General features: G+C 72.5%; 92 protein-coding genes, 1 pseudogene and 1 riboswitch (2 of these 94 only partly in view). Of the genes and pseudogenes, 55 read left to right on the top strand and 38 right to left on the bottom strand.

The genetic code is table 11. The annotated features are described in order from the left end of the window. Positions 1–143, top strand: the 3' portion of a protein-coding gene (locus DMB38_RS01500) for a MerR family transcriptional regulator (protein WP_125938746.1). It extends 403 nt beyond the left edge of the window; the window shows 143 of its 546 coding nt (coding positions 404–546); the start codon falls outside the window, past its left edge; it ends in the stop codon at positions 141–143. A gap of 114 nt (positions 144–257) precedes the next feature. Next, positions 258–1,628, top strand: coding sequence for a DNA polymerase IV (locus DMB38_RS01495; protein ID WP_125933605.1), 1,371 nt, complete (start codon positions 258–260; stop codon positions 1,626–1,628). A 29-nt stretch (positions 1,629–1,657) separates the two neighbouring features. Here DMB38_RS01495 and DMB38_RS01490 read toward each other — a convergent pair whose 3' ends face one another. Then, a complete protein-coding gene (locus DMB38_RS01490; RefSeq protein WP_206337614.1) occupies positions 1,658–2,044 on the bottom strand; it encodes a PRC-barrel domain-containing protein in 387 nt (128 codons plus the stop codon). 152 nt (positions 2,045–2,196) lie between these two features. Beyond that, positions 2,197–2,293: riboswitch (glycine riboswitch) on the top strand. 178 nt (positions 2,294–2,471) lie between these two features. Between DMB38_RS01490 and gcvP the strand changes: the two genes are divergently transcribed. Further along, a complete protein-coding gene (gcvP, locus tag DMB38_RS01485) occupies positions 2,472–5,369 on the top strand; it encodes an aminomethyl-transferring glycine dehydrogenase (RefSeq protein ID WP_125933603.1) in 2,898 nt (965 codons plus the stop codon). Between the two features lie 124 nt (positions 5,370–5,493). Here the strand turns inward: gcvP and DMB38_RS01480 are convergent, their stop codons facing one another. Next, positions 5,494–5,700 (bottom strand): DUF5999 family protein, encoded by a 207-nt coding sequence (locus DMB38_RS01480; RefSeq protein WP_047014426.1) that lies wholly within the window; start codon positions 5,698–5,700, stop codon positions 5,494–5,496. Positions 5,701–5,956: 256 nt separating this feature from the next. Continuing rightward, entirely contained in the window at positions 5,957–6,541 is a 585-nt protein-coding gene (locus tag DMB38_RS01475) for a hypothetical protein (protein ID WP_125933602.1), read from the bottom strand. Between the two features lie 456 nt (positions 6,542–6,997). On the opposite strand from DMB38_RS01475, the gene DMB38_RS01470 reads away from it, so the two are divergent. After that, complete coding sequence (locus tag DMB38_RS01470) at positions 6,998–8,491, top strand: glutamate--cysteine ligase (RefSeq protein ID WP_125933601.1); 1,494 nt, start codon at positions 6,998–7,000, stop codon at positions 8,489–8,491. A gap of 128 nt (positions 8,492–8,619) precedes the next feature. Here the strand turns inward: DMB38_RS01470 and DMB38_RS01465 are convergent, their stop codons facing one another. Continuing rightward, the gene (locus DMB38_RS01465) at positions 8,620–10,386 is read right to left on the bottom strand and encodes a substrate-binding domain-containing protein (protein WP_240661904.1); all 1,767 of its coding nucleotides are present in this window, start codon (positions 10,384–10,386) and stop codon (positions 8,620–8,622) included. 121 nt (positions 10,387–10,507) lie between these two features. Between DMB38_RS01465 and DMB38_RS01460 the strand changes: the two genes are divergently transcribed. The 3 genes from DMB38_RS01460 to DMB38_RS01450 all read left to right on the top strand — a co-directional run bounded on the left by DMB38_RS01460 (position 10,508) and on the right by DMB38_RS01450 (position 12,751). Next, positions 10,508–11,251: a CPBP family intramembrane glutamic endopeptidase gene (locus tag DMB38_RS01460; protein ID WP_164716176.1), complete on the top strand. Its 744-nt coding sequence runs from the start codon at positions 10,508–10,510 to the stop codon at positions 11,249–11,251. A 117-nt stretch (positions 11,252–11,368) separates the two neighbouring features. Then, positions 11,369–11,884, top strand: coding sequence for a lytic polysaccharide monooxygenase auxiliary activity family 9 protein (locus DMB38_RS01455; RefSeq protein WP_125933600.1), 516 nt, complete (start codon positions 11,369–11,371; stop codon positions 11,882–11,884). A 306-nt stretch (positions 11,885–12,190) separates the two neighbouring features. Beyond that, positions 12,191–12,751: a PadR family transcriptional regulator gene (locus tag DMB38_RS01450; RefSeq protein ID WP_078898595.1), complete on the top strand. Its 561-nt coding sequence runs from the start codon at positions 12,191–12,193 to the stop codon at positions 12,749–12,751. A 61-nt stretch (positions 12,752–12,812) separates the two neighbouring features. Here the strand turns inward: DMB38_RS01450 and DMB38_RS01445 are convergent, their stop codons facing one another. Continuing rightward, on the bottom strand, positions 12,813–13,589 hold the full coding sequence (locus DMB38_RS01445; protein ID WP_125933599.1) for a DUF4232 domain-containing protein: 777 nt from the start codon (positions 13,587–13,589) through the stop codon (positions 12,813–12,815). Between the two features lie 190 nt (positions 13,590–13,779). On the opposite strand from DMB38_RS01445, the gene DMB38_RS01440 reads away from it, so the two are divergent. After that, positions 13,780–14,829 (top strand): EamA family transporter, encoded by a 1,050-nt coding sequence (locus DMB38_RS01440; protein ID WP_125933598.1) that lies wholly within the window; start codon positions 13,780–13,782, stop codon positions 14,827–14,829. Here the strand turns inward: DMB38_RS01440 and DMB38_RS01435 are convergent. After that, complete coding sequence (locus DMB38_RS01435) at positions 14,811–15,482, bottom strand: pyridoxamine 5'-phosphate oxidase family protein (RefSeq protein WP_125933597.1); 672 nt, start codon at positions 15,480–15,482, stop codon at positions 14,811–14,813. The two genes, DMB38_RS01440 and DMB38_RS01435, sit on opposite strands and share 19 nt — an antisense overlap. A 105-nt stretch (positions 15,483–15,587) precedes the next feature. Between DMB38_RS01435 and DMB38_RS01430 the strand changes: the two genes are divergently transcribed. Next, positions 15,588–16,919 (top strand): aminotransferase class I/II-fold pyridoxal phosphate-dependent enzyme, encoded by a 1,332-nt coding sequence (locus DMB38_RS01430; protein ID WP_125933596.1) that lies wholly within the window; start codon positions 15,588–15,590, stop codon positions 16,917–16,919. Positions 16,920–16,982: 63 nt separating this feature from the next. Here DMB38_RS01430 and DMB38_RS01425 read toward each other — a convergent pair whose 3' ends face one another. Further along, complete coding sequence (locus tag DMB38_RS01425) at positions 16,983–17,942, bottom strand: EamA family transporter (protein WP_125933595.1); 960 nt, start codon at positions 17,940–17,942, stop codon at positions 16,983–16,985. Between the two features lie 74 nt (positions 17,943–18,016). On the opposite strand from DMB38_RS01425, the gene DMB38_RS01420 reads away from it, so the two are divergent. Continuing rightward, complete coding sequence (locus DMB38_RS01420) at positions 18,017–18,916, top strand: LysR family transcriptional regulator (RefSeq protein WP_125933594.1); 900 nt, start codon at positions 18,017–18,019, stop codon at positions 18,914–18,916. A 123-nt stretch (positions 18,917–19,039) separates the two neighbouring features. On the opposite strand, the gene DMB38_RS01415 is transcribed toward DMB38_RS01420, so the two are convergent. From DMB38_RS01415 to DMB38_RS01405, 3 genes are all read right to left on the bottom strand, one after another. Continuing rightward, positions 19,040–19,501 (bottom strand): Rieske (2Fe-2S) protein, encoded by a 462-nt coding sequence (locus tag DMB38_RS01415; RefSeq protein ID WP_125933593.1) that lies wholly within the window; start codon positions 19,499–19,501, stop codon positions 19,040–19,042. Between the two features lie 79 nt (positions 19,502–19,580). Next, a complete protein-coding gene (locus tag DMB38_RS01410; protein WP_125933592.1) occupies positions 19,581–21,674 on the bottom strand; it encodes a prolyl oligopeptidase family serine peptidase in 2,094 nt (697 codons plus the stop codon). 139 nt (positions 21,675–21,813) lie between these two features. After that, complete coding sequence (locus tag DMB38_RS01405; protein ID WP_125933591.1) at positions 21,814–22,824, bottom strand: DUF5954 family protein; 1,011 nt, start codon at positions 22,822–22,824, stop codon at positions 21,814–21,816. 166 nt (positions 22,825–22,990) lie between these two features. Between DMB38_RS01405 and DMB38_RS01400 the strand changes: the two genes are divergently transcribed. Beyond that, a complete protein-coding gene (locus tag DMB38_RS01400) occupies positions 22,991–23,416 on the top strand; it encodes a nuclear transport factor 2 family protein (protein ID WP_240661902.1) in 426 nt (141 codons plus the stop codon). An 18-nt stretch (positions 23,417–23,434) separates the two neighbouring features. On the opposite strand, the gene DMB38_RS01395 is transcribed toward DMB38_RS01400, so the two are convergent. The 6 genes from DMB38_RS01395 to DMB38_RS01370 all read right to left on the bottom strand — a co-directional run bounded on the left by DMB38_RS01395 (position 23,435) and on the right by DMB38_RS01370 (position 30,209). After that, a complete protein-coding gene (locus tag DMB38_RS01395) occupies positions 23,435–25,435 on the bottom strand; it encodes a GAF domain-containing protein (RefSeq protein ID WP_240661900.1) in 2,001 nt (666 codons plus the stop codon). After that, positions 25,432–26,487 carry a branched-chain amino acid ABC transporter permease gene (locus DMB38_RS01390; protein WP_125933589.1) on the bottom strand — a complete coding sequence of 352 codons (1,056 nt, stop codon included), beginning with the start codon at positions 26,485–26,487 and terminating at the stop codon, positions 25,432–25,434. The genes DMB38_RS01395 and DMB38_RS01390 overlap by 4 nt, the downstream gene beginning before the upstream one ends. After that, positions 26,484–27,353 carry a branched-chain amino acid ABC transporter permease gene (locus DMB38_RS01385; protein ID WP_047014408.1) on the bottom strand — a complete coding sequence of 290 codons (870 nt, stop codon included), beginning with the start codon at positions 27,351–27,353 and terminating at the stop codon, positions 26,484–26,486. Before DMB38_RS01385 ends, DMB38_RS01390 begins: the two co-directional genes overlap by 4 nt. Before the next feature lie 66 nt (positions 27,354–27,419). Further along, positions 27,420–28,676: an ABC transporter substrate-binding protein gene (locus DMB38_RS01380; RefSeq protein ID WP_125933588.1), complete on the bottom strand. Its 1,257-nt coding sequence runs from the start codon at positions 28,674–28,676 to the stop codon at positions 27,420–27,422. A 53-nt stretch (positions 28,677–28,729) separates the two neighbouring features. Continuing rightward, positions 28,730–29,404, bottom strand: coding sequence for an ABC transporter ATP-binding protein (locus DMB38_RS01375; protein WP_125933587.1), 675 nt, complete (start codon positions 29,402–29,404; stop codon positions 28,730–28,732). A 10-nt stretch (positions 29,405–29,414) separates the two neighbouring features. After that, on the bottom strand, positions 29,415–30,209 hold the full coding sequence (locus DMB38_RS01370) for an ABC transporter ATP-binding protein (protein ID WP_125933586.1): 795 nt from the start codon (positions 30,207–30,209) through the stop codon (positions 29,415–29,417). 166 nt (positions 30,210–30,375) lie between these two features. Here DMB38_RS01370 and DMB38_RS01365 point away from each other — a divergent pair, with 166 nt between their 5' ends. Then, positions 30,376–31,989 carry a long-chain fatty acid--CoA ligase gene (locus DMB38_RS01365; protein WP_125933585.1) on the top strand — a complete coding sequence of 538 codons (1,614 nt, stop codon included), beginning with the start codon at positions 30,376–30,378 and terminating at the stop codon, positions 31,987–31,989. Between the two features lie 24 nt (positions 31,990–32,013). On the opposite strand, the gene DMB38_RS01360 is transcribed toward DMB38_RS01365, so the two are convergent. From DMB38_RS01360 to DMB38_RS01340, 5 genes are all read right to left on the bottom strand, one after another. Next, positions 32,014–32,979, bottom strand: coding sequence for a LysR substrate-binding domain-containing protein (locus DMB38_RS01360; RefSeq protein ID WP_125933584.1), 966 nt, complete (start codon positions 32,977–32,979; stop codon positions 32,014–32,016). A gap of 61 nt (positions 32,980–33,040) precedes the next feature. Further along, a complete protein-coding gene (locus tag DMB38_RS01355) occupies positions 33,041–33,865 on the bottom strand; it encodes a CoA ester lyase (RefSeq protein ID WP_125933583.1) in 825 nt (274 codons plus the stop codon). Then, positions 33,862–35,037: a CaiB/BaiF CoA-transferase family protein gene (locus DMB38_RS01350; protein WP_125933582.1), complete on the bottom strand. Its 1,176-nt coding sequence runs from the start codon at positions 35,035–35,037 to the stop codon at positions 33,862–33,864. Before DMB38_RS01350 ends, DMB38_RS01355 begins: the two co-directional genes overlap by 4 nt. A gap of 44 nt (positions 35,038–35,081) precedes the next feature. Continuing rightward, positions 35,082–36,611: an SLC13 family permease gene (locus DMB38_RS01345; protein WP_164715908.1), complete on the bottom strand. Its 1,530-nt coding sequence runs from the start codon at positions 36,609–36,611 to the stop codon at positions 35,082–35,084. 206 nt (positions 36,612–36,817) lie between these two features. After that, positions 36,818–37,813 carry a LacI family DNA-binding transcriptional regulator gene (locus DMB38_RS01340; RefSeq protein ID WP_125933581.1) on the bottom strand — a complete coding sequence of 332 codons (996 nt, stop codon included), beginning with the start codon at positions 37,811–37,813 and terminating at the stop codon, positions 36,818–36,820. 658 nt (positions 37,814–38,471) lie between these two features. On the opposite strand from DMB38_RS01340, the gene DMB38_RS01335 reads away from it, so the two are divergent. Together DMB38_RS01335 and DMB38_RS01330 are read left to right on the top strand one after the other, a co-directional pair. Further along, positions 38,472–42,476, top strand: a complete 4,005-nt coding sequence (locus tag DMB38_RS01335; protein ID WP_125933580.1) for a glycoside hydrolase domain-containing protein — start codon at positions 38,472–38,474, stop codon at positions 42,474–42,476. 71 nt (positions 42,477–42,547) lie between these two features. Continuing rightward, positions 42,548–46,510, top strand: coding sequence for a glycoside hydrolase domain-containing protein (locus DMB38_RS01330; protein WP_240661898.1), 3,963 nt, complete (start codon positions 42,548–42,550; stop codon positions 46,508–46,510). A gap of 126 nt (positions 46,511–46,636) precedes the next feature. On the opposite strand, the pseudogene DMB38_RS01325 reads toward DMB38_RS01330, so the two are convergent. The 3 genes and pseudogenes from DMB38_RS01325 to DMB38_RS01315 form a co-directional block, all read right to left on the bottom strand. Then, positions 46,637–46,750, bottom strand: a pseudogene (locus tag DMB38_RS01325) (oxidoreductase); the annotation flags it as partial. Between the two features lie 49 nt (positions 46,751–46,799). Then, positions 46,800–47,483: an SDR family NAD(P)-dependent oxidoreductase gene (locus DMB38_RS01320; protein ID WP_125933579.1), complete on the bottom strand. Its 684-nt coding sequence runs from the start codon at positions 47,481–47,483 to the stop codon at positions 46,800–46,802. A 56-nt stretch (positions 47,484–47,539) separates the two neighbouring features. Beyond that, positions 47,540–48,592, bottom strand: a complete 1,053-nt coding sequence (locus DMB38_RS01315; protein ID WP_125933578.1) for a zinc-dependent alcohol dehydrogenase family protein — start codon at positions 48,590–48,592, stop codon at positions 47,540–47,542. A gap of 177 nt (positions 48,593–48,769) precedes the next feature. Between DMB38_RS01315 and DMB38_RS01310 the strand changes: the two genes are divergently transcribed. Further along, positions 48,770–49,663, top strand: a complete 894-nt coding sequence (locus DMB38_RS01310; RefSeq protein ID WP_125933577.1) for a helix-turn-helix transcriptional regulator — start codon at positions 48,770–48,772, stop codon at positions 49,661–49,663. A gap of 557 nt (positions 49,664–50,220) precedes the next feature. On the opposite strand, the gene DMB38_RS01305 is transcribed toward DMB38_RS01310, so the two are convergent. Next, positions 50,221–51,129, bottom strand: a complete 909-nt coding sequence (locus tag DMB38_RS01305) for a serine hydrolase (protein ID WP_125933576.1) — start codon at positions 51,127–51,129, stop codon at positions 50,221–50,223. Beyond that, positions 51,126–52,013, bottom strand: a complete 888-nt coding sequence (locus DMB38_RS01300; protein WP_125933575.1) for a LysR family transcriptional regulator — start codon at positions 52,011–52,013, stop codon at positions 51,126–51,128. Before DMB38_RS01300 ends, DMB38_RS01305 begins: the two co-directional genes overlap by 4 nt. Positions 52,014–52,096: 83 nt before the next feature. Here DMB38_RS01300 and bla point away from each other — a divergent pair, with 83 nt between their 5' ends. The 10 genes from bla to DMB38_RS01250 all read left to right on the top strand — a co-directional run bounded on the left by bla (position 52,097) and on the right by DMB38_RS01250 (position 67,126). Beyond that, complete coding sequence (gene bla, locus DMB38_RS01295) at positions 52,097–53,038, top strand: class A beta-lactamase (protein ID WP_206337612.1); 942 nt, start codon at positions 52,097–52,099, stop codon at positions 53,036–53,038. Between the two features lie 290 nt (positions 53,039–53,328). After that, positions 53,329–54,372 carry a LacI family DNA-binding transcriptional regulator gene (locus DMB38_RS01290; protein ID WP_125933574.1) on the top strand — a complete coding sequence of 348 codons (1,044 nt, stop codon included), beginning with the start codon at positions 53,329–53,331 and terminating at the stop codon, positions 54,370–54,372. A gap of 151 nt (positions 54,373–54,523) precedes the next feature. After that, a complete protein-coding gene (locus DMB38_RS01285) occupies positions 54,524–55,762 on the top strand; it encodes a sugar ABC transporter substrate-binding protein (protein WP_125933573.1) in 1,239 nt (412 codons plus the stop codon). Positions 55,763–55,765: 3 nt separating this feature from the next. Further along, the gene (locus DMB38_RS01280; protein ID WP_125933572.1) at positions 55,766–56,761 is read left to right on the top strand and encodes a sugar ABC transporter permease; all 996 of its coding nucleotides are present in this window, start codon (positions 55,766–55,768) and stop codon (positions 56,759–56,761) included. Beyond that, positions 56,758–57,630, top strand: coding sequence for a carbohydrate ABC transporter permease (locus DMB38_RS01275; protein ID WP_125933571.1), 873 nt, complete (start codon positions 56,758–56,760; stop codon positions 57,628–57,630). Before DMB38_RS01280 ends, DMB38_RS01275 begins: the two co-directional genes overlap by 4 nt. Before the next feature lie 146 nt (positions 57,631–57,776). Continuing rightward, positions 57,777–59,243 (top strand): glucoamylase family protein, encoded by a 1,467-nt coding sequence (locus DMB38_RS01270; protein ID WP_125933570.1) that lies wholly within the window; start codon positions 57,777–57,779, stop codon positions 59,241–59,243. Continuing rightward, complete coding sequence (locus tag DMB38_RS01265; protein ID WP_125933569.1) at positions 59,240–61,801, top strand: beta-galactosidase; 2,562 nt, start codon at positions 59,240–59,242, stop codon at positions 61,799–61,801. Before DMB38_RS01270 ends, DMB38_RS01265 begins: the two co-directional genes overlap by 4 nt. Positions 61,802–61,933: 132 nt before the next feature. Then, on the top strand, positions 61,934–64,066 hold the full coding sequence (locus DMB38_RS01260; protein ID WP_125933568.1) for a glycoside hydrolase family 3 N-terminal domain-containing protein: 2,133 nt from the start codon (positions 61,934–61,936) through the stop codon (positions 64,064–64,066). A 76-nt stretch (positions 64,067–64,142) separates the two neighbouring features. Beyond that, positions 64,143–65,543, top strand: a complete 1,401-nt coding sequence (locus DMB38_RS01255) for a sulfatase (RefSeq protein ID WP_240661896.1) — start codon at positions 64,143–64,145, stop codon at positions 65,541–65,543. Further along, positions 65,540–67,126 (top strand): alpha-amylase family glycosyl hydrolase, encoded by a 1,587-nt coding sequence (locus DMB38_RS01250; RefSeq protein ID WP_125933566.1) that lies wholly within the window; start codon positions 65,540–65,542, stop codon positions 67,124–67,126. Before DMB38_RS01255 ends, DMB38_RS01250 begins: the two co-directional genes overlap by 4 nt. A gap of 205 nt (positions 67,127–67,331) precedes the next feature. Here the strand turns inward: DMB38_RS01250 and DMB38_RS01245 are convergent, their stop codons facing one another. Then, positions 67,332–67,991, bottom strand: coding sequence for a TetR/AcrR family transcriptional regulator (locus DMB38_RS01245; protein ID WP_125933565.1), 660 nt, complete (start codon positions 67,989–67,991; stop codon positions 67,332–67,334). A gap of 99 nt (positions 67,992–68,090) precedes the next feature. Between DMB38_RS01245 and DMB38_RS01240 the strand changes: the two genes are divergently transcribed. After that, on the top strand, positions 68,091–68,939 hold the full coding sequence (locus DMB38_RS01240; protein ID WP_125933564.1) for an NmrA/HSCARG family protein: 849 nt from the start codon (positions 68,091–68,093) through the stop codon (positions 68,937–68,939). A 271-nt stretch (positions 68,940–69,210) separates the two neighbouring features. After that, entirely contained in the window at positions 69,211–70,497 is a 1,287-nt protein-coding gene (locus DMB38_RS01235) for an alkaline phosphatase PhoX (protein WP_240661894.1), read from the top strand. A gap of 157 nt (positions 70,498–70,654) precedes the next feature. On the opposite strand, the gene DMB38_RS01230 is transcribed toward DMB38_RS01235, so the two are convergent. Continuing rightward, the gene (locus DMB38_RS01230) at positions 70,655–71,809 is read right to left on the bottom strand and encodes an FAD-dependent oxidoreductase (RefSeq protein WP_240662661.1); all 1,155 of its coding nucleotides are present in this window, start codon (positions 71,807–71,809) and stop codon (positions 70,655–70,657) included. Between the two features lie 96 nt (positions 71,810–71,905). Between DMB38_RS01230 and DMB38_RS01225 the strand changes: the two genes are divergently transcribed. Next, a complete protein-coding gene (locus DMB38_RS01225) occupies positions 71,906–72,832 on the top strand; it encodes a helix-turn-helix transcriptional regulator (protein WP_164715906.1) in 927 nt (308 codons plus the stop codon). A 406-nt stretch (positions 72,833–73,238) separates the two neighbouring features. Here DMB38_RS01225 and DMB38_RS01220 read toward each other — a convergent pair whose 3' ends face one another. Together DMB38_RS01220 and DMB38_RS01215 are read right to left on the bottom strand one after the other, a co-directional pair. After that, positions 73,239–73,970 (bottom strand): hypothetical protein, encoded by a 732-nt coding sequence (locus DMB38_RS01220; protein ID WP_125933560.1) that lies wholly within the window; start codon positions 73,968–73,970, stop codon positions 73,239–73,241. 137 nt (positions 73,971–74,107) lie between these two features. Next, on the bottom strand, positions 74,108–75,469 hold the full coding sequence (locus tag DMB38_RS01215) for a hypothetical protein (RefSeq protein ID WP_125938739.1): 1,362 nt from the start codon (positions 75,467–75,469) through the stop codon (positions 74,108–74,110). Between the two features lie 501 nt (positions 75,470–75,970). On the opposite strand from DMB38_RS01215, the gene DMB38_RS01210 reads away from it, so the two are divergent. Then, positions 75,971–77,917 (top strand): serine/threonine-protein kinase, encoded by a 1,947-nt coding sequence (locus DMB38_RS01210; protein ID WP_240661892.1) that lies wholly within the window; start codon positions 75,971–75,973, stop codon positions 77,915–77,917. Positions 77,918–78,014: 97 nt separating this feature from the next. Here the strand turns inward: DMB38_RS01210 and DMB38_RS01205 are convergent, their stop codons facing one another. Further along, a complete protein-coding gene (locus tag DMB38_RS01205) occupies positions 78,015–79,643 on the bottom strand; it encodes a DUF1593 domain-containing protein (protein ID WP_206337611.1) in 1,629 nt (542 codons plus the stop codon). Positions 79,644–79,831: 188 nt separating this feature from the next. Here DMB38_RS01205 and DMB38_RS01200 point away from each other — a divergent pair, with 188 nt between their 5' ends. The 9 genes from DMB38_RS01200 (at position 79,832) to DMB38_RS01160 (ending at position 89,679) form a co-directional block, all read left to right on the top strand. Further along, positions 79,832–80,869, top strand: a complete 1,038-nt coding sequence (locus DMB38_RS01200; protein WP_206337610.1) for a sugar phosphate isomerase/epimerase family protein — start codon at positions 79,832–79,834, stop codon at positions 80,867–80,869. Continuing rightward, positions 80,866–81,774 carry a transketolase gene (locus tag DMB38_RS01195; protein WP_240661890.1) on the top strand — a complete coding sequence of 303 codons (909 nt, stop codon included), beginning with the start codon at positions 80,866–80,868 and terminating at the stop codon, positions 81,772–81,774. The genes DMB38_RS01200 and DMB38_RS01195 overlap by 4 nt, the downstream gene beginning before the upstream one ends. Further along, complete coding sequence (locus DMB38_RS01190; protein WP_125933559.1) at positions 81,771–82,727, top strand: transketolase C-terminal domain-containing protein; 957 nt, start codon at positions 81,771–81,773, stop codon at positions 82,725–82,727. The genes DMB38_RS01195 and DMB38_RS01190 overlap by 4 nt, the downstream gene beginning before the upstream one ends. Beyond that, the gene (locus DMB38_RS01185; protein WP_125933558.1) at positions 82,724–84,202 is read left to right on the top strand and encodes an FGGY family carbohydrate kinase; all 1,479 of its coding nucleotides are present in this window, start codon (positions 82,724–82,726) and stop codon (positions 84,200–84,202) included. The genes DMB38_RS01190 and DMB38_RS01185 overlap by 4 nt, the downstream gene beginning before the upstream one ends. Continuing rightward, positions 84,199–84,867 (top strand): DUF2291 domain-containing protein, encoded by a 669-nt coding sequence (locus DMB38_RS01180; RefSeq protein WP_164715904.1) that lies wholly within the window; start codon positions 84,199–84,201, stop codon positions 84,865–84,867. The genes DMB38_RS01185 and DMB38_RS01180 overlap by 4 nt, the downstream gene beginning before the upstream one ends. After that, complete coding sequence (locus DMB38_RS01175) at positions 84,864–86,432, top strand: sugar ABC transporter ATP-binding protein (RefSeq protein ID WP_125933556.1); 1,569 nt, start codon at positions 84,864–84,866, stop codon at positions 86,430–86,432. Before DMB38_RS01180 ends, DMB38_RS01175 begins: the two co-directional genes overlap by 4 nt. After that, positions 86,425–87,603 carry an ABC transporter permease gene (locus DMB38_RS01170; protein WP_125933555.1) on the top strand — a complete coding sequence of 393 codons (1,179 nt, stop codon included), beginning with the start codon at positions 86,425–86,427 and terminating at the stop codon, positions 87,601–87,603. The genes DMB38_RS01175 and DMB38_RS01170 overlap by 8 nt, the downstream gene beginning before the upstream one ends. Positions 87,604–87,623: 20 nt before the next feature. Further along, positions 87,624–88,607 (top strand): D-ribose ABC transporter substrate-binding protein, encoded by a 984-nt coding sequence (locus DMB38_RS01165; protein ID WP_206337609.1) that lies wholly within the window; start codon positions 87,624–87,626, stop codon positions 88,605–88,607. Positions 88,608–88,773: 166 nt separating this feature from the next. Next, positions 88,774–89,679 carry a sugar-binding domain-containing protein gene (locus DMB38_RS01160; protein WP_240661888.1) on the top strand — a complete coding sequence of 302 codons (906 nt, stop codon included), beginning with the start codon at positions 88,774–88,776 and terminating at the stop codon, positions 89,677–89,679. Between the two features lie 9 nt (positions 89,680–89,688). Here DMB38_RS01160 and DMB38_RS01155 read toward each other — a convergent pair whose 3' ends face one another. Next, complete coding sequence (locus tag DMB38_RS01155) at positions 89,689–90,981, bottom strand: glycoside hydrolase family 43 protein (RefSeq protein ID WP_125933553.1); 1,293 nt, start codon at positions 90,979–90,981, stop codon at positions 89,689–89,691. Between the two features lie 429 nt (positions 90,982–91,410). Here DMB38_RS01155 and DMB38_RS01145 point away from each other — a divergent pair, with 429 nt between their 5' ends. After that, on the top strand, positions 91,411–92,136 hold the full coding sequence (locus tag DMB38_RS01145) for a hypothetical protein (protein WP_125933552.1): 726 nt from the start codon (positions 91,411–91,413) through the stop codon (positions 92,134–92,136). A gap of 113 nt (positions 92,137–92,249) precedes the next feature. Here DMB38_RS01145 and DMB38_RS01140 read toward each other — a convergent pair whose 3' ends face one another. Further along, positions 92,250–93,200, bottom strand: a complete 951-nt coding sequence (locus DMB38_RS01140; protein ID WP_125933551.1) for an NADP-dependent oxidoreductase — start codon at positions 93,198–93,200, stop codon at positions 92,250–92,252. An 83-nt stretch (positions 93,201–93,283) separates the two neighbouring features. Between DMB38_RS01140 and DMB38_RS01135 the strand changes: the two genes are divergently transcribed. Next, a complete protein-coding gene (locus DMB38_RS01135) occupies positions 93,284–93,877 on the top strand; it encodes a TetR/AcrR family transcriptional regulator (protein WP_125933550.1) in 594 nt (197 codons plus the stop codon). 180 nt (positions 93,878–94,057) lie between these two features. On the opposite strand, the gene DMB38_RS01130 is transcribed toward DMB38_RS01135, so the two are convergent. Further along, positions 94,058–95,044 (bottom strand): AraC family transcriptional regulator, encoded by a 987-nt coding sequence (locus DMB38_RS01130; RefSeq protein ID WP_125933549.1) that lies wholly within the window; start codon positions 95,042–95,044, stop codon positions 94,058–94,060. A 148-nt stretch (positions 95,045–95,192) separates the two neighbouring features. Between DMB38_RS01130 and DMB38_RS01125 the strand changes: the two genes are divergently transcribed. The 10 genes from DMB38_RS01125 (at position 95,193) to DMB38_RS01080 (ending at position 107,225) form a co-directional block, all read left to right on the top strand. Continuing rightward, complete coding sequence (locus DMB38_RS01125) at positions 95,193–96,443, top strand: erythromycin esterase family protein (RefSeq protein WP_125933548.1); 1,251 nt, start codon at positions 95,193–95,195, stop codon at positions 96,441–96,443. A gap of 29 nt (positions 96,444–96,472) precedes the next feature. After that, positions 96,473–97,630, top strand: coding sequence for an FAD-dependent oxidoreductase (locus DMB38_RS01120; protein ID WP_125933547.1), 1,158 nt, complete (start codon positions 96,473–96,475; stop codon positions 97,628–97,630). A gap of 152 nt (positions 97,631–97,782) precedes the next feature. Then, positions 97,783–99,096, top strand: coding sequence for a phytase (locus DMB38_RS01115; RefSeq protein ID WP_125933546.1), 1,314 nt, complete (start codon positions 97,783–97,785; stop codon positions 99,094–99,096). 260 nt (positions 99,097–99,356) lie between these two features. Beyond that, entirely contained in the window at positions 99,357–101,573 is a 2,217-nt protein-coding gene (locus DMB38_RS01110) for a sulfatase-like hydrolase/transferase (protein WP_125933545.1), read from the top strand. Positions 101,574–101,798: 225 nt separating this feature from the next. Then, positions 101,799–102,626 (top strand): HipA family kinase, encoded by an 828-nt coding sequence (locus DMB38_RS01105; RefSeq protein WP_125933544.1) that lies wholly within the window; start codon positions 101,799–101,801, stop codon positions 102,624–102,626. Beyond that, complete coding sequence (locus DMB38_RS01100; RefSeq protein ID WP_047014384.1) at positions 102,623–103,015, top strand: DUF3037 domain-containing protein; 393 nt, start codon at positions 102,623–102,625, stop codon at positions 103,013–103,015. Before DMB38_RS01105 ends, DMB38_RS01100 begins: the two co-directional genes overlap by 4 nt. 167 nt (positions 103,016–103,182) lie before the next feature. After that, positions 103,183–103,941, top strand: coding sequence for a 3-oxoacyl-ACP reductase FabG (gene fabG, locus DMB38_RS01095; protein WP_125933543.1), 759 nt, complete (start codon positions 103,183–103,185; stop codon positions 103,939–103,941). Positions 103,942–103,958: 17 nt separating this feature from the next. After that, complete coding sequence (locus DMB38_RS01090) at positions 103,959–104,741, top strand: SDR family oxidoreductase (RefSeq protein ID WP_125933542.1); 783 nt, start codon at positions 103,959–103,961, stop codon at positions 104,739–104,741. 128 nt (positions 104,742–104,869) lie between these two features. Continuing rightward, positions 104,870–106,450 (top strand): ABC transporter substrate-binding protein, encoded by a 1,581-nt coding sequence (locus tag DMB38_RS01085; RefSeq protein WP_164715903.1) that lies wholly within the window; start codon positions 104,870–104,872, stop codon positions 106,448–106,450. A gap of 94 nt (positions 106,451–106,544) precedes the next feature. Next, positions 106,545–107,225: a uracil-DNA glycosylase gene (locus tag DMB38_RS01080; RefSeq protein ID WP_125938732.1), complete on the top strand. Its 681-nt coding sequence runs from the start codon at positions 106,545–106,547 to the stop codon at positions 107,223–107,225. Positions 107,226–107,274: 49 nt separating this feature from the next. On the opposite strand, the gene DMB38_RS01075 is transcribed toward DMB38_RS01080, so the two are convergent. Together DMB38_RS01075 and DMB38_RS01070 are read right to left on the bottom strand one after the other, a co-directional pair. Continuing rightward, the gene (locus DMB38_RS01075; protein ID WP_125933541.1) at positions 107,275–107,769 is read right to left on the bottom strand and encodes a hypothetical protein; all 495 of its coding nucleotides are present in this window, start codon (positions 107,767–107,769) and stop codon (positions 107,275–107,277) included. An 86-nt stretch (positions 107,770–107,855) separates the two neighbouring features. Then, positions 107,856–108,479 carry a TetR family transcriptional regulator gene (locus DMB38_RS01070; RefSeq protein ID WP_125933540.1) on the bottom strand — a complete coding sequence of 208 codons (624 nt, stop codon included), beginning with the start codon at positions 108,477–108,479 and terminating at the stop codon, positions 107,856–107,858. Positions 108,480–108,578: 99 nt separating this feature from the next. Here DMB38_RS01070 and DMB38_RS01065 point away from each other — a divergent pair, with 99 nt between their 5' ends. From DMB38_RS01065 to DMB38_RS01055, 3 genes are all read left to right on the top strand, one after another. After that, positions 108,579–109,796, top strand: coding sequence for an FAD-dependent monooxygenase (locus DMB38_RS01065; protein WP_125933539.1), 1,218 nt, complete (start codon positions 108,579–108,581; stop codon positions 109,794–109,796). A 79-nt stretch (positions 109,797–109,875) separates the two neighbouring features. After that, complete coding sequence (locus DMB38_RS01060) at positions 109,876–110,778, top strand: Gfo/Idh/MocA family oxidoreductase (protein WP_125938731.1); 903 nt, start codon at positions 109,876–109,878, stop codon at positions 110,776–110,778. Positions 110,779–110,884: 106 nt separating this feature from the next. Then, complete coding sequence (locus DMB38_RS01055) at positions 110,885–112,021, top strand: CapA family protein (protein ID WP_125933538.1); 1,137 nt, start codon at positions 110,885–110,887, stop codon at positions 112,019–112,021. Between the two features lie 30 nt (positions 112,022–112,051). Here DMB38_RS01055 and DMB38_RS01050 read toward each other — a convergent pair whose 3' ends face one another. Beyond that, positions 112,052–112,921 carry an undecaprenyl-diphosphate phosphatase gene (locus DMB38_RS01050; RefSeq protein ID WP_125933537.1) on the bottom strand — a complete coding sequence of 290 codons (870 nt, stop codon included), beginning with the start codon at positions 112,919–112,921 and terminating at the stop codon, positions 112,052–112,054. A gap of 48 nt (positions 112,922–112,969) precedes the next feature. Continuing rightward, the gene (locus DMB38_RS01045) at positions 112,970–113,785 is read right to left on the bottom strand and encodes a VTT domain-containing protein (protein WP_125933536.1); all 816 of its coding nucleotides are present in this window, start codon (positions 113,783–113,785) and stop codon (positions 112,970–112,972) included. A gap of 74 nt (positions 113,786–113,859) precedes the next feature. Here DMB38_RS01045 and DMB38_RS01040 point away from each other — a divergent pair, with 74 nt between their 5' ends. Beyond that, positions 113,860–114,630, top strand: coding sequence for a DNA alkylation repair protein (locus tag DMB38_RS01040; RefSeq protein WP_125933535.1), 771 nt, complete (start codon positions 113,860–113,862; stop codon positions 114,628–114,630). 273 nt (positions 114,631–114,903) lie between these two features. Next, positions 114,904–115,343, top strand: the start of a protein-coding gene (gene tuf / locus DMB38_RS01035) for an elongation factor Tu (RefSeq protein ID WP_125933534.1). Its footprint extends 730 nt past the window's final position; only the first 440 of its 1,170 coding nucleotides appear in the window; the start codon lies at positions 114,904–114,906; the stop codon falls past the right edge of the window.

Genomic DNA, 115,343 nt, shown 5'->3' with positions numbered 1-115,343 from the left:
TCGGGATCGCCGTCGGCGTGGTCTGGAGCGACGTGCAGGCGGCCCTCGCGCAGTTGCACGCGGAGCGCATCGACACCGGCGAGACGCTGGTCGGGCAGAACGCGGCCGACGAGCTGGCGCGCCGCCGCAGCCGCGCCGGCTGACGCCCCTCCGGCCGCCTTGCCGGCGGCGTCCCGCGCCCCGGCCCGTACGGCGCCGTCGCGGCCGCCTGACGGCCGCTGCGGGCCGATGTCGTACCCATGGGGGACCATCACCGTGTGAGAAGCGCGCCGTCGGTCCTGCACCTGGACATGGACGCGTTCTACGCCGCCGTCGAGCAGGCCGCCAAGCCGAGCCTGAAGGGCAAGGCCGTGATCGTCGGCGGCCTCGGCCCCCGCGGCGTGGTGGCCACCGCGTCGTACGAGGCCCGGGTCTTCGGGGTGCACTCGGCCATGGCCATGGGCATGGCCCGCAGGCTCTGCCCGAACGCCGCGTTCCTCATCCCCCGCTTCCGGCTCTACCAGCAGGTCAGCGGCCAGGTCATGGCGCTGCTCGGGGAGCTGTCGCCGCTGGTGGAGCCGCTGAGCCTGGACGAGGCGTTCGTCGACCTCGAAGCCGGCGGCACGCCCGCGGAGGAGGGGGCGTGCCGGGACGTGGCGCGCCGGCTGCGCGCCGACATCCGCGCCGCCACCGGCCTCACCGGGTCCGTCGGGCTCGCCGCCTCCAAGATGCTCGCCAAGGTCGCCTCCGAGCTGGCCAAGCCCGACGGGCTCGTCGTGGTCCCGCCGGGCGGCGAGCGGGCGCTGCTCGGGCCGATGAGCGTGCGCACGCTGCCCGGCGTCGGCCCGGCGACGGCGGACACGCTGCGCCGGGCCGGGATCACCACGGTCGGGGAGGTCACGGACGCCGGCGAGGACGAGATGGTGCGGCTGCTGGGCAAGGCGCACGGCACCGGGATCCACGTGATGGCGCTGGGCCTGGACGAGCGGCCGGTGGTCGCGGACCGGGACACCAAGTCCGTCTCCGTCGAGGACACCTTCGACGTCGACCTCACCGACCGGGTCCGGATCCGCACCGAGGTCGAGCGGCTGGCACGGCGGTGTGTGACCCGGCTGCGCGGCGCGGGGCGCTCCGGCCGCACGGTGGTCCTCAAGGTCCGGCGGTACGACTTCTCCACCCTCACCCGCTCCGAGACCCTGCGCGGGCCCACGGACGACCCGGCCGTGGTCACCGAGGCGGCGCTGCGGCTGCTGGACAGCGTGGAGACGACCGCGGGCGTGCGGCTGCTGGGCGTCGGCGTGAGCGGGCTCGCGGACTTCACGCAGGAGGACCTGTTCGCGCAGGCCGGTCAGGCGCCGGAGGTGCAGCATGGTCCCGTGGACGCCGACGGCCCGGTGGCGCTGCCGCCGCCGGAGCCGCCTCCGCCGCCCGCCCCGGCGGAGCCGGAGCCGGCGGCGCCGCACTGGCTGCCGGGGCTGGACGTGCGGCACGCGGAGCACGGCCCGGGCTGGGTGCAGGGCAGCGGCGTCGGCCGGGTCACGGTGCGGTTCGAGGTGCCGGGCTCGGCGCCGGGGCGGGTGCGGACGTTCGCCGTGGACGACCCGGCGCTGGCGCCCGCGGACCCGCTGCCGCTGGTGCCGGGCGGCTGATGTCCTCCGGCCCACGCCCGGGGGCCCGGTCAGTCGTCGGAGCCGGCGACCTCGCCGAAGTCCCGGTCCTTCGGCTGCTGCGGGCGGGTCTTGGCGACCTCGGGCGGCAGCGTCATGCCGTAGTGGTGGTAGAGCTGGAGTTCCTGTTCGGGGGAGAGATGCCGGCCGACGCCGAAGTCCGGCGCGTCCTTGATCAGCTCCCGTTCGTACGGCACCCGCAGCCCTTCGTCCGCCAGCTCGCTCGGCCCCAGCGGCACGAACGCGTCCCGGTGGAAGAGGCCCGTGCGCAGCGCAGCCCACTGCGGGGCGCCGGTGGCGTCGTCGAGGTACACCTCGTCGACGGTCCCGAGCTTGTCGCCGTTGCTGTCGTACGCGCGCACGCCGATCAGGCTCCGGGGGTCGATGTCGGTCTGCACGGTGCCTCCCACCTCTCGTCACAGCTCCGCTGCCTCCACGTAACGGCACAACCCGGCCCGCGGCCACTCGGCGGGCGCCGCCCGGGCGCACGGGAGCCGGCGCCCGCGCCGGGATGCGCGGGGGCGTGCGCTGGTACGCTGATCGTGGCTGCAGACCCCGTGCGGGAGAGTCCTCCGCCCGCCAGCCGGAGGCGCCGAAGGAGCAACTCCTCCCCGGAATCTCTCAGGCCCCCGTACCGCACGGACGAGGTCACTCTGGAAAGCAGGGCGGGCCGCCGCGCGGCCCCTCCTCACCGACGGTGCAAGCCGCGCCGCGCCCGGTCAGGGCGTGCCGGTGAAGCTCTCAGGTCCGGATGACAGAGGGGGAGGCCGTACGGGTGCCCGGCCCAGGGGCATCCGCGAAGGTCCGCGCGACCAGGAGGCCCCTTTGTCCGAGACGAACGCCCACCGCATTCCGCTGTCCGCCCTGGAGCGCGACACGCCCTTCGAGCAGCGCCACATAGGACCGGACGCGGGCGACCGGGCCAAGATGCTCGCCCAGGTCGGCTACGGCTCGCTGGACGAGCTGACGGAGGCCGCCGTACCCGGCTCGATCAAGGGCACCGGCGCGTTCACGCTGCCCGCGGCCCGCTCCGAGGCCGAGGTGCTGGCCGAGCTGCGCGGCCTGGCGGCGCGCAACGAGGTGCTCACCTCCATGATCGGCCTCGGCTACCACGGCACCCACACGCCGCCGGTCATCCTGCGCAACGTCATGGAGAACCCCGCCTGGTACACGGCGTACACCCCGTACCAGCCGGAGATCTCCCAGGGCCGCCTGGAGGCGCTCCTCAACTTCCAGACCGTCGTCTCCGACCTCACCGGGCTGCCCACCGCCGGCGCCTCGCTGCTCGACGAGGGCACGGCCGCCGCCGAGGCGATGGCCCTGTCCCGGCGTGTCGGCAAGGTCAAGGACGGCGTCTTCCTGGTCGACGCCGACACCCTGCCGCAGACCGTCGCCGTGCTGCGCACCCGCGCGGAGCCGACCGGCGTCGAGGTCGTCGTCGCGGACCTCGCCGACGGCATCCCGGCCGAGGCCGCCGAGCGCGGCGTCTTCGGCGTGCTGCTGCAGTATCCGGGCGCCTCCGGTGCCGTACGGGACCTCGCGCCCGTCATCGAGCGGGCGCACGAGCTGGGCGCCGTCGTCACCGTCGCCGCCGACCTCCTGGCGCTCACCCTGCTGACCTCGCCCGGGTCGCTCGGCGCCGACATCGCGGTCGGCTCCAGCCAGCGGTTCGGGGTGCCGATGGGCTTCGGCGGGCCGCACGCCGGCTACATGTCCGTACGCGAGAAGTTCGCGCGCAGCCTGCCGGGGCGGCTCGTCGGCGTCTCTAAGGACGCGGACGGCGCGCAGGCGTACCGGCTGGCCCTCCAGACGCGCGAGCAGCACATCCGCCGCGAGAAGGCCACCAGCAACATCTGTACCGCGCAGGTGCTGCTCGCCGTGATGGCGTCGATGTACGCCGTCTACCACGGCCCCGAGGGCCTGGCGGCCATCGCCCGGCGCACCCACCGCTTCGCCGCGATCCTCGCCGCGGGCCTGCGCGCCGGCGACGCCGAGGTCGTGCACGACGCGTTCTTCGACACCGTCACCGTCCGCGTCCCCGGCCGGGCCGCCGAGGTGACTGCCCGCGCCCGCAACGCAGGCGTCAACCTCCGCCTCGCCGACGCCGACCACGTCGGTATCTCCTGCGACGAGACCACGGTCCGCGAGCACCTGGCCGTCGTCTGGGACGCCTTCGGCGTCCCAGGCCGGGATGTCGGCGAGCTGGACGCCGCCACCGCCGACGCGCTGCCCGCAGGTCTGCTGCGCACCGACGCGTACCTGACCCACCCGGTCTTCCACCGGCACCGCTCCGAGACCGCCCTGCTGCGCTACCTGCGCACGCTCGCCGACCGGGACTACGCGCTGGACCGCGGCATGATCCCGCTCGGCTCCTGCACGATGAAGCTCAACGCGACCGCGGAGATGGAGGCCGTCACCTGGCCCGAGTTCGCCGGGCTGCACCCCTTCGCGCCCGCCGACCAGGCCGCGGGTTATCTGACGCTGATCCGCGAGCTGGAGGAGGGCCTGGCCGCCGTCACCGGCTACGACAAGGTCTCCCTGCAGCCCAACGCGGGATCGCAGGGCGAGCTGGCGGGCCTGCTGGCCGTACGGGCGTACCACCGCGCCAACGGCGACGAGCGCCGCACCGTCTGCCTCATCCCGTCCTCCGCGCACGGCACCAACGCCGCCTCCGCGGTGATGGCCGGCATGAGGGTCGTGGTCGTGAAGACCGCGGAGAACGGCGAGGTCGACGCGGACGACCTCCGCGCGAAGATCGGGCAGTACGGCGACGAGCTGGCCGTGCTCATGGTCACCTACCCCTCGACGCACGGCGTGTTCGAGGAGCACATCACGGAGATCTGCGACGCCGTGCACGCCGCCGGCGGCCAGGTGTACGTGGACGGCGCCAACCTCAACGCGCTCGTCGGCCTCGCGGGCCCCGGGAAGTTCGGCGGCGACGTCTCGCACCTGAACCTGCACAAGACGTTCTGCATCCCGCACGGCGGCGGCGGTCCCGGCGTCGGCCCGGTCGCCGTCCGCGAGCACCTCGCCCCGTACCTGCCGAACCACCCGCTGCAGCCCGCCGCGGGCCCCGAGACGGGCGTGGGACCGGTCTCGGCGGCGCCGTGGGGCTCGGCCGGGATCCTGCCGATCTCGTGGGCGTACATGAAGCTCATGGGCGAAGATGGGCTGCGCCGCGCCAGCCAGGTCGCGGTGCTCGGCGCCAACTACGTGGCCAGGCGGCTGGAGCCGCACTTCCCGGTGCTGTACACGGGTCCCGGCGGGCTCGTCGCGCACGAGTGCATCGTCGACGTACGGCCGCTGACCAAGGCGACGGGCGTGTCCATCGACGACGTGGCCAAGCGGCTGATCGACTACGGCTTCCACGCCCCGACGATGTCGTTCCCGGTGGCCGGGACGCTGATGATCGAGCCGACCGAGAGCGAGAACCTGAGCGAACTCGACCGGTTCTGCGAGGCGATGATCGCGATCCGGCGGGAGATCGAGCGGGTCGGCACGGGGGAGTGGGACAAGGACGACAACCCGCTGGTCGGCGCGCCGCACACCGCGGCGCAGCTCGCGGGGGAGTGGAAGCACCCGTACGGGCGTGCGGAGGCCGTCTTCCCGGCCGGGGTGACGCCCGCGGACAAGTACTGGCCGCCGGTGCGCCGGATCGACGGCGCCTACGGCGACCGGAACCTGGTGTGCTCGTGCCCCCCGCTGGACGAATACGACGACTGACGTACGCCCGCGCGCGTACCGCACCCGGCCCGGCGCCCCCGCGCCGGGCCGGGTGCGTGCGGTGCGTGCGGGCGGCCGCGGAAGCCCGCCGGCGGGCGGCGGCCGGTGCCGCCGCCCGGGCAGGTCAGGCCGCGGCGGTCACGTCGTCGGCGTTCGGCGGTCGGTGCGGCGCGATGATCCGGCCGTCGGGCAGCAGCTCGCCGGTGTCCTCGAACAGCAGAACGCCGTTGCAGAGGAGGCTCCAGCCCTGCTCCGGGTGGTGCGCCACCGGGCGCGCCGCCTCCCGGTCGGTGGACTGGGCGGTGGGACAGGGTGGCTGGTGCTGGCACATGGCTGGGTACTCTCGCCGTTTCGTGGTCTCGGTCCTGCGGTCTGCAGATGTCATCGCCGCCCCCGTGTCGACTCGTTCCCCAACCAGTGTTCCCCCGCGCGCGTCAATTCGCAGGGATTTACCGGCAGGTGGTCTCCGGGGCAGAAGACGCATCACCCTCGCGGGCGGTTGCCCGGTGCCGGACCATCCTTTCGGGGGGTGCACCGGCGGGAGTGGACTAGTCCACAGCGGTGATCAGACCGTGACCTCGCCGTGATCAGGCGGAGGAGCCGAGCAGCCGCGCGCCCGCCAGCCGGTCGCGCAGCGCGGGCAGCAGATCGCCGGCGCGGTGCGCGCGGTGGGCCCGGATGCCGGGCGGCGCGGGCGCCAGCGGCACCAGCAGATCCGCCGGGTCGACCGTGCCCGACTCGGCCGGCGCGGTGGCGTCGGCGCGCAGCCAGAGCGTCACCATGTACAGCTCGGGTACGGACAGCAGCCGCGGCTGCAGCAGGGCGGGCAGGGACTCGGCCTGGCGCAGGGCGCGTTGGGTGGAGGCGACGTACGGGCCCTCGGAGAAGTGCGAGAACGCCCAGCCGTCCGGGGTGATCCGCGCCTCCGCGGCGGCGACGACGCGGCCCTCGGCGGCGAGGTGGAACCGCCAGCCTGTGAGCGCCGCGCGGGGTGTGCCGTCCGCGGCGCCGACCCCCGCCAGGACGTGGACGGGCAGCGCGTCCGTCGCGTCCGCCGGGCTCCCGGAGACCGGCGCGAGCGCACGGGTCCCGCGCACCGCCGTCGGGGACTTCAGCGCGGCGTTGACGCTGCGCAGAGCCGGGGAGGGGGGCGTAAGGACGCTGAGCGGCATAGGGGTCGCCTACCTTCGACAGACGTGGAGCAGAGCAGGGGGCAAGATGCGGACGGCGCTGTCTGCTAGCGGGGCCAGAGGGGACCGCATCCGTGCAAGGGGGCGCCAACTCTCTGCCTCGTTCGCGAATTTTATACGACTAGCGGTGGGAGTCCTTCCGCCTAGCCGTCCGGGTGAATTCCGCAAGAGGATTCTCGGTCGCATATCCGCTGGTCTTTCCGGAACATCAGCGAGAATCACCTGGCGGGCGCGGTCACGGCCGGCACCCGGGGTCGGCCGGATCTCGCCGGGGATCGCGGCGGATCGGCGGGCGGTGGTGCGCGCGCCCGGCGGTGTGCGGTCGGAACGACGCCGTCCGGCGCGGCGGTCAGCGTAGCCGACGACACGGCGGCTGCGGGCGTCAGGGTACCCGCGTCTGGGCATCATCCCGGGCAGCCGAGCCGAGGAGGAACCTCGATGGGCGAGAAGGTCGTGGCCGGCGGGTTCGACCTGTCCGACCGCCGCCGCTATCGGCAGCGGCTCCGCGAGTGTCTCGTGGGGCTGGAGCGATTGCTGGAGGAGAAGAGATTCGACCGCCCGCAGAACCTGATGGGGCTGGAGATCGAGTTGAATCTCGTCGGTGCGGACGGCATGCCGCAGATGATGAACACGGAAGTGCTGGAGCGCATCGCGAGCCCCGACTTCCAGACCGAGCTGGCCCAGTTCAACCTGGAAGTCAACATCGCGCCCCACCGGCTCGCCGGCCGGGTGCTCGACCAGCTCGCGGAGGAGCTGCGGACCGGGCTGTGGTACGCGGACCGGCAGGCGCGCGAGGTGGGCGCCGGGATCGTGATGATCGGCATCCTGCCGACGCTGACCGCCGCCGACCTGGTCTCCGGCAACCTCTCCGAGGTCGACCGCTTCCACCGGCTCAACGAGCAGATCCTCGCGGCCCGCGGCGAGGAGATCCACCTCGACATGCGCGGGGTCGAGGAGCTGACGTACACCACCGGCTCCATCGCCTCCGAGGCCGCGTGCACCTCCGTCCAGATGCATCTCCAGGTCACCCCCAGCCGGTTCGCGGACGTCTGGAACGCCTCGCAGGCGGCGGCGGCCGTGCAGGTCGCGCTCGGCGCCAACGCGCCGTTCGTCTTCGGCCGGGAGCTGCTGAGCGAGTCGCGGCCCGAACTCTTCCTCCAGGCCACCGACACCCGGCCGCCGGAGTACCGCGCGCAGGGCGTACGCCCGCGCGTCTGGTTCGGCGAGCGCTGGATCACCGAGCCGCTGGAGCTGTTCGAGGAGAACCTCCGCTACTTCCCCTCGCTGCTGCCGCTCTGCTCCGCGGAGGATCCGCTGCGCGTCCTGGACGAGGGCGGGGTGCCGGAGCTGTCGGAACTGGTGCTCCACAACGGCACCGTCTACCGCTGGAACCGGCCCGTGTACGACCTCGCCGGCGGCGTCCCGCACCTGCGGGTCGAGAACCGGGTGCTGCCCGCGGGCCCGACCGTCACCGACGTCGTCGCCAACGCGGCGTTCTACTACGGCCTCGTGCGCACCCTCGCCGACGAGCAGCGGCCCGTCTGGGGCCGGCTGCCCTTCGACGGCGCGGCGGCCAACTTCGCGGCCGCCTGCCGGGACGGGATCGACGCCACGCTCGTGTGGCCCGGCAGGCGGCGGCTCGGCGGGGTCGCGCGGGTGCCGGTGGCCAAGCTCGTACGGGACGAACTGCTGCCCATGGCCGCCTCCGGGCTCGACGCCTGGGGCGTCGACCCGGCCGACCGGGACCGCTACCTCGGGGTCATCGAGGAGCGCTGCCGGCGCCGGGTCAACGGGGCGTCGTGGCAGTCGGCGGCGTTCCACCGGGCGCTGGGGCGCGGGCTGGACCGGGGGGCGGCGCTCGCGGAGATGACGCGGCGCTACGTGGAGCTGACGCGTACGGAGGAGCCGGTGCACCGCTGGCCGGTGGACTGACGCGGGGCCGGGTCGCGGAGGCGGCGGGCCGGGCGCGCAGGGCCGGCGCTTCGGCGCGTACGGCCTGCGTGCCGGTCCGTGCGTGCTGCGCCCCGGTCCGTAACGGGTCGCGCCCCGGTCCGTACGGCTCAGGACAGCGCCGCCTTCGCGCCGGCGTCCGTCACCGCCCGCAGCAGCACCGCGTGGATCTCCTTCGGGTCCGTCACCCGGTACGACTCGCCCCCGACGGCCTCCGCGATCCGCCCGCACGCCTCGATGTCCGCGTCCGGGCCGATGCCGATCGCGATCAGGCCCACCGGCCGCTCCGGGTCCGCGGTCTCCCGCAGCCGCGCGGCGAGATCCGCCGCGGAGATGCTGCCCGGGTCCTCGTTGGCGCCGTCGGTGAGCAGCACGACCGCGTTGAAGCGGCCCGGCGCGTACTCCTTGACCTGCCGCTCGTACGCCGCAAGCGCCGTGTCGTACAGGCCCGTCGCGCCGTCCGGCACCGGCTGGAGTCCGCCGAAGGCGCTCGCGAGAAGCTCGCGGTGGCTGGCGCCGTCGTCGGTGCGCTGGGCCAGCCGCGTGGTGCCGGTGACCTCCTCGTAGTCCTGCTCCCCTTCGAGCCGGGTGGAGAACCGCCACAGGCCGATCTCGTCCTCGCCGGTGAACTGGGAGAGCGCCTGGATGAGTGCGTTCTTCGTGACGTCCATCCTGGTCTGCCCGGCCTCGCCCGGGACCAGTTCGCCCATCGAGCCGGAGACGTCGACGACCGTCGTCAGCCGGGCGCTCTGCACCGTGACCGTCCACATGCCGAGGACCGAGGCGACCTCGTCGGGGGCCGGCGCTTCGGCGGGCGGTGCGTCGAAGGGCTGCGGGGCGGCGCCGCCTGCGGACATCGCGAGGTCCGCGTCGAGGCGCCCGTCGGGGGCGCGGAAGCCCTGGCGGCGCAGCAGGTCGGTGGTCTTGCCATCGGTGAGGAGCCGCTGGAAGCGGCTGGCGGCGCGGACCCGGTCCATCGCCATGGCGTCGTTGTCGACGATGGTGTACGGGTAGTCGAGCGCGACCGTGCCGCCCTCCGGGTAGAACATGTCGAGCCGCCCGCCGGTGCTCGCGCGCGCGTTGTGGCGGAAGGCGGCCTGCTCGGAGAGGAAGAGCGCGTCGTTGTCCTTCGGGTCGTCCAGACCGGAGTCCGGGAGGGACGCCAGCACCGCCGCGTCGCCGGGCTCGACGCGCTCGGAGAGCAGCTTGGCGGTCGCGGCGGTACGGGTGTCCGCGTCCTTGCCGCCGGCCCGGTGCATCGCCGTCAGCGCGAGCGCGCCGGTGGCGCTCACGGCCGGGTCCGCGGTGCCGAGGCGCAGGCCGGCGCCGTCGCCCAGCGCGGCGTCCGTCAGCTCGGCCCAGCCGTATGTCTTCTCCGGCCAGCCCAGTTTGCGGGCGCCGTCCTGGAGGGTCGCCATCCCGACGGGTGAGCTGGCCAGCCGGGTCACCTCGTCGATGCTCGCGCCCCCGCCGCCTGCGGTGACCATGCCCGTCCAGATGCTGGAGTCGGGTATCCAGACCTGGAAGCCGGGCCGGGTGTCCTTGCCGCGCAGCGCCTGCGCGACCTCGGCGGCGGGCCGCGCGCTCACCTCGACGTCCAGGCAGCGCCCGTCCGACTTCACCCCCGCGGCGCGGGCGCGCTCTGCGGTCTTGCGGACGACGGGGGCGATGTCGGGCGAGGCGACGACGGCGAGTTCGAGGTCCGCACCCGCGCACGGGTCGTCCTGCGGCAGCAGCCCGGCCTGCACGGCGACCACCGCCCCGGCGCCGATCGCCAGGACGAGGGCGGTCGCGATGACCACCGTGCGGCCCCGTACGCTGCGCCGCAGCACGGCTTCGTCCGTTCCGTACGCATCGGGCAAGCTGTGTCGTCCCATGGTCGTCCCCCCGGACAGCCGCATATTGGTCATGTGTTTTTGCGTGACCCTAGCGACACGGTGGGTCCCATGGGGAGGGATTGACCAATTGGAGGAGCGAGTGCAGGACCAGTCCCGCCGGATGCTGAGCAGCGAAACGCTGCTGGTGCTGGCGCTGTCCCTGGGCGCGAGCGCGGTCTCGGCCCTGATCAGCTTCATCGGCTCGGTGACCAGGTCCGGCGGGCTGAAGGAACAGTCCGCCAACCTCAACTCCTCGGCCGCGCCCGGGCGTCCGTGGCTGGATCTCGCGTGGCAGCTCTTCGGGATCACGACCGCGCTGGTGCCGGTGGCGCTCGTGGCGTACCTGCTGGTGCGCGAGCGCGCGGGCGGGCTGGGCGCGGTGGGCTTCGACCGCCGGCGGCCGGGCTTCGACCTGGGCTGGGGCGCGGCCGTGGCGGCGGTGGTCGGCGGCACGGGGCTGGCGTTCTACCTGGGCGCGCGGGCGGCGGGGTTCAACCTGACCGTCGTACCGGAGTCGCTGCCGGACGTGTGGTGGAAGATCCCGGTCCTGATCCTCTCCGCGGTGCAGAACTCCGTGGTGGAGGAGGTCATCGTCGTCGGCTATCTGCTGCGCCGGCTGGACCAGTTGGGCTGGACCCCGAAGGCGTCGCTGGCGGCCAGCTCGCTGCTGCGCGGCACGTACCACCTGTACCAGGGGATCGGCGGCTTCATCGGCAACGCGGTGATGGGCGTGCTGTTCGTCCTGCTGTACCGGCGGTGGGGGCGGGTCGGGCCGCTGGTGGCGGCGCACGCCTTCATCGACATCGTGGCGTTCGTGGGGTACGCGCTGCTGGCGGGGAAGGTGGGGTGGCTGCCTACGGAATGAACGGCTCCGGCCCGGGGGGCCGGTGCCGGCGGCCAATTCTCCCTGCTCCACGGTCTTGACGGTGGTCTGACAATAGATAAAGTCTAGACCAATGCCCCCCATGCAGGGAGAGACAAGATGCGCAGTCTCAAAAAGCGTGCAGCGATCGTCGCCGCGACCGTGACCCCGTTGGTCGTGCTCGCCCTCCCGGCCCCGCAGGCGAGCGCACACGGCTGGATCACCTCGCCCCCGAGCCGGCAGCAGCAGTGCAAAGCGGGCACGGTCTCGTGCGGCCAGATCCAGTGGGAGCCGCAGAGCGTCGAGGGCCCCAAGGGTCTGACGAGCTGTCACGGCGGCAACAGCCGCTTCGCCGAGCTCAACGACGACAGCAAGGGCTGGGCGGTCACCAACGTCAACAGGACCCAGTCGTTCAACTGGCAGATCACCGCCAACCACCGCACGAGCACGTGGCAGTACTTCGTCGGCGGCCAGAAGGTCGCGGAGTTCAACGACGGCGGCGCGCAGCCGCCCTCGCAGTTCAGCCACACGGTCAACTTCGGCAACATCACCGGCCGGCAGAAGGTCCTGGCCGTGTGGAACGTGTACGACACGGCAAACGCCTTCTACGCCTGCATCGACGTCAACATCCGCTGACGCCGAGCGTCCCGTAACGGCAGAAGCAGACCCCCGGGGAGCGACCGGCCCCCGGGGGTTCGGTGTGCCCGGGCTGAGCTGACCGTGACAGGGGTCGACATCCCTGGACTCAGGGTGAAGTCGAGACCTTTCCCGGCTTCGAGCCCTTCGGGCCCTCGTCATGCGGGCCCTCGATTGGGGGGCTGGGTGCAGCTCGACGCCGGTGCCATCCGCGATGAGCCGGGCCGGCGGCGGGTTGCTTTGCGAGTGGTTGCGATATATCGTTGACGTGTCGCAATCGATCGTAGAAGGAATCTGGAAGAGGTGATGACCATGGGAGGCCATGGACACGGATACGGTCCGCGTGGCGGGCGGCGTTCGGCATTCGGGGGGTTCGGGCCGCCGTTCGGGCCGCCCTTCGGGCGGGGGCGTGGGGGGCCGCGGGGGCGGGCTCGGCGGGGGGATGTGCGGGCGTCGATCCTGGCGTTGCTCAAGGACCGGGACATGCACGGGTACGAGATGATCCAGGAGATCTCCGAGCGCAGTGGCGGGGCCTGGAAACCCAGTCCGGGGTCGGTCTATCCGACGCTGCAACTGCTGGAGGACGAAGGGCTGATCGTCAGCGCCACCGAGGGCGGGAAGAAGCTGTTCTCGCTCACCGACGCCGGCCGCGAGGAGGCCGAGTCCGGGCCCGAGGCGCCCTGGGAGGACGCCGGGCGCGGGGTCGACTGGGAGGCGCTGCAGGAGGTCCGGCAGTCGGGCTTCGCGCTTGCCGAGGCGTTTCGGCAGGTGTACACCACCGGCACGCCCGAGCAGCGCCAGGAGGCGCTGGCCGTCGTCAACGACGCCCGGAAGAAGCTCTACCTGATCCTCGCCGAGGAGAGCTGAGCCCCGGCGCCCGGCCGGCCGGACCGGGCGGGCGCCGCGGCTCGGCCGCGCGCAGGAGCCGTCAGCGCGCCGGGCCCGCTCCCTTCGCCAGCGGCAGGGACTCGATGCGGCCCGCGTCGCAGACCTCGCCCAGCGGCCACGCGGTGTCCGTGTGGTGGTACGTGTCCGGCGGGATGACCTGCAGTTCCGCCGGCCTCGGGCGGCAGGCGCCGGTCACGTTGTCCGAGCCGCTGGCCACCACCGTCCAGTGCAGCCGGCTCCACGCCGAGGCGCCGGGCGCGAGTGTCTGCATCGACGGGGTGCGGCTGCGGTCCCGTACCACCGTGGTCGGGACCTTCGTGCCGTCGGCCCGGACGAGTTGCAGGCCAGTCCAGCCGCGGGTGCGGCAGGTGGTGTCCGTGTCGTTGGTGAGGACGAGCGCCGCGTAGCGGTTGCCCGCCGCCGAGTTGAGCGGCCGTACGGAGGCCGCCAGGTCGCCCGTACGGCACCACGGGGCCGCCGCCGGATCGCCGGCCGCCGCCTTCGGTTCCGCCTTCGGCTCCGTCTTCAGCGGCTCCACGGCCGCGTCCTCGTCCGTCTTGCCGTCCGCCTCCGTGCCGGCTGCCTGCTCCGGTTCTGCGGCGTCCTTCGCGGGCGCGTCCTGCTCCGCCCCGTCCCCGTTCCGCGCGCTGTCGTTCCCGTCGGCGCTCTGCGCCGGCAGGGGCTTGGAGTTGCCCGCGTTGTCCGCGTCGCCGGCGGCTCCGCCGGAACTCGCGCCGCAGCCTGCGGCCAGCAGCCCCGCCGCCGCGAGGGCGGCGAGGGCGATGCGGGTGCGGGCGCGGCCGGGCTGTCGTCTCATGTCTTCCCCCTGGCTGCTCGGAGTGACCAGATCGTGGGGTGTCGGTCGTTGGACCCGCGCGGGGAGCGATCGGTTCCACCGAGTGGATGCCCGCGGGCGGAGGGTGGGATGCGCGCTCTGCGCCCGCGCGCCTCATGTCAGTAGCAACAAAGAATGACACTCATGTACGGCCGCTGACATAATCGCCCGCATGCAGCAGTCATTCGACAGGCGCGCCGGGCTCGGGCTCGCGCTGGCCTCCGCGCTCGCGTTCGGCGGTTCCGGGGTGGCGGCGAAGCCGCTCATCGAGCAGGGCATGGACTCGCTGCACGTGGTGTGGCTGCGTATCGCGGGGGCCGCGCTGGTGCTGCTCCCGCTCGCCTGGCGGCACCGCGCGCTGGTACGGGAACGCCCCGCGCTGCTCGCCGGGTTCGGCGTGCTCGCGGTCGCCGGCGTGCAGGCGTTCTACTTCGCGGCGATCGCCCGGATCCCGGTCGGGGTGGGGCTGCTCATCGAGTTCTTCGGTCCCGCGCTGGTGCTGGGCTGGGTGCGGTTCGTCCAGCGGCGGCCGGTCACCCGGCAGGCCGCGGTCGGCGTGCTGTTCGCGGTCACCGGGCTGGCGTGCGTCGTCGAGGTCTGGGCCGGCCTCGGCTTCGACGCGCTCGGGCTGCTCCTCGCCTTCGGCGCGGCCTGCTGCCAGTGCGCGTACTTCGTCCTCGCCGGACATGGCACCGACTCCGCCGACGGCAGGGCGCCGAACCCGCTGGGCGTCATCGCGTTCGGGCTGATCGTCGGCGCCGTCGTGCTCACCCTCGTCTCCCGGCCCTGGAACCTGGAGTGGTCGCTGCTCGGCGAGCGCGCGGAACTCGGCGACTTGCGGCCGCCTGCGTGGACGCTGATCGTCTGGATCGTCCTGGTCACGACCGTGCTGGCGTATCTCTTCGGCGTCCTCGCGGTGCGCCGGCTCTCGCCGCCGGTGGCGGGGGTCGTCGCGTGTCTGGAGGCGGTCGTCGCGTCGGTGCTGGCGTGGGTGCTGCTGTCGGAGCACCTGGGCGCGGCGCAGATCGTGGGCGGCGCGCTGGTGCTGATCGGCGCGTTCACCGCGCAACTGGCGGCGCCCGCGCCGGGTTCCGGCGAGCGCGGCGAGCCGGTCGCCGGGAACGTACCGCGGCCGCGCGAGGGCGGCGAGGAGCCGTCCGGCGACGCGCCCGCGGCATCCGCCGCCGACGCGTCGCCTCCCGGTCAGCCCGCGGGCAGGTAGCCGGGCGGCTCGACGCCCGGGGCGAGGCCGGCGGCCGGTACGGGCGCGCCGTACACGGGCGCGACCGGCACCACTCCCGTCCAGTACGGCAGTTCCAGGTCCTCCGGCTCGTCCTCGGGGCCGCCGGTGCGCGTCTTCACCGAGACCTCCTCGATGGCGAGCCGGAGCACCGCCGTCTTGGCCAGCTCCTTGGCGTTCGCGCGCCGGGAGTCGTCGGCCCGGCCGGGGACGATGTGGTCGACGATCGCGTCGAGGGCCATGGTCCGCTCGTCGTGGTCGGTCACGGCGTACGCGTCGCCGTGCAGCATCGCGGAGCGGTAGTTGATCGAGTGGTGGAACGCGGAGCGGGCCAGCACCAGCCCGTCCACGTGCGTGACCGTCAGGCACACCGGCAGCCCGGCGTCCTCTGCCCGCCCGGCGGTGCGCAGCGGGCGGGAGCCGGTGGAGCCGTGCACGTACACCTGCTCGCCGACGCGCGCATAGAGCGTGGGCAGGACGACGGGGCGGCCCTCGCGGAGGAAGCCGAGGTGGCAGACGTAGCCGGCGTCGAGCACGGAATGCACCACTGCGCGGTCGTACGACGCGCGCTCGCGGGAGCGCGTCGGCACGGTGCGCTCGGTGGGGCGGTAGGCGGCGGGGGGCGTGGTGGACACGGGCGGCTCCCTCTGTGCTCGGCGGTGCTCGGTGGTACGTGCCGCCGGCTGCGCGGCGGCGGTGTCGAATTGCGATCCTCATTGCACTAGTGCAATATATTCTTTGTGCTAGGAGAGTATCGGATCGAAGGCCGGGGCGCAGCAGAGATCTCCGCCAGCATCGAGCGCGGCATCGGCGCCGGTGCGCTGCGGCCCGGCGCCCCGCTGCCGCCGCTGCGCGCGCTGGCGGCGGAGCTGGCGGTCAACCCGAACACGGTGGCCGCCGCGTACCGCATGCTGCGCGAGCGCGGCGTCGTCGAGACCGCGGGCCGGCGCGGCACCCGCGTGCGCGCCCGCCCCGCCACCTCGCCCCGCGAGCAGATCAGCGTCGCGGTGCCGCCCGGCGCCCGCGACCTGTCCACCGGCAACCCCGATCCCGCCCTGCTGCCCCCGCTCGCCGGCGCCCTCGCCGCCGCGGCCGCCCGGCACGCCACGGCCCCCGTGCTCTACGGCGACGAGGGCGTCGCCCCCGAGCTGGCCCGCCTCGCCCGCGCCGACTTCGACGCCGACGGCGTGCCGCCGGGGCCCGTCGCCGTCACCTCCGGCTCGCTGGACGCGATCGAGCGCGCGCTCGCCGCCCATCTGCGCCCCGGCGACGCCGTCGCGGTCGAGGACCCCGCCTGGGGCAGCCTGCTCGACCTCGTGCCCGCCCTCGGCCTGCGGCCGGTGCCCGTCGAACTGGACGATGAAGGGCCCCTGCCGGAGCGTGCCGCGGCGGCGCTGGCCTCCGGCGCGCGCGCCCTCGTCGTGACCTCCCGCGCGCAGAATCCGACCGGGGCCGCGCTCACCCCGGCGCGCGCCGACGAACTGCGCGCCGTCCTCGCCCGGCACCCGGACGTGCTGCTCGTCGAGGACGACCACGGGCACGCGATCGTCGACCTGCCGTTCCAGCCGCTGGCCGGCGCCGCGCGGCACTGGCTCGCGGTGCGCTCCGCCGCCAAGGCGTACGGCCCCGACCTGCGCCTCGCGGTGCTCACCGGTGACCGGGTGACCGTGGACCGCGTCGAGGGCCGCCAGCGCCTCGGCCCGGGCTGGGTCAGCCGGCTGCTCCAGGACACGGTCGTCCACCTGCGCAGCAGCGGGATCCTGGACCCGGCGGCGGTCGCCCGCTCGTACGGCGAGCGGCGCGAGGCGCTGCTGACGGCGCTCCGGCGGCGCGGGGTCGAGGCCACCGGGCGCAGCGGCATGAACGTGTGGCTGGCCGTCCCCGACGAGACCTCCGCGGTCACCCAGCTCCTGCGCTCCGGCTGGGCGGCGGCCCCCGGGGCCCGCTTCCGCCTCGCCTCGCCGCCCGGGATCCGGCTGACCGTCTCGCCGCTGGCGGGCGAGGACGTGGAGCCGCTGGCGGATGCGGTGGCGGAGGCGGTACGGCCCGCGCCCGGACGGCGGTGGGTCTGAGGGGGTACGGACCGCCCGTCCCTACGGGCGTACGCAACGCCCGTACGGAGAACGCCCAGGCCCCTACCTCCGCTCCTCCCGCGGGCGGCTGCGCGAGAGCGCCGCGCCCGCCAGCACCACCGCCGCTCCCACCGGCGTGTTCCACGTCAGCTCCTCGCCGAGCAGCGCCACCCCCGCGGCGGTGGCGATGACGGGGATGACGTACGTGACCGTGTGCGCCGTCGTCGGCCCCACGTCCGCCACCAGCCCGTGCTGTACGAGCACCGCCAGCCCGGTGCCCAGCACCCCCAGCGTCACGACCGCCAGCAGCGGTCCGGCCGGGAGCGCGGTCGGCACCGAGGTGAAGAGCGCGGTGGCCACGGCCAACTGGGCGGTGCCGAGGAGCAGTTGCGTGCCCGCGACCGACAGGTGGGAGTGCCCGAGGCCGGCGAGCGTGCGGCGGACGTAGATCCAGCCCACGGCGTAGCAGGCGGCGGCGAGCAGCGCGAGCACGGTGCCCAGCGGGTCCTGGCCGGTGAAGCCCCGCCACGCGCCGAGGACGGTCAGCACCCCGGCGAACCCGAGCCCGAGCCCCGCGACCCGGCGGCGCGTCGGCCGGTCCTCCCGCAGTGCGACGAGGGCGAGCAGCATCGCCCACAGCGGCGAGGTGGCGTTGCAGATCCCGGCGAGCGAGGAACTGATGTGCAGTTCGGCGTAGGCGAAGAGGGAGAAGGGCAGCGCGTTGATGAAGAACGCGGCCACCGCGATGTGCCCCCACGTACGGGCGCCGCGCGGCAGCCGCTCCCGGCGTATCGCGAGCGCGGCGACGAGGACGGCGGAGCCGAAGGCCATCCGGCCGAGCGTCACTTGGAGCGGGGCGAAGCCGTCGGTGCCGACCTTGATGAGCAGGAAGCTGAAGCCCCAGACGACCGACAGGGCGGCGAAGCGGACGCGCCAGTCGAGGAACGCGCGCCGCGGCGGCCGGGCCGTGCCGGTGGCCGGGCCGGTTGCCGTGTCGGTGGCTGCTGCCTGTGCCGTGGTCATGGAGCTACGGTGCGCCACGCGTTCCTCGTAGCACAAGCGAGACTTTATGGCCCCTATCTCGTAGCATCACTTACATGTTGAACCTGGAACGCCTGCGCACCCTGGCCGCCGTCGCCCGGCACGGCTCCGTGAGCGCGGCGGCCGGAGGGCTGCACATCACCACCTCCGCCGTCTCCCAGCAACTCGCCAAGCTGGAGCGGGAGACCGGACAGCAGTTGCTCGCCAAGAACGGCCGCGGCATCCGCCTCACCGACGCCGGCCGGCTGCTCGCCGAGCACGCCACCCGGATCCTGTCGCAGGTCGAGGCGGCGCAGTCCGAGCTGGAGGCGCACCGCGGGCGGCCCGTCGGGGAGCTGGGGCTCGCGGCCTTTCCGACCGCCGCCCGCGGGCTGTTCCCCGCCGCGCTGGCGGCGCTGCGCCGCGACCATCCCGAGCTGCGCGTACGGCTGCGGGAGCAGGAGCCGGACGAGACCGTGCCCGGCGTCATGCGTGGCGACCACGACCTCGGCGTCGTGCTGGACTGGTACAACAAGCCCCTCCCGCTGCCGCCGGGGCTCTCCCGGGCGCCGCTGCTCGACGACCTCGCGGACGTCGCCGTCCCGGAGGGGCACCCGCTCGCGGACCGCGCGGACGTGGTCCTGGAGGACTTCGCGGCCGACGACTGGATCTCCTGGCCGGAGAGCGAGTTCTGCCACGACTGGCTGGTGTTCACCCTGCGCGCCAAGGGCATCGAACCGCACATCGTGCACACCGCGGAGGAGCACCACACGCAGCTCGCGCTCATCGCCGCCGGGCTCGGCGTGGCCGTCGCGCCGCGGCTGGGCCGCGGGGCGGTGCCCGCGGGCGTACGCATCCTGCCCGTACGCGGCGCGATGCGGCGGCACATCTACGCGATCTGGCGCTCCGACGCCGACCGCCGGCCGTCCATCAGGGAGGCCGTACGCGCGCTGCAGGCGGCGGGCCGCGCCCTCTGAGCGCGGCCCGCGGGACGCCGGGAGGAGGGCGGCGCGAGCCGGGCCCCGGGACCGGTGGCCGCCCCACCCGCGGCCGTCCGTCCCCGTACGCCCCCCTGCGTTCTGCCCTCCGCCCGTGCGCCGTCAGCCCTGGCGCAGGACGTCCCCGTCCACCCGCACGTCCTCCGCCGGCAGCGGCTGCGTGGCCGGGCCCTGCGCGACGCTGCCGTCCGCGATGGCGAACTTGCTGCCGTGGCAGGCGCAGTTGATCGTGCCGTCCTCGACGCTGCTGACCAGGCAGCCCTGGTGCGTGCAGACCGCGGAGAACGCCTTGAACTCGCCCGGCTCCGGCTGCGTCACGACCACCTTCCGGTCCTTGAAGATCTTGCCGCCGCCCTCGGGTACCTCGTCCGTGGTGCCGAGCTGCGCGCCGTCGTCCTTGCCGCCTTCCTGCGGCCGCACCTCCGTGCTGCCGGAGTCGCCGGAACCGCCGTCGCCCGAGTCGTCGCCGCAGGCGGCGAGCGCGGCGGTGAGGCCGCCGGCGCCGACGGCGGCCACGACGGTGCGGCGGGCGGTGAGCCGGGCCGGGCTGGGGGATTGCGTCATGGTGGGGCCCTTTCCTGGTGCGCCGGTCGTCCGCCCTGGGCCGGCGGGCCCGGCGTTCTGTTCGTGTGCCTCAGGCCCCTCATACGTACGCCGGGGGGCCGGCGTTCAGCTCCCGCCGCAGAAACTCCAGCTCAAGCCAGAGGAGATTCTCGGCGATCGCGTCGTCGGAGATCATGTGCGACGCGCCGGGCACCGGAAGGACGCTGTGCGGCTTGCCCGCGGCCAGCAGCTCGCCGGACAGCCGCAGGGTGTGGGCCGCGACGACGTTGTCGTCCGCGAGGCCGTGGACGAACAGCAGGGGCCTGCGCAGCCCGTCGCCGAGCCCCACCAGCGACGAACGGTCGTAGTTCTCGGGGTATTTCTCGGGGTGGCCGAGGAAGCGCTCCTGGTAGTGCGTGTCGTAGAGCCGGGCGTCGGTGACGGGCGCGCCCGCGATGGCGGCGTGGAAGACGTCGGGCCGGGTGAGGACCGCCGCCGCGGCGAGGAAGCCGCCGAACGACCAGCCGCGGATGCCGACCCGGTCCAGATCGAGGTCCGGATTCCCGGCCGCGGCCGCCTGGAGCCCCCGCACCTGGTCCGCGACGGCCTTGTCCCTCTTGTCCCCGGTGTTCAGCCGCTCCCACGACGGCGCCCCGGGCGTGGCCCGCCCGTCGGTGACCAGCACCGCGAAGCCCTGCTCCGCGAACCACTGCGAGACCAGCGTCCACCATCCGCGCGCCGGCACCGCCAGCCGCAGCCCCGGCCCGCCGTACGGGTTGCACAGCACCGGCAGCGGGCCGTCGCCCGGGCTGTGCCACGACGGCAGGAACAGGTCGCTGCGCAGCCCCTCCGGCCCGTCGAGGCGCTGCGGGCGCGGCCGGATCCCCGGCTCCTCGGCCCGGGAGGCCAGCGCCGCGGCCGGGCGGCCCGCGGCCAGCACCCGCGTCACGGGACCCGCGGGCGTCACGCTCTCCAGCACGGTCGTCCCGCCGCCGGCGGCCGCCGTGTGGTGACCCTGCTCCTCGGTGAGCGGCGCGCAGCCCGCCCCCGGTTCGTACGACCACACGTGCCGCTCCGCCGGGTCCTCCGCGGCCGTGAAGAGCACCCGCTCGCCCGCGACCCCCAGCACTGCGCGCACCTGGAGCCCGGCGGGCGAGACGGGCTCGCCGTCGCGCAGCAGGCGGTACGTGTCCGTGGCGGTGTCGTTCCCGACCTGGAGCAGCGCGCCGGACGCGGTCCTGGCCGGGGTCCCCGGGACCAGCCGGGTCCAGTGCGCGTCGCGCGTCTCGGCGAGCACGTGGGTGGCGCCCGTGTCCGGGTCGGCGGCGAGCGTGAGCAGGGTGCGCTGGTCGCGGCTCTGCACGCCGAGGAGCGGGCCGTGGGCGTCCCATCGGACGGTGGCCAGATACTCGTACGCCGCCCGGTCCCACCGCACCTCCGTACGGCGTCCGTCGAGCGTGACCACGTGCAGTGAGACGTCCGCGTTGGCCGTGCCGGCGACGGGGTAGCGCACGGTCCGCGGCTCGGCCGCCGGGTCCGCGGGGTCGGAGAGGTGCCAGCGCCGCACCCCGGACTCGTCCACGCGCGCGACGAGCAGCGCGCCGCCGTCCGGTGCCCACCAGTGGCCGCGGTGGCGGTGCATCGACTCGGCGGCGACGTGCTCGGGCAGCCCGTACGTCACGTCGGGCCCCTCCGGCGCCGCCAGCAGCCGGCCCGCGCCGTCCGCGACCGCGGCGACGTGGAGCGCGCCGCCGGTGACGTACGCGACGTGCGTGCCGTCGGGGGAGAGGCGCGGGTCGACGGCGGACCCGGCGGCCGGCACCCGGAACGGCGCCGAGCCGTCGGTCCGTACCGCCCACAGCTCGCCGCCCAGCGCGAAGACCGCGAGCCGCACGGCGGCGTCCGTGGTGTACGAGGTCACCCCCGTGGTCCGCGTCCGCGCCCGCTCCCGCCTGACCCGCTCCGCCACGGGTTCCGCCCCGCCCGGCACGAGCCCGCCCGGATCCGCCAACTCCCGCTCCGCACCCCCCTCGTACAGCCACAGCCGCGCCACGGGATCCGTGCCGCTCCCGGTGCGCAGGAACAGCACGCGCTCGCCGTCCGGCGAGACGGTCACGCCGTGCGGCAGGCCGAGCGTGAACTTGCGGGTACGGGCGAGGTGGCGGGGGAACTCGGGCGTGGGGTTTGCGTTCATGCCGAGACCATGCCCATAGATCGGCCGCGGCCACCAGGGGTTTGCCCTTTGCGGCCGCACCTCCCGGTGGGTTCGACGGCATTCGCGTGGCGCCCGGCGGCGCCGGCCGCGCGGCGTGCACGCGGGCGGCCGGCCGCCTTCAGTCGGGGGTGACGGTGCCGTCCGCGTCCATGGTCGGATGGATCTTGCTCGGCCCGTAGTCGTCCACGTCCGAGGGGCGCGGCGTCTCGGGACCGTCGGCTCCGACGCGCATCGTCCGCTCCACCCGCGCGATCACGAACCGCCGCCCGCACACGTCGACTTCGTTGCCCCGGCGGCGCCGGCGGTAGGCGTTCGCGGCCCGCCGGCAGGCCGCCGCATCCGCCGCGGGCGGGCCCATCGGCGGCGGGAAGCCGTGCTCGTTGGTGAGGAAGTCGGCCAGCAGGCGCCGCGCCTGCTGGGGCGTGGCGTGCTGGTTGCCGATCATCTCCCACGACGTCTCGTGCTGTTCCAGCACCCGGAACGCCGGGGGGAGCATCACCACGTCCGGGTGGGAGACGACGGCCGCCGCGGAGTCGTCGAGCACCTGGCGGGGAAAGCGGGGGGACGAGTACACGTAGTCCTTCAGCGCCATCCGCAGAAGTGCTTCCGCCGGGCCGGTCGCGGCGTCGGGGTCGATGACGAAGCCCTCGGTGCGCGAGGGGGTGCCGTCGTCCTCCCAGCCGTCCGAGTCCGGGTCCGTCGGGCGCGGCGGCTCGGGGCGCCGGCCGTCGGTGCGGGTGAACTCGTCGGCGCGCACGATGCGGTGGCGGACGTCGCCGACCCTGACCTCGTCGACCGGTTCCCGCTCCAGCACCGCCACCGCGTCCAGCAGCCGGCGGCGCTGCTCGCGGTCGCCGGCCTTGTCCCGGGCGGTGAACCACAACCGCGAGTTGAGCGCGTCGCGGGCGTCCTGCGGCATACCGGAGTCCATGTCGGAGCAGAGCCGCCAGCGCGGCGCGTCCCCGGGGCGCTGCTCGGCGACGCCGAAGAGCGGGCCGCGTACCACCATGTACGGATAGCGCATCGCGTACTGCGCGGCGTCCGTTTCGGTGACGCGGCCGACCGGGTCGTCCGGGTCGGGGAGGCGGATGGTCACCCGCCGGGGCTCGCGGTCGGTGCTGTCGGGCATGTACCTCAGTGTGCCCTGCCCATCACCACAGAGTGACGGCTTTCGTCCGGGCGGCCCCCAAGGAGTGCGGCCGGCTGTAGGCTTCGCGCGGCATCCGCGACGACGCACCCTCCCGCGCAGCGAGTCCGGCGGCCCGCGGCGCCGCGGCGCGGACATGATCGTCTGCATGGACCGACTGGATGTCATCGACACCTGCACCCGGATGGCCTGGTACGCCGACCAGCGTGACTGGGACCGCCTTGCCGGCGTCTTCGCCGACAACGTCACCCTCGACTACACCAGCCTCGACGGCGGCGAGCCCGCCGTCATGACCCCCGGCCAGATCGCCGACGGCTGGCGGGAGCTGCTCGGCGCGTACGAGACCACCCAGCACCTGCTCGGCAACCACCTCGTCACCGTCACCGGGGCCTCGGCCGTGTGCACCGCGTCCTTCCAGGCCACGCACCGCAGGGCGGAGGCGTACGGCGGCTCGCTGTGGACGCTGGGCGGCACCTACCGCTTCGACCTCGTACGCACCGCCGGCGGCTGGCGGATCAGCGGGATCGTCATGACCGCCCTGTGGGGGGACGGGAACCGCGGGCTGCTGTCGTGAGGGTGCCGGGCGGCCGCCTCAGCCGGGTTCCGCCGAGGCGGAGAGTATGGCGTGCACCTTCACCGCCAGGTGCGTCTGCAGCCTGTGGTCGCCGTGCCGCCACTGCGGGCCGAGCAGCGAGGTGATGCGGTCGATGCGCTGGTAGAGGGTGTTGACGTGGACGTAGAGGGCGGCCGCGGTGCGGGTGAGGTTGGCGTCGCAGGCGAAGTAGGTCGTCATGGTGCGGGCCAGGTCGCCGCTGCGGCGCTCGTCGTAGTCGAGCACCGGGCCGAGCGTCCGGCGTACGAAACGGCGCAGCTCGTCGCGGCCGGTCTGGTGGAACAGCAGGCCGTAGACGCCGAGTTCGTCGGGTGACGCGCCCTCGCCGTCGCGGTCCAGGGCGAGCAGGACGTCCAGGCAGCGCACCGCGTCCGGGTGGGCCTCCACGATCGCCTCGAGCCCGGCGGACGCGGCCGCGGCACCGACGGTCACCGCCGCGTCCAGCGTGCGCCGCAGGTGCTCCGCGAGGGCACGGGCCCGCGCCCCCGGGTCCGTGTCGCCGTCCAGCAGCACCACCACGTCGCCGTGGTGCTCCCCGGCCAGGCCGCCGTGGCGGGCCGCGTAGGGCGCTGCGGCGTCCGCGATGCGCCGCCGGGACGCGCCGTCCCGGGAGCGGGCGGTGAGCACGGTGTGCGGACGGCCGTGGGCGATGCCCATCAGGGCGGCCCTGCGGTGCAGCCCCTCCGGGTCGCGGTGGGGGGACGACAGCAGGTCGTCGAGGAACTCGCCGCGCAGCCGGTGCTCCGCCTCCGCCACCGTCCGCTCGCCGAGCAGCAGCAGCGCGGTGACCATCGCCGCCCGCTCCAGCAGCCGTACGTCGTCGGCGCCGATGCGGCGGCAGAGCAGCAGCAGGACGCCCTGCACCTCGCCGCCGGCGACCACCGGGGTGGCGCAGGCGGCACCGCCGCCGTCCGCGGCCGGCACCCGGCGCGTCCTGCGCGCGTCGGTGCTCAGCACGCGCGCCTCGCGTACGGCGCGCGCCGCCGGACAGGAGTCGGGCAGCGCGCCTTCGGCGCGGGCCTGCTCGACGACCGGGTCGGTGCCGGCCGCCGCCATGGTGCGGCCGCGCGGGTCGAGCACCAGGAGGCTGCCGCCGAGCACTTCCGCGAGGGTCTCGGCCACGTCCGCGAGGCCGCCGCCGTCCAGGACGATCGTGGTCAGCCGCTCGTGCAGGGCCGCGGCCCGCTCGATGGACCGGCTGTGCGCCTGGATGACCGCGTTGGCCTCGGTCAGCTCGTCGACGGTGCGGCGCACGTCCTGGAAGAGGGTGGCGTTCTCGATGGCGATGGCCGCGTGGTTGGCGAGGGACACCAGCAGCGCCACCTCGGCCTGCGAGAAGGGGCGGGCCCTGCGGTTCGCGGCGAAGAGCACTCCGATGACCCGCTCGCCGAGGGACAGGGGCACGCCCTGGATCGCCGTGACCCCTTCGCCGCCCACGGCGTCGTCGATGGTGTGGTCGAAGCGCGGGTCGTTGAGGTAGTCGGGGGTGTGGTACGGCACGCCCGTCTTGGCGACGAGGCCGCCGAGCCCCGCGCCCATCGCGAGCCGCACCTGCTTGAAGGAATCGGTGCGGATGCCGTCGGTGACGCGCATGTACGTGTCGCCGCGGTCGTCGTCGTTGAGCATGAGGTAGGCGGCGTCGGTGCCGATGAGCTGGCGTACGCGGCGGACGATCGCCTGCAGCACGGCCTCCAGGTCGCGCAGCGAGGACAGGTCGCCCGCCGTCTCGTACAGCGCGGCCAGCTCCGCCTCGCGCCGGCGGCGCTCCTCCAACTGCGCGCGCACCGCCAGCGCGTCGTCGACCAGAGGGCGCAGCGCCACGGCGGCCTCGCCCTGCGCGCCGGCGAGCAGCTCCTCGTACTCGCGCCTGGACGCGCCGTCGCGCAGGAGCCGCAGCAGGCGCTCGGCCGCCATTCCTGCCGTGCCCGCGGCATGGGCGGTGGCGGGCAGGTCCGTGCCCATCGCGGCCTCCTCCCTCACGGCTCCCTTACCAGGGAGCGTTCCGGCCGGTCGCCGGCGGCGGGGTCACGCACCGTACCGTTCCCGGAGTCGGCGGACCGCATGCTCGCGGTGTCGCCGCGGGGCTGGAGCAGATGCGACACGGTGCCCCAGATGCCGCGGCGGAAGAGGAGGACGACGAGGATGAAGAGGCTGCCGGTGACGATCCCGACCTCGTCGAACCCGGAGGTCGACAGCCAGTCCTCGAGCCGTACGACGGCCGCCGCGCCCAGCAGGCTGCCCCACAGGGTGCCGATGCCGCCGAGCACCGTCATCACGACCACCTTCCCCGAGGTCGTCCAGTACACCTCCTGGAGCGAGGCGAACCCGTGGTTGACGGCGTACAGCCCGCCGGCGAGCCCGGAGAGGAACGCGGAGACGGTGAAGACGACCACCTTGTAGCGGTCGACGGAGTAGCCGAGCGCCCGGGCGCGGGCCGGGTTGTCCCGTACCGCGGCGACGACGCGGCCGAACGGCGAGTGCACGATGCGCCAGGCGGCCGCCAGGCCGGCGAGGACCAGGGGCAGCGCCGCGTAGTAGTAGACGAAGGAGTCCGACAGGTCGAGGCCCGGCAGTTCGCGCGGGATGCCCTGCAGCCCGTTCTCGCCGCCCGTGAGGTCACCCCACTGGTTGGCGATGAAGTAGATCATCTGCGCGAAGGCGAGGGTGACCATGGCGAAGTAGATGCCGCTGCGGCGGACCGCGAGCAGTCCGATGGGCACGGCGACGACCGCGGCGGCCACCGCGCCGCCGGCCACCGCCAGCGGGAACGGCACGCCGGCGTGGATGGCGATGAGCCCGGTGGTGTACGCCGAGGTGCCCCAGAACGCGGCGTGTCCGAAGGACAGCAGCCCGGCGTGGCCCAGCAGCAGGTCGAAGGCGACGGCGAAGAGCCCCCAGCAGAGGATGTCGGCGGCCACCGGGGGGTAGAGGACCCACGGCAGTCCGAGGACGGAGACGAGGCCGGCGGCCAGCAGCCCCCAGCGCAGCCAGGCGGGCCTGGCGCCGAGCCGGTCGAGCAGGGCGAGGATCATAGGGCGTGTTCCTCCTTGCCGAAGAGTCCGGCCGGCCGGACCAGCAGCACCACGGCCATCAGGAGGAAGACCGACGTCTGCGAGAGGACGGGGACGTAGAGGTTGCCGAGGGCCTGGAGCATCCCGATGGCGAAGCCGGCGAACACCGCGCCGGGGATGGAGCCGAGGCCGCCGATGACGACGACGGCGAAGACCACGATGATCAGGTCCGCGCCCATGCCCGAGTTGACCGCGCGCATCGGCGCGGCGAGCACGCCCGCCAGCGCGGCGAGCGCGACGCCGAAGCCGAACACGGGCATGACCCAGCGGGCGGTGTCGATGCCCAGCGCCCGGGTCAGCTCCGGCCGTTCGGTGGCGGCGCGCACCACCGTGCCGACGCGGGTGCGGGTGAGCAGCAGCCAGACGGCCAGGCAGACGACGGCCGCGGCGCCGAGGACGAAGACCTGGTACGCGGGGTAGTCGAAGAGCCCGAGGTCGAGGGTGCCCGGGAAGGGGCCCTCGTCGTACGGGGTGGACTGGGCGCCGTACTTCATGCGCAGCAGGTCCTGGCAGACCAGCGCGATGCCGAAGGTGAGCAGGAAGTTGTAGAGCGGGTCGAGGGCGGCGAGCCGGTGGATGAGCAGCCGCTCCAGCAGCATGCCGGCCAGCGCGGCGGCGAGCGGCACCAGCAGCAGCGCCCACCAGAACCCGAGACCCGCGGAGTCCTGCAGGGCCACCGCGCCGAACGCGCCGAGCATATAGACGGCGCCGTGCGCGAAGTTGACGACGTGGAGCATGCCGAAGATGACGGCGAGGCCGAGGGCGAGCAGCGCGTAGAAGCCGCCGGAGACCAGGCCGTTGAACGCCTGTTGCAGGAAGGAGGTCATCGTGGTCCCGTCCGTCCGCCGCGGCCCGGGCTGGAGTTCCGCGGGCCGCGGCCGTGGGTGCGCCGGTCAGTTCATCGAGCAGTCGGGTGAGACCGGGCCGAACGCCTCGGCGGCGGGGATGGTCTCCACCTTCTCGGTGAAGTCGCCCTCGGTCTCGCTGTCGGCGGGGTCCTTCACCCGGGCCAGGTAGGCGTCGTGCACGACGCGGTGGTCGGCCGCGCGCACCTCGGCGTTGCGGGCGAAGAAGTCGTCGAACTTCATGCCCTCCAGCTCCTTGTTGACCTCGTCCGCGTCATCGGTCCCGGCCCGCTGCGCGGCTTCGAGGTAGTGCGTGGCGGCGGAGTAGTTGGCGGCGTGGTCGAACGTCGGCCACGTGCCCGCCTTCTCCCTGAACCGCTCGGCCCACTTCCGCGACTCCTCGTCGACGTTCCAGAACCAGGGGGAGGTGAACATCGTCCCGGCGAGCTTGTCCTGCCCGATCGCCTTGATGTCGGTGTCGAACATCAGGCCGATGGCGAGCTGGATGTCCTTGTCCTTCAGTTTGAACTGCTGGTACTGCTTGACGACGTTGACCAGGTCGCCGCCCGCCTGGAGCGTGCCGAGCACGTCCGGGGCCGGCTTCTTCGCGGACGCCTTGAGCAGGAACGTGGAGAAGTTGTCGTTGGGGAACGGGGTCGGGTCCTTGCCCACCACCTCACCGCCGGCCTCCTCGATGGCGGTGCTGAACTCCTTCTCCATGTCCTGGCCGAAGGCGTAGTCCGGATAGATGAGATACCAGCTCTCGCCGCCCTGCTTCGTCACCTCGGTGCCGGTCCCGTTGGCCAGCATGTAGGTGTCGTAGGCCCAGGCGTACGTGTACGGGTTGCAGGACTCGCCGGCCAGCTCCGTGGTCGCGGCGCCGATGTTGAAGTAGAGCTTCTTCGACTGCGCGGCGACGTTCGCCACGGCGAGCGCCGCGGACGACGTCGGTACGTCGAAGACGGCGTCGGCCTTCTCGCGGTCGTACATGTCCCGCGCCTGGGTGTTGGCGACGTCCGGCTTGTTCTGGTGGTCCGCCGAGATGACCTCGATGTCGTCGGTGACCGCGTCGCCGCCGTGCTTCTTCTCGAAGTCCGCCACGGCCATCTCCACGGCCGTGACCGCGTCCTCGCCGGCCAGCTCCGCGTACACGCCGGAGAGGTCGGTGAGCACGCCGAGGGTGATCCCGCCGTCGCTGATCTTCCCGCCGCCGGACCCTGGTCCGCCGCCGCCGCAACCCGCCAGCAGCGATCCCGCCACCACCGTGGCCGTGGCGACCGCGGCTTTCGACCATGGGTGTCCCATGCTTCCTCCTTGAAGTGGTCGACGTTGCCGATAGGGCCCCTGCGATGGCCGGGCTACAGGCCCAGGTAGTCCAGGAGTTCGTGCTCGCGCTCGCGCACGTCGTCGTTGGCCAGCGACTCGGCGATCCGGCCGCGGTCGAGCAGGTAGTGGCGGTCGGCGACGGTGGTGGCGAAGCGCAGGTTCTGCTCCACCAGCAGCACCGCGGTGCCGTGCCGCTTGGCCTCGCGCAGGATCTCGCCGATGCGCTCGACGACGATCGGCGCCAGCCCCTCGGTCGGCTCGTCGCAGAGCAGCACCCCGGCGCCGGTGCGGAGCACCCGGGCGAGGGCGAGCATCTGCTGCTCGCCGCCGGAGAGCTTGCCGCCCGCGCTGCGGCGGCGCTCGGCGAGCGCCGGGAACTCCTCGTAGACGCGCGCCAGCGGCCAGGCCGAATCCGCCTTGGACGGCGGCAGGGTGAGGTTCTCCTCCACGCTGAGACCCGCGTAGATGCCGCGGTCGTCCGGGACGTACCCGAGGCCCCGGCGGGCCCTGCGGTGCGGCGGCACCGCGCCCAGGTCCCGGCCCGCCAGGCGGATCGTCCCGGTGGTGCGCCTGTGCAGACCCATCACACAGCGCAGGAGCGTGGTCTTCCCCGCTCCGTTGCGGCCCACGAGGGTCACGACCTCCCCGGCGCCGACGGTCAGCGACACCTCGCGCAGCACCTCGGCCTCGTCGTAGTGGGCGGTCACGCCCTGCACCTCAAGCAACGCCGGCCCCCAGGTACGCCTCGACGACCCGCGGGTCGGAACGGACGGTCCGGTACGCGCCCTCGACGAGCACCCGGCCGCGCTGCAGCACCGTGACGGTGTCGGCCAGCGAGCCGACGACGCTCATGTTGTGCTCGACCAGCACCACCGTGCGGCCGGCGCGGATGCGGTCCACCAGCGCGACGGTGCGGTCCACGTCCTCGAGACCCATGCCGGCCGTGGGCTCGTCGAGCAGCAGCACCCGGGGGTCCAGGGCGAGGGCGAGCGCCAGTTCCAGCGCGCGCTTCTGCCCGTACGGCAGGCTGCCCGCCGGCGATTCGGCCCGCTCCGCGAGGCCCACCTGGTCCAGCAGTTCCCGCGCCCGCTCGGTGAACCGGGCCAGCAGCTTGTCCGACCGCCAGAACCGGCGGCCCAGGTCCGTGCCCGCCTGCAGCGCGAGTTCCAGATGCGCGCGTGCCGTCACGCCGGGGAAGAGGCTGGTGACCTGGAAGGAGCGGGCCACACCGAGACGCGCCACCCGCTCCGGCGGCAGCCCGGTGATGTCCTGCCCCGCCAGCTCGATCCGCCCCGCAGACGGCGGCAGGAAGCCGGTCAGCAGGTTGAACAGGGTCGTCTTCCCGGCCCCGTTGGGGCCGACAAGCGCGTGGACGGTGCCTTCCGCGACGTCCAGGTCCACGCCGTCGACGGCGCGGAAGCCCTGGAACGCCTTCGTCAGGCCACGGGTGGACAGGATGGCGCGCGGGAGCGCGGTGGTGTCACCGCTCGTCGTACTCGTCGTGCTCGTCATGCCGACCTCGGATGCCGCGGGATGAGTGCCGACAGGGCGTCGGCGTCGGGGAGAACGTAGAAGCGGACGGCACGCGCGACTACAGAGAAGGTCTCCACAAGAGGGCGGTCCGGAGTGTGGTCTTCCTCCGTGGTCCGGGTCCCGGACCCCGGTCAACATGTCCGCCATGGCGATGATGGACATCCCGCTCAACAGTTGGCTGCTGTTCGACCACGGGCCGCGCTACTTCCACGACACCGAGGTCGTCACCCGCTTCCCGGACGGCAGCCGGCACCGCTACACCTACGCGGACTTCGGGCGCCGGGCGCAGCAGCTCATGCACGCGCTCGACGCCCTGGCGCTGCCGCCCGGCGCCAGGGTGGCCACGCTGGCCTGGAACGGCTACCGGCACCTGGAGGCGTACTGGGCGGTGCCCTGCACCGGACGGGTGCTGCACACCCTGAACGTACGGCTGTCCGCGGACGAACTCGCCTACATCGTCAAGCACGCCGACGACAGGGTCGTACTCGTGGACGCCGATCTGCTGCCGCTGCTGGAGCAGGTCGCGGAGCGCGGCGGCCTCGCGGGCGTCGACCACGTGGTGGTCCTCGCCGACCGGGTGCCCGCCGGCACCACGCTGCCCGGCACCCTTGCCTACGAAGAGCTCATCGCCGCGCAGCCCGTGACGTACGAGCCGCGCGAGATCGACGAGCGGGCGCCGCTCGGCCTCTGCTACACCTCCGGCACCACGGGCCGGCCCAAGGGCGTGGTCTACACCCACCGCTCGACCATGCTGCACGCCCTCGCAGGATCCTCCCGGGCCGCGATGTCCATCGGCCCCGGCGACGCCGTCCTTCCGGTGGTGCCGATGTTCCACGCCAACGCCTGGGGCCTGCCCTACACCGCCACCCCGTACGGTGCCAAGCAGGTGTTCTACGGCGGGCCGCTGGACGAGGCTGCGCTCGTGGAGCTGATGGCCGAGGAGCGCGTGACCGTCGCCGCCGGCGTGCCGACCGTGTGGATGGCCGTGGCGGACGCCCTCACCGCCCGCGGCGGCGGGCTCCCGGACGTGCGGCACCTGCTGTGCGGCGGGGCGCGTCCTGCGCGCGCGCTCATCGACCGCTACCGCACCGAGTTCGGCATCCCGCTGGTGCAGATCTGGGGGATGACGGAGACGTCGCCGCTCGCCAGCTTCGCCTGGCCGAAGGAGCGCATGCGCGGCTGGGACGAGGAACGGCTCGCGGACGCCGTACGCGGCATGGCGGGGCTGCCCCTGCCGGGGGTGCAGACGCAGATCCGCGACGGGAACGGGCGCCCGCTGCCCTGGGACGGCGCGTCGATGGGCGAACTGCTGGTACGCGGGCCCTGGGTGGCCGACGCGTACCTCGGGGAGGAGGGCGGCGGGCAGTTCACGGAGGACGGCTGGTTCGTCACGGGCGACATCGCGACCGGCACGCCCGACGGCTACTTCGTCATCACCGACCGCGCCAAGGACCTCGTGAAGTCGGGCGGGGAGTGGATCTCCTCGGTCGACATGGAGTCGGCGGTGATGGCGATGGACGCCGTCACCGAGGCGGCCGTGGTCGCGGTGCCGGACGAGAGGTGGTCGGAGCGGCCGCTGGTATGCGTGGTCGTCCGCCACGGCGCGACGGTGACCCTGGACGAGGTGCGTACGCACCTGGAGCGGAGCGGTTTCGCGCGCTGGCAACTGCCGGACCGCGTCGAACTCGTGGACGCGGTGCCCCGCACCGGCACCGGGAAGTTCGACAAGAAGGCGCTGCGCGCCCGCTTCGCGTCCTGAGCCCCGGCCGGGCACGGCGCTCTGCTACGGCGCCTCCTGCCGCGGGTCCGCGGCGGCGGGGGGTGCCGCCGGCCGGATGCCCGGCCAGCGGTCGGCGGCGGCCAGCTCCCGGGTGACCTCCACGATGCCCCGGCGGACCGCCGCGACGCTCTCCCGCGGCTCGTAGCGGTCCGTGGCGGTGAGGACGGCGACGTGCCGCCGGAGCGCCGGGGCCACGATGCGGCGCACGCCGAGCCGGTGCGGGTCGTGGTCCGCGACCACCGAGCGCGGCAGGATCGTGCACGCCTCGCCGCTCTCCGCGATGCGGATGAGCGTGCCGAGCGACTCCACGTCGCCGACGTTCACGGGCACCATCCCGTGCGCGGCGAACGCCCGGTCCACCAGGGTCCGCAGGTTGCTGCGCGCGCCCGGCGTCACCAGCGGCACGTGCCGCAGGTCGGTGAGGGGCACGTCGTCCTGCGTCGCGGGGGCGGGGTCCGGCCGGCCGATCAGATACAGGCTCTCCGAGTACAGCGGCAGCTCCGCCGGGCGCGGCGCGGCGTCCTCGCGGAAGACGGCGGCCAGGTCCAGCCGCCCGGCCAGCAGCAGTTCGTGCACGTACCCGCTCATCGACTCGAACATCTGCAGGTGGATGCCGGGGTAGTGGGCCCGTACCCAGGTGAAGAGGGCGGGCGCGAGCGGCGCGGCCACCGTGGTCGGCAGCCCGATCGCGACCGGGCCGTGCACCGGCGGCCGGCTGGCGGCGATGTCCTGTGCGAGCCGGTCGAACTGGCGCACCAACTGCTGGGCGTCCCGGTACAGCGCCCGGCCCGCGGACGTGGGCCGCACGCCGCGCGGGCCGCGGTCCAGCAGCCTGACCCCGAGATGCGCTTCGAGCTGGGCCATGCGCTGGCTGATCGCGGGCTGGGAGACGTGCAGCGCGCGGGTGGCCCGGGAGAGGCTGCCGGCGTCGACGACGGCGATGAAGTCGCGCAGTTGAGCGATGTCCACGGGCTTCTCCGCACCGCCTTCCCACTGATGCCTCGCCGACGGGACGTGTCCCGCCCGGCGCCTACGCGGAGCTGTGCCGCTCGGCCTGCGCGGCGATGCGGCGGGCGCGTTCGACGACCGGCCGGTCGATCATCTCACCGGCCACCGCCGCCGCGCCGTCGTGACCCGCGGCCAGCACCCGCCGGGCCCAGGCCAGCTCGCCCTCGTCGGGCGCGTAGGCGGCCTGCACCTGCGCCAACTGCGCCGGGTGGATGCAGAGCTTGCCGCCGAAGCCCCAGTCCCGGCCGCGGCCGGCGGCCCGGGCCACGGCAGGCGCGTCGTGTACGGCCGTGGTGACGCCGTCGACGGGCGCGGGCAGGCCGTGCGCGGCCGACCAGCGGACCAGATCGGCCCGCGCGGAGTCGAGCGCCAGGTCGTCGCGTACGCCGAGATCGAGGGCGAGGTCGACGCTGCCGAAGAGCAGCCGCAGGCAGTCGGGCTCCGCGGCGATGCCGTCGAGGCCGACCAGCCCGCGCGCCGACTCGATCAGGGGGAGCACGGGGGCGCCGCTCGCCCGCGCGGCCTGCCGCACCTGCGCCGCGGACTCCGCCTTGGGCAGCACGACGGCCGCGGGGGCCAGCGCCCGGCAGACGGCGAGGTCGTCGGCGAACTCCGCGGATCGCGGTCCGTTGACCCGCACCGCCACCGGCACGGCGGCGTCCCGCGGCCAGCTCGCGGCGAGGCTGTCCCGGGCGGCCGCCTTGTCGCGTGCGGCCACGGCGTCCTCCAGGTCGACGATCACGGCGTCGGCGCCGCTGCCGACGGCCTTCGCGAACCGGCCGGGCCGGGTGGCGGGCACGAAGAGCCAGCTCACCGCCGCGCTGAGCGCCACCGCGTGCCCGCTCATACGATGCCGTCCGCGGCCAGCGCGTCGATCTCGCCGTCCGCGAGGCCCACCTCGGCGAGGATGGCCCGGGTGTGCTCGCCGAGCCCCGGCACGGGATCCATCCGGGGTGCGTCGCCGACCGGGCCGGGCGGGGCCAGCGCCGGGATCGGACCCGCCGGGGTCCGCACTTCGTGCCAGCGGTTGCGGGCCGCCAACTGCGGGTGCCGCCACACGTCGGCGAGCGAGTTGACCCGGGCGTGCGCCACCGGGACCGCCGCCAGCAGCTCGACGGCCTCGGCGCCGGTCAGCTCGGCGAAGCGCGCCGCGATGAGCGCGCCGAGGGCCTCGCGGTGCGCGTTGCGGGCGGCGTTGCCCGCGTAGTCCGGGTGCGCCGCCAGCTCGGGCCGCCGCAGGAAGCGCTCGCAGAACGCCGCCCACTCGCGCTCGTTCTGGACGCACATCATGACGACCTTGCCGTCCCCGGCGGTGAAGGGGCCGTACGGGTAGATCGTGGCGTGCGCCGCGCCCGCCCGCGGCGGCGGCTCGGCGCCGTCGTAGGCGTAGTAGAGCGGGAAGCCCAGCCACTCCACCGTGGCCTCCAGCATGGACACCTCCACGTGCGCCCCCTCGCCGGTCCTGCCGCGCTCGATCAGCGCGGCGAGGACCGAGCTGTAGGCGTACATCCCCGCCGCGATGTCGGACACCGAGATGCCCACCTTCGCCATCTCGGCGGCCGTGCCGGTCACCGACAGCAGCCCGGACTCGCTCTGCACCATCAGGTCGTACGCCTTCGCGCCTTCGTACGGGCCCGGGGCACCGTAGCCGGAGATGTCGCAGACGATCATCCGGGGGTGCGCGGCGTGCAGCTCCGCCCGGCCGAGCCCGGCGCGCCCGGCCGCGCCCGGCGCCAGGTTCTGCACGAAGACGTCGGCGCGCGCGAGCAGCCGGCGCAGCACGTCGCTGCCGCGCGGGTCCTTGATGTCGAGGGTGAGCGACTCCTTGTTGCGGTTGGCCCACACGAAGTGCGAGCTGAGCCCGCGCACGCGGCTGTCGTACGCGCGGGCGAAGTCACCGCTGCCGGGCCGCTCCACCTTGATCACCCGGGCGCCGAGGTCGGCGAGCTGGCGGGTGGCGTACGGGGCGGCGACGGCCTGTTCGAGCGAGACGACGGTGATTCCGCGGAGGGGTTGCATGCGCTTCTTTCTCTCGGGCTTGCGCTGAGGGCCGGCGGCGGACCTCAGACCACGAAGCTCACGGCGATGACGAGGGCGAGCGAGACGACGGAGGCCAGCGCGGTGACGAAGGTGAGCGCCTTGAGCGCGCCCCGGGTGGTCACCCCGAGCAGCGGCTGGAACATCCAGAAGAAGTTGCTGTTCACCTGGAGGGCGAAGAGCGATCCCGAGCCGATCGCCAGCGCCAGCACGGCCGGCGGCACGGCGAGTTCGCCCATGATCGGGGCGATGATCCCGGCCGCGGCGATGGCGGCGACGCCGATGGAGCCGATGGCCAGGTGCAGGAGCGCCGCGACCAGCCAGACCAGCAGGATCGTCACGACGGTCGACATGCCCGCGTCGGCGGAGAAGATCCCGGCGAGCACGTCGTCGAGCCCGGTCTCGCCGATCACCGCGCCGAGTGAGCCGCCGACCCCGGTGACGAGCAGGATCTGCCCCGTGCTGTGGAAGCCCTCGGTCATCGCCTCGCCCACCCGCTCGTCGGTGAGCACCCACTTCGCCAGGGCGTACGCGCCGACCAGGCCCGCGAAGAGGGCGAGCGCGGGGTCGCCGAGGAAGGTGAGCAGATCGGACTCCACCCCGGCGGCGTCGCTGATCGCGCCCGTCGCGATGAGCAGCAGCGGGACGGCGATCGGCAGCAGCGCGAGATACAGCGGCGGCATCGGCCTGCGGGCGCCGGGCACGTCGGCCTCGGGGGCGTCCGCCGCCACGGACGCGGCCGCGGCGGGCGCCTCGGCGGTCGTGACCGCGCCGGGCCCGCCCGCCGGGCGGCGGCCGGAGCCGGGCACCGCGGCGTTCCCGCGGGATCCGCGCGGGGGTACGGACTTCGCGCCGCCCGCGCCGGTGGCCTGGGCGTCGCGGTCGCCCTGGTCGTTCCGGTCGTCCTGCGCGTTCTCGGCGCCGGGCACCTCGTCGGTGTCCGGGTTCCACAGGCCGTGGCGCAGCAGCCGGCCGTAGAGGAAGGTGGTGAGCAGCGCGGCGAGCGGGCCGAGGACGAACCCGTACACCAGCATCGTGCTGAGCGGTACGTGCAGCAGCCCGGCGATCGCCAGGGTGCCGAGGCCGGGGACGACGAACACGTAGCCGACGAGGATGCCCGCGCTCAGCGCGCCGCTCATCATCGGAAGCCCGTGGCGCCCCATGCGCGGCGCCGCGGACTTGGCCAGCGGGGCGGCGAGGACGAGCTGGACGTCCACGTAAATGGAGGGGAAGACCGCGCTCAGCGCCCCGGCGAGGGCATAGGGGAGCTTTCCGGGACCGAGGGCGCGCAGCAGTTTCTCGACCAGTTTCTGCAGCGATCCCATGGAGTTCAGCAGTGAGCCGAGCAGTACGCCGAAGCCGATCAGCAGGCCGACTTCGGCCATGATGTCGCCGAATCCGTCCACGATCGTCTGGATGGTGCCTTCGAATCCCAGGCCGGACGCGACACCGAGATAGAGGGAGCCGATGACCAGGGCGATCACCGGTTCCACCTTCGGTACCAGAATGAGCAGGATGACCACGAGGATGGCTATCGCTGTATGCAGTGCTGTCACGGGAGTTCCTCTCACCACGGTGTGAGTGCATGAGATGGAAACACGGTGGTCACGGGCGCGGAAGGCGGAGATCCGCGATAGGGGTATCAGCCGTGGTTATGGCTTCCGGGCCCGTCGCGCAGCAATGCGTGACCGCGATATCCGGACCGGGTCACGAGGGCGTATGTCCCGCCATCGCCGGAAATCGCGGTGGAATGCGAAGCACCTCAGTGATGGCCGGAACCGGGGTCGCCGTAGCGCACGACGTTCGTGGGAACGACGATACGCAGCGGCGCCGCGTCGTCCGGATCGGCATCGGACTCGTTCATGCGGCGCAGCAGCAGTTCCGCCGCCCGCCGGCCGAGTTCGCGCGGGTCGTAGGCCACGATCAGCGGCACCCCGAGCACGTCGGCCAGTTCGAAGTCGTCGAAACCCGCCAGGCTGACGGGGCGCCCGAGCCGGCTCGTGGCGCGGAAAGCGCCAAGGGTGTTGCGGCTGTTGGCGCAGAAGAGCGCCGTCGGGGGCTGGGGCAGTTCGAGCAGTTCCCGGGCGGCGGCCTCGGCGGCCGGGATGGTGCGCTGCCGCAGCCGCACGTACCGCTCGTCCAGCGCGACGCCCGCCTCCTCCAGCGCGACGCAGAAGCCGCGGAACCGCTCGGAACTGGTCCAGACGGACGGGGGCAGGCCCAGGAAGCCGAGCCGGGTGTGGCCGGCCGCCAGGAGACCGGCAGTCGCCTCGCGCGCGCCGCCGAAGTCGTCCACCAGCACGCAGTCCAGCGGCACGCCGGACGGGGGGCGGGCACCCAGGACGATGGGCACCGAGCCCGGCTGCGCGGCGAGGTGGGAGTGGTCGTTGCCGGCGGGCACGACGATCATGCCGTCGACGCGCCGCGCCGTCAGCTCCTCCACGAGCCGCCGCTCGCGTTCGACGTCCTCGTCGGTGTTCGTGAGGACGACCTTCAGGCCCTGCCGGCTGACGCCCGACTCCACGCCCAGGGCGAACTGGGAGTAGAAGGGGTTCGCGAGGTTCGTGACCACGAGGCCGATCAGCCCGCTGGTCCGCCCCAGCCGGAGGTTGCGGGCGACCTCGTTGCGCCGGTAGCCGAGGGAGTCGACGGCGGCGAGCACGCGCTCCCGGGTCGCCTTGCTCACCCCGGGGTCGTCGTGCAGCACGCGGGACACCGTCATGGGACTCACCGACGCGTGCTCGGCCACGTCCCGCATCGTCGGAGGGCGACGCGATGGAGAATCCTCGGTCACCGTCTTCTCCCCCGCTGTGTCACGTCGAGGCGCCCCCGCGCCCGGCCCGCCGCACGACGGCGGACGACGAGATTCCGCGATCCTGCCGTCGACCTGCCGGGCAGCACCACGCTAGCACCGAACCCCCATGGACTGAGGCCGGAGAGCGACGCCGGGAGCACGGAACGTGTGGGGAAGCGTATCGATCTGGGTTCGGCAGGGCGATGGTAACGCTATCTTCGCGCTGAGCGCGATGCCGGCGCACCGTAAAACGCGCTCGGCGGCGGGGAGTTCGCCGGTGCGGCGCATCGATCTTCTTGCGTACCAGGTCAGGAGGGTGCGGCTCAACCCGGGGGAGCGCACCCCCTTGACGTCGGCGCGTCCGGCCCTTACGTTCCAACCGCACTGCCGCATGGTAACGATAACTCGCCCAGAGCTTCCGTCACTTGAAGGACCGGCGCACCGGGCCCCTCGGCCCCAGAAACGTGCTCGCAGCCCGCTCTCCGGTGATGCTCCGTGCCGGGCCCCGAGCCGGCCGGACTGCCCGAGGCGCTGGAGCACCGGCACCACCAGGGTCATCGACGACGCAGGCGCACGGCACCGCACGGTCCCGTAGCTCCGCAATCAAAGACAAGGCAGAGACATGTCGCAGCCCGATCCGTCCACTCCGGCCCCGTCCCGCCGCCGCTTCCTGGCCTCCACCAGCGGGCTGCTCGCCGTGGGCACCCTGGGCGCGGGCGTCCGCGGAGGCACCGCCGCCGCGGCGGTGCCGGGGGGCGCACCCTCGGCCGGGCCCGCCCGCGACTACGTCCGCCTGGTCGACCCGTGGGTGGAGGCCGACGTCGGCCGGTTCTTCTTCTTCCAGTCGGCGAGCAACCCCTTCGGCCTGGTCAAGCTGCGCCCCGATACCAGCACCCACTCGGTCTGGGGCACCGGCTACCGCAGGAGCGAGTCCCACGTGAAGGGCTTCAGCCATCTGCACTGCTGGCAGATCGCCGGAGTGCAGGTGATGCCCACGTCGGGGGAGGAGGTGCCGAAGCTGGAGGGTGACACCGGCTGGCAGTCGTACGTGAATCACGACGTCGGTGAGGTGGCGGAACCGGGTTACCACAGGCTGCACCTGGACCGGTACGGCATCACGGCCGAGCTGACCTGCACCGATCGGGTCGGTCTGCACCGCTACACGTATGACGCCGCCGGCGCGAGCGAGATCGTCGTCAACCTCGGCGGCGTCCTCGGTGAGGCCGAGATGCGGGACGCCCGCGTCACCAGGGTGAGCGACCGGGAGATCGAGGGATACGTGGCGCAGGTCGGCACGCTCACCGACGGCTACTACTACGGCCAGAGCGACAACAAGCACACGAAGCTCTACTTCAGCATCCGGTTCGACCGGGCCTTCGACTCCCTGCACGGGTGGGCGGACGGTGAACTGGTCGACGGCGGGGCGGCCGTCGGCGAGGTCGAGGGCGGTGGCGCGGGCTTCTATGTCCGGTACGGCGGTCTCGACGCGGGGGAGCAGGTGCAGGTGAAGGTCGCGTTGTCCTTCACGGGGGTCGCCGGGGCGCGGAAGAACCTGGAGGCGGAGCTGCCGGGCTGGGACTTCGACGCGGTGAAGGCGGCCTCACAGGAGCACTGGAACCGGCTGCTGGGCCGCATCGACGTCGAGGGAGGCACCGAGCGGCAGCAGGTGAAGTTCTATACCGACCTGTTCCATGTGCTGTGCGGCCGCAGCGTGATCAGCGACGCCGACGGCACGTATCTGGACGACACCTGGAGCCGCGGGCGGATCGGCCGGCTGCCGGTCGACGGGTCAGGCCGGCCGAGGTTCGCGATGTACAACTACGACGCGTTGTGGCTGACGCAGTGGAACCTCAACACGGTGCTGGGGCTGGCCTATCCGGAGATCTACTCCAGCATCGTGAAGTCGCAGCTCCGGATGTACGAGGACGGAGGGCTGCTGCCGCGAGGCCCCGTGGCCGGCAACTACTCGTTCGTCATGACCGGCTCCCCGGCCACCTCGTTCATCAGCGGTGCCTGGAACAAGGGGATCCGGGACTTCGACATCGACCTCGCGTACGAGGCCATGCTCGACGCCCACTCCCTCGGCGGCCTCTTCGACAAGGCCCCGTACGAATACGCCACCTGGGGCGAGAACCAGGGCGGCGGCCGCGCCTACCTCGACATCGGGTACGTACCCCACGACCTGCACGCCGGATGGCGCAGCCGCGGCGCAGGGGAAACCGTCGAGTACGCGTTCCAGGACTGGACGCTGGGCCAGTTGGCGCGGCGGCTGGGCAAGTCGGGCCTCAACGTGGCGCAGTTCGCCGAGGTGTCGGTGTCGTCGGAGGTGAACGACTCGACGCAGGCGGGCGTCCGGGCGGTCGACGGGCGACCGCCGCGGTCCAGCGTGACCGGGCCTGGGCACGCCGGGTGGGTATCGACGGAGCGGAAGCCGTGGATCAGGCTGGACTGGGCGGAGAAGAAGCGCATCCACAAGGTGGTGCTCAGCGACCGCATCACGGGTGACTCGCGGGTGAACTCCGGTGTGCTGTGGTTCAGCGACGGGTCGTCGGTGAAGGTGAGCGGCATTCCCGCCGGGGGCCGGAAGGCGGTGGAGTTCCGGCCCAGGCATGTGAGCTGGGTGAGGTTCGAGGCGACCGGCGGCACCGGCGAGAACGTGGGGCTCGACGAGTTCGAGGCGTGGGACGACACCGACATGGGCGCCTTCCTCATCGAAAGGTCGGGGAACTGGCGCAACCTCTTCGACCGCTCCACCGGGTTCGTCCGGCCCAGGGACGCGAACGGCCGCTGGAAGGACCCCTTCGACCCGCTGTCCCCTGACGACTTCGTCGAGGCCAGCTCCTGGCAGGCCACCTGGTACGCCTCGTACGACGTCCTCGGGCTGGCCAACAGGCTCGGCGGCAGGACCGCCTACGCCGACAAGCTCAACGGCGCCTTCGAGCGGTCAGAGGAGGCCGAGTTCACGGGGGCGGGGCAGAACGGCGACGAGGACGCGTACGTCAACTACGGCAACCAGCCCGGCCTCCAGATGGCGCACCTCTTCAACTACGTCGGTCATCCCTGGCTGAGCCAGTACTGGGTGCGCAAGGTGAAGGAGATCACGTACGGCGGTACGACCACGACGAAGGGATACGGGGGACACGACGAGGATCAGGGCCAGATGGGATCGATCAGTGCGCTGATGGCGATGGGGCTGTTCGAGGTGACGGGGGCGAGTCTGTCCCGGCCGGTGTACGACATCACATCGCCGGTCTTCGACGCCGTGACCATTCGACTGCACCCGGACTACTACGCGGGCGGGCGGTTCCGGATCGTCACCCATGACAACTCCGCCGAGCACATGTACATCCAGCGGGCTGCTCTCAATGGCCGGCGGCAGGACAACGCCTGGTTCCCTCACGACCGGCTCGCCGCCGGCGGCACGCTGGAGTTGTGGATGGGCCCGGAGCCCAACAAGGACTGGGGCGTAGCGGAACTGCCGCCCTCGCAGTCACCGGAAGCACCCGCGGTGCTCTACACCACCCGTGACACCGTACGGGTCGACGCGGGGGAGAGCGGCACCGTCACGCTGGCCGCGCGCAACCTCACGAACCGTCCGGTCAAAGCCACCTGGCGCGCCCACGCCCCCGCCGGCATCACCCTCCAGCCCGAGAGCGGAAGCCTCACCGCACCCGCCGACGACGCCGGGGAACACGACCTCACCGTGCGAGTCGCCGACGGCACCGCGGCAGGACTGCACCGCGTCGTGATCACCGGCCGGGCCGCAGACGGCACCGAGCTACCCGACGCCATCACGTACCTCCATGTCGCACCCGCGCTCTCGATCGAGACCGAGCCGGCGGAACTGCACTTGCTGGAATCCGCCCCCGTCACCTTCCAGGTGCGGTTCACCGGCCACGATGACCAGGACCTCGGCGCGGATGTCTCCCTGCGGACCCCCGAGGGCTGGCGCGTCGAGCCGGAGTCCCGCGCCGTGCAGGTCGCCGCCGGGACGAGCGCGACCACCACCTTCACCGTCACCCCGCCGCAGGGCGCCGCCGGACCGCAGACCCTCACGCTGCTCGCCGAGGGCGGGTGGGGCAGCGCCGAGCACCAGCCCTCCGCCACCGTCCACCGGGCCGTCGCCCGTCTCGGCGACGCCGACCTGGCCACGGGGGAGTTCGCGCTGGCGCCGAACCGCTACGGCGACTACTCCGCCGCTTTCCCCGACGACGTCGACTTCACCATCGGCAGCAGCGACCCCGCCACCGCGTGGAGCTATATCCACCCCGGCCCCAGCGATGCCTGGGCGGGCGCCAAGCCGCACACCTTCACCCTCCGCTTCGACCTCGACGAGGCACCCGCGGCCGACCTGGCCCTCACCGCCTGGCTCGTCGACACCCAGCAGTCCGGGCCGTCCCTGCGGGTCGCCCTCAACGACGGACCGGCCACGACCGTCAACCTGCCCGGCGGCGGCGGTGACGGCTTCCACTGGGGCGACGGCACCGGCGGAGCCATCCGCCCCGCCACCCTCGACGTCACCCTCCCCGCGGACCGGCTCCGCGCCGGCCGGAACACCGTCACGCTCACCAACGCAGCAGGTTCCTGGATCGTCTACGACGCCCTCGCCATCCGCGAGACGTCCTAGCCCCGGTCCACCGTGCACGACCGCGCAACCAGCTCGTCAACCGTGTCCAAACGATCGACAGGGGATTGCCCATGCCTGCACGGAAAGCCCTCGGTGGAATGTCTCGCCGCCGCCTCCTGCTGTCCACCGGCGGCGTGCTCGGCGCCGGTGTGGTGGGCGCGTACGGCCCCGGGAGCGCCTGGGCGTCGGCGCCGGGAGCCGCGGCGGAGGCGGGCCGGGACTACGTGAAGCTCGTGAACCCCTGGGTGGAGGCGGACCGGGGCCGGTTCTTCTTCTTCCAGTCGGCCAGCAACCCCTTCGGCCTGGTGAAGCTCCGCCCGGACACCAGCACCCACGCGACGTGGGGGACGGGTTACATGCGCAAGGAGAACCAGGTCAAGGGCTTCAGCCACCTGCACTGCTGGCAGATCTCCGGGGTGCAGGTGATGCCCACGACCGGAGAGGGGGTGCCGAAGCTGGAGGGTGACACCGGCTGGCAGTCGTACGTGAATCACGACGTCGGCGAACTGGCGGAACCGGGTTACCACAGGCTGCACCTGGACCGGTACGGCATCACGGCCGAGCTGACCTGCACCGACCGGGTCGGTCTGCACCGCTACACGTACGATGCCGCCGGCGCGAGCGAGATCGTCGTCAACCTCGGCGGGACGCTGGGCGAAGCGATCATGAAGGACGCCCGCATCACCAGGCGCGGCGACCGCGAGGTGGAGGGGTACGTCTTCCAGCGCGGCACCAGTTACCCCGATCACCACAACCAGCTCTTCTTCAGCATTCGGTTCGACCGGGCCTTCGACTCCCTGCACGGCTGGGCGGACGGCGAGCTGATCGACGGCGGGGCCGCGGTCGACGAGGTCGAGGGCGGTGGCGCGGGCTTCTACGTCCGGTACGGCGGTCTCGACGCGGGGGAGCAGGTGCAGGTGAAGGTCGCGTTGTCCTTCACGGGGGTCGCCGGCGCGCGGAAGAACCTGGAGGCGGAGCTGCCGGGCTGGGACTTCGACGCGGTGAAGACGGCCTCACAGGAGCACTGGAACCGGCTGCTGGGCCGCATCGACGTCGAAGGGGGCAGCGACCAGCAGCAGGTGAAGTTCTACACCGACCTGTTCCACGTGCTGTGCGGCCGCAGCGTGATCAGCGACGCCGACGGCACGTACCTCGACAACACCTGGCAGCACCGCAAGGTGCAGAAGATCCCGTCGGACTCCCGCGGTGTGCCGCGGTACGCGATGTACAACTACGACGCGCTGTGGCTGACGCAGTGGAACCTCAACACCGTGCTGGGGCTGGCCTATCCGGAGATCTACTCCAGCATCGTGAAGTCGCAGCTCCGGATGTACCAGGACGGGGGCCTGCTGCCGCGGGGCCCGGTGGCCGGGGACTACTCGTGGGTGATGACCGGATCACCCGTGACGTCGTTCATCAGCGGTGCCTGGAACAAGGGGATCCGGGACTTCGACATCGACCTCGCCTACGAGGCCATGCTCGACGCCCACTCCCTCGGCGGGCTCTTCGAGGCCGGCTCGTTCGAGTACGGGCGCTGGGGGAGCTGCGGCGGCGCCCGCTACTACTTCGACCTCGGATACGTACCGAACGAGATCTGCGGCGGACCGCTCGAGGGCGGTGCGGGGCAGACGCTGGAGTACGCGTTCCAGGACTGGACGCTGGGTCAGTTGGCGCGGCGGCTGGGGAAGTCCGGTCTGAACGTGGCGCAGTTCGCCGAGGTGTCGGTGTCGTCGGAGGTGAACGACTCGACGCAGGCGGGCGTGCGGGCGGTGGACGGGCGGCCGCCGCGGTCCAGCGTGACCGAGCCGGTGAACGTGGAGTGGGCCTCCAGGGAGCAGAAGCCGTGGATCAAGCTGAGCTGGGCGGAGAAGAAGCGCGTCCACAAAGTGGTGCTCAGCGACCGCACCGAGGGTGACTCGCGGGTGAACTCCGGTGTGCTGCTCTTCAGCGACGGGTCGTCCGTGAAGGTGGACGGCATTCCCGGTGACGGCCGGAACAAGGTGGTGGAGTTCCGGCCCAGGCGGGTGAACTGGGTGAGGTTCGAGGCGACCGGCGGCACCGGCGAGAACGTGGGGCTGGGCGAGTTCGAGGTGTGGGACGACACCGACATGGGCGCCTTCCTCATCGAAAGGTCGGGGAGCTGGCGCAACCTCTTCGACCGCTCGACCGGATTCATCCGGCCGCGTGCCATGAACGGCCGCTGGCAGGAACCGTTCGACCCGCTGTCGCACGAGGACTTCGTCGAGGCGAATTCATGGCAGGCGACATGGTTCACCTCCCACGACGTCATCGCCCTCGCCAACAGGCTCGGCGGGCGGAAGGCGTACGCCGACAAGCTCAACTACGCCTTCGAGCAGTCCGCCGACGCGAACTTCATCGCCGAGTACGGGAAGGGCCACGTCAGCTACGGCAACCAGCCGGGACTGCAGGTGGCGCATCTCTTCAACTACGTGGGACATCCGTGGCTGACCCAGTACTGGGTGCGGCAGGTGAAGGAGAAGACCTACGGCGCGATCTCGACCACCGACGGCTACGGCCACTTCGACGAGGACCAGGGCCAGATGGGGTCGATGAGTGCGCTGATGGCGATGGGGTTGTTCGAGGTGACGGGGGCGAGTCTGTCCCGGCCGGTCTACGACATCACGTCGCCGGTCTTCGACGCGGTCACGATTCAACTGCATCCGGACTACTACGCGGGCGGGCGGTTCCGGATCGTCACCCACGACAACTCCGCCGAGCACATGTACATCCAGCGGGCGACTTTGAACGGCCGGCGGCAGGACAACGCGTGGTTCCCTCACGACCGGCTCGCCGCGGGCGGCACGCTGGAGTTGTGGATGGGCCCGGAGCCCAACAAGGACTGGGGCGTAGCGGAACTGCCGCCGTCGAAGTCTCCCGAGGCGCCCGCGGTGCTCTACGCCACGCGCGACACCGTACGCCTCGACGCCGGCGAAAGCGGCACGCTGACGCTGGCCGCACGCAACCTCACGAACCGTCCGGTCAAAGCCACCTGGCGCGCCCACACCCCCGCCGGCATCACCCTCCAGCCCGAGAGCGGAAGCCTCACCGCACCCGCCGACGACACCGCCGAACGCGACCTCAGCCTCCGCGCAGGCCCCGACGCCGCGCCGGGACTGCACCGCGTCGTGATCTCCGGAGAGGCCGCCGACGGCACCGAACTGCCCGACGCCATCACGTACGTCCACATCGCACCGGTGCTCGCGATCGAGACCGTCCCGGAGCGGCTGATCCTGCTGCAGGACACCCCCTCGACCTTCCGGGTCCAGGTGAACAGCAACGACGTCGACCGGGCACACGCCGTCGACGTCGGCCTGAAGGCGCCGGACGGCTGGACCGTCGAGCCCGCGAAGCGCTCGCTCGACGTCCCCGCCGGCGACAAGGCCACGACCACGTTCACCCTCACCCCGCCGGCGGAGGCGTCCGGCGAGGAGTCCCTGACGCTCACCGCCGCATGGGAGGAAGGCGGCGTCGACCGCGAGCTGCCCGCGACCGTGAGCCGCAAGGTGGCACTGGTCGGCAAGAACGACCTGGCCACGGGGGAGTTCGCGCTGTCGCCCGCCCGCTACGGCGACTACCCCAAGGCGTTCCCCGATGACGTCGACTTCACGATCGGCAGCAGCGACCCCGCGACCGCGTGGAGCTACATCCACCCCGGCCCCAGCGACGGCTGGGCCGGCGCGAAGCCGCACACCTTCACCCTCCGCTTCGACCTCGACGAGGCACCCGCCGCCGACCTGGCCCTCACCGCCTGGCTCATCGACACCCACGAATCCGGACCGCCGACCCTGCAGCTCTCCCTCAACGACGGCCCGGCCACGAACGTCACCGCCCCCAAGGGCGGCGGCCAGGGCTACCACTGGGGCGACGGAAAGGACGGAGCCATCCGCCCCAGCACCCTCGACGTCACGCTCCCCGCCGACCGGCTCCGCGCCGGCCGGAACGTCCTCACGCTCACCAACGCCACCGGCTCCTGGCTGGTCTACGACGCGATCGCCCTCCGGGAACGCCCGTAAGCGACGGCCGCCGACCGGAGCCCGTGCCGCGACCGGTACGGGCTCCGGTCTGCTTCCCCGTACGCGGTGCCGGTTGGCGTCCCGGTCCGGCGGTGGTCACTGGGCGGTGTAGCCGCCGTCGACGGGCAGGGCGACGGCGGCCCCGGAGGCGGCGAAGGCCCGGGCGGCGGCGAGGCCCATGCCGGAGCCGGCGCCGGTGACGAAGGCGACCTGTCCGGTGAAGTCATAGGTGGGATTCATGACCGTGGCTCCGAGCAGTGGTGTGCGGACGTCCATCGGGAGGGGACGGTCATGGGCTGCCGTCCTGCGGTTCGGGCATGGGCTCGGCGTAGTGCCGGAAGGTGCCGCGCTCGGTGTGGATGGTGTAGAGGCGCTCGGCCAGCGCCGTCGGGCTGGAGTGCTCGGCGTCGGGGCGGATGGCCCCGGGGATGATCAGTTGGGCGGCGTGGATGCCGTCCGGGGCGAGTGCGTCATGGAGCATCGCCGCGTAGGCGCTCTCCGCGGCGAACGCGATCGAGGTGCCGGCCCGGTCGGGGTGGGGGCGTACCGCGGTGCCGCCGTTGACGAAGAGCAGCGTGCCGCGTCCCAGATCATGCATGCCGGGCAAGACCGCATTCACGCAGGCGACCGGGCCCTTGACGGAGAAGGCGAGCGGGGCGTCCAGGTCGGTGGTGGTGGTGTCCAGGACCGGCTTCATGAAATCGGCGTGGGGTACGGGGCTGTATTGCAGGACTTCGATCACGCCGACCGTGGCGGTCGCGGCGTCGAGGGCCGCGGTCAGGCTCCGGTGGTCGCGTACGTCGGCCGTGAAGCCGCGGGCGCGGACACCGTCCCGGTCCAGTTCGGCGGCGAGGGCGTCGAGGCGGTCCTGGCTGCGGGAGATGAGGGCGATGTCGAAGCCTTCGCGGCCGAAGCGGCGGGCGGTCGCCAGCCCCAGACCGGGGCCGGCGCCGACGAGTGCGAGAGTGGTCACGGTGCGCCTTTCGCGGGAAGACGGTGGACAGGAAGGCCGTGGGGCGGTGGCAGGGACTAGTGAGCTGCGTCACCGTTCCTTCTGCGGGGCGGGCCGGGGGTGAGAAGGGTTTTGATGGCGCGTCGCTCGTCCATCGCCCGGTACCCCTCGGCGACCTGGTCGAGGGGCAGGGTGAGGTCGAAGACCTTGCCCGGGTCTATCCTCCCGTCGAGGACCCGGCGGATCAGATCGGGGAGGTAGCGGCGTACGGGAGCGGGGCCACCCCGCAGCCCGACGTGGGAGAAGAACAGCTCCTGCCCGTCGACGGCGACCTCGTGCGGGACGCCGACGAAGCCGACGTCGCCGCCGGGGCGGGCGGAGCGCAGTGCCTGCTGCATGGACTGCGCGGTGCCCACGCACTCCAGGACACTGTCCGCGCCGATCCCGCCGGTGAGGTCCTTGATCCGGGCGACGCCCTCGTCACCGCGCTCGGTGACGATGTCGGTGGCCCCGAACTCCAGGGCGAGCTTCTGCCGCGGCTCGTGCCGCGACATGACGATGATCCGCTCCGCACCGAGTTCCCTGGCCGCGATCACCGCGCACAGGCCCACCGCGCCGTCGCCGACGACCACGGCCGTCGAGCCGGGCTTCACCCCGGCGGCGTCGGCGGCCCACCAGCCGGTGCCCATCACGTCGGAGACGGCCAGCAGACCCGGCCAGAACTCCTCGCCCGGCACGCCGTCCGTGGCGACGAGCGTGCCCTGGGCGTTCGGGATGCGGACGTACTCGGCCTGGCAGGTGGAGAGGAACTCGCGGTTCAGGCAGCTCGACGGGAACCCGTTGCGGCAGTTCGCGCACGTGTTGTCCGAGGTGGCGAACGAGCCGACGACGAACTGGCCCGGCCGGACCGCGGTCACCTCGGAGCCGGTCTCCTCGACGAACCCGATGTACTCGTGCCCCATCGGGTGGGGCTGCCCGGTCGGCTCCGCACCCCGGTACGGCCACAGATCCGAGCCGCACACGCACGTCGCCGCCGTACGGATGACCGCGTCGGTCGGCTTGACTATCTTCGCGTCGTCCACGGTCTCGTAGCGGATATCACCGGGAGCGTGAATAACTGCGCCGCGCATGAGAGGTTCCTTCGCATTGCCGGGGATACGGGGCTCCGCCCGTCCCGCTTCGGCAACGGGGAGGAGGAGCGACACGCCCTCCAGGTAACCCCCGGTTCACTCATGTAGCGAGTCACTGACAAGGGGTGTACCGGCAATACATCCCTATGGCCGCCTGCCGGACGTACCGTCGGAGGCATGGACAACCGTGAGGAGGTCCGCGAGTTCCTCACCTCGCGGCGCGCGAAGATCACCCCCGACCGGGCGGGACTGCCTTCCGGCACCCGGCGCCGCGTGCCGGGCCTGCGCCGCAGCGAGGTCGCGGCGCTGGCCGACATGAGCGTCGAGTACTACGCGAAGCTGGAGCGCGGCAACCTCGCCGGCGTCTCCCCGGCCGTCCTCGAAGCCCTCGCCCGCGCCCTGCAGCTCGACGAGGCCGAACGTGCCCACCTGGTGAACCTGGCCCAGGCCGCCGACGGCTCCGACGCCCTCACCCGACCCCGCCGCCGCCGTACCAAGGACCAGTGGAAGCCGCACCGCAGCCTGCAGTGGGCACTCGACGCCATCACCGCCGGGCCCGCGTTCGTTCGCAACGGCCGCATGGACATCCTCGTCGCCAACCAGCTCTTCCGCGCCCTCTACGACGACGTCTACGCCACGCCCGGCAACCAGCGGAACCTGGCCCGCTTCACCTTCCTCGACCCCGCGTCCCGCCGCTTCTACCCGGACTGGGAAGCCTTCGCCGACGTTTCCGTGGCCATCCTGCGCACAGAAGCCGGCCGCAATCCGCACGACAAGGACCTGCACGACCTGGTCGGCGAGCTGTCCACCCGCAGCGAGGAGTTCCGCACCCGCTGGGGCGCCCACAACGTCCGGCACCACGGCACGGGCACCAAGCGCTTCCACCACCACGCCGTCGGCGACCTCACCCTCGCCTTCGAGGGCCTGGAACTGGTCGCTGCCCCCGGCCTCACCCTCACCCTCTACAGCGCCGAGCCCGGCTCACCCTCCGAAGAGGGACTACGCCTCCTCGCCACCTGGTCGGCCACCGAGGAAGCCGCCCAGGAGACGCAACGGCCGGCATCCGGCTGACCGGTCCGCCCGCCCGGCCCGGAGGTCAGGGTGGTGGTGACGGGGTGGTCCGTTCGGCCGGGAGCGACCACGCTGCATCTGGCCGTTCAAGGCCAACCGGTCGATGCGGCCTCGGAGCAGGCGACCGGGCTGATCCCGCTGGACCCCGGGCTGCAGCAGAGCCGCCGGTCTGCATTGCACGCTGCCGCGGGGAGGCGCTGGACGTCTGGCCGGGTCTCGCGCCGACGGACCGCTCCGTGCCGCCGGGCACGTCCGTGTCCGTGGAGTTCGGCGGCCCGCCCCAGCTCCTGTCCCCGCCCCTGACCCGCCGCCGGCGTGAGGCGCCGCCCGTGACGGTGAGGTCGCGGGCGGCGGGGAGATCGGACTGCCACCCGCCGAGCAGGACCCGCCCGCCTGCCGGCACTTCCGCTTCCGGCAGCGCGGACGCACCTTTCCGTATGGCGCCGACACGCTCGCCTACGGAGGCCGTAGCGACCCCTGACTGTGACCCCTCTGCGGGGGCACCTCCACCACTACCCACGCCCTCGGTGGATGAGGATTGTGGGCTCATCTCCGTATCACCGCTGCCGCAGATGGTTGCAGAGGGTACGGGCGACGTGGCCCATGAGGGCCTCCGCGGCGGGCTGTACGGCGGCGGGGACGCGGGATTCGGTGAGTGCCGTGACGGCGAAGGCCCGGCCGTCGGCATGCTCGACGACGCCGGTTTCGTGGCGGAGGTTCAGCAGGGTGCCCGTCTTGGAGGACCAGGTGCCGGCGTCCGAGGCGAAGTCCGGAGTGAGGCGGTGGCGGAGGACGTTGTGGGCCATCAGTGCGCGGACGCGTGAAGCCGTCTCGGGGTGGATGGCCGAGGGGGTCCACAGGGCTTGGAGGAGGTCGGTCCAGGCGCGGGCGCTGCCGGTGTTGGTACGGGCGTTGTCGAGCTGGCGTACCGGGTGGCCGTGGCCGTCGGTGGCGGCGTCGATGGCGAGCGAGAGCGCGAGGCGGCCCCCGGTGTCGTGCGGGCCGAGGTGTTCGGCCGGGGTGTCGGTGAGGTCGGCCATGGTGTGGCGCAGGGTGATGCCGTGCAGGCCGTACTCCCGCAGCAGCTCGTCGACCCGGGCGGTCGGGGTGAGCGCGAAGAGGGCGTCGGCGGCGGTGCCGTCGCTGATGCAGGTGCTGAGGTAGAGCAGGTCGTCGATCGCGATGCGGGCGGGGTGGCGGAAGCGGGCCAGGCCGGTGGGGCCCGGGGTGCTGGTGCGGCCGGGCGGCACGTCGACGGGGGTGGCGCCGTCGAGTTCGCCGCGGCGGATCCGCTCGGCGGTGGCCAGCGCCAGCGGGACCTTGACGAGGGAGGCGGCGGGGAGCTGAATGTCCGGATCGATGCCCAGTTCCTCGCCGGAGCGCAGGTCGCGGACGAGGAAGCAGCCGCGCAGGCCGCCGTCGTGCAGTTGCTCGCGCAGACCGTGCAGGAGGGCCTGGGTGCTCACGCGGGCTCCCGGGCGGAGGCGGTGCCGAGGCAGCGGGCGATGATGTCGTACAGGCGGGTCTGCAGGGGCCGCGGATTGCCGTGGTCGGCGGTGGTGAGGGCGTAGCCGCGGGCGAGCGGGTGGTCGCCGAGCGGGCGCCAGTCCAGCCCGAGTTCGCGGGCCTGGGCCGGGGAGCAGAGCAGCAGGTCGCCGGAGTCGAGCGCCTCCGCCGCGGCGGTCGCCAGGTCGGGTGCGGCGGCGAGCTGCGCGGGCAGCAGCCCCGCGGCGTCGCGCAGCCGGGTCAGCGGGTCGCGGACGTGCGGTACGTCGTCCTCGGGCTGGAGCCAGATGCGCCGCGGCGGTCCGGTGGTGCCGCGCCCCGGCCGGAGGGTGTCGAGGTGGACCCGCCTGATGCCCGGGTCGTGGTGGCCGGCGAGGCCGAGCGGGAGCGTCCAGGCGGCCTCGTCGGGCGGCACCGCCTGCAGGGCCGCCCGCACCTGCTGGGTGCGCAGCAATTCGGTGCGGCCCGCCGGGTCCGCGGGGTGCACCTCCAGGGTGATGCCCAACTCCCTGGCATCGGCGACCAGGCGGGCCAGGGCGAGGGTCGGCGGTATCGCGGGCACGGCGAGCCGCCAGGGGCGCAGGCCGGCGATCCGGGCCTCGTGCTCCAACGCGTCGGCGGCCTCCAGGAGCCGGCGGGCAGCGGGCAGGAGGTCGCGGCCGAAGGCGGTGAGCTCGGTGCGGCGGGTGGCGCGCTCGAAGAGCGGCTGCCCCAGGTGCTTTTCGAGGGCGGCGATGCGGCGGCTGGCCACGGGCTGGGACAGTCCGGCGGCGGCCGCGCCGACCGTGAAGCTCTCCCGCGTGCCGACGCCGACGAAGGCGCGGCAGGCTCCGACGAGGTCCATGACCAGAGGGTATGTGGAAAGTGCATCGAACGGCACAAGAACGTATTGGACGGTATGAGTGCTGGTGACGAGGATGACGCGGTATGCAGCGACTCACGAACCGATTGCTGGGCCTCACGGCGGCGACCCTCGTGGCGATGACGTCGGCGGCGTGCTCGGACGGCAGCCGTACGACGACGGCCCCGGACCACCGGGCGGTACCGTCCGCCCCCGCCGCGGGGGCCGCGCAGCAGCGCGCGACACGGGAGTTCAAGGAGCTGGAGCGTGCCCACGACGCCCGGCTCGGGGTGTACGCCGTGGACACCAGGACCGGCCGGGAGGTGGCGTACCGCGCAGGGGAGCGGTTCGCGTTCGCGTCCACCGTCAAGGCGTTCGAGGCCGGGGCGGTGCTGCGGCAGCGGAAGCTGGCCGGCCTGGAGAAGGAGATCACGTACGACAGGAGCGACCTCGTCGCGAACTCCCCCATCACCGAGAAGCACGTGGATGACGGGATGACGCTGGGCGAGCTCTGTGACGCCGCGGTGCGCTACAGCGACAACGCCGCCGCCAACCTCCTCTTCGAGGAGATCGGCGGACCGAAGGCGCTGCAGTCGTTCCTGCGGGAGACCACCGGTGACGACACCTCGCGGATGGAGCGGATCGAGCCCGCGCTCAGCGACTGGGAGCCGGATGCGGTACGGGACACCAGCACCCCGCGAGCGCTCGCCGGGAACCTGCGCGCCTTCGTGCTGGGGGACGTACTCGACACGCCGGAGCGGGCGCGGCTGGCCGAGTGGCTCCGCACCAACACCACCGGGGACGAGACGATCCGGGCCGGCGTGCCGAAGGACTGGGAGGTCGGCGACAAGACCGGCACCGCAGCCACCTTCGGCGGCCGCAACGACATCGCCGTCGTCTGGCGCCCGGATGCCGCGCCGCTGGTCATGGCGGTGCTCTCCCATGGCACCGACCGGGACGCCGAGCCCGACGACGAACTCATCGCCAAGGCCGCCGCCGTGGTCTCGGACGCGATGGGGGCGCCGTGAACCGGACGATCCGCCGGGAGCCTCACCACGACGCCACTGCAGATGGTGACGGTCACGGCCGCGCTCGCCAACGGCGGCACATGCAGGCGACGGGCGGTCGGCCGGGAGCAGGCACACCGCCTGCTGCACCCGGCCGGCGACGGTCTTTCCGGCACCGCCGGCCAACGCGTTGACGTGCGGCGCGGTCCCGCGTTCCGGCCGCGGCTGGACCTGCCCCGGACGGCTGGAGAGCTGCGGTACCCTGAATGCGCTTCCATTTGTCAGTCCCGCAGGCCGAGGATGGGCTCTCCATGGGCGGTCCCACCGTGTATGACGTCGCCGAACGTGTCGGCGTGTCCATCGCGACGGTGTCACGTGTGTACCGGAGCCCCGAGAGCGTCCGCTCGGAGACCCGCGAAAGGGTCCTGTCCGCCGCCCGTGAGCTCGGGTACGTGCCGAGTGCGAGCGCGCGCGGGCTGGCGAGCCGGGTCACCGGGGTGCTCGGGCTGTGCTTCCCCGACTTCGCCGAACCCGCGGCCGACGACGCCTCCGACGCCCAGGGCGCGGAGCTGAGCCTCTACGGCGACGAGGTGATACGGGGCATGGAGCGAGCCGCCCGGCGGCGGGGCTACGCCCTGCTGATCTCGGCGTCACCGGCCGACCGGGCGGGAGAGTCGATGGCGGAGATCGCCGGCCGCGTCGACGGGCTGGCGTTGCTCGCCCAGCAGTGGCCCGCCGCCGAACTCGACGTCGTCTCGCGCCGGCTGCCCCTGGTGGTGCTCGCCGGACAGCGGCATCCCGGACTCGACCGGGTAGAAGTGGCCAACTTCGACGGCCAGTTGGCGCTCACCCGGCACCTGCTCTCCGAGCACGGGCTCCACCGGCTCGCCTTCCTCGGCGGCCCCGAGGACTCCCCGGACGCGGAGGCCCGGTTCCGCGGCTTCCAGGCCGCCCTCCTGGAGGAGGGTCTGGAGGTGCCCGAGCGGCCGGACACGCGGGGAGACCTGACCCTGGCCGCCGGCCGCAAGGCGGTGGCGGAACTGCTGGACCGGGACGGGCCCCGCCCGCAGGGTCTGGTGTGCGCCAACGACCAGATGGCCGTGGGCGCCCTGCAGGCGCTGGCCGAGCGGTCGATCGCGGTCCCGGGGGACATGAGCGTCACGGGTTTCGACGGGATCCCGCTGAGCGGGGCGGTCAGCCCCCCGCTCACCACGGTCCGGCAGCCGATGGGACGCCTGGGTGAGGAGGCGGTGGAGGTGCTGCTCGCCAGGCTGGCGGACCGCACCCTGCCCGTCGAGTCCCGCACCCTGCCCACGGTCCTGGTCCGCCGGGCGAGCTGCGGCTGCCCCGCCTGACCTGCCGAGGGGCCCGCGGCAGGAACCCGGCCCGGTTTTACTTCACCGTTACTGAAGCGTTACTGGAGCGACCCTTGTGAGGGGCGACGGGTTTCCGCCAGGGTCATGTATGCGCTTACAAACCCGCGTGTGCCCTCGATAGGAGCCCCTCATGGCCCGCAGAGCCCGGATTGCCACTGCCCTTGCCGTCGTCTCAGCGCTGGGACTGGCCGCCTGCGGCGACGGCGGGGGCGGCGAGGTGAGCGCCGACGCCGAACAGACCCTCACCGTCTGGGCCATGGGGGAGGAGGGCACGCGCATCCAGGAAATAGCGAAGCAGTTCAACGAGGACCACCCGAACATCACGATCAAGGTGACCCCCATCGGCTGGGACGTCGCCCACCAGAAGCTGGTCTCCGCCGCGGCCGCGGGCAAGCTGCCGGACATGGCGCAGCTCGGCTCGACCTGGGTGGGTGAGTTCATCGACCTCGGGGTCCTGGAGCCGGTCGACACCGGCACCTTCTCCGCCGACGACTTCTTCGCCGCCGCCTGGGAGGGCAACGAACGGGACGGCGAGGTCTACGGCGTCCCCTGGTACGTCGACACCCGGGTCCTGTACTACCGCACCGATCTGGCCGCGAAGGCCGGTGTCGACGAGGCCCCCGAGACCTGGGCCGACCAGCTCGCACTTGCCGAGGCGTACAAGGGGCTGGAGAGCACCAAGTGGGGCTTCTCCCTCCCGGCCGGAGGCGTCGGCGCCTGGCAGAACTGGATGCCGTACCTGTTCTCGGCCGGCGGCTCGCTGATGGACGACGACGGCAACCTCACCCTGGACTCGCCCGAGGCGGTCGAGTCCTTCACCGAATACCGGAAGTACTTCGACAAGGGCCTGTCCAAGAGCACCCCCGAGGCCCCGGGCTACGACGTGATCAAGGACTTCGGGGCGGACCGGGTGCCGATGTTCGCCTCCGGGCCCTGGATGGTCCAGAACATCACGGACCAGGCCCCGCAGTTGAAGGGCAAGTGGGACGTCGTGCCGCTGCCGGCCGGCGACGAGCCCGCCTCCATCATCGGCGGCGCCTCCCTGGTCACCTTCGGCGACAGCGAGCACAAGGCGGCGGCGAAGGAGTTCACGTCGTTCCTCACCGACCCGAAGACGCAGGCCGACTGGTACGAGATGGCCAAGTCGCTGCCGGCCAACACGGCCGCCTGGGACGAGCCGGCGCTCCAGAACGCCGACGTCGGCGCCTTCCAGGAGGCCCTGGACACCGCCGGTACGATTCCGCCGCTGGCGAAGTGGGAGGAGATCGCCCACGAGATCGACCTCACCCTCGAGGAGCTGGGCAAGGGCGGCGACCCCGCCGAACTCGCCAAGCAGCTCCAGGAGAAGACCGAGGGGCTGGCGGGCTGAGGCATGACCTCCGCCACCGCCAAGCCCGGCGTCGCCGAGCGGCCGGCCTCCCCGGCGGGCGGCCCGGCAGGGGACGGCGGCCAGGCGCCGCCGCCCCGGGCGGCCCTGCGCCGCGACCGGCTGTCCCGGCACAACCTCTCCGGGTGGCTGTTCTCCACCCCGTTCCTGGCCTTCTTCTTCACCTTCATGGCGTTCCCGATCGTCGCGACGCTCCTGATGAGCTTCACCGACTTCGGGCTGCGCAACGTCACCGACCCGCTCTCCGCCGAGTTCACGGGACTGGAGAACTACAGCAAGCTCTTCGGCGACGAGAAGTTCGTGCGGGCGCTGCTCAACACCGGCTATTTCGTCGTCCTCGGCGTGCCGCTCACCATCGGCAGCGGTCTCGTCGCAGCGGTGCTGCTGAACTCCGGCATCGACCGGCTGCGCACCTTCTTCCGGGTCGGCTTCTACGCCCCCGTGGTCACCGCCATCGTCGCGGTCGCCGTCGTCTGGCGCTTCGTGCTCGACCCGACCGAGGGCCTGATCGCCGGGCTGGCGGCCCAGGTCGGACTCACCGCTCCGGACTTCCTGGCGTCCGAGACACTCGCCATGCCCTCGCTGATCGTGATGGCGGTCTGGCGCAACATGGGCACCGCCATGGTGCTCTTCCTCGCCGGCCTGCAGTCCATCCCGACCGAGGTGCGCGAGGCCGCGCGGATCGACGGAGCGGGCGCCTTCCAGGAGTTCCGCCGGATCACGCTGCCGCTGCTGCGGCCCACCATGCTCTACGTCGCCATCATGACCAGCATCGGTTTCCTCAACGTCTTCGAGGAGCCGTTCGTGATGACCAACGGCGGTCCCTCGGACAGCACCCTGACCGTCTCGCTGTACATGTACCGCGAAGGCTTCAACTTCTTCCACATGGGCTACGCCAGCGCGATGGCGTACACGCTGTTCGTGATCATTCTGGCCGTCACGCTGCTGCAGCTCAGGCTGCTGAAGGACAAGACGAAATGAGCACCACGACCGCATCGCACCACGGCCATGCGAAACGCGACGCCCGGATCCGGCGGCGCAAGGCCCTCACCTACGTGCTCCTCGGCCTCGGCCTGCTGATCACGGCGGCTCCGTTCCTGTGGATGGCCCTGTCCGCCTTCAAGACCGAGCAGGAACTCTCCGCCAGCCCGCCCCGGTGGATTCCCCGGGAGTGGACGCTCGACAACTTCCGCACCCTGCTGGACCTGCTGGACGCGCCGCTGTACTTCTTCAACTCGACCGTGGTCGCGGTCTGCGTGACCCTGTGCAACCTGCTGTTCTGCTCGATGCTCGGGTACGCGCTGGCCAAACTGAACTTCGCCGGCAAGAAGCTCGTGTTCGGCATCGTGATGGCCGCCCTGATGGTGCCCGGCAATCTCATGCTCATGCCGAAGTTCGTGATGATGAGCAAGCTGGGGCTGATCGACACCTTCGCGGCACTCATCCTGCCGTTCGCCGCGGGAGCCTTCGGCGTCTTCCTGATGCGGCAGTTCATGTCGGCTGTCCCCGACGAACTGCTGGAGGCCGCCCGGGTGGACGGCGCACGCGAGTGGTACATCTTCTGGCGCATCGTGATCCCCCAGGTCAAGCCCGCACTCGCCACCCTCTCGATCTTCGTGTTCCTGGGCTCCTGGAACAACTTCCTGTGGCCCCTGGTCGCGACGAACGATGCCGACAAGTACACCCTGCCCGTGGCGCTCGCCACCTTCGCCACCGACCCCACCAAGGCCGACGGCTCCAACGGCGTCCTGATGGCCGGCGCCTTCCTCGTGGTGCTGCCGGTGCTCGTCGTCTTCATCGTGCTGCAGCGGTTCTTCACCCAGAGCATCGCCACCGCGGGGCTGAAGTAGGCCGCTGCCCGGGCCGTAAGGGGCCGCCGACAGCCTGACGGCCCGCGGTCCCTTACGGCCCACCCGCCGCAGAGCACACACCGATCAGCGCACCCCATGCATCTGCCTGCACACAGACACCTGCTGTCAAGGGAGTTGGATCGCTCATGGACCGCCGCACGTTCCTCGCAGCCACCGCCGTCACCGCCGGAGCCGCGGGCTCCGCCGGTCTCGGCGCTGCCCCCGGGCACGCCGCCGTGCGCTCCCCGCAGGACCCGGAGCCGGTGCTCACCGGCTGGTTCACGGACACCTACCGCTCACTCGAGGCGATGGTCGCCGACAGCGGGCTGCCCGCCGACAACATCGACCTGAGCGGCGGCGAGCCCGTCCTCACCGAGAACACCTCGGTGACCAACATCGGCTGCTGGATCTGGTCCACCGTGGCCGCCGCCGGTCTCGGCGTCATCAGCGAGCGCGAGATGCACGCCCGCCTGGCGCGCACGGTGGCCACCATCGAGCGGATGGAGCGGATCCACGGCTTCTGGTTCAACTGGTACCAGACCTTCACCGGCGAGGTGCTCGACGAGTGGCCCGGCAGCGGCGCCCCCGTCGACCACCTGCTCTCCACCGTCGACAACGGCTGGCTGGACGTCGCCCTCCGTATCGCCGAGGACGCCGACCCCCTGCTGCGCGGGCGTATCCGCGAGCTCCGCAAGGACATCGACTGGTCCTTCATGTACGTCCCCTACGACCCGGCCGACCCCGTCGCCCGCCCCGGCCACATGTCCACCGGCTTCCGGGTCGCCGACGGCGCGCTCACCCCCCACTTCTACGGCGCCCTCGTCTCCGAGACCCGCATCGCGGGCTACCTCGGCATCGCCGACGGCACCGTTCCCGGCGACCACTACTGGCACATGCTGCGCACCTTCACCCCCGACCAGGCACAGGAGATGCCACCCGGCGGCGACTGGGTCGTGCGCGACGGAGTGCGGTACTTCAACGGCCACTACACCTACCGCGGCCGCCGTCACACGCCGGGCTGGGGCGGCTCGATGTTCGGCGCCCTGATGCCGGAGCTGTTCGTGCCCTCCGCCCAGTGGTCTCCCTCGTGGCGCACGAACCTCACCCACCACGTCCAGGGGCACCGCGACCACGGTCTGCTCGACGCCGAGTACGGCTACTGGGGCTTCTCGCCGGCCAACGTGCCCGAGGGCGGCTACCAGGAGTACGGCGTGCAGTACTTCGGCATCTCGCCCGAGGGCTACTGCTCCAACACCGACCGCACCTACGTGCCGTACGGCGAGCCGAAGCCGGACCCCTCCGCCTACACCAACGGGGTCGTCACCCCGCACGCCGCCGCGATGGCGCTCATGGTCGCGCCGCGGTACGCCTTCGACAACCTCAGGCGCATCGCCCGTGACTTCGACGCCTACGAGGACGGCTACGGCTTCTACGACTCCGTCAACGTCGGCACGGGCAGGGTCAGCGACCGGATGCTCTCCCTGGACCAGGGCATGTTCGCCGCCGCGCTCGCCCAGGTGCTCAGGCCCGGCCTGCTCCAGCGCCCGTTCCGCACCGGCGGTTTCCGCCGTACCCTCAAGCCGCTGCTGGCCAAGGAGGACTTCGGGATATGAGCACCCCGCCGGCCACCACCCCCAGCCGCAGAACGGTCCTCGGCGGCCTCGGCGCCGCCGCCGTGACCACGCCCGGCGTCCTCGGCAGCGGACCGGAGGCGTCTGCCGCCGCCTCCTCGCCCGCGCCCGCCGCCGCGGCCGGTACGCGGCGTACGGCCGACCCCGTCACGTACCGGGACAAGCAGATCCACATCGACGGCGAGCCCGCGCTCGTCATGGGCGGGGAGATCCACTACTTCCGGCTCAAGCGCGGCGACTGGCAGTCCCGGCTCGACAAGGCCAAGGCGGCCGGGCTCAACGCCATCGCCACGTACATCCCCTGGATGTGGCACGAGACACCGGACGGCCGCATCGACGTCACCGGACGCACCCGGCCCGAGCGCGACCTCGGCGCCTTCCTCGACCTGTGCATCGAGAACGGCTTCGACGCCGTCGTCCGGCCCGGCCCGTTCACCATGGCCGAGCTGAAGGGCGAGGGAGTGCCGGAACGGGTGCGCAGGGAGCACCCGGAGATCAACCCCAAGGGCTGGCACGGCGCTGACGCCACCACGCCCGCCGTCGACTACCTCGCGCCCGCGTTCCTGGAGGAAGCCCGCCGCTGGTACGACGCCGTCATGCCGGTCATCGCCCGGCGGCTGCGCGCCGACGGCAGGCCGGGCGTCATCGCCTGCCAGCTCGACAACGAGATCGGGATGCTCGACTGGGTGAGCAACACCCCCGCGCTCACCGACCACGTGCTGCGGGACTTCCGGGGCTGGCTGGAGCGGACGTACGGGGACGGCCTGACCGGCCGCTACCCGTTCGCCGGGGGGTCCGACGGCGCGTTCGACAAGGGCGTGCGGGAACCGGCCGACGGCTACTCCGCCGCCCTCATGCACGACCTGGGGACCTTCATGCGCGGGCGCTTCGCCCGCTACGTCGACGCGCTGCGCGAGGCCGCGGAGGAGAACGGGGTGCGCGGCATTCCGTTCCTCATCAACATCCACGGCACCGGAGGCGACCGGGGCACGAACTTCCCCATCGGCATCAGCCAGTTGATGGAGACGTACGCCGGCAAGCCCGGGCTGATCTCCGGCGCCGACTTCTACCTCGGCGACCTGACGTTCCGGAACGTCACCGACCTCTACCTGGTCAACTCCTTCATGGACGCGACGAACGACGCCGACCAGCCCGTCACCGCCCTGGAGTTCGACGCCGGCCACGCCGACTACGGCAACGACCTCGACAACCAGTCCGGCGCCGAGGCGGCCGACCTGAAGACCCGGCTCTGCCTCGCTCAGGGCGCCAAGATGATCAACTACTACCTGTTCGCCGGCGGATTCAACCCCAAGCTCGACGAGCCGGCGGGCGACGGGAACGACCGCATCGGATCCACCGGGGAACGCCACGGCTTCGCCGCCCCGGTGGACCCCGAGGGCCGGCCCGGCTTCAGCTATCCCTCCCTGGTCCGCACCGGCCGGGCGGTGCGCGCCAACGCCGCCGTGCTCGCGCCGATGCGGGCGGAGTACGACGACCTCGCGCTCGGCTTCGTACCGGACCACTACCTGACCGAGTACCACCCCGACACCGACGCCGTGCGGGCCGTGCTGAGCGACGTCGAACCCGTACGGGGCTTCGGCCCCCGCGGCGCGCTCTCCCGCGGCATGCTGCTGGGCGGCTACCGCTACCGCAGCGTCGACCTGCAGGCCGGTGATCTCGACCCGGCCCGCACACCCGTCCTCGGACTGGCCACCGGCGAGTACCTGGACACCGTGGTCCAGCGGCGCCTGGTGCGCTATCTGCGGGCGGGCGGCAAGCTGCTGCTCTCCGGGCTGCTGCCGGGCAAGGACATGTCCGGCCGCCCGTCGACAGAGCTGCGTGACGCGCTCGGGCTGACGCCCGGCAAGACCCTGACGGACGCGAACCGGTTCTCCCTCTCGGTGACCGCGCACGGCTGGGCCGCACCACGCGCCGAGATCCGGGTGCCCAAGGCGCAACTGTGCACGGCGAGCCGCGGGAGCGGCGCCGACATCGTGCTGCGTGAGCTGTCCACGGGCCAGGGCTGCGGATTCGACATTCCCGTCGGCGCGGGCCGGGCCGTCGTCGTCACCAACGCGTACCGCTGCGACCTCGGGTTCTGGACGGCGGCGCTGCGCAGGCTCGGCGCCGAGCCGCGCTTCACCCACGACGCGAAGCTGCCCGGCGTCTTCCTGCTCACCACGGCCGACGGCGACGGCGGGCGGCTGCTGCACGCCTTCAACATCTCCTCCGGATACGGGCAGGAAGTCACCGCCGCCGAGCGCGGCAAGCCCCTCTTCGGCGGTGAGCGGCTCCACCTGCCGGGGCGCGGCGCGGCGATGCTGCCGCTCGGGGTCCGCGCGGGCGGCCTGCGGATCGCGTACGCCACCGCGGAGATCAGCGAGATCGCGGACGGGCGGGTCGCCTTCCGGGCGCTCGGAGACGAGGCGGTCGTCGCCGTCGACGGACCCGCCCGCTGCACGGGGGCGAAGGTCTCCGTGGAAGGCGGCCGGACGCTGCTGCGCGTGGGACGGCGGGAGTTCACCGTGCACCGGGGCTGACCGGCCCCGTGGGCCCGCGGCATCCCGATGCGCGGGCCCACGGGGGAGCCACGACTTCCGTATGTATGCGCTCGCAACCCCGCGGTGACCCCGCCGGGGCGCGTCACCAAGGCAAGAGGACTTCGGATTCACATGCTCGGACCGCACGAAGGCAAGGTCAAGGACCTGATCAGCAGGATGTCCGTCGAGGAGAAACTGGGCCAGCTCCAGCAGTTGACCTGGACCGGGGCGACCGGCCCCGGCGGCGGCCAGACGGAGGAGGTCGAGCGGGCGGCCCGGGCCGGCCTGCTCGGCTCGGTGCTCAACCTGCACGGGGCACGGCACACCAACTCCCTGCAGCGGATGGCCGTGGAGGAGTCCAGGCTGGGGATCCCGCTGCTCTTCGCCCAGGACATCATCCACGGCTTCTGGACCACCTTTCCCATCCCGCTCGCGCAGGCCGCCGCGTTCGATCCCGCGGTCGTCGAGCGCGACGCCGTGGTTTCGGCGAAGGAGGCCCGCTCCAACGGAGTGCGCTGGACCTTCTCGCCGATGATGGACGTCACCCACGATCCCCGCTGGGGCCGGATCGCCGAGAGCTGCGGCGAGGACCCGTACCTGAACGGTGAGCTCGCCGCCGCCAAGGTCCGCGGCTACCAGGGCGACGACCTGGCCGCCGACGGGAGCCTGGCGGCCTGCGCCAAGCACTTCGTGGCGTACGGCGGCGCCGAGGGCGGGCGCGACTACAACACGGTGGACGTCTCCGAACAACGGCTGCGCAACCACTACCTGCCCCCGTTCAAGGCGGCCGTGGACGCCGGCGTGGCCACCGTCATGGCGGCCTTCAACACCGTCAGCGGCGTCCCCGCGCACGGCAACTCGCACACCCTCACCGGCATCCTCAAGGAGGAGTGGGACTTCGACGGGCTCGTCGTCAGCGACTACACCGGCGTCGAGGAGCTGATCGCGCACGGGTACGCCGCTGACGGAGCCGACGCCGGGCGGCTGGCCCTGACGGCGGGCATCGACATGGAGATGGTCAGCACCCGTATCGCCACCCACGGCGCGCAACTGCTCGCGGCCGGACGGATCGGGGAGGACCGGATCGACGACGCGGTCGCGCGCGTACTGCACCTGAAGTTCACGCTCGGCCTCTTCGACGACCCGTACACGGATGAGGACGCGGCCATCGACGGGCCGACCCCCGAGGCACGCGCCGCGGCGCGCGAGACCGCCGCCCGCTCCATGGTGCTGATGAAGAACGACGGCGTCCTGCCCCTGGACCGCGGCCTCCGCTCCCTCGCCGTGGTCGGCCCGTTCGCGGACTCCACCGACCTGCACGGCACCTGGGCCGGCCCCGGCTGCCGGCGGTTCCCCTCCGTCAGCGTCCTCGACGCGGTACGTGCCGCTGCCCCCGGCGCGGAGGTCGCCCACGCCGGTGCGGACCCCGCGGAGGCCGCTGCCGCGGCCGGGGCCGCCGACGCCACCGTCGTCGTGGTCGGCGAGGCCGCGGAATTGAGCGGCGAGGCCGCCGTGCGCAGCGACATCTCGCTGCCCGCCGGGCAGCGGGAGCTCATCGCCGCGGTCGCGGCCACCGGCAGGCCGTTCGCGGTCGTCCTGGTCAACGGACGGCCGCTGACGATCGGCGACTGGTCCGGCGAGGTCCCGGCCCTGTTGGAGGCGTGGCACCCGGGCATCGAGGCGGGCAACGCCGTCGCCGACGTGCTCTTCGGCGCGGTGAACCCCGGCGGCAAGCTCCCGGTGACCTTCCCCCGCTCCGTCGGGCAGATCCCCCTCTACTACAACCGGGAGAGCACCGGCCGTCCGTACGACCCGGCGGAGAAGTACACCTCGAAGTACCTCGACCTGGCCGACGGGCCGCAGTTCCCCTTCGGCCACGGCCTCAGCTACACCGCTTTCCGCACCGGGCAGCCCCGGCCCGTCCGGGACACGGTCACCACCGAGGCCCTCGAACGGGGCGAGCGCATCGGGATCGAGGTCGACGTCACCAACACCGGCGACCGCGCCGGCGACGAGGTGGTGCAGCTCTACGTGCACGACCCGGTGGCGAGCATCGCCCAGCCGGTGCGCCGGCTGCGCGGCTTCACCCGTGTCACCCTGGGCCCCGGGGAGAAGCGCACGGTGCGCTTCACACTCGGCGCCGAGGACCTCGGCTTCTGGACCAACGACACGGCCGGACGGTACGTCGTGGAGCCGGGCCGGATCGACGTGTACGCGGGCAGCAGTTCCCTGGCCGAAGCGCGCTGCACGCTCACGATCGCCTGAGGCGCCCGCGTCCGCCCCCGCACCACGGAGGTTCGCCAGCATGACCCCGCCCCGGCGGCCGAACATCATCCTCTTCATGACAGACGACCACGCGCCGGCGGCGATCAGCGCGTACGGCAGCGTGATCAACAAGACCCCGGCGGTCGACCGCCTCGCCGCCGAGGGCACGGTCTTCGAGAACGCCTACTGCACCAACGCCATCTGCTCCCCGGCCCGCGCCACCCTGCTGACGGGCACCTACAGCCACGTCAACGGCATGACCTCGCTGGAGAGCCCCACCCACGGATTCGACGCGGCCCAGCCGTCGTTCCCGCGGATGCTCCAGGACGCCGGCTACCAGACGGCCATCGTCGGCAAGTGGCACCTGGGCCACGGTGCGGGCCACGACCCGCAGGGCTTCGACTACTGGGAGATCCTGCCCGAGCACGGTGTCTACCACGACCCCGAGTTCCTCACTGCGGAGGGCCGCAGGACCTACCCCGGCTACGTCACCGACATCATCACCGACCTCGCCCTGAACTGGCTGGACAAGCGGGACCCGGACAAGCCGTTCTGCCTGCTCGTCCAGCACAAGGCGCCCCACCGGGCGTTCGAGCCCGCAGAGCGGCACGCCCACCTGTACGAGCACGAGGACGTCCCCGCGCCCCCCACGCTCCACGACGACCTGGCCGGCCGTGCCCCCGCGGCCCGCGAGGCCAGGATGAGCATGGAGGACCTCACCGCCGAGGACCTCAAGGGCGTGCCGGTGCCGCCGGGCATGTCGCCGCGCGAAGAGCGCGAGTGGCGCTACCAGCGCTACATCAAGGACTACCTGCGGGTCATCGCGGCCCTCGACGAGAACGTCGGCCGCGTCCTGCACTACCTCGACGTCAGCGGCCTGGACGGCTCCACCGCCGTCGCCTACACCTCCGACCACGGCTTCTTCCTCGGTGAACACGGCTGGTTCGACAAGCGCTTCATGTACGAGGAGGGCATACGCATCCCGCTCGTGGTCCGCTGGCCGGGCCGTACGGCGGCGGGATCGCGCAGGCGGGAGCTGGTGGCGAACGTCGACTTCGCCCCCACCCTGCTGGACCTGGCCGGCGTGGCCCCGCACCCGCGGATGCAGGGCGAGTCACTGGTGCCGCTGCTGCGGGGCGAGGAACCCGAGCGCCGGCGGGACGCCGTCTACTACCGCTACTACATGCATCTGGACGACTGCCACAACGTCCAGGCCAGTTACGGCATCCGCACGGCGACGCACAAGCTGATCCACTACCCCGGCCACGGCTCCGGCGCCGCCGGCGCAAAGGACGCCCCGCGCCCCGCGGCCTGGGAACTCTTCGACGTCACCACGGACCCCCACGAGCTGCACAACCTCTACGACGATCCGCGCTGCGCCGATGTCGTACGCGACCTCACCGGCCGGCTCGCGGCCCTGCAACGCGACGTCGGCGACACCCCGGACGGGCACCTGCCCGAAGGAGCGGCCGCATGACCTCCTCCCCGCCGGCCTGGCTGGCCGACGCCGTCCTGTACCAGATCTACCCCCAGAGCTTCGCCGACTCCGACGGCGACGGCATCGGCGATTTCGCCGGCATCGAGCAGAAGCTGGACCACCTGGCGTGGCTGGGCATCAACACCGTCTGGATCAACCCGTGCTTCACCTCGCCGTTCCACGACGCCGGCTACGACGTGGCCGACTTCCTCACCGTCGCACCCCGCTACGGCACCAACGACGACCTGGCCGCACTCGTCGGCAGCGCCCGCCGGCGCGGCATCCGGGTGCTGCTCGACCTGGTCGCGGGCCACACCTCCGACCAGCACCCCTGGTTCACCGCCTCCGCCGGCGACCCCGGCGACCACCGCTACATCTGGGCCCCGGAGGACCTGCGCCCGCCGGGCTTCCAGCCGTCACCCGGCAGCCGCCCCGGCTGGTACAAGCCGAACTTCTTCCCCAGCCAGCCGGCCCTCAACTTCGGCTACGCACGCCCCCACCCCGCCGAACCGTGGCGCCTTCCGGTCGACGCCGAGGGCCCGCGCGCCAACCGGCAGGCACTGCGCGACATCATGGACCACTGGCTGGCCCTGGGCCTGGCCGGATTCCGCGTCGACATGGCCGCCTCCCTGGTCAAAGACGACCCCGGGCACGCCGAGACGGCGAAGCTCTGGACCGAACTGCGCGGCTGGCTGGACGGCGCGCACCCGCGGGCCGTGCTGCTCTCCGAGTGGGGCGATCCCGGGACCGCGGTCCCGGCCGGCTTCCACGGCGACTTCTTCCTGCAGTTCGGCGGAGACGACGACGGCCTGCCGCTGCGCTCGCTCTGGAACAACGACGCCGGCACGGTCAACGAGGAATGGGCCCCGGCCAGGCCCTACTTCGACGCCGAGGGCACCGGCACCCCCCGGACCTTCCTCACCGCCTGGCGGGCGGCGACCGACGCGATCGGCGATGCCGGCTTCGCCGTCCTGCCCTCGTCCAACCACGACTTCTCCCGGCTGGCCTGCGGCCCGCGTACGGCGGAGCAGTTGCCGGCCGCGTTCGTGTTCCAGCTCACCTGGCCCACCCTGCCGGCGATCCACTACGGCGACGAGATCGGCATGCGCTATCTCCCCGGACTGCCCGACCACGAGGGCAGCGTCCTGGGCCCGCGCTACAACCGGGCCGGTTCACGCACCCCGATGCAGTGGGACGGCAGCGCGAACGCCGGCTTCTCCACCGCCCCCGCCGACCGGCTGTACCTCCCGCTCGACCCGGACCCCGGCCGTCCCACCGTGGCCGCGCAGCGGGCCGACGAGAAGTCCCTGATGCACCTGGTGCGGCGCCTGATCGCCCTGCGCAAGGCCGCCCCGGAACTGGGCGCCTCCGGCGGGGTGGAGGTGCTGTACGCCGGGTATCCGCTGGTCTACGTCCGCGGCGGTCGCTATGTGGTCGTGGTCAACCCGGGCCGGACACCCGCCACAGCCACGCTTCCGGCGGGAGTCCGCTGCACCGCACTGGAGGCATCCGGCGTCACCCTCTCCGACGCCGGGGAGATCGCGGCGGCGGGCTTCGGCTACGGGGTGTTCAGGGTGAACTAGTCGCAGACGCCGGTCTCCGCCCGCCTGCTCCGGGCCCGGCGGTACGTCGGTGCAGGCGGCAACAGCCCGTCACACCGATTCGGCTCCCTGGCCGACCGTGATCCGGCGCACCGTCAGTCCTGGCGGGAGGCGCCGCGTGGCGAAGAGCCCGCCTCACCCGGTCCGCCTTCAGCGGTCGTGCCCCATCCGCCCGCTGATGCTCCAGTCACGTCCGCCAACGCGCGGTCAGCAGCCGCTCTCCGGGAGGAGCGCCGGGCAGATCGTCCCGCGGCTCGGCCGCCAGGCCGCCCAACGCCAGTGCGATCATGCGGCGTCGGGCGGCCTGTGCCTGCGCGGTCAGCTCGGCATCGCCCAGTTCCTGGACCTGCTCGACCAGCGGTGAGCGCCCCAACTGCTCGATCAGCAGCAGGATGTCGGTGGCCGTCACGTCCCCGCGCAGCCCTCCGCTCTGGTGCGCGCGATCCACCAGCGCCTCGAACGCCCGGTCCGCCGCGGCCGCCTGATCGGCCTGCGCCGGCGGCAGCGCGGCCAGCCTGCCCAGCGGGGCGAGCGTGCCCTGTCCGTACTCGGCGCTGTCGGTGATCAGCTCGGCCAGGCCCTGCCACGGGTCGTCATGGGCGGCGGCCCGCTCCACACCGGCGGCCCACTGCTCGTTGGCCAGTACCAGCAGCCGCTGGTACAGCTCGTGCTTGCTCCGGTAGCGCCGGTAGAGCGTTCCCATGCCCACCCCGGCGGCCTCGGCGATGGCGTTGACCGAGGCGCGGGCACCGTCCCGGGCGAAGACCCGGCGCGCCGCTTCCAGCAGCGCGGCATCGTTGCGTGCGACCTCCGCCTGCCGGGACTGCTGTTGTTTCGAGACTCCCATGCCCGCCATCGTAGAACCTTGCGGAGCAATGTGCTCCGCAGTACCGTGACCCACCTGCGGAGCAAATCGCTCCGCAGGGTTGAGATGCAGGGGGACCCCATGGAGGACAGCAAGACCGTGCTCGTCACCGGCGCGACCGGAAAGCAGGGCGGTGGCACGGCGCGCGCCCTGCTGGCCGGCGGCTGGCGGGTGCGGGCCCTGGTGCGCGATCCCGCCACCGAGGCGGCCCGCGCCCTGGCCGGGGCCGGCGCCGAGTTGGCCGCCGGCGACCTCGACGACGCCGACTCGCTCCAGCGGGCCGCCGAGGGCGCCTACGGGGTGTTCAGCGTGCAGCCCCTGGCCGTCACCGACGCCGAACTCGATGTCGAGGTCAGGCGGGGTACAGCGGTGGCGGATGCCGCCGAGGCGGCCGGAGTACGGCACTTCGTGTACAGCTCGGTCGACGGTGCCGAACGCGCCACCGGCATCGACCACTTCGAGTCCAAGGCCCGCATCGAAGCTCATCTTGACGGCACCTCGCTGCCGACCACGATCCTGCGCCCGGTGTTCTTCATGGACAACCTGCTGTGGTACGCCGACGCCGTCGACGAGCGGGTGCTGAGCCTGCCCGTCGTCCCCGACCGCCCGATGCAGATGATCGCCGCCTCGGACATCGGCAGGATCGCCGCCGCCGTCTTCGACCGGCCGCAGATCCACCTCGGTGCCCGCCTGGCGATCGCCGGAGACGCCCTCAGCTTCGAACAGGTCGCCCGGATCTATCAGCACGCCACCGGAGTGCCGACCCGGCTGGACCCCCAGCCGCGCGAGGAGCGGATGTACCAGTGGTTCGCCGAGAGCGGCTACCAGGCCGACCTCGACGCCCTGCGCGCCGACTTCCCCTGGCTCCAGCGCTTCGACGCCTTCCTGCGCGCCGCAACCGCGCCGCACGTACCCCGCCGAGCGTCCTGACCGGTGCGTGCTGAGTCGCGGGCCCGGATGAGCAGGCCGGTGTCCGCGACCGCGGCGGCGTGGCTCCGGCGGATGCCGCCCGGTCGCCGGCAGAGGTTCTTCCAACGATCACTTTCTCTTGGGAATCGAAGCAACGGTTCGTTCCTAGGCTGACCGGCGGCCCCCCGCCCCCGGTCCGTTGCATCGAGAGGACTTCCCCATGACAGGCACGCCCGCAGAAAGGCCCACGGGTTCCGGTTTCGAACGACGCACGCTCCTGCGCGGAGCGGCGGTGGCCGCCGCCGCTTCCGTCCCCTTCCAGGCCCTCGCCGCGCGCACCGCGGCGGCCGCACCGGTCAAGTTCGAGTTCGACGCCGGATACGGTCCGTTGAGCCCGGTGAAGGACCAGGCGACCGGCCTGGAACTGCTGGAGCTGCCGCGCGGGTTCGAGTACATCTCCTTCGGCTGGACCAACGACGTCATGGACGACGGCGTGCGCACCCCGAGCGCGCACGACGGCATGGCGGCCTTCCGCTACGGCGACAAGGTGCATCTCGTCCGCAACCACGAGCGCGGTGCCGGGCCCGCCTTCACCGCTCCGGCCTACAACCCCGAGGCCGGCGGCGGGACCACCACCCTGGTCTTCGATCCGGACGCCGGCCAGTGGCTGGAGTCCTACGGCAGCCTGGGCGGCACCATCCGCAACTGCGCCGGCGGGCCCACCCCGTGGAAGACCTGGCTGTCCTGCGAGGAGACCTTCTCCACGACGGCCGGCAAGCGCCACGGCTACATCTTCGAGGTGGCCTCGGAGGGCAAGGGCAATCCCGAGCCGTACAAGGCCATGGGCCGGTTCAACCACGAGGCGATCGCCGTCGACCCGGCGACCGGCTACGTGTACGAGACGGAGGACCGCGGCGACGCATCCCTGTACCGTTTCGTCCCGGCCGTGCGTGGCGATCTGTCCAAGGGCGGCCGGCTGGAGGCTCTGCGCCTCGGCAGCACGTCGTACGACACCCGCCTCGACGGGGAGAAGGAGTACGGGACCGTCTCCTGGGTCCCCGTTGAGGACGTCGACCCGGCGGCGGACACGGTGCGACTCCAGGCGCAGGCGAACGGCGCGGCCGTGTTCAGCCGCCTGGAGGGTGCCTGGTACGGCAACGACCGCATCTACGTGATCACGACCGACGGCGGTCCCGCCCGCCAGGGTCAGGTCTTCGAACTCGACCCGGCCACCGACGAGTTCCGGGTCCTCTTCGCCTCGCCCGGCGCCGAGGTCCTCAACGCACCGGACAACATGTGCGTCAGCCCGCGCGGCGGCCTGGTGCTCTGCGAGGACGGCGGCGGCACCGAATACGTCCACGGTCTCACCACGGACGGCGAGATCTTCCGCTTCGCCGCCAACAACGTGGACCTGCGGGGCGGCACCGCGGGCAAGAACGTCGCCGCCGACGACCACCGGGGCTCGGAGTGGGCAGGTTCGGTGTTCGAACCGAAGAACGGCAACTGGCTGTTCGTGAACATCCAGACTCCGGGCATCACGTTCGCGATCACCGGACCCTGGCGCCAGGGCGCCCTCTGAGCGGCCGGGCCTGACACCGCAGACGCGACGAGGCCGCCGTACCCCCAGCCGGGCATGACTGGAGGGGGAGTGGCGGCGGCCTTGCCGCGTTCCCGCAACGCCGGGAGTCCCGACGCCGAATACGCCGAGCCTGACCCCCGTCTCCCTCGCTCCGGCCCTAGCGGATGCCGTGTTCCGGGTAGGGGCGGTCGTCGAGGATCCGCTGGTGGCCCATGCGGTGCAGGTCGACGGTGCGGTAGTCGCCGGTGAGGATGAGCTCGGCCAGTCCGCGGCCGACGCCGAGGGCGTGCATGAAGCCGTGGCCGGAGAAGCCGGTGGCGACATAGAAGTTGTCGAGGCGGCCGGGCCAGTTGCCGAGAATCATGTTGCCGTCGAACCGGTTCTGGTCGTACAGGCCCGTCCAGGTGCGCTGCTCCGTCAGCACGCCGAGGTGGCGCAGCCGGTGGGTCAGGGCGGGCGCGACGCTGCGGGCGTAGTACGAGGAATCGGCGGCGAAGTCCTCGCCGCCCGGGTGGTCGAAGTCGACCAGCCCCACCGAAAGGCCGGACAAGTGAGGGTGGACGGCCAAGCCGTCGATGTCCTTGACGAAGGGCAGATGGTTGAGGTCCGCAGAGGTCTCGACGTAGTGCTCATGCCGGCGCATGGGCTCGATCGGCAGCCGCATGTGCAACCGCGCCGCCAACTCCGGTGCCCGGATGCCGGCGGCGTTCACGACCGCGTCGGCAGCCAGGACGCGGCCCGAGGCCAGGGTGACGAAGCGGACGGCGGTGCCGGTGAGAACGAAGTCCACCACGCGGTCGGTGACGAAGTCCGCACCCAGACCGGCAGCCTTGGCGCGGACGGCGGCGAAGAACGCCTTCGGGTCGAGCCACCCGTCCCGCACCGAGAGCACCGCTCCGGCCAGGTCGGCGACGTGCACCTGCGGATAGCGCTCGGCAAGTCGCCCGGGCTCAAGCCACTCGGCGTCGACGCCGTGGCGCTGCTGGGTTTCGAGATTGGCGGCGAGATCGCGTACGTCGCGCGCGCCGGCGACGAAGAGATAGCCGTTGGGACGCCAGTTCAGATGCGATGCCGGGTGGCCGGCCCACTGCTGCCATCCCTCGATCACCTCCAGGGTGTACTGGGACAAGGCGATGTTCTCCGGCCGGGTGAAGAGCTGCCGTACGCCGCCGGTGCCCCGGCCGGTCGCTGCCCGCGCGTAGGTGGGGTCGGGCTCGACGATCACCACCTCCAGTCCCGGGCTCGCTTCCAGCAGGTGCACCGCGGTCGCGCAGCCCACCACCCCACCGCCCGCGATCACGACATTCGGCATGGTCACCAACCACTTTCCCTCGGTGCTGCTCATCCCTGTCGCGACCAGGCTCGGTGACCGGAGATCCCCCGACCAGCCAGTGCTTATCTTGGGACGGTGACTCCCAGGCAGATCGGCCGTACGAGCGGCGGCGAGGACGCGACCCCGGCTCCGGAGACCGCGCCCTCGTCCGAGGTACGGAGCCGCCACGAGCTCGCCGCATTTCTGCGCGCCCGGCGGGCCCGGCTCACCCCGGAACAGGTGGGCCTGCCGGCCCGGCGCCGCAGCCGCACACCCGGCCTGCGGCGCGAGGATGTCGCCGAGCGGGCCGGAATCAGCACGGCGTGGTACACCTACCTGGAGCAGGGGCGGGAGATCCAGCCCTCCCGAGAGGCGGTCGAGCGCATCGCGCGGGCGCTGTGCCTGTCCGGTCCCGACCATGCCTATCTGCTGACCCTGACCGGCCACACCCCGCCGTCTCCCGGCGCCGACCACGGCCTGGACCCCCGGCTGCTGCAGTCGCTGGTCGACCACGTCACCGCCCCCGCCTACGTCACCGACGCCCTCACCCGCGTGCTCGCCTGGAACCCGCCGGCCCGCGAGATCTTCGGCGACTACGCGGCCTGGCCGACAGAACGGCGCAACCTGCTGCGGCTGCTGTTCACCGAGCCCCGCTTCGCCTCCAGGCTCGTCGCCCGCGACGAGTACGCCACCCGCGTCGTGCACACCTTCCGCGACCGCTCCGACGCACATCTGAAGGACCCGGCGGCCATCGCGCTGATCGAGGAGCTCAGCAGGCAGAGCAACCGGTTCCGCCAGGCATGGGAGAGCACGGACGTCAGGCGCGCCGGCACCGACACCCTGGTCGCCCACCACCCCGACGGGCGGCTCACCTTCACCATGATCATGCTTCAGGACCTGGGGCCGGCAGGACTCCGCATCAACGCCTACCTCCCCGCCGACCCGGCCACCACCCGCGCCATGGAGACCGCCGGGAAGCCCCCGCAGATCGGGCGTGCGGGCGCGGCCGGCGGCCTTGAGTGACCCGGCGGCCTTGAGTGACGGAGCCCGGGAGCATGTCCAGCTCCCGGGCTCCAGCTTGCCACCCATTTGCGCACACCGGCGGCGTTGAAGAGCCGCGGGTCATGTTGAGATCGACGTGTTCTGCCTTTGAACTACAGCGCCACGAGAGAGGCGCCGGAGGGACTTGAACCCCCATCCGTCGATGTTCGCCCACGCTCGGTCGATCCGGTGTTCGGCGGCGAATGCTGAGACTGGAGCGAGAATCTGAGCTTCACGGGGCCGCCTCTGCCAGGCTTGGGCCACCCCCGCACGTGGTGCGGGGAGAGGGATTCGAACCCCCAACTGACACCCCTCATCAGCTTCGACATCAGTTTCAGCTTGCGCTCATTGCGCACCCTCCGCTCGCGACGGAGGGCGTATGTGAGGGCTACCCGAAGAGGTAGCCGAATACCGCGTCGCCGACCCGCTGGTCGGTGACCTCGGTGTTGTTCGCCTCCTCCCGCGCGAACTTGACGGCCTGCTGGAGCTTCTCGACGCGGTCGAGGAGCTCGTTGACCCGCCGGGCGGGCAGCGCGCCGGAGAACTTCACCGTGGTCCAGTAGCCGACCGGGACGTCCTCGTAGTACACCTCGACCTGAGCCGGGTGCTTCTCCGTGGCCTCGGCCTTCACGTGGTTGCGCGGAACCTTCTTCGTGCGGATGGTCCGCACCGGGTCCGTCTTCCACGAGTCCGTCGAGGGGTCCAGGGTCCACGACTCGGAGGCGTCGAGCACCGGCAGCTTGCGCACGAAGGTGTGCAGGTCGGTGAGTTGCTTCTCCAGGAACAACAGGTACGGGACCGGTACCTGGGGCAGCAGCACCGTACCGTCGACCACCACGTCCGCGGCCGCGGACCGGTTCGCCCAGTCCTTCGTCGCGGTCACGTCGAAGAGCCGCGTCAGCGTCCCGGCGGTCGCCCGCAGCGCGTCCTCGGCCTTGATCTGCACCCGCGTGGACTCGGGCGGCAGTTGCTCGCCCTCCTCGTCCTTGGGCTGGTAGGTCCGGGAGATGCCGGCGAGCAGGGCGGGCTTCTGCACGTCCTGGTGAACCCGGGTGAGCTCTTGGAGGGCCTTGGACTTGACGCCCTTTTCGACAGCGATGATCTGATTCAGCTTCGGCACACGGCGAACCTAACAGCCCCGCGCCGCACGCACATCCGATTAGACGCCGGCCCCTCCGCCGGGGACCTGTGCGGCGCCTGGAACTCGTCGCCGTTGCCGCCGATGGCCCGCAGCTCGCCGGCCGGATCGAACCTCTGTCAGGTCTGGACGGCCGGGCCGACGTACGCGTAGACGTGCCGGTGGACGTGGATCCGCCGCCAGTCGCGGGCGAAGGACGGCGGCGATGTCCTGCGGGTCGTCAGCACCGCCACCGGGATCCGGCCCGCCTCACGAGCCAGCGCCGCCGCAGTGGTGTTGCCGTTGTGGCCGTCGGTGTCGGCCGACGAGCAGGCGGCGGCGAAGGCGATGGGGATGTGCGGTGCGATCGCCTCGTCACCGGTGAGGACGCACGGCGGCCGGACTCCCGCGGTGTGCAGTGCGGCGGCGGTCCTGGCCCAGACGCGGTGGCCTTCGGTGGCGCGACCGACGAGCTGGTGGAGCACGGACAACTGCACCACCAGATGCCCGGCGAGGATGACAGCGGCCAGCGTCACCGCAGGCACCCGCCAGGCACCGCTTGGGGCGGCCCGTACCAGGGAGACGAGGCCCTGGGCGACCGGAATCGCCAGCAGAGCGTACGCCGGCAGCAGGAACCGGGGAGCGGCGTAGCCGATCAGGAACAGGTACGGGAACGCGGCCGCCGCCGCGCAGCCCAGCGGCAACGCGGTGGCCCCGACGGCGCGTCGGGCCCGGACCGCCGCCACGAGCCCGACCGCGGCCAGCACGGAAAAGACGAGCCACCAGGCGAACACCACCGGATTCGGCATCTCACCCGTGCACGGCCGGCAAAGAGTGCGACCGTTCTGACTGCGCATCTGGTCGTCGACGGCGACGTTCCAGCTCAGCCCGCCCTGGATGAGCGAGGCGTCGTGGAGCCGCCGGGCCAGGCCGCCGTAACCGGTGTACGCCTCGATCACCCATTCGGCCGCACCGGCCGCGAGCCCCGCGGCGAGGGCGAGCAACAGCCTGCGGTACCGCCATCGGCGGACGACGGCAACTGCCATGAGCAGCGGCAGGCCCACCCACACCGCGTCCATCGGCCTCATCAACGCCATCAGCGCCGCGGCCGCCGCGAGCCCCCACACCGGAGCGCTCCGGGTCCGGTCCGCCTGGGCGCGCAGGAAACAGCCGACACCGGCCAGCGCCCCGATCGCCACCCAGTAGTTGGGCATCGCCTGCGGGCCGTAGTAGAGCGTCACCCACAGCGAGGCGAACAGGGCACCGCCCAGTGCGAGCACCTTCGCGGGGAGCAGACCGCGCCAGGCGCGCAGGGCCAGCCAGAGCCCGATGCCGGAGAGGACGGCGAGGTAGACCCGCAGCAGCGGAGTCGACGACGACCAGGCCGCGATCGGCGCCACCAGCAATGAGACGCCGCGAGCGCGCGGAGCGCTGAAGAACGCCGCCGGGGCGTGCCCGCTGACCTGGCTGACGTACACCGACTCGTCCCAGCCGAGCCCCATCCCCGGGCGTACGAGGGCAAGCTGTGCCAGCGTGAACGTCACCGCGACCGTCGCCGGGAGGAGCCTGCTGCTCAGCGCCGGTCCTCGGGGGACCAGAATCGCGCGGATAGCGCTCGGCGTCACGGCGGTCATCCAGGGATCCCCTACAGGATGCGGTGTCAGTGGCGGGTTGCGGGCGAACAAATATGGACAAATTGGTGCAATCTGCTCAGGAGTGTAGCGCGGAGGTGGCCGGGGTCCTGCTCAGCGACGGGATGATCCTGCGGGTGTCGGCGGGGTCGGCCGGGCGATGGCGGACTCGGCGGACCGCTCTTGAAACGCGGCACCGTGTGGCCGGCGAAGCTGCCATCCGGTCAGCCGTCCGCTCACTTCCGGCCAGACTGCGGCCACCGAAAAGGGCGGCTGTTGAAAGCGCTGGTAACTCTGCGCACAGTCTTCCTTACGCAGTAGCTTCGATCCGGCGCGTGGCGCTGGTCGGGGTCCAGGTCGAGCGAGGGGGAGATGGTGCGTTCCGGAGAGGAATTCGCCGACCGCTACGTCCTCAGGGAGGTCATCGGCGCGGGGCGCGGCGGCGATGTGTGGCTGGCGCACGACACCGTGGTGGGCCAGGACGTGGCGCTGAAGCCGGAGCGGACGGACGGCGAGGGCGAGACAGCGGTGCGCCGGCTGTTGGGCGAGCCCCGGGCCATGGCCAAGTTCCGCGACCATCCTCACGTCGTGACCCTGTACGACGTCGTCACCGTGGCGCCGGAGGGCGACGGGGGAGACGCGGAGACGTACTGGTTCGTCATGGAGTATGTGCCCGGCGGCGGCCTGGACCGGCACCCACTGGTCTCCCCCGAAGAGGCGGCCCGTATCGGGGCCCAACTCGCCGACGCGCTGGTCGCCCTCCATGAGGAGGGCATCGTTCACTGCGACGTCAAGCCCGCGAACATCGGCCTCACGCGGCGCGGTGACGCGAAGTTGCTGGACTTCGGGGCGGCCTACCGGGTCGGCGGCAGCGAGACCATCACGTTCAACGGCCCCTTCAGCTACACACCGGACTACGCGGCTCCCGAACTGGCCCGAGGCAGTGTCCCGCGGCCGGTGTCGGACGTGTTCTGCCTGGCGGCCACCCTCTACGCCCTCATCACCGGTACGCCGCCGCGTGGCAGCGAGCCGGGGGAGAGGGAGAGCACCGGCCGCCTGGAGGACGCGGGCACCTGGGAGAACACCCGGAGTCTGAGGCACTTACAGGCCGAGCAGGGCTTCGTCGAGCTGGACCCCGACGCCGTGGGGCCGCTGTACCCCGCGCTCGCCGCCATGCTCCGACGCAACCCCCGGCAGCGCCCCGATGCCACGGAGGCCAGGCAACTGCTGGAGGAGGTCGCCGCGGCCGGCCCTCGACCCTCGAAGGATACGGCTACCGCACTCGGGGACGCGGCCGCCTTCGACACCCTCACCAAGCGCCGACGCCGGCCACTGCTCGCAGCCGCCCTCGGTGTCGGTGCTGTGATGGCTCTGGCACTCGTCTTCGTCCTCGGGGGCGACGGCGAGGACGGAAAGCCCGCGTCCGGGGACGGCCGGCGCGGGCAACAGGGGGCGCGCGCCCTGATCGGCAGCCCGCATACGGCGGACGTGTGTGCCCTCGCCGACACCTCCGTTCTCGATCAGTTCGCCGGCGAGGACGTCCGCAAGGATGTGGACTACGGGAACTTCGACCGCTGCGACGTGCTGGTGGGCGTCGATGACGAGACCCGGATCGACGTGTCGATCCGCCTCCTGCAGAGCTCGCCGCCCCAGGGGGCCGAACCCATCCGCACGATCGGGAGGATCGACATCGTCGAAGACGAGGCGGAGAACGATGAGTGCAGCCGGCTGCTCACCACCGGTGGCAGCACCGGGGAAACGGTGGTCCAGGTCCGCGTCAACATGGGAGAAGGCTCAGTGAACGGCGGCAACGCGACCCTGTGTACGGTCGCCGAAAGAGCCGCTGCGAGCGCGGCCGAGATCCTCGACGCCGGTCCGATTCCCCGCCGTGCATCGGCCTACCCGCAAACCTCGCTGGTCTGGGGGAATGCCTGCGAACTCCTCGACGCCACCGCGCTGTCCGTGGTTCCCGGCCTCAGGGCCGACGTGCCGGACGCCGCAATCGCGAACTGGGGCTGCGAGTGGTCCAGCACCGTCGACGACCTCGATGCAGAAGTGAGCTTCTTCCGGGACCAGCCCGGCTCCGCTCAGGACGGCACAGTGCTCACACTCAGTGGATATCGCACGGTCGTCAAAACGAACGACGAAGGCGACACCTGCAGCGCGCTCGTCGAGCACCACAGGTACAAGGGCCAGGACGCCGTGACCGCCGCCGAGATGGTGCGCCTCGACGTCCACGGTGAGCGTCCCACCGAGGAGCTCTGTGGGATGGCGAAGGACCTCGCGGCATCCGCCGCCGCCCGCCTCCGTGCACTATGACGCAGGAGAGCCCGCGATACAGCAGAGAGACACCGGACGCCGAGCGTCCCGGCCGGTAGCGGTAGCGGTCCGCGGATGGATCACCGGGACGCCGGGCTCACCTGACGGTGATGATCACGCGCTGGTACGACGTCAGCGCCGGTGATCCGTCGTCGGTGACCTCTGCAATGGCGTGGATCGTCTGCCCGCGCCTGGCGTCACCGGGCACCTCCAGCGTCGCTCGTGCGGAGTCCGGCCGGGAGACGTCCACCGCCCCGGGGAAGGTCCCGGCTTCCCGGTACTGCCACCACCGGTACGTCAGCGCGTCACCGTCCGGGTCCGTCGCGCGTGCGTTGAGGTCCACGGTCTGACCAGGCCGGGCGGTCACATCCAGACGCCCCACCGACACCTCGGGGTGGTGGTTGGCGTCGCCGAACTCAGGTGTGACCGTCCACTGCATCCTGGCGGCGAAGTCCTGCTGGGCGTCGCCGAACCACCGCTGGGCGGCGTAGTCGGAGGGCGTGTCGCCGTTCGGGGCGCGGTCGGCGACGGTGGAACCGTTCCATTCCGACGGATCGTCGGGGTTCTGTGCGAGGCGGCCTCCCCACCCGCCGTAGGCGGGGTTTTCGTGGCTGCGGAGACCGTTGTCGACGAGGGTGAGGAAGGTGGAGGTGTCGCCTTCGGAGATCCACGAGTCCTTCTCCTGCGGCGGTGTCCAGACGACGTACCCCTTCGCGCGCAGTTCCTCCGTCGTCAGGCCGGAGAAGCCGAAGTGGTCGAAGACGTCCCCCTCGACCATCTGCTTTCCGTCGCCCCAGACCCGGTACGACTCGCCGAACGGCCCCACGCTGGATACGTGTCGCCGCGTCCAGTCGGCGGAGAGGTACGCGGCGTGCTCGGGCAGCGCGACGTCACGGGCGCCGTAGCCCCAGGTACTCGTCGCCGCCTGGCGCAGCTCGACATCGGGCCAGCTGACGGAGACGTAGTCGCGGTAGCTGTTGTCCTGGGTCCCGAAGGAGACGATGACGGCCTTCTCGCTGACCTTGCGGTGGATCGCCGGCCAGCGCGGCGTCCCCTGGTATTCGAGCTGGATCGACTTGAGAGCGCGGGCGATGGTGCTGGGGCCGCCCCAGGCCATGAGGTAGACCGGCCCGCCCTCGTCGTCGAGCAGCACTTCCTTGATCCGGTCCGAGCCGGGGGAGTCCCCGGAGACCGAGATGTCGCTGTCGAACTGGACGTTTCCGACCCGGATCTTGGAGCGGAGGTCGTCCGGCGACGGATAGCCGGGGTCGTGAACCTTGAGATTGTCGTACACCTTCGCGTAGCGCTCGACGGCGTCGTCGATGAACCGCTCGTCCTCGGCCCACCGCCACGAGGTACACGGGCACAGCCCGCTGAGACCGAAGCGGTCGTACTCCCTGCCGGGCTGCCACCACCGCGTGCCGTCGCCGTCGCCCTTCCAGTGGAACTGGCTGCTGGCGTAGATGAGGGCTTCGGTGTCGAAGTCGGCGCTGCGGAGCAGATAGCGGACGAGGGAGTTCGCGTCGTCCAGCTCCGGATCCGTGGTGACGATGGTCCGCGGCCGGTCGTCGCCGCCGGACCCGGGGTGTTCCCTCGCGGCACCGGACGGGCCGGCCGGTGCCGCGGACGCCGATGTCGCGGTCGGCTGCACCGTGCCGAGCGTCACGGCGGCGACCAGGGCTGCCGCCGTCGCCACGACGGTGCGGCGCATGCTCCCAGATGTCATCGCGCTTCCCTCTCTCCTCACCGGACGAGCAGCCGCATATACATTCATGGCTGACTCAAAATGCCACGGCGCATTCTCAGAGGGTTCCGAGGCCCTGTCAACGGGTCGGGCGAAAGGCCGACCCTCACGGACTCTTCGGCGGCGCACGGGTCTTGACGTGGCGGTGGCGGGTTCGTAGCTTGATCGGCATGTCGAGTCAGCAGCGCATAGATATGCAACCGACGGCAGGAGACGAACCCGTCTACGGTGCCGGCGTCTGGCACTTCGCCACCTACGTCGACCGCTACGCCACGGACGGGTACGGTGAGCCGCGCACCATCCTCGACGCCATCAGGCTCGCGGGTGCCGTCGGTGACCTGTCGGTCCTCGATCTCAACTGGCCTTTCCCGCCCGGGGACATCGGCACCGCCGAGGTGAAGAAGGCGCTCGCCGAGCAGCGGCTGCGGGCCATCGCCGTGACCCCGGAGATGTACACCGGCGCGTTCGCCAAGGGCGGCTTCACCAACCCCGACCCGGCCGTCCGCCGGCAGGCGATCGACCTCGTCGCCGGCGCCGCGGAGGTCGGCCGCGAGCTGGGAGTGGACTACGTCAAGCTCTGGCCCGGCCAGGACGGTTACGACTACCCCTTCCAGGCCGACTACACCGACCTGTGGGGCAAGACCGTGGGCGCGCTGCGTGAACTCGCGCACGCCTTCCCCGACCTGAAGTTCGCGATCGAGTACAAGCCGCGCGAGCCGCGCAACCGCATGGTGCTGTCCTCCGTCGCCCGCACCCTCCTTGCCGTCCAGGAGACGGGCGCGGACAACGTCGGCGTCCTGCTGGACTTCGGCCACTCGCTGTACGGGGGCGAGACGCCGGCCGAGGCCGCCCGGATGGCGATCGCCCACGACCGGCTCTTCGCCATCGACGTCAACGACAACTTCCGGGGCTGGGACGACGACATGGTCGTCGGCTCCGTGCACCTGCTGGAGACGTTCGAGTTCTTCTTCGCCCTGCACGACGCCGGCTGGCAGGGGGTGTGGCAACTGGATCAGTTCCCGTTCCGTGAGGACCCCGTCGAGGCCGCGCGGACCGGCATCCGCACCATGCGCGCCTTCCACCGGGCGCTGGGCTATCTCGACCGCGCCGAACTCGCCGCCGCGCAGGCCGCGCAGGACGCGCTGACCGCCCAGCGCCTCGCGAAGCGGGCACTGTTCCGTGCGCTCGCGGAAAGCGAGGCCGCGTGACCGCCACCGCGGAGGTGCCCGCCCCCCTGCGGCCCGACGAGGCCGCGGCCGAGGCGTACCGCACGCGCGGTGCGCGGCTGCGCGCCGCGTCGCCCGCCGAGGCCGCCGGGGAACTCGCGGAGATCTCCACGGCCGTCCGGCGGGACATCCTCACCACGATCCAGACGGCGGGCATGGGACACGTCGGCGGTGACCTTTCGGTGACGGACCTACTGGTCACGGCCCTGTGGGGAACGCTGCGGACGTATCCGGCCGACCCCGGCCACCCGCGGCGCGACCGCTTCGTCCTGAGCAAGGGGCACTGCGCCGCGGCGCTGTACTCGGTGCTGGGCTCCTGCGGCTTCTTCCCCCGGGCCCGGCTGGCCGAGTTCATGGCGCCGCTCTCCCCGCTCAACGGGCATCCCGCCCGGCTCAAGGTGCCCGGCGTGGAGACCAACACCGGCCCCCTGGGCCACGGCCTGCCCGTCGCCACCGGCTGCGCCCTCGGGGCGCGGCTGCGCGGCGAGAGCTGGCGCACCCTCGTCGTGCTCGGCGACGGGGAGATGCAGGAGGGCAGCAACTGGGAGGCGGTCATGACCGCTTCCCACTACGGGCTCGCCGGCCTGACCGCGGTCGTGGACCGCAACCGGCTGCAGCAGGGCGACCGTACGGAGGACACCAAGTCGCTGGAGCCCCTGGACGCGAAGTGGGCAAGCTTCGGGTGGGAGGTGAGGGTGATCGACGGCCACGACCACGAGGCGATCAAGGAGGCGTACGGGCCCTCGACGACCGGCCGTCCGGTCGCGGTGATCGCCAACACCGTCAAGGGCAAGGGCGTTTCGTTCATGGAGGACCGCGTCGAGTGGCACCACAAGGTGCCCACCGACGAACAGGTCCGTCTCGCGCTGGAGGAACTGGACCGATGACCCCCGTCGCCGCCGAGGCCCCGACGTTCGACTGCCGCGCGGACTTCGCCGCCGAACTGGCCGCGCTGGCACGCGCCGACGAACGCATCGTGGCCGTGTGCAACGACTCCGTCGGCTCCAGCAACCTCGTCGGGTTCCGGGCGGAGTTCCCCGACCGGCTGATCAACGTCGGGATCGCGGAGCAGGATCTGGTCGGCGTCTCGGCCGGCCTCGCGAACGCCGGGTTCATCCCCTTCGCGTCGGCCGCGGCGCCCTTCCTCACCGGCCGCGCCCTGGAGCAGATCAAGGCCGACATCGCGTACACCCACCAGCACGTCGTGCTCTGCGGCCAGAGCCCCGGCATGGCGTACGGCGCGCTCGGCCCCACCCACCACGCCGTCGAGGACATCTCCTGGATGCGCGCCGTGCCCGGCATGGAGATCATCGTGCCCGCGGATCCCGAGCAGACCCGCAGGGCGGTGCGCTGGGCCGCGCGCTCGGGCCGGCCCACGTACATCCGCGTACCACGGTTCAAGGTGCCCGCGATCACCCCCGGGGACGCGCCGTTCGAACCCGGCCGGGCCGTACGGCTCGCCGAAGGTGACGACGTCACCTTGATCGCCATCGGGACGATGGTCTCGCGCGCCCTGGAGGCCGCCGCGCTCCTCGCCCGCGAGGGCATCTCGGCGCGCGTCCTGAACACCCCGTTCGTCGAGCCGCTCGACACGGCCGCCGTGCAGGCCGCCGCCCGTGAGACCGGGTGCCTGGTCACCGCCGAGGAGGGGCTGCTCTCCGGCGGCCTGGGCGCGGCCGTCGCCCGGGTCGTCGCCGAGCACCATCCCGTGCCGGTACGGATGGTGGGGGTACCCGCCTTCGCCCCGACCGGGAGCACCTCCTTCCTCCTCGATCACTTCGGGCTGAACGCCGACGGCATCGCCACCGCCGCGCGCGCGGCACTCGGGCGGGTCCCGTGAACACCCGCGGACCCCACCTGCTCGCCGTCGATCAGGGCACCAGCGCCACCAAGGCGCTGCTGCTGGACGCCGCGGGCGACGTCGTCGCCCGGGCCGCCACGCACCTGTCCCAGTCCCACCCCGGCCCCGGCCTGGTGGAACAGGACGCGACGGCACTCCTGGACAGCGTGCGGAGCGCGGTCGCGGACTGCCTGAAGGACGCCGGCGCCGCTGCCGTGGCCGGCGTGGCGTTCAGCACCCAGCGCGAGTCCGTCGCGCTGTGGGACGCCGCCACCGGCCGGCCGGTCGCGCCCCTGGTGAGCTGGCAGGACCGGCGCGGCACCGGCCGCATGGCCCGGCTCGCGGCGGCCGGGGCGGACGAGGAGATCCGGCGCAGGACCGGTCTCCCGCTCGACCCGATGTTCTCCGCGCTGAAGATGGCCGCCCTCCTGGACGAGCACGACCCGGCCCGGGCCCGCAGCCGTACCGGCGCTCTGCGCCTCGGCACCGTGGAGGCGTTCCTCCTCCACGCGCTCACCGGGGACCTCGTCACCGAAGCCGGCAACGCCTCGCGAACCCAGCTCCTCGACCTCGCCACCGGGGACTGGGACGACGAACTGCTCGACCTCTTCGACGTACCCCGCGCGGCGCTCGGCCGGGTCGTCGCCTCGACCGGGCCTTTCGGCGGACTGCGCGGGCTCGATCCGCTGCCCGACGGCACCCCCGTCCTCGCGGTGATGGGCGATTCGCACGCGGCGCTGTTCGCCCACGCCGGCTGGCGCCCCGGGATCGTCAAGGTCACGTACGGCACCGGCTCGTCCGTCATGACGGTCACCGACTCCTCCCGCCCGGCGGACCGGGTCTGTACCACCATCGCGTGGTCGACCGACCGCACGGTCTACGCCCACGAGGCCAACATCCGCTCCACCGGGCGCACGGTCACCTGGCTGGCACAGGTGCTCGGCACCTCGCCGGACGAGCTGATCGAGGCGGCATCCTGCGCGGACGCGGGCGACGTGACGCTGGTGCCGGCCTTCGGCGGCGTCGGGGCGCCCTGGTGGGACGCCGACGCCGTGCCGGTGCTCGCGGGCTTCGACCTGGGCACGGGCAGCGGCCAACTGGCGCGTGCCGCCCTGGAGTCCGTCGCCCACCAGGTGGGGGACGTGCTCGCGGCGCTGCCCGGCCTGCGGCAGGTCGGCGCGGACGGCGGCATGAGCCGCAGCGACGCGCTGATGCAACTGCAGGCCGACATCGCGGACATCGACGTGATCAGGACCGGCCACCACGAACTCTCCGCCGCCGGAGCCGCTCACCTGGCCGGCCTCTCCCTCGGCATGTGGACGACCGGCGAGCTTGAGCAACGCGCCGGCAGCGGGACGCGGACCTTCCGGCCCGCCTGGGACGACGCCAGGCGCCGCGGCGCGGTCGCGAAATGGCGTCGGCGCCTCACGGCGGCCCGCAGCCTCGGCGGCAGGGACGAGCAGGAGGCATCATGAACACACCAGCCCCGGAAGGCCCCGGGCGGGGTGCGGCCGGCCGCCGGCAGACACTCGGCCGCGGCTCCCTCATCGCCGCCGCGCTGCTCGCGATCGCGATCGCGGCGACGACCACGTACCGCTCGGAGAGCGAGGCCGGAGCCGGCGGAAAGCCCGGGTTCGACCCGGCGGCCTACGCCGCCAGGACGTACGGACCGAAGGTCGTGCCCGCCATCCGGAAGAACGCGGTGGACATCACCACGCTGCACGAGGCGATGGCCGACGGCATGGAAGCGGCCGGCAAGCGCCACGGCCACCGGGCGGGCACCGGCCCGTACAGCTACGCCGTCACCCTCACCGGCACGGCGGGACCGGCCCGCGGCGGGCTGATGGAGGTGACCGTGCCCGGCCTGGCCGACGCGCGCGTCTCCGTCCAGGTGGGCCCCGCGCTCAACGGCACGGCGCTGCGGGACGCCGTCGGCTTCATCGAATTCGGCCAGTTCGTCAACCAGGTCGACTACGCCGACGCGGCGACCGCGCTGAACGCCGAGGTGAAGGCCACGGTGCTGAAGAAGTTCGACGCCGCGGCGGCCGAGGGCGAGCAGGTCGAGGTCACGGGCGCCATGACGCCGCTCACCGCCGACGTGCTGACCGTCACGCCGATCTCCATCGAGAGCACGTCATGACCGCGGCCGCGCAACAGCCCGCCGCGGCGCAGGCTCCGCCGGTCCTGCGCGCTGCCGACGTCACCAAGGTGTACGGCGGCACGCCCGTGCTCAAGGGAGTCTCGCTCGACATCCGGGCGGGACGCACCACCGCGCTCTTCGGCGAGAACGGCGCGGGCAAGTCGACCCTCGTGAAGATCCTCAGCGGCGTCGAGCCGGCCAGCACAGGACACGTCGAACTCGACGGCCGGACCGTGGCGTTCGCCGGCGCGCGGGAGGCCGCGGACCACGGCGTCTCCATCATCCACCAGGAACTCAGCCTCTGCCCCAACCTGAGCATCCAGGACAACCTCTTCCTCGGCCGCGAACCCACCCGGGCCGGCGGTGCCCTGCTCGACTCCGCCGCCCAGCGCACGCTGGCCCGCGAGGTGCTGGGCAGGCTCGACGGCGGCTTCGACCCCGGGCTGCCGGTCGGCGAGCTGCGCCTGGGACAGCAGCAGTTGGTCGAGATCGCCCGGGCGCTGCTCCAGGACGCCCGTGTGCTGATCATGGACGAGCCGACCTCCGCGCTCAGCGCGCCCGAGGTGGAGGTCCTCTTCCGGGTGATACGCGAACTCAAGGCGTCGGGCGTCGCCATCGTCTACATCTCGCACCACCTGGAGGAAGCCCTCGGCATCGCCGACGACGTGGCCGTCCTGCGCGACGGCAGCATGGTCGCCACCGCCCCCGCGCGCGACGTCGACCTGGGCTGGATCGTGCGCACGATGGTGGGCCGCGACCAGAACGACCTCTTCCCCGCCCGCGAGCCCACCCTCGGCCCGCCCGCGCTGGAGATCGACGGCCTCTCCGTCGCCGACCCCGCCACCCCCGGCCGCCTCGCCGTCGACGGCGTGTCCACGACCGTACGCGCGGGCGAGACGGTCGGCGTCTACGGGCTCATGGGCAGCGGGCGCACCGAACTGCTGGAGTGCCTGGCCGGCCGGCTGCCCGCCGCCTCGGGAGACGTCCGCCTGTACGGGAAGCCCCTGGTGGCCGGGGTCCGCAAGCGCATCCGCGCCGGCGTGGTGCTCGTACCGGAGGACCGCCAGCGCGACGGCCTGGTGCAGTCCATGACAGTCGGCCAGAACCTGTCGCTGGCCTCGGTGACCAGGTTCGTACGACGCATCCTCCTCCAGCGCCGCGCCGAGCAGGACGCCGTCGCCTCGATGATCACCGACGTCACCGTCAAGACGCCCGGCGCCGACGCCCCCGTCGGCGCACTCAGCGGCGGCAACCAGCAGAAAGTCGTCATCGGCAAGGCGCTGATGACCGGCCCCCGCGTCCTGCTGCTCGACGAGCCGTCGCGCGGCGTGGACGTCGGCGCCAAGGCCGATGTCTTCGCGCTGATGGCAGAGCAGGCGGCGCGCGGCCTGGCCGTGGTCTTCACCACCTCGGAGCCCGAGGAGGCGCTGCACATTCCCGACCGCCTGCTCGTCCTGGCCCGCGGCCGGCTGATCGCCGAACTGCGCGCCGGCGAGATCACCCGCGACCGCCTGATGAGCCTGGCCGACGGAGCCGGGTCGACCGAAGAGGGACGAGATGAGTGACACCCTGGCCGAGGGCACCACGGACCACGAGGTCGTCCTGCGGCAGCGCCGCGCGGCGGCCGCGCAGGCCCGGCGGCTCAAGACCCTCGACTCGATCTTCGAGCTGCGCGCCTTCATCGCGCTCGGCGTCCTCATCGTCGTCTTCAGCCTGCTGTCCGACTCCTTCCTCACGGTCGACAACGTCATCACCATGACCAAGCACGTCGCCATCAACGCGATACTCGCCCTGGGCATGCTGCTGGTCATCCTGAAGGGCGGCATCGACCTCTCGGTCGGATCGACCGTGGGCCTCTCCGGAGTCGTCGCCGGTGAGCTGCTCCAGGGTCTGCACCTGGGCTTCGTGGACGCCGTCGCCTACCCGCAGGTCTGGGCCGTCATCGTGCTGTGCATCGCCGTGGGGGCGCTGGTGGGTGCCGTCAACGGCTTCCTCATCACCCGCTTGAACGTGGCACCGTTCATCGCCACCCTCGGCATGCTGTACATGGCCCGCGCCACCGCCATGCTCATCTCCGACGGCAGCACGTACCCGGACCTCGCCGGCGACCCCGGCACGTACAACACCGGATTCGACTGGCTCGGCCAGGGCCGTCCCCTCGGCCTCCCGGTCGCCGTCTGGATCATGATCGTGCTCGCCGGCCTCGTCACCCTGCTGCTGCGCAAGACACCCTTCGGTCGCTGGCTCTACGCCACCGGCGGCAACGAGCGTGCCACCCAGCTCAGCGGCGCCCCCGTCAAGCGGGTGAAGCTGACCGTGTACGTGATCTCCGGCGCCTGCGCCGCGATGGCCGGGCTCATCATCGCCTCGGAACTCACCTCGGCCGCGCCCCAGGCCGGCGAGACCTTCGAGTTGAACGCCATCGCCGCGGTGGTCATCGGCGGCGCGGCGCTCTCCGGTGGCCGGGGCAACGTACGCGGAACGCTGGTCGGCGCGTTCGTCATCGGCTTCCTCGCGGACGGTCTGGTCATCCTCGGTGTCTCGACGTTCTGGCAGATGCTCATCAAGGGCGCCGTCATCGTCGTCGCCGTCGTCCTCGACCAGAGCCAGCAGCGCTTCCAGCGCCACCGTGCCGCCGCGTCCGCCATCGCCGTCGCGGGCGCCGACGAGGCGGCCTCCTCCGACCCGCCGGCCCGGCCGGCGAAGCCCCCGTCCGACGGCCCGGCACCCCACTGACCGCAATCGAGGAGACCAGCATGTCCCACCGCAACCGCCGCCTCACCGCCACGGGAGCCGCCGCTCTCGCCGGCACCCTGCTGATGCTCACCGCGTGCGGTGATTCCGACGAGGGGTCCGGGTCCGATTCCGGTTCCTCGGGCAGCAACCTGATCACCATCATCACCCCTCCGTCGGACAACCCCTTCTTCAAGGCCGAGGCCGATGCGGCGAAGAAGGAGGCCGAGAAGCTCGGTTACGACACGTCGGTCGCCTCGCACGACGACGACCCCAACAAGCAGAGCGAACTCATCGACGGCGCCATCGCCCGGGATTCCGCGGCGATCATTCTCGACAACGCCGGCGCCGACGCGTCGATCGGCCCGGTCCGCAAGGCCACCGAGGCCGGCATCCCCGTCTTCCTCATCGACCGCGAGATCAACGAGACCGGAATCGCGAAGGCGCAGATCGTCTCCAACAACGCCCAGGGAGCCCAGCTCGCGGGCCAGGAGTTCGTCGGGGCGATGGAAGGGAAGGGCGACTACGTCGAACTCACCGGCAAGGAGTCCGACACCAACGCCGGTGTGCGTTCCAAGGGATTCGCCGATGTGATTTCGCAGTACCCCGATATGAAGCGCGTGGCCCGGCAGACGGCGAACTGGGACCAGCAGGAGGCGTTCAGCAAGATGGAGACGATTCTCCAGCGCCACCCGGATATCGACGGGGTCATCGCCGGCAACGACACCATGGCCCTCGGCGCGGTGGCCGCGCTGAAGGCGGCCAAGCAGTCCGATGTCGTCGTAGTCGGCTTCGACGGAAGTCCGGACGCCATCGCCCAGATCAAGGCCGGGCACATGCGGGCGACCGTACTGCAGCCGGCCGCACTCGGAGCCGAACAGGCGGTGCGGCAGGCGGACGAGTTCATCGAGACCGGCAAGACGGGACAGCCCGAGAAGCAGGCCATCGACTGCGAACTCGTCACCAAGGAGAACGCCGGCGAATTCGGCCTCTTCGCCAGGCGCTGACGGTGCGCCGGCGCGTACGGACGCGACGGTAGTCTGCCCGCGTCGGCAGGTGCGGCCCGAGGACGGGACCGCACGCCCGGATTCGAGAAGAGAGGGAGGTACGGTGGCGGCGGCGTTGTCCACTCCGAGCCCCGACCATATGAGGCTCCTGGTCAAGGTGGCCCGCATGTACCACGAGCGCGGGGTGCGGCAACCCGAGATCGCCGCCCGGCTCCACATGTCCCAGCCGCGGGTTTCCCGCCTGCTCAGGGAAGCCGTCCAGCGCGGCGTGGTGCGGACCGTCGTCGTCTCGCCCGAAGGCGTGCACGCGGAGCTCGAGGACGCCCTCGTCGAACGCTACGGACTGCGCGACGCCGTCGTCGTGGAGGTGGAGGGCGCCGTGGCCGAGGTGACCCCCGCGCTGGCCGCCGCCACCGCCACGTACCTCGACGCCACCCTCGTGTCGGGCGACGTCATCGGCGTGTCGTCCTGGAGCGCGACCCTCCTGGAGTCGGTCAACGTCATGCGCGCCAAGACGTCGTCCACGGCCCGGGAGGTCGTGCAGATCATCGGCGGCGCCGGGAGCCCGGAGGTGCAACTGCACGCGACCAGGCTCACCAGCCGCCTCGCGGAACTGACGGGAGCACGACCCGTGTTCGCCCCCTCGGCCGCCCTGGTGGGCAGCCGTGAACTGCGCGACCTGCTCGGGCGCGAGCCGGCCATGGCCGAGGCCATGCGGGCGTGGTCCCGGCTCACGGTGGCCCTCCTCGGCATCGGCACCCTCGATCCCTCACCGCTGCTGCGCCGCTCCGGCAACGCCATCACCGCGGACGACCGGCGGCAGCTCAAGGAACTGGGAGCCGTCGGCGACGTCTGCGCCCGGTACTTCGACGACGCCGGACAGCTCGTCGACGCGCCGTTCAGCGACCGCATCATCGGTATCGCCCCGGACCGGCTCCGTGCCGTCGAACGGCGCGTCGGGGTCGCCGGCGGCCTGGACAAGGAGACGGCGATCCGCGGCGCGATCCGCGGCGGCTGGATCAACACCCTCATCACCGACGTGGAGGTCGCGCGGAACCTGCTGCGGGACTGACCGGCGGCCTCATTCCGGGAAGGCGGCCCGGACGCGGTTCAGTTCGGCCCTGGTGACCGGCAGCACCGTGCCGTGGCGGGGCCGTGCGGGCATGTCGTAGTCGTCGGGGATCTTCCAGTCCGGATCGGCCAGTTCACGGGTGGTGAAGGGCGTGTATCCGCGGCCGGAGGACTCGTCCATGAAGACGTACCAGCGGTTCGCGGTGTTCGACTTGAAGGCCGTCGGGCCCTCCAGCCAGCCCATGCCGGCATCGGTCCTCAGGCAGTCGTCCACCAGCTCCCAGTTCCGGGGTCCGGTCCCGGGCAGGTCGACCGCGGTGAGGGACGTGGAGCGTTCGAGGACGATGTCGGCGGTGCAGGAACCGATGACGCCGTCGTCCGTGCTGAAGCGGTAGTAGTGCCCTCCGTCGCGGACGACGGTGGCGTCGATGGAGTTGGCCCCGGTGTCCTTCCAGACGCGGGGCTCGGAGAACGTGCGGAAGTCGCGGGTGGTGGCGTACATCAGGCGGGTGTTGACGCTCTCCTCGTGGTCCGGGTCGTCGGCGCGGTAGAGGTTCGACGCCCAGTAGACGACGTAGGCGCCGAGCCGTTCGTCGTACGTGGCCTCGGGCGCCCAGGTCATGCCCGCGGTGTCGGCGGAGACCCGCACGTGGCGCTGCCCGGACCAGTGGACCAGGTCGGTGGACTCCCAGACCTCGATGTGCTTGCTGCCGTGTCTCGTCGCGTGGTCCCATCCCTGCCCGCCGTGGATCCTGAGGTCGGTGGCGAGGAGGTAGAACTTGTCGCCCTCGGGCGAGCGGATGACGAACGGGTCGCGTAGGCCCTTCTCGCCCAGGGAGGAGGTCAGGACCGGCCGGCCGCCGTTCAGGTCGTCCCAGTGCAGCGGGTCGTTGCCGCGGCTGGCGGCGAAGTAGACCTGCTCACCGTCGGCGTACTGCTCCCCGGCGAAGTAGGGGAAGAAGTAGCCCTTCAGCGGTCTCTTCTCCGGCAGCGGGCGCACGGTCAGCTCGAAGCGCCGCTCGGTCCGGCGCTCCGCGAGATCGACCGTGGCCGTGAGGGTCACCCTGGCGGGACGCTCGCCGTGGGCGGGGCGGCGCACCTCGCCGCTCCGGGAGACGGTCGCGGGGGCGGTGGACTCCCAGGAGACACGGGCGCCGTGGAGGCCCCGGTCCGGCAGGGTGAGGTTGCCGCGGACGTCGTCGGCGTCCCACACGGTGAGCGCATCGGCGGCCTTGTCCAACCGCTGGTCGGGGGTGAGGCCGCCAGACCGGGAAGGCGGCGCGTCGGCGGCGGCTCCGGGCATCGCCACCTGGACCGCCGAGAGGGCCAGGAGTAACGGTATCCAGACACGGGAACGGGCGCGGACGGGCTTCACGTCGGGTCCTCTCGACGACGGAGCATCGCTCGATATACCGAACAGTGGTCGGCAAACCGGCCAAACGGTAGAAGCGCCGACCGGAGGGGTCAAGAGGACGAGCGCGCATCCCCACGGCAGGCCTGCGGCCAGCGATGCGCTCCAGGAGGAGGCGTACGGCGTTCTGGCCGATCTCGTTGCCCGCCTGGTCGACGCTTGTCAGCGAGATGGGCTCGAAGGCGGCCGGCCGGAGCTCGCCGTCGACGGGACCGTGCCGGCCGGCATTGCCGACCGTGAGTACCAGGCAGGCGTCGGCCTGGCTGTTCTCGCCCCTCCGACCCGGATAGCGTGGGTTATTCGCGACGAGGGGATCGGAGCATGGCGGGGAGTCTCGAGGCCGACACTGCTCGTGTGCGGGCCGCTGCTGCGCGAACCTCGGCGGCCGGTCCTGCGCGGTTGTCGTATGGGTTGCATCTCGGTGCGCCGCCACTCGAGGAGTGGGAGCAACTCGGCGAGGGCGTGGTCGATTTCGCGGCTGGCGTGGCGCAAGTGTCCCAGTTGCTCTTCCCCCGGCATATCCGGGATGACCTGCAGGATGTGCCAGAGGCACTCACCAGATCGCACGAGATGCTCTACGTCGGAGCGACCGAGTTGTTGCGTTCGGGTGATTCCTGGTTGGCCTTCACCGACAGCGACCGGGATGGCCCACGCGGCCCTCAGGATCCGCTCTGGCCACTGGATGCCCTGTTCGGTGCCGATGATGACATCATCGAGGCCGGTACGGACAGCATCCGTGACGCCGCCACCACTCACTATCGGCTCACCGTCGACATCGCGGCGGCGGACGAGCTCCTGTCCACGGGGATCGAAGTGCCGGAAGGGCCCTTCCGTCGTTTGCGCGAGCTGCCGGCGGAGGTGTGGCTGGACGACGCGGGCCTAGCGCGCCGGATCGCGATCCAGAACGCCGCCGGCAGTCGTCAGAGCTGGAAGGTCACCGAGTTCTGGGACTTCGGCGTCGCGGTGGCGATCACTCCTCCCGATGCCGGCCAGATCACGACCGCAGACCCCGCCGACTTTCCGCGGATCTTCATGGGAGACGGCTAGTACTCCAGTGTGACTTCGCAATCTTGCAGGACCTTTGGTCGGGAACGGGTGCGGTCACCGTGTGATCACCGGGTTGTGCGGGCCCCTTTCGCCTGACCAGGCCGGCAAGGTGATCACAGGACGAGCATGAGTTTGCCGCCGGGGCGGCGGGATTGGCTGAGCTTGGCCGCTTCCTGGATCCGGTCGAGGGTGTAGGTGCGGGCGACCGGTACGACCAGGATGCCTTCGCCGGCGAGCCTGGCGAACTCCTTCATCTGGTCGTAGCGGATCTCGGTGGTGATCCGGACGCCCAGTTCGGCTGCGGCGGCGAAGTCCGAGACGGTGAGGACACGGTCGGGATCCCCGGTCAGCTCGACCAAGGTCGGCAGTGAGCCGCCGGCCGGGCTGGGCTGATCGGCGCGGTCGATCCGGCCCCCGGTCGGCGTGGTGTCCAGGGCGCGGTCCACGGGGCCCGGGGTGAGTGCGCCGACGCGTTCGGCCATGCCCTCGCCGTAGGCGGTCACCTGGGCGCCGATCTCTTCCAGGGCGGCGGCCCGAGTCGGCCCGGCTGTGGCGATCACCCGGATACCCCGGTGCAGCGCGAAGCGCACCGCCGCCTCACCCACGGTGGTGCCCGCGCCGTGGACGAGCAGCAGCTCATCCGGCTGGACGCCGAGATCGTCGAGCGCGCGCCACGCCGTCTCGGCCGCCATCGGCAGCGCGGCGGCCTGCTCGGCGGTTACGCCCTCGGGAATGCGTGCCCAGGCCGGCATCAGCGCGTACTCGGCGGCGCCGGCCGTCGGGCCGTCGAAGGTGGCCGGGCCGAACACGCGGTCGCCGGTCCGGATGCCGGTGACGCCCTCGCCGAGCGCGTCGACGGTGCCCGCGACCTCCAGGCCGAGCCCGCGCGGCAGCGGTGGCAGATGGTCGGCGAGGAGACCGTCGACGACGTGCCAGTCGGCCGGTGTCAGGCCGCACGCCCGCACGGCGATCCGGATCTGGCCGGGTCCCGGCTCCGGCTGTGGGACGTCGCGGAGCACGATCACGTCCGGGGAACCGAACCGGTCGAATTGCAGAGCCTTCACGACGATCTCCCGACTGATGACAGCATCTGTTGTCATCGACCGTACCAGCCGATAACAGCTCCTGTTGTCGTACCCTGGCGGGTATGCCGCGATGGGAATCCGACGCACAGGGCCGGCTCGAACGCGCGGCGCTCGAGCTGTTCGAGAAACAGGGGTTCGAGCGCACCTCGGTCGCGCAGATCGCAGGCGCCGCCGGTCTGAAGGAGCGCTCCTTCTATCGCTACTTCCCCGACAAGCGGGAAGTCCTCTTCGCCGGCAACGAACTCGAGGCCCACCTCGTCGCCCAGGTCGAGGCGGCGGACCCGGGCCTCACCCCGATCGAGGCGCTGCTGACCGCACTGGGAACCGCCGAGGAGATCTTCCGCTCACGCGAGTTCCTGCTGCGCCGGGGAAGAGTGATCGCCGCCAACCCGGCACTGGCCGAGCGTGATCTGATCAAGCTCGCCGACATCGCCGACGCGCTGGCACCGGCGCTCGAGCGCCGCGGCGTCGAGCCCGGCAAAGCACGCTTCATCGTCGACGTGGTGCTGGCGATCCACCGGCGCGCCATGCCCCGCTGGCTAGCCGAGCCGGACACCACCCTCGCTGAACTCATGGCCCAGGCCGCCGCCGAGCTGCACGAAGTGGTCGCGCCGCCACCCACTCGCCCAGGGTGGACCGCGATGTCCGGTACATAGCCTGCATCCGTCATCCGTTCGGGGGCGACGAGGTCTGCAGTACGTCTGCCGGTATCCGGGTACGGGCGATTTCCGTGCGAGATCATGCTTACTGCTCAACGGGCCTGGCGGGCAGAGGAGTCGTCCTTCGCCGCTGCTTTGGTCGCGCCGGTCTCACACACCAGCGACACCCACCTCGCCTCACTGGCCGGGCGGCCCGGGTTGTTCATGGGGCGGAGCGGTTGCGCGGCGGCGGTATCGGCCGGGGGAGAGGTCGAAGTGGCGTTTGAATGCTGTGGCGAAGGCGAACTCGGAGGTGTAGCCGACACGGCTTGCCACAGCGGCCAAGGGAGCGGAAGGCTCGGTCTCGAGTAGCTGGGCGGCGAGATTCATCCGCCACCACGTGAGATACGCCAGTGGTGACTGCCGGATGAGGATGGTGAACCGGCGGGAGAGCGTGGCACGGGACATCCGGGCCTTGTCCGCCAGTTCCTGCACGGTCCACGGGTGGGCCGGGTTGTCGTGGATGGCGTTCAGGGCGGTGCTGAGGCCGGGGTCCGCGAGGGCGGCGCCCCAATTGGCGGCTGTACCGGTGTCCCGGTGTTCCTCGAACCAGGCGCGCAGGCTGCACAGGAGCAGCATGTCGAGCAGGACGGCCACGAGCGCGTCCGTGCCCGGCCGCCGGCGGCTGTCGAGTTCGGCGCCGAGCATGTCCACGGCTGCCCGCAACTCGGGGTGCCGGCCCGGCCGGGCGGGGATGTGAATCGTCGCGGGCAGTTCGCGCAGCAGGGGGTGCAGCGGGTGCGGAGCGAGTCGGTAGCCGCCGCACAGGGTGACGGCGTGGGGCCGGCCGCCGGGGTCGCGCGTGGGCGGCTCCGCCCCGTCGGCCCGGCCCACAGCGTGCCGGGGCACCGAGGTGGCCTTCGACTGCCCGATCAGGAACGTGTCCGCGCTGTCGGCCAGGGCGTATCCGTTGCCCTGCGGAGAGAACACCAAGTCGCCAGGATCCAGCCGGACCGGAGGGGAGGCTTCCTCGATGAGCCAGCACGTGCCCTGGAGTACGACGAGGAAACCGGCGGTGCCGGGCTGGTCCGCGAACCGTTGACTCCAGGGGCTGTACCACTCGACCCGCTCGCTACCCGGGCGCCCGACCCGGAGAGCGGAGATCACATCACTGAGAACGTCCATGGGGCGACCTGCATCACCTGTCGGATCCGATTCGGCAACGGCAGATGATACGTGCGCGTATAGATCTGCGACAGTCACGCATTCATTGTCTCGTCGCCGCTTCCTAGGCTCATCTGCGTGAGACCGGGTCCGGAGAGGGGAGCGAGGGGTGACGGGCGTACGAAACGACGCGTCTGCCGCGGTGCGACGGTGGATCACCGCGCACACGCACGCGCTGACGGAAAGCGGTCCGAACGGACCACTCGCCGATCTCGGGCCGCTGGAGGCGATGCTGGCGGACGCGGCGATCGTCGGCGTCGGCGAGACGACTCGTGCCGCTCACGAGGTGACGGTTCTCGGACACCGGGTGCTGCGCGTCCTGGTGGAGCATCTGGGATTCCGGGTGCTCGCCATCCAGGACGACGAGTCGGCGGTCGCGGGTTTGGACAGCTACGTCCGTACAGGCGCGGGTGACCCGCTGACCGCCTTGAGGGAGTTGTGGGTGCCCTGGCGCACACAGGAGATGCTCGCGGTCGTGGAGTGGGCCCGGTCGTTCAACCAGCGTCAGCCCGGCGATCCGTTGCGGCTGGTCGGGCTGCAGCCGCCCGCGGCGCGGCCGGCCGACTACCGGGCCGTGCTCGACCAGGTGGCCCAGATGGGCGGCGAGGAGGCGTACGACGCGGTGCGACGGCACTACGACACCATCGTGACCGCGCATGAGGTGCCCGAGCACGTACAGCACAGCCGTGGCACCCACCCCGGGCGGCGCTTCGCCGACCACGCACAGGACGCCCTCCGGCTCGTCGCCGCCCTCCCCGGCGCCGCCGAGCGACCCGATGCGCTGGAAAGGGCCCGGCTCATCGTGGACTTCCACACCGCCAGCTTCGCCGGAGGCGGCTACGACTACGCCGCCGTCCGGCGCCGGTCGGTGGCGGCGATGACCAGGCTTGTCCAGGAGGACGGCGTCAAGGTCGCGTACTGGGAGGGCATGTCGTTCACCGCGAACGCGGCCCGCCTGGAACCCGTCACACCGCTGGAGAGCTTCCGGAGCGTCGGCCACGAGCTGCGCCGGCGACTCGGCAGCCGCTACTTCTCGCTCCTCATCGCCTTCGGGCAGGGCGACGTGAGCCGGCTCCACCCAGGGCAGCACGTGCCGCCGCCGAGCGCCGACTCGGCCGACGCCGTTCTGACCGCGGCCGGCCCCGACCGCTTTGTGCTCGACCTGCGCACGCCGCGGCCGGACCCGGTCGCCGCATGGCTGCGCGGGCCGCACCGGCTGCGGGGCATCGGCGGGATCTACGACGCGGCCGCCGACCACGACCACTACCTGACGACGGGCCCGCTCGACGAGTGGTTCGACGCCGTGGTGCACGTACGCACCGTCACCCCGACGAACCTCCTGTCCCACCGGCCCCGATGACACGCAGCATCCACGACCAGGAGCACACCATGCACACGACCGTGGCCGTCGTCGGCGGCGGATACGGAGGCATCACCGTCGCCAAGGCGCTCGACGCCTTCACCGACGTGGTCCTCATCGACCCCCGCGACGCCTTCGTCCACAACATCGCCGCACTGCGAAGTCTGGTGGACCCGCGATGGACGGACCGGCTGTTCTTCCCCTACGACAACCTGCTCAGCCGGGGCACGTTCCTCAAGGACGAGGCGATCCGCGTCGACGCGTCATCCGTCACCCTGGCCTCCGGCACCCGCGTCGAAGCCGAGCACATCGTCCTGGCCACCGGATCGGCCTACCCCTTCCCGGCCAAGCCCCACACCCCGGACAGCGACACCGCCAGACGCGCCTACCGCACCACGCACCACAACCTCGAAGGAGCCGAGGCCGTCCTCCTGCTCGGCGCCGGCCCCGTGGGCCTCGAACTGGCCGGAGAACTCGCCTCGGCATGGCCCCAGAAAACGATCACGATCGTCGCTCCCGGCCACCCGATCGTCCCCGGCGACTACCCGGACCTGTTCCGCAATGAGTTGCACCGCCAACTCGACGCCCTGGGCGTCCGCGTCATCCTCGGCGACCGGCTGCGCGAGGAGCCCCCCTCGGAACCCGGCGAGGCGAAGACATTCACCGCGGCACTGGAATCGGGCGAACGTCTCACGGCCGACATCTGGTTCCGCTGCTACGGGGGCCCGCCCGCCACCGACTACCTCGGCGACGACCTGCTCACCACACGCGGGCCGGACGGCCGGCTCACCGTCACGCCCGACCTGCGGCTGCCGGGACAGCCCCGCGTGTTCGCCCTCGGCGACATCATCGCGACTCCCGAGGCCAAGCAGGCCAGCGCTGCCATCGACCACGCCGGTGTCGTCGCGGCCAACATCCGCAGGCTCATCGACGGCGACGACACGCTCACCCCGTACCGCCCCGGCCCGCCGGGCATCGTCCTGCCCCTCGGACCCGCCGGCGGGGCGACCTACGCGCCCGGCTGGGAAGACCACGTGGGCCCGGAGATCGCAGCCCACATCAGGAAACGTGCGGTGGAGAAGGGATACGACTTGATACACGCGGACATCCTTGACGCCGAGACGACCACCGAACTCAAAGGCGCCGACCTGATGGTGCACGACTTCGCCCCGCTCTTCGAGAGGTGAGGGGTTGCAATGCCGCCGGGGAGGGGTGGGTCATCGATAGGAGTCCGGGGCCTCAGTGTTCACGATGTCCTCACGGTGTGGCCATGTGTCTGCATGCACTTGTCACTTGTCGCCTCCAGCATGCTCGATAGCCATCCCCCGGAAAGGCATCCATGTCTCACGCACCGAAGGCACTCCGCAAGCGCTGCCTGACGATCGCCGCAGCCGCGGTCGTGACGGCCGTCGTGGCCACGCCCGCTCATGCGGAGCCCACGGTCGCCGAGGTCGGCGCCAAGGCCGAAACGCCCACCCTGTTCGATGACGCGGCAGGCGGCGAGGCCACTGCGGACGACCCGGCGATCTGGCGCAACCCCGACGACCCGGCCGAAAGTCTGGTGCTCGGCACCGCGAAGGTCGGCGGCCTGCGGGTGTACGACCTCTCGGCGCGCGAGGTCCAATCCCTGCCCGCTCCGAAGGCGCCCGGCGCCGAGGACGAGCCGGGCCGCATCAACAACGTGGACGTCATCGACGGCGCCAACCTCGCCATCGCCACCGACCGGGGCCGGGACAAGCTGGTCATCTACAGCATCGACCGCGACCGCGCGGAGGGCCCCGTCAAGGACGTCACCGCCGAGGACGCCGCCCCGTACATTTTCTCGGCCGACCAGGACGAGGTGAACGAGCAGGCCACCGCCTACGGGCTGGCTTCGTGGAAGGACTCCAGGACCGGCCGGATCCACGCCGTCGTCACCCAGGAGTTGACCAACCAGGTAGCGCTGCTGGAGCTGACGGAGGAGGCGGGCGGCACCTACGGCTACCGCAAGATCCGGACAGCCGGCTTCCCCACCAGCTTCACGTTGCCTGACGGCACGACCTGGACCCCGTGCGAGGAGCCGGGCGAGCAACCCTACCTTGAGGGCATGCGCGTCGACCCCGCGAACGGCATGCTCTATGCGGGCCAGGAAGACGTGGGTGTCTGGCGCATGCGCGCCGATCTCACCGGCGAGCCCACCTTGATCGACAAGGTCAGGGACTACGGCACCCCCGCCACCTGGGATCCCGACGCCGAAGAGTGTGTCCCCGGCGAGGACTCCGGCTTCGGCGGGAATCACCTCACCGCAGATGTCGAGGGCATCACACTGATCGACCGGCCGGGTGGCGGTGGCCATCTCGTCGTCTCCAGCCAGGGCGACAGCACCTTCGCGATGTACGACCGCGATCCGGCCAAGGACAACGCGTACGTGAAGAGCTTCCGGGTCGTCGCGGGCCCGGGCACAGGCGCGATCGACGGCGCCGAGGGAACCGACAGCCTGGAGATCGTCAACCAGTCGTTCGGTTCGGCGTACCCGCAGGGGCTCGCAGTGATCCAGGACGAGACGGACACCCCCACGGCGACCGGCGACGACGGTGAACCCCGCGAGGGCACCAATTACAAGTACGTAGACCTGCGGGACGTCGCCACCGCCACAGGGCTCAAGTTCCGCTGACACCGGGCAGGCTCTGGCGGTGCTCCGCACCCTGTGAAGCCCGCCCCTGCGGTGTGGCCGGCTGGCGGCGTACCCGCGATTCCGGCGGTCCGTGGCTGACGGGTCGTCACGCGGTTAGCGCCAAACGCGCCGCCCGGGCGGGGGATTTCACGGGTACTTCACAAGCCGTGTATGGCCTGGAACCCCTGTGACCACGCACGATCACGGAGATGCCGCCCACATGCCCGTGGGCGGCGTGTGTTCTGTGAAGGAGCTGCGCCGTGTCCAGCCGTCGTCACTTCCTTGCCGGGTCCGCCGCGCTCGGCCTCGCCGCGCTGCCCCCCGGAAGCGCCCGCGCCGAAGGCCGGAGTCCGGCGGCGCAGGGCGGCGGCGGGCGGCCCAACGTCGTCGTGATCCTCGCCGACGACCTCGGGTACGGCGGTGTCGGCGCGTACGGGCAGCGGCTCGTCCGCACGCCCCGGCTCGACCGGCTGGCGGCCGAGGGGCTGCGGTTCACCCAGGCGTACTCGGCGGCGGCCGTGTGCGCCCCGTCGCGCTGCGCGGCGCTGACCGGGGTGCACGCGGGGCACGGGCGGGTACGGGAGAACCCGTTCGGCGGCCCGCAGGGCTCCCTCACCGCGGACGACACGACCTTCGCCGAGGTGCTGCGGGGCCGCGGCTACCGCACGGCGTGCATCGGCAAGTGGGGTTTCGGGCCCGAGGAGCCGGACCAGCCGAGCCACCCCAACGCCCGCGGGTTCACGGACTTCTACGGCTACATCACGCACGGACACGCACACCAGTACTACCCGCAGTACCTCTGGCACAACGGCGCGAAGGAGCAGATCCCCGAGAACGCCGACGGCGCGCGCGGCGCCTTCGTCATCGACCTCCTCCAGGAACGGGCCGTCTCCTTCCTCGACGCCCACGCCGGCGAGCCCTTCCTCCTCATGCTCAACCCCAACGTGCCCCACGCCCCCAGCGACATCCCCGACCAGGGCGAGTACGCCGACCGCCCGTGGAGCGAGGCGGACAAGGGCCACGCGGCCCAGATCGCCAGGCTGGACGCGCTGGTGGGTGCGGTCGTGGACGCGCTGGTCCGGCTCGGCGTGCACCGCGACACCCTGCTGCTCTTCTCCAGCGACAACGGCCCGCACGAGGAGGGCGGTGTCGACCCCGACCTCTTCGACGAGAACGGGCCGCTGCGGGGCTACAAGCGCAACCTCTACGAGGGCGGCGTACGCGTCCCTTTGATCGCCTGGCGCCCGGGGACCGTACGGCCCGGCGTCAGCGAACGGCCCACGCCGCTGACCGATCTGCTGCCGACCCTCGCCGAAGTGGCCGGCGCCCCGGCGCCGCGAGACATCGACGGGCTCTCCGCCGCGTCCCTGCTGGCCGCCCGCCCGGCGCCGGCCCCGGTCCACCACCACCTGTACTGGTACCGCAACGACCCGGGCTCCACGAAGCGCGCCAACGCGGTCGACGGCGGCCGGATCCTCCGGCTCGCCGAGTCCGTGCGCCGCCGCGACTGGAAGGCGGTGCGGTTCGCGCCCGGCCGGGACCGGGAGGTGCCGGACGCCGCGTGGGACTTCGAGCTGTACGACCTGGCCGCGGACCCGGGGGAGACCAGGGACGTCGCCGCCGAGTACCCGGGCGTGGTGGCCGAGCTCACCGGCCTGCTGCGGTCGTCCTGGGCCGGGGAGTACGAGCGCGAGCGCTTCGGGACCCGCATCGAGTCCCCGGAAATCGCCTATCCCGGTGAGCCCTTCACCGTCACCGCAATTCTCGCCAACGGCTCCGACCGCGCCTGGACCGACGCCGGGATCCGCCTGCACGCGCCCGCCGGCTGGCTGCTGCGCCCCGCCGGACCGGCCCGCGCCGCCGTGCTCCGGCCGGGCGCGGTCCTGCGGACGACGGTCGAGGTCACCCCGGCGCGCGGCGACGCCGCCGCGGGCACGCGCCTGCTGCGCGCCGAGGGTACGGCGGCGTACGGCCGTGCCGCCCTGCGCTACCCCGCGTCCCGGACGGTGGCCGTGCCGCCGCCCGCGCCGCGGCGGGACAGCTTCCTCAGCGACCTGGAGTGGGTGTCCGCCAGCAACGGCTGGGGGCCGGTGGAGCGGGACCGCAGCAACGGCCGCCAGGCTGCGGGCGACGGCACCCCGATCGGCTTCGGCGGGGTGACCTACGCCAAGGGGCTGGGCGTGCACGCCCCCTCCGAGATCGTCTACCACCTCGGCGCCGCCGCGACCCGGTTGACCGCGGTCGTCGGCATCGACGACTTCTCCGCCTCCCAGAGCGCGAACGGCGCGACGGCCGCGCAGGTGTGGGGCGACGACCGCCTGCTGTACGAGAGCGGCACGCTCACCGCGGCCACCGGGCCGCGGGAGGTGGACGTGGACGTCACCGGCGTCCGCCTGCTCCGGCTGGTGGTCCGGGACGCCAACGGCTCCACCTCGTACGACCACACCTCCTGGGCGGCCGCGCATGTCCGGGTCTGACGGTCCGATCCCCCTTCGTTCGCGGACGGGGCCGTCAAGGACTGCTTCCCTACGCCGACGACGAACCTGCTGAGGGCGGAGGCCGATCACTCGAAGGAGGCTCTGAAGGACGGCTTCCACGTCACCCTCAGTTACTATGCTCACTTATTGCCGGAGGCCGGAAGCAATGGGCGCATCACCCACCGCCTCCCTCGATTGCTTGGTGGAAACGTTGGATGGGCTTGGATGACGCTGCGAGAAGTCACCGCGACCCGCTACGTCACGCCGCTGCGTGAAGGTGGGTCGCTCCCCGGTGTCGTCGAGGCCGACGACCTCGGTACGTACGTCATGAAGTTCACCGGCGCGGGGCAGGGCCGCAAGGCGCTCGTCGCCGAGGTGGTCAGTGGGGAGCTGGCGCGGCGGCTGGGGCTGCGGGTGCCGGATCTGGTCGGGATGCAGCTCGATCCGGTCATCGGGCGTTCCGAGCCGGACGAAGAGGTGCAGGCGCTGCTCAAGGCCAGCGGAGGGCTCAACCTCGGGATGGACTTCCTGCCCGGGTCGCTCGGCTTCGATCCGCTGGCCTTCCGGGTCGACGCCGCGGAAGCCGGCCGGGTGGTGTGGTTCGACGCGCTCGTCGGCAACGTCGACAGGTCGTGGCGCAACCCCAACATGCTCGTCTGGCACGGGGACCTGTGGCTCATCGACCACGGCGCCACCCTCATCTGGCACCACAACTGGCCCTCCGCCGCGGCCGCCGCCGACAAGCCGTACGACGCCTCCGACCACGCGCTCGCCCCCTTCGGCCCGGACGTGGCCGCAGCGGCGGCGGAGCTGGCGCCGCGGGTGACCGCCGGGCTGCTGGCCGAGGCGGTGGCCGCGGTGCCGGACGAGTGGCTGGCGGACGAGCCGGGGTTCGGGTCGCCTGCGGAGGTGCGGGCCGCGTACGTCGAGACGCTGGCCGCCCGCGCGCCGCGGGTGCTGGAGCGCGTCGTCGTCGGCGAGCGCAGCGCGGACGGTCCTTCGAAGGCGCCGGCGTGGCTGACGGGCAAGGCACCGCGGAAGGGGGCGCGATGAGCGGGCGCGAGGTCTTCGAGTACGCGCTGCTGCGCGTCGTCCCGCGGGTCGAACGCGGCGAGCAGATCAACGCCGGGGTGCTCGTGTACTGCCGGGCTCACTCCTACCTGTGCGCGCGCACCGACCTCGACGAGCGCCGGCTGCTCGCCCTCGACCCCGAGGTGGACCTCGCGGGCGTACGGGCCGCGCTGCGCGCGGTGGAGGAGGTGGGCTGCGGCGGTGAGCGGGCCGGGCAGGCGGCCGGGGACGACGCCGGGCGGCGGTTCCGCTGGCTCGTCGCGCCGCGCAGCACGGTGGTGCAGCCGGGGCCGGTGCACTCCGGGCTGACCGAGGATCCGGAGGCGGAGGTGGAGCGGCTGCTGGGCCTGCTGGTGCGCGTACCCGTCTGACCTGGCGTACGGCCCGGGGCGCACCCGCGTACGGAGACCCCGCCGCGGCGCCCCGTTGACACGGCGGGGCCGGACTTCTAGCGTCACGTGAGCCGTACCTACTAAGCGGTTGCTCACCGCTCGTCGGACGGCACCCCGGCCCCAGCCAGCGCGAGGAGAACACCAGCATGTCCACCACCGGAAGGGTCGCGATCGTCACCGGCGCCGCGCGCGGCATCGGTGCTGCCACCGCCGTCCGCCTGGCCCGCGAGGGGCGCGCCGTCGCCGTGCTCGACCTCGACGAGGGCGCCTGCGCGGAGACCGTCGGGAAGATCACCGAAGCCGGCGGCACCGCGCTCGCCGTCGGCTGCGACGTCTCCGACGCCGCCGCCGTCGAGGCCGGCGTCGCCCGCGCCGCCGCCGAACTCGGCCCGCCCGTCATCCTCGTCAACAACGCCGGCGTGACCCGCGACAACCTGCTCTTCAAGATGGCCGAGGACGACTGGGACACGGTCATGAACGTGCACCTGCGCGGCGCGTTCCTGATGTCCAGGGCCTGCCAGAAGCACATGGTCGACGCCGGCTTCGGCCGCATCGTCAACCTCTCCAGCAGCTCCGCGCTCGGCAACCGCGGCCAGGTCAACTACTCCGCCGCCAAGGCCGGGCTGCAGGGCTTCACCAAGACCCTCGCCAAGGAACTGGGCAAGTTCGGCGTCACCGCCAACGCCGTCGCGCCCGGCTTCATCGCCACCGAGATGACCGCGCAGACCGCCGCCCGGGTCGGCATGGACTTCGCCGACTTCCAGGCCGCGGCCGCCGCCCAGATCCCCGTCCAGCGTGTCGGCCAGCCCGACGACATCGCGGGCGCCATCGCCTTCTTCACGGGCGAGGACGCCGGCTTCGTCTCCGGCCAGGTGCTGTACGTGGCCGGCGGGCCGCTCGACTGAGGCCGGGGGACGAGGACATGACGCAGCAGGAGAGAGCCGGCGCGCCACAGGCCGCGGAGAGCGGGCGGGTGGCCCTGGTCACCGGGGCCAGCCGCGGCATCGGCTACGGCATCGCGGAGGCCCTGGTCGCCCGCGGCCACCGGGTGTGCGTGACCGGCAGGGGCGAGGAGGCGCTGCAGGAGGCCGTGGCGCGGCTCGGCGCCGGCCGGGCCATCGGCGTACCCGGCAAGGCCCACGACGAGGCGCACCAGGCCGAGGCGGTGGCGCGCACCATGGAGGCGTTCGGCCGGGTGGACTACCTGGTCAACAACGCAGGCACCAACCCCGTGTTCGGCCCCATCGCGGATGTCGACCTGAACGCGGTGCGCAAGGTCTACGAGACGAACGTGCTGTCCGCCCTGGGCTTCGCCCAGCAGACGTACAAGGCGTGGCAGCGCGAGCACGGCGGCGCGATCGTCAACGTCTCCTCAGTCGCCGGGCTCTCGGCGTCGCCGTTCGTCGGCGCGTACGGCATGAGCAAGGCCGCGATGATCAACATGACCCTGCAGCTCGCGCACGAGTTCGCGCCCGCCGTCCGGGTCAACGCCATCGCGCCGGGCGTGGTGAAGACGAAGTTCGCGGTCGCGCTCTACGAGGGCCGCGAGGAGGAGGCCGCCGCGGGCTACCCGCTGGGCCGGCTCGGGGTGCCCGAGGACATCGGCGGCGCCGCCGCGTTCCTCCTCTCCGACGAGGCCGGCTGGATCACCGGGCAGACGCTCGCCATCGAGGGCGGGATCTTCCTCAACGCCGGCTGGAGCTGAACCAGCAGTCACACACGCCTCACGCGTTCCCCCGGGTCACAGCGTTGTTCTGGGGGATCCGTGATCCACCGACCGTGGGGTAGGGTCTGCGCACCCCATCGAACAGGTGCAAGGAGGGGGACAAGCACGTGTTCTTCCGGTCGGGCCCGCGGCGGGTCGCCGCGGTGCTGATACCCGTCTCGATGCTGGCCGGCTGCGGCACGTTGTCGGCGTCGGGCGACGACGAGCGGCACATCGACGTCGGTACGACGAGCGCGCCCAGCACGCTCGACCCCGCGGCCGCCTGGGACGGCAGTTGGGAGCTGTACCGGAACGTCTACCAGACGCTCATGCACTACGCCGGCACCAGCACCGTGCCGCAGCCCGACGCGGCCAAGAGCTGCGGCTTCACCGGCGCCGACAGCCGCACGTACCGCTGCAAGCTCCGCGAGGACCTCACCTTCTCCAACGGCAACCCGCTCGACGCCGCGGCCGTCAAGCACTCCTTCGACCGGGTGCTCGCCATCAACGCCGAGACCGGCCCCGCGGGGCTGCTGGACAGCCTGGAGAAGGTCGAGACCGAGGGCGACCGGACCGTCACCTTCCACCTCAAGCGCCCCGACGCCACGTTCCCGTTCATCCTCGCCGCGCCCGCCACCTCGCTCGTCGACCCCGAGGAGTACCCGGCGGACAAACTCGCGGAACCCGGGACCCTGGTCGGCTCCGGGCCGTACACGCTCGCGTCGTACAAGAAGGGGTCGGTCGCCGAGCTGGAGCGCAACTCCGGCTACACGGGCGACGCGGAGCTGCGCAACGACTCCGTCAGCATCCGCTACTTCGACGACTCCGACGCGATGACCGACGCCCTGAAGAAGGGCGACATCGACGTCACGTACCGCGGACTGCCGCCGGACCGGGTGCCGGAACTGGAGAAGACGGCGGACGAGAAGGGCTCGATCGCGCTCAGCCGGGTGGTCATGCCGGAGATCCACTACCTGGTCTTCAACCCCGAGCACGAGTACGCCGACAGCCTCGCCGTGCGGCAGGCGGTCGCCCAGGTGATCGACCGCGACGCGCTCGTACGCAAGGTCTACGGCCGCACCGCCGAGCCGCTGTACTCGATGATCCCGCGCGGCATCACCGGCCACACCACCCCCTTCTTCGACCGGTACGGCGAGCCGGACCCCGAGGCCGCCGCGGTCACGCTGGAGACGGCGGGCGTCACCGAGCCCGTGCCGCTGACCTTCTGGTACACCACCGACCGGTACGGCTCGGTGACGGCCCGGGAGTTCGAGGAGCTGGAGCGGCAGCTCGAGGACAGCGGGCTGTTCGACGTCACGGTCAAGGGCCGCAAGTGGGAGAAGTTCGCCGCCGCGTACAACAAGGGCGAGTACCCCGTCTTCGGCCGCGGCTGGTCGCCCGACTTCCCCGACCCCGACAACTACATCGCCCCCTTCACGGGCGCGCGCAACGCCCTCGGCACGCCGTACGAGAACGCGGAGATCACCGAGGAACTGCTGCCCGAATCGCGCCGGAAGGCGGACCGGGCCGGGGTCAACGAGCAGTTCTCGCGGGCGCAGGACATCCTCGCCGAGGACGCGCGGCTGCTGCCGCTCTGGCAGGCCCGGCAGTACATCGCGGCGGACGACGACGTGGCCGGGGTGGAGTGGAGCCTGGACGCCTCGACGATCATGCGGATGTGGGAGCTGTACAAGAAGACCAGTTGGTAGGGGAGTTGTCAGTGCCCGGCGGTACTGTCGGCTGCGCAACGACCCACTGAACCGATCTTCTGCACCGACCGGAGGTCCCTCACCCGTGTCCCCGATGCTGCCCCCGTCCTGGCAGGACGCCCTGGGCAAGGAGCTGGAAAAGCCCTACTTCACGCGCCTCGAGTCGTTCGTCGAGGAGGAGCGCGCCCGCGGCCCCGTGTACCCGCCGCGGGAGGAGGTCTTCGCCGCCCTCGACGCCACGCCGTACGAGAACGTGAAGGTGCTCGTCCTCGGCCAGGACCCGTACCACGGGGCGGGGCAGGGCCACGGGCTGTGCTTCTCGGTGCGTCCCGGGGTGCGCATCCCGCCCTCCCTGCGCAACATCTTCAAGGAACTGCGCGACGACCTCGGCCACCCCGTCCCGGACAACGGGTATCTGATGCCGTGGGCCGAGCAGGGCGTGCTCCTGCTGAACGCGGTGCTGACGGTGCGCGAGAGCGAGGCGAACTCGCACAAGGGCCAGGGCTGGGAGGAGTTCACCGACGCGGTGATCCGCGCCGTGGCGGAGCGGCCCGATCCGGCGGTGTTCGTGCTGTGGGGGGCGTACGCGCGCAAGAAGCTGCCGCTCATCGACACCGCGAGGCACGTGGTGGTCCAGGGGGCACACCCGTCGCCGCTGTCGGCGAAGAAGTTCTTCGGCTCGCGCCCGTTCTCGCAGATCGACGCGGCGGTGGCGGCGCACGGCCACGCGCCCATCGACTGGCGGATCCCGGACCTGGCCGCGGCCGGGGACTGAGGCCCGGCCGGGGACTCGTCCGTACGGGCCGGGGCCTGGCGGACGGCGGCTAGCGTTCGAGGTACTCCGTGCAGGCCGCGTCCTCCCGGCTGCCGGGGGCCCAGCGGCCGTAGTCCCCGGCGAGGCCGCACAGATCGACGGCCCCGCCGGAGGCGGCCGGTGTCCGGGGCAGCGGGGCCGGCTGTGCCGTACGGGCCGGGCGGCCCTGGCCCGCACGGGGAGCCGGTGCCTCCGGCGCCGGCGGGAGGCCGTCGCCAGGGGCGGAGGCGTCGGGCCGCTCCGCGCCCGCGGACGGTGGTGCCGGTGCCGCGGAGGTACGCCGCGGGCGCGGCCCCGGGCCGATCGTCGCCAGCTCCTCGCGCCCCGGCAGCGGAGATGCTGCCGGTCCTGGCGCGGCCGTGGCGCGCGACCCGGCGCCCGGGCCGTGGCGGGTCCCCGTGCCGGAGTCGGTGGCGGGTTGGGGGGAGACGGTCACGCAGCCGGCGACGGCGGCGAGCGTCGTGAGGCCGGTCAGCAGCGCGCCGGCGGCGGGAGTGGAGTGCACCCGGCCACACTGCTGTGCCCGGGGCCCCACCGGTACTCCCCGCAAGGGTGATGCCGGTCCCGCGGAGTTGCCGCTCCGCCCGGCGGTCAGCCGCCGAGCATGCCGCGCAGCAGGTCCTCGTACCCGGCGCGCAGCCGCGCCCTGGTCGGCGTGCGCGACCCGGTCACCCGGCCCGCCGTGTGCAGGAACATCATGCCGTCGGTCCAGGCGATGAGTTCCTGCGCGTGCCGTTCGGGGTCGGCCGATCCCCAGGCCGCGAGCAGCGCGTGGGCGGCATCGGCGAACGTGGTGCCCGCGCGGTCGTAGATCGCCCGCAGTTCGGGGCGCCGGGTGGCCTCCAGGGCGACTTCGTAGCGGGCCACGACCAGCGTGCGGTGCCGGGTGAGGAAGCGGTGCAGCAGTCCGGCCAGCGCGTCGGCGAGCGGACCCGGATCCGCGGCCGGCGGGGGCAGCTCGCCGACGCCCAGCACCCCGCCCTCGCGCTCCGCGAGGCGCTGGACGGTGAGTTCGAGGAGGGCGGCCCGGGTGCGCGCGCGGTTGGACGTGGAGCCCTGCGGCAGGCCCGCGGCCTCGTCCACGGCGCGGTGGGTCAGGCCCCGCATGCCGCGCTCGGCGAGCAGCGCGATGGCGGCGTCGGCGATGACCTCCTGCCGGGACGCGGCGGCGGGGGGAGGAGCGGCGGCGGGGGCAGGGGTGTTCGGGTCGGGCACGGCCCCAACCTATCGCCCGTGGCGGTCGCCACTACAGTCGTAGTTGCGCGCGTGGTACCCTCGGCCGCGTAACTACAGGTGTAGTTCCAGGAGGCTCCCTTGAAGCAGCCGCGCGCCCTCGTCATCGGCTCAGGACCCGGCGGGCTCACCGCCGCCGCCGCACTGCACCGCCGCGGCTGGTCCGTCACCGTGCTGGAGAAGGCCGCCTCGATCGAGCCCGTCGGCGCCGCCATCTCCCTCGCCGCCAACGCCCAGCGCGCCCTCGACGCCATCGGCGTCGGCGACGCCGTGCGCGACCTCGCCGCCTGGGAGGGGAGCGGCGGGCTGCGTACACCCGAAGGCCGCTGGCTCTCCCGTACCGACGCGGCGGCCCTCGCCGAGCGCTTCGGCGGCGGCATCGCCCTCGTGCACCGCGCCGACCTCGCGGCGCTGCTCACCGCCCGGCTGCCGGCCGGCGCCATCCGCACCGAAGCCGCCGCCGAGGTCGAGGACCCGGGCGGCCCCGGCGAGCCCGCGCGCGTCGCGGTGCCGGACGGCGTGCTGGAGGCCGAACTCGTCGTCGCCGCCGACGGCATCGGCTCCGCCGCCCGCAGCGCCCTCTTCCCCGGCCACCCCGGCCCCGCCTACGCCGGGTTCACCACCTGGCGGCTGGTCCTGCCCGCGCGGCCCGTCGCGTTCGCGCCCCACGAGACCTGGGGCCGCGGGGAGCTGTGGGGCTCGCAGCCGCTCGCCGACGGCCGCGTGTACGCCTACGCCGCCGCCCTCGCGCCCGCGGGCCGCCGCTCCCCGGACGGCGAACTGGCCGAACTCCGCCGCCGCTTCGCCGGCTGGCACGACCCGGTGCCCGCCATCCTGGCCGCGGCCGAGCCGGGCCAGGTGCTCCACCACGACGTGCGCTGGCTGGCCGAGCCGCTGCCCGCCTTCCACCGCGGCCGGGTCGCCCTCCTCGGCGACGCCGCCCACGCCATGACCCCGAACCTCGGCCAGGGCGGCAACCAGGCCGTCGAGGACGGCGTCGTCCTCGCCCACCACGCCGCCGCCGACCCCGCGGCCGTACCGGAGGCCCTGGAGCGCTACACCCGCGACCGCCTCCCGCGCACCCGCACCGTGGCGCTGCGCTCCGCCCGCGCCGGCCGCGTGATCAACCTGACGGGACCGCTCGCCGTACGCGCCCGCAACGCCCTCATCCGCGGCGTGGGACTGCTCGGGCCCCGCGTCGTGCTACGCGGGCTGGACGGCATCGCGGACTGGGAGCCGCCCGGCGGCGGCGCCGACCCGGGCGGCCCGTATGCTTCCCCCGCACAGGCGGCGCCCTGACGCAGGTCCTCCTGCGCGGCGGCGGTCCGCGTGCCGACGACCGGGGACGGGAGCGCACATGACCACGGGAGCCACGCCCCTGAAGGCCGGCGTGATCGGACTGGGCGACATCGCGCGCAAGGCGTACCTCCCGGTGCTCGCCTCGCTGCCCGGCGTCGAGCCGCACCTGCTCACCCGTACCCCCGCCACCCTCGACCGCGTCGGCGACGCCCACCGCATCCCGCACGCGCACCGCCACCGCGACCTCGGCTCGCTGCTCGCCGCCGGCCTCGACGCCGCGTTCGTGCACGCCCCCACCGAAGCGCACGTCGAGCTGGCCACCGCGCTGCTGGAGGCGGGCATACCCGTCTACGTCGACAAGCCGCTCGCGTACGACCTCGCCGGCGCCGAAGGGCTCACACGGCTCGCGGAGGAGCGCGGCGTCTCGCTGATGACCGGCTTCAACCGCCGCCACGCGCCCGGCTACGCGCAGTGCCTGGAGCACCCGCGCGAGCTGATCATCCTGCAGAAGCACCGCGTCGGGCTCCCCGAGGACCCCCGCACGATGGTCTTCGACGACTTCATCCACGTCGTGGACACGCTGCGCTTCCTCGCTCCCGCCCCCGTCGAGCAGGTCGACGTGCGCGCCCGCGTCCGCGACGGTCTCCTGCACCACGTCGTCCTGCAGTTGTCCGGCGACGGCTTCACCGCCATCGGCGCCATGAACAGGCTCTCGGGCTCCGCCGAGGAGATCCTGGAGGTGTCGGGGCAGGACACCAAGCGCGAGGTCCGCAACCTCGCCGAGGTGGTGGACCACAAGGGCCAGCCCAGCGTGCGGCGGCGCGGCGACTGGGTGCCGGTGGCCCGGCAGCGCGGCATCGAGCAGGTGGTGCTGGTGTTCCTGGACGCGGTACGGGCCGGGGAGGTGCTGAGCGCGCGGGACGCGCTCGCCACCCACGAGCTGTGCGAGCGCATCGTCCGCGAGGTGGGCCGGGCGGGTTGATGTCGCCACCCGTACGCCGGACACGGCCGGAGTGGTGAGCGGTTAATCATATGAAAAGGGGCAAGCTGCTTCCCGTTCGTGCTCCGACCGTACGAAGGGGGCGCCCATGCCCCGGCGCCGTATCCGGCTCACCGCAGCCGCAGGCACCGCCACCGCACTCGCCGCCGCCGCGGCGCTCCTCGCCGCGGGCTGCGGGTCCGCCGGCCGATCCGCCGCGCCCGCGGCGGCCGGGCCCGGCTCCGGCGCCCGCCCGTTCACGCTGCTGGCGACCGGCGACATCATCCCGTACCCCTCGATCATGACGCAGGCGGCCACGGACGCCGGGGACAAGGACTACGACTTCCGTCCCATGTTCGCCGCCGTCGCGCCCACCGTCGCCAAGGCGGACCTCGCGCTGTGCCATCTGGAGACCCCGCTCGGGCCGCGCGAGGGCCCGTTCACCGGCTACCCCTCGTTCCAGTCCCCGCCCGGCCTCGCCACCGCCCTGCGCGACGTCGGCTACGACGGCTGCTCCACCGCCTCCAACCACGCGCTCGACTCCGGCGCCGACGGCGTACGCCGCACCCTGGACGCCCTCGACGGCGCCGGCCTGCACTACGCCGGCACCGCCCGCACCCGCGCCGAGTCCGGCCGCGCCGCCCTGCTGTCGGCGGGCGGCGCCAAGGTCGCCCACCTCTCGTACACCTACGGCAGCAACGCCGGCGTCCCCGCCGACGCCCCCTGGTCCCTCGCGATGCTCGACCCCCACCGCGTCGTCGCCGACGCCCGCGCGGCCCGCCGTGCCGGGGCCGACGTGGTCGTCGTCAGCGCGCACTGGGGCACCGAGTGGCAGCAGGAACCGGACCTCGCCCAGCGGCGGCTCGCCGACCGGCTGACGCGCTCGCGGAGCGGCGGCCGCAAGGACATCGACCTGATCGTCGGCACCCACAACCACGTCCCGCAGCCGTACGAGAAGGTGAACGGCACCTGGGTCGTCTACGGCCTCGGCGACCAGGTCGCCAGCTTCATCCCGTCGATGTACCGCGGCAACGAGGGCTCCGCCGCCCGCTTCACCTTCACCCCCGCCCGCGACGGCTGGCGGGTGACCCGCGCGGAGTTCCTGGCCCAGCACGCGGAGACCGGGCCCCCGTTCCGCGTGGTGCCGGCGACGCCCGAGACGTACCCGGACGTCCACGCGCGGGTACGGGCCGCCGTCCTCAGCCGCGGCGCGGCGGAAGACGGCCTGACGGAGGCGTCGTTCTGACCCCGCGGGAAGGCCGCCGGCCCGCGCGGGTCAGTGGGCCGTGTCGCCGGCGTCCGGATCCAGGGCGCCGGCCGCGACCAGGGCGAAGATGAGGATGCCCAGCAGCACGCGGTAGATCACGAAGGGTGCGAAGCTGCGGGTGGTGATGAATCTCATAAACCATGCGATTACGGCATATCCGACAAGGAAGGCGATAACTGTCGCGGCCACGGTCGCGCCCCAGTTCATGTGCGTCGCCCCGGGCACCTTCCTCAGCTCGAAGAGCCCGGAGGCGAGCACCGCGGGAATGGCCAGCAGGAACGAATACCTGGCCGCCGCCTCGCGGTTGTAGTTCAGGAACAGGCCGCCGGTGATCGTCGCGCCCGACCGTGAGACGCCCGGCACCAGCGCCAGCGCCTGGGCGAAGCCGAAGAGCAGGCCGTCGCGGGTGTTGAGGTCCGTCAGCTCCTTGCGCTTCACGGCCGCGCGGTGCCGGCCGCCGCCGGTGGAGGCGCGCCAGTCGGCGAAGCCGAGCAGCAGGCCCATCACGATGAGCGTGGTGGCGATCAGCCGCAGATCCCGGAAGGGGCCCTCGATCGACTCCTGGAACGTCAGCCCCAGCACCCCGATGGGGATCGAGCCGACGATGACCAGCCAGCCCATCTTGGCGTCGTGGTCGGAGCGCATCGCCTTGTTCGTCAGCGAACGGCACCAGGCGGAGACGATCCGCGCGATGTCCTTGCGGAAGTAGATCAGCACGGCGGTCTCGGTGCCGATCTGGGTGATCGCGGTGAAGGCCGCGCCCGGGTCCTCCCAGCCGGCGAAGGCCGCCGTGAGCCGGAGGTGGGCGCTGGAGGAGATCGGCAGGAATTCCGTCAGCCCTTGGACGAGTCCGAGGATGACTGCTTCGATCCAGCTCATACGGGGCTGCACATGTCCTTGAGTTCGGCCGACGGGTTGGAGGAGATGTTAAGGCCCCGACATGAGGCGCTTGGCCCCAGGGTCGGCTGCGGCCATGCCCGCGAGCCCCGCGGCGGGCTCTTCCGTGGCCGTGGCGGAAGAGATCACTCCGCCCGGGGCGGTCCGGCGGCCCGAGCGCCGGCGGCGGCGCATGGCGAGCGCGGCGCCGCCCGCCATGCTGGCGACGATGAAGCCGAGGGCCCCGAGGAAGACGGGGGAGAGCGGGTCGGAGGCCCGGCTGCCGGCGATCACGTACGCGGCGGTGTTCGGCACGCAGCCCACGGCGGTGGCCACCAGGAACGGCGTCCAGTTCATCCGGGAGACCGCGGCGGCATAGTTCACGCCCGCGAACGGCACGCCGGGGAAGGTGCGCAGCACCAGCATGGAGCGGAAGCTGTGCCGGCTGAGCTGCCGGTCCGCCGCCGTCAGCAGCCGCCCGCGCAGCAGCGGGCGCAGCGCGTCCTGGCCGAGGAGCCGGCCTATGCCGAACGCGACGCCCGCGCCCAGCACCGTGCCCGACACCGACCCGGCCAGGCCCGCCTGGGCGCCGAAGAGCGTGCCGGAGGCGAGGTTGAGCAGCGGCCGCGGTACGAGAGCCGCGGTGCACAGCCCGTACGCGACGGCGAAGAGGAGCACCGCGGACAGGCCGGTGAACTGGGGCGGCAGGCCGTCGGTCAGCAGCCGGTGCGGCCGCCACACGATCACCGCGACCGCCGCGCCGGCGAGCAGCACCAGGAGGAGGGCGAGCCGGGAGCGGGGGGACAACAGGGCCCGGCCGCAGCGGACGGCGCGGCCGGCGACGGGCGCCTCTGCGGTTTCGGGCACGGTGGGAGCCTAACCGACGGGGCCGTCACCCCACCGTGACGTCCCCCTCAACTCCGGTCGCTATCGTGGGCGTCATGCCCCAGCAGCACCCCGGTGCCGCCGCAGCCCCCGACGTCCCGGCAGCCCCGGAGGCCACGGCGGGTGCGGGCGCCCCGGTGGTCCCCGGAAGTCCTCTCGCCGACACCGTCCTCGACCGCCTCACCGCCGCCTACCCCGGGGCCGCCGACCCCGAGCGCGCCGCGCGGTCGGCCGCGTATCTGCGCGGCGTCGCCCCGTTCCTCGGCATCCCCGCGCCCCGCCGCCGTGAGCTGTCCCGCGCCGTCCTCGCCGGCACGGCGCGTCCCGCCGAGGCGGACTGCGTGGCGATCGCGCTGCGCTGCTGGCGGTTGCCGGAGCGCGAGTACCACTACTTCGCCGTCGACTACCTCCGCCGCCACGTGCGCCGCTGCTCCTCCGGGTCGCTGCCCGCCGTACGCCACCTCATCGTCACGACCTCCTGGTGGGACACCGTCGACGCGCTCGCCGCACACGTCGTCGGCGGCCTCGTCGCCGCCGATCCCGCGCTTGCCCGCGCCATGGACGAGTGGATCGAGGACGGCGACCTGTGGGTCGCCCGCACCGCCCTGCTGCACCAACTGCGCTTCAAGGACGCCACCGACACCGGCCGGCTCTTCGGCTACTGCCTACGCCGCGCCGGCCACCGCGACTTCTTCGTCCGCAAGGCCATCGGCTGGTGCCTGCGCGAGTACGCGAAGACCGACCCGCGGGCCGTCCGTGCCTTCGTCGACGCCCACCGCGCCGAACTCTCCCCGCTGTCCGTACGCGAGGCGCTCAGGCACTTCTGACCGGGCCCGCGGCCTGCGGCCGGAAAACCGGTCGACGCACGCGGGACCCGTACCCGATCATGGCGGGCATGTTCCGGTACGCCTTCCTCGCGCACACGTCCGCGGCAGCGGACGCGCTGAAGGCTGTGCCGGCCGCACTCGCGGCAGTGCCGGCAGCCGCAGCCGACGGCGCCCGAATCCGCCCCTTCCCGTGATCGCACCAGCGGACCCCAGCGGGGGAGGGCCGGCCAGGCCCGGGGTCCGCGCAGCCACTGCGATCCGCGAGGAAGAACCATGCCCAAGCAGGCGTACGTGCGCACGAAGCCGCACGTCAACATCGGCACGATGGGGCACGTCGACCACGGCAAGACCACGCTGACGGCCGCGATCACCAAGGTGCTCAGCGACCGCGGCACCGGCACCTTCGTCCCGTTCGAGCGCATCGACCGGGCGCCGGAGGAGTCCGTGCGCGGAATCACCATCAACATCGCGCACGTCGAGTACGAGACGGCGACCCGCCACTACGCGCACGTCGACATGCCGGGCCACGCCGACTACGTGAAGAACATGGTCACGGGCGCGGCCCAGCTCGACGGGGCGATCCTGGTGATCTCCGCGGCCGACGGCGTCATGCCGCAGACCGCGGAGCACGTGCTGCTCGCCCGCCAGGTGGGCGTACGGCACGTGGTCGTCGCGCTCAACAAGGCCGACGCCGGCGACCCCGAGCTGACCGA

Source organism: Streptomyces sp. WAC 06738 (genome assembly GCF_003945505.1).
Taxonomy (GTDB): domain Bacteria; phylum Actinomycetota; class Actinomycetes; order Streptomycetales; family Streptomycetaceae; genus Streptomyces.
The sequence above is the reverse complement of the archived record's forward strand: the minus strand, read 5'-3'. Positions and strand labels throughout refer to the sequence as shown.

Excerpts from the sequence above, each read along its gene's own strand:
- DMB38_RS01480 (WP_047014426.1), bottom strand. The coding sequence starts at position 5,700 with ATGTGCCAGCACCAGCCACCCTGTCCCACCGCCCAGTCCACCGACCGG.
- DMB38_RS01475 (WP_125933602.1), bottom strand. The coding sequence starts at position 6,541 with ATGCCGCTCAGCGTCCTTACGCCCCCCTCCCCGGCTCTGCGCAGCGTC.
- DMB38_RS01470 (WP_125933601.1), top strand. The coding sequence starts at position 6,998 with ATGGGCGAGAAGGTCGTGGCCGGCGGGTTCGACCTGTCCGACCGCCGC.
- DMB38_RS01465 (WP_240661904.1), bottom strand. The coding sequence starts at position 10,386 with ATGGGACGACACAGCTTGCCCGATGCGTACGGAACGGACGAAGCCGTG.
- DMB38_RS01460 (WP_164716176.1), top strand. The coding sequence starts at position 10,508 with ATGCTGAGCAGCGAAACGCTGCTGGTGCTGGCGCTGTCCCTGGGCGCG.
- DMB38_RS01455 (WP_125933600.1), top strand. The coding sequence starts at position 11,369 with ATGCGCAGTCTCAAAAAGCGTGCAGCGATCGTCGCCGCGACCGTGACC.
- DMB38_RS01450 (WP_078898595.1), top strand. The coding sequence starts at position 12,191 with ATGACCATGGGAGGCCATGGACACGGATACGGTCCGCGTGGCGGGCGG.
- DMB38_RS01445 (WP_125933599.1), bottom strand. The coding sequence starts at position 13,589 with ATGAGACGACAGCCCGGCCGCGCCCGCACCCGCATCGCCCTCGCCGCC.
- DMB38_RS01440 (WP_125933598.1), top strand. The coding sequence starts at position 13,780 with ATGCAGCAGTCATTCGACAGGCGCGCCGGGCTCGGGCTCGCGCTGGCC.
- DMB38_RS01425 (WP_125933595.1), bottom strand. The coding sequence starts at position 17,942 with ATGACCACGGCACAGGCAGCAGCCACCGACACGGCAACCGGCCCGGCC.
- DMB38_RS01420 (WP_125933594.1), top strand. The coding sequence starts at position 18,017 with ATGTTGAACCTGGAACGCCTGCGCACCCTGGCCGCCGTCGCCCGGCAC.
- DMB38_RS01415 (WP_125933593.1), bottom strand. The coding sequence starts at position 19,501 with ATGACGCAATCCCCCAGCCCGGCCCGGCTCACCGCCCGCCGCACCGTC.
- DMB38_RS01410 (WP_125933592.1), bottom strand. The coding sequence starts at position 21,674 with ATGAACGCAAACCCCACGCCCGAGTTCCCCCGCCACCTCGCCCGTACC.
- DMB38_RS01405 (WP_125933591.1), bottom strand. The coding sequence starts at position 22,824 with ATGCCCGACAGCACCGACCGCGAGCCCCGGCGGGTGACCATCCGCCTC.
- DMB38_RS01400 (WP_240661902.1), top strand. The coding sequence starts at position 22,991 with ATGGACCGACTGGATGTCATCGACACCTGCACCCGGATGGCCTGGTAC.
- DMB38_RS01390 (WP_125933589.1), bottom strand. The coding sequence starts at position 26,487 with ATGATCCTCGCCCTGCTCGACCGGCTCGGCGCCAGGCCCGCCTGGCTG.
- DMB38_RS01385 (WP_047014408.1), bottom strand. The coding sequence starts at position 27,353 with ATGACCTCCTTCCTGCAACAGGCGTTCAACGGCCTGGTCTCCGGCGGC.
- DMB38_RS01380 (WP_125933588.1), bottom strand. The coding sequence starts at position 28,676 with ATGGGACACCCATGGTCGAAAGCCGCGGTCGCCACGGCCACGGTGGTG.
- DMB38_RS01370 (WP_125933586.1), bottom strand. The coding sequence starts at position 30,209 with ATGACGAGCACGACGAGTACGACGAGCGGTGACACCACCGCGCTCCCG.
- DMB38_RS01365 (WP_125933585.1), top strand. The coding sequence starts at position 30,376 with ATGGCGATGATGGACATCCCGCTCAACAGTTGGCTGCTGTTCGACCAC.
- DMB38_RS01355 (WP_125933583.1), bottom strand. The coding sequence starts at position 33,865 with ATGAGCGGGCACGCGGTGGCGCTCAGCGCGGCGGTGAGCTGGCTCTTC.
- DMB38_RS01350 (WP_125933582.1), bottom strand. The coding sequence starts at position 35,037 with ATGCAACCCCTCCGCGGAATCACCGTCGTCTCGCTCGAACAGGCCGTC.
- DMB38_RS01340 (WP_125933581.1), bottom strand. The coding sequence starts at position 37,813 with ATGCGGGACGTGGCCGAGCACGCGTCGGTGAGTCCCATGACGGTGTCC.
- DMB38_RS01335 (WP_125933580.1), top strand. The coding sequence starts at position 38,472 with ATGTCGCAGCCCGATCCGTCCACTCCGGCCCCGTCCCGCCGCCGCTTC.
- DMB38_RS01330 (WP_240661898.1), top strand. The coding sequence starts at position 42,548 with ATGCCTGCACGGAAAGCCCTCGGTGGAATGTCTCGCCGCCGCCTCCTG.
- DMB38_RS01315 (WP_125933578.1), bottom strand. The coding sequence starts at position 48,592 with ATGCGCGGCGCAGTTATTCACGCTCCCGGTGATATCCGCTACGAGACC.
- DMB38_RS01310 (WP_125933577.1), top strand. The coding sequence starts at position 48,770 with ATGGACAACCGTGAGGAGGTCCGCGAGTTCCTCACCTCGCGGCGCGCG.
- DMB38_RS01300 (WP_125933575.1), bottom strand. The coding sequence starts at position 52,013 with ATGGACCTCGTCGGAGCCTGCCGCGCCTTCGTCGGCGTCGGCACGCGG.
- bla (WP_206337612.1), top strand. The coding sequence starts at position 52,097 with ATGCAGCGACTCACGAACCGATTGCTGGGCCTCACGGCGGCGACCCTC.
- DMB38_RS01290 (WP_125933574.1), top strand. The coding sequence starts at position 53,329 with ATGGGCGGTCCCACCGTGTATGACGTCGCCGAACGTGTCGGCGTGTCC.
- DMB38_RS01285 (WP_125933573.1), top strand. The coding sequence starts at position 54,524 with ATGGCCCGCAGAGCCCGGATTGCCACTGCCCTTGCCGTCGTCTCAGCG.
- DMB38_RS01280 (WP_125933572.1), top strand. The coding sequence starts at position 55,766 with ATGACCTCCGCCACCGCCAAGCCCGGCGTCGCCGAGCGGCCGGCCTCC.
- DMB38_RS01275 (WP_125933571.1), top strand. The coding sequence starts at position 56,758 with ATGAGCACCACGACCGCATCGCACCACGGCCATGCGAAACGCGACGCC.
- DMB38_RS01270 (WP_125933570.1), top strand. The coding sequence starts at position 57,777 with ATGGACCGCCGCACGTTCCTCGCAGCCACCGCCGTCACCGCCGGAGCC.
- DMB38_RS01265 (WP_125933569.1), top strand. The coding sequence starts at position 59,240 with ATGAGCACCCCGCCGGCCACCACCCCCAGCCGCAGAACGGTCCTCGGC.
- DMB38_RS01260 (WP_125933568.1), top strand. The coding sequence starts at position 61,934 with ATGCTCGGACCGCACGAAGGCAAGGTCAAGGACCTGATCAGCAGGATG.
- DMB38_RS01255 (WP_240661896.1), top strand. The coding sequence starts at position 64,143 with ATGACAGACGACCACGCGCCGGCGGCGATCAGCGCGTACGGCAGCGTG.
- DMB38_RS01250 (WP_125933566.1), top strand. The coding sequence starts at position 65,540 with ATGACCTCCTCCCCGCCGGCCTGGCTGGCCGACGCCGTCCTGTACCAG.
- DMB38_RS01245 (WP_125933565.1), bottom strand. The coding sequence starts at position 67,991 with ATGGGAGTCTCGAAACAACAGCAGTCCCGGCAGGCGGAGGTCGCACGC.
- DMB38_RS01240 (WP_125933564.1), top strand. The coding sequence starts at position 68,091 with ATGGAGGACAGCAAGACCGTGCTCGTCACCGGCGCGACCGGAAAGCAG.
- DMB38_RS01230 (WP_240662661.1), bottom strand. The coding sequence starts at position 71,809 with ATGCCGAATGTCGTGATCGCGGGCGGTGGGGTGGTGGGCTGCGCGACC.
- DMB38_RS01215 (WP_125938739.1), bottom strand. The coding sequence starts at position 75,469 with ATGGGGCTCGGCTGGGACGAGTCGGTGTACGTCAGCCAGGTCAGCGGG.
- DMB38_RS01210 (WP_240661892.1), top strand. The coding sequence starts at position 75,971 with ATGGTGCGTTCCGGAGAGGAATTCGCCGACCGCTACGTCCTCAGGGAG.
- DMB38_RS01205 (WP_206337611.1), bottom strand. The coding sequence starts at position 79,643 with ATGACATCTGGGAGCATGCGCCGCACCGTCGTGGCGACGGCGGCAGCC.
- DMB38_RS01200 (WP_206337610.1), top strand. The coding sequence starts at position 79,832 with ATGTCGAGTCAGCAGCGCATAGATATGCAACCGACGGCAGGAGACGAA.
- DMB38_RS01190 (WP_125933559.1), top strand. The coding sequence starts at position 81,771 with ATGACCCCCGTCGCCGCCGAGGCCCCGACGTTCGACTGCCGCGCGGAC.
- DMB38_RS01180 (WP_164715904.1), top strand. The coding sequence starts at position 84,199 with ATGAACACACCAGCCCCGGAAGGCCCCGGGCGGGGTGCGGCCGGCCGC.
- DMB38_RS01175 (WP_125933556.1), top strand. The coding sequence starts at position 84,864 with ATGACCGCGGCCGCGCAACAGCCCGCCGCGGCGCAGGCTCCGCCGGTC.
- DMB38_RS01170 (WP_125933555.1), top strand. The coding sequence starts at position 86,425 with ATGAGTGACACCCTGGCCGAGGGCACCACGGACCACGAGGTCGTCCTG.
- DMB38_RS01165 (WP_206337609.1), top strand. The coding sequence starts at position 87,624 with ATGTCCCACCGCAACCGCCGCCTCACCGCCACGGGAGCCGCCGCTCTC.
- DMB38_RS01160 (WP_240661888.1), top strand. The coding sequence starts at position 88,774 with ATGTACCACGAGCGCGGGGTGCGGCAACCCGAGATCGCCGCCCGGCTC.
- DMB38_RS01155 (WP_125933553.1), bottom strand. The coding sequence starts at position 90,981 with ATGCCCGGAGCCGCCGCCGACGCGCCGCCTTCCCGGTCTGGCGGCCTC.
- DMB38_RS01145 (WP_125933552.1), top strand. The coding sequence starts at position 91,411 with ATGGCGGGGAGTCTCGAGGCCGACACTGCTCGTGTGCGGGCCGCTGCT.
- DMB38_RS01135 (WP_125933550.1), top strand. The coding sequence starts at position 93,284 with ATGCCGCGATGGGAATCCGACGCACAGGGCCGGCTCGAACGCGCGGCG.
- DMB38_RS01130 (WP_125933549.1), bottom strand. The coding sequence starts at position 95,044 with ATGGACGTTCTCAGTGATGTGATCTCCGCTCTCCGGGTCGGGCGCCCG.
- DMB38_RS01120 (WP_125933547.1), top strand. The coding sequence starts at position 96,473 with ATGCACACGACCGTGGCCGTCGTCGGCGGCGGATACGGAGGCATCACC.
- DMB38_RS01115 (WP_125933546.1), top strand. The coding sequence starts at position 97,783 with ATGTCTCACGCACCGAAGGCACTCCGCAAGCGCTGCCTGACGATCGCC.
- DMB38_RS01105 (WP_125933544.1), top strand. The coding sequence starts at position 101,799 with ATGACGCTGCGAGAAGTCACCGCGACCCGCTACGTCACGCCGCTGCGT.
- DMB38_RS01100 (WP_047014384.1), top strand. The coding sequence starts at position 102,623 with ATGAGCGGGCGCGAGGTCTTCGAGTACGCGCTGCTGCGCGTCGTCCCG.
- fabG (WP_125933543.1), top strand. The coding sequence starts at position 103,183 with ATGTCCACCACCGGAAGGGTCGCGATCGTCACCGGCGCCGCGCGCGGC.
- DMB38_RS01090 (WP_125933542.1), top strand. The coding sequence starts at position 103,959 with ATGACGCAGCAGGAGAGAGCCGGCGCGCCACAGGCCGCGGAGAGCGGG.
- DMB38_RS01080 (WP_125938732.1), top strand. The coding sequence starts at position 106,545 with ATGCTGCCCCCGTCCTGGCAGGACGCCCTGGGCAAGGAGCTGGAAAAG.
- DMB38_RS01055 (WP_125933538.1), top strand. The coding sequence starts at position 110,885 with ATGCCCCGGCGCCGTATCCGGCTCACCGCAGCCGCAGGCACCGCCACC.
- DMB38_RS01050 (WP_125933537.1), bottom strand. The coding sequence starts at position 112,921 with ATGAGCTGGATCGAAGCAGTCATCCTCGGACTCGTCCAAGGGCTGACG.
- DMB38_RS01040 (WP_125933535.1), top strand. The coding sequence starts at position 113,860 with ATGCCCCAGCAGCACCCCGGTGCCGCCGCAGCCCCCGACGTCCCGGCA.